The organism is Paenarthrobacter ilicis (genome assembly GCF_016907545.1).
GTDB classification, from domain to species: domain Bacteria; phylum Actinomycetota; class Actinomycetes; order Actinomycetales; family Micrococcaceae; genus Arthrobacter; species Arthrobacter ilicis.
The window spans coordinates 1,143,452-1,258,794 of sequence record NZ_JAFBCD010000001.1 but is presented as its reverse complement, the minus strand read 5'-3'; the positions used below and the strand labels follow the sequence as shown (position 1 = coordinate 1,258,794).

Annotated in this window: 102 protein-coding genes and 2 tRNA genes (2 of these 104 running past the window's edge); 37 read left to right on the top strand and 67 right to left on the bottom strand. The window is 63.3% G+C overall.

The features are described from left to right. The 8 genes from JOE60_RS05860 to JOE60_RS05825 form a co-directional block, all read right to left on the bottom strand. Positions 1–381: the 5' portion of an ATP-binding protein gene (locus JOE60_RS05860; protein WP_167264697.1), read on the bottom strand. Its footprint begins 2,103 nt before the window's first position; the window shows 381 of its 2,484 coding nt (coding positions 1–381); it begins with the start codon at positions 379–381; its stop codon lies off the left edge, out of view. A gap of 472 nt (positions 382–853) precedes the next feature. Then, positions 854–3,517 carry a helix-turn-helix transcriptional regulator gene (locus tag JOE60_RS05855; protein ID WP_167264696.1) on the bottom strand — a complete coding sequence of 888 codons (2,664 nt, stop codon included), beginning with the start codon at positions 3,515–3,517 and terminating at the stop codon, positions 854–856. 41 nt (positions 3,518–3,558) lie between these two features. Next, positions 3,559–6,324, bottom strand: coding sequence for a helix-turn-helix transcriptional regulator (locus JOE60_RS05850; RefSeq protein WP_167264695.1), 2,766 nt, complete (start codon positions 6,322–6,324; stop codon positions 3,559–3,561). 142 nt (positions 6,325–6,466) lie between these two features. Further along, complete coding sequence (pth, locus tag JOE60_RS05845; RefSeq protein ID WP_167264694.1) at positions 6,467–7,051, bottom strand: aminoacyl-tRNA hydrolase; 585 nt, start codon at positions 7,049–7,051, stop codon at positions 6,467–6,469. 108 nt (positions 7,052–7,159) lie between these two features. Continuing rightward, the gene (locus JOE60_RS05840; protein WP_167264693.1) at positions 7,160–7,738 is read right to left on the bottom strand and encodes a 50S ribosomal protein L25/general stress protein Ctc; all 579 of its coding nucleotides are present in this window, start codon (positions 7,736–7,738) and stop codon (positions 7,160–7,162) included. A gap of 315 nt (positions 7,739–8,053) precedes the next feature. Continuing rightward, positions 8,054–9,034, bottom strand: a complete 981-nt coding sequence (locus JOE60_RS05835; RefSeq protein WP_204814852.1) for a ribose-phosphate diphosphokinase — start codon at positions 9,032–9,034, stop codon at positions 8,054–8,056. Between the two features lie 2 nt (positions 9,035–9,036). Continuing rightward, entirely contained in the window at positions 9,037–10,530 is a 1,494-nt protein-coding gene (gene glmU, locus JOE60_RS05830; RefSeq protein WP_167264692.1) for a bifunctional UDP-N-acetylglucosamine diphosphorylase/glucosamine-1-phosphate N-acetyltransferase GlmU, read from the bottom strand. Positions 10,531–10,650: 120 nt separating this feature from the next. Beyond that, a tRNA-Gln gene (locus tag JOE60_RS05825) sits at positions 10,651–10,722 on the bottom strand. Between the two features lie 277 nt (positions 10,723–10,999). Between JOE60_RS05825 and JOE60_RS05820 the strand changes: the two genes are divergently transcribed. Continuing rightward, positions 11,000–11,599: a TetR/AcrR family transcriptional regulator gene (locus JOE60_RS05820; protein WP_167264960.1), complete on the top strand. Its 600-nt coding sequence runs from the start codon at positions 11,000–11,002 to the stop codon at positions 11,597–11,599. Between the two features lie 327 nt (positions 11,600–11,926). On the opposite strand, the gene JOE60_RS05815 is transcribed toward JOE60_RS05820, so the two are convergent. From JOE60_RS05815 to JOE60_RS05795, 5 genes are all read right to left on the bottom strand, one after another. Continuing rightward, the gene (locus JOE60_RS05815; protein ID WP_167264691.1) at positions 11,927–13,750 is read right to left on the bottom strand and encodes an ABC-F family ATP-binding cassette domain-containing protein; all 1,824 of its coding nucleotides are present in this window, start codon (positions 13,748–13,750) and stop codon (positions 11,927–11,929) included. 50 nt (positions 13,751–13,800) lie between these two features. After that, complete coding sequence (locus JOE60_RS05810; RefSeq protein WP_167264690.1) at positions 13,801–14,793, bottom strand: 4-(cytidine 5'-diphospho)-2-C-methyl-D-erythritol kinase; 993 nt, start codon at positions 14,791–14,793, stop codon at positions 13,801–13,803. Continuing rightward, positions 14,790–15,671, bottom strand: a complete 882-nt coding sequence (gene rsmA / locus JOE60_RS05805) for a 16S rRNA (adenine(1518)-N(6)/adenine(1519)-N(6))-dimethyltransferase RsmA (RefSeq protein ID WP_167264689.1) — start codon at positions 15,669–15,671, stop codon at positions 14,790–14,792. Before rsmA ends, JOE60_RS05810 begins: the two co-directional genes overlap by 4 nt. 26 nt (positions 15,672–15,697) lie before the next feature. Beyond that, entirely contained in the window at positions 15,698–16,858 is a 1,161-nt protein-coding gene (locus JOE60_RS05800; RefSeq protein ID WP_167264688.1) for a transglycosylase family protein, read from the bottom strand. Between the two features lie 289 nt (positions 16,859–17,147). Continuing rightward, a complete protein-coding gene (locus JOE60_RS05795) occupies positions 17,148–18,044 on the bottom strand; it encodes a TatD family hydrolase (RefSeq protein ID WP_167264687.1) in 897 nt (298 codons plus the stop codon). A 171-nt stretch (positions 18,045–18,215) separates the two neighbouring features. Here JOE60_RS05795 and JOE60_RS05790 point away from each other — a divergent pair, with 171 nt between their 5' ends. Genes JOE60_RS05790 through JOE60_RS05780 form a run of 3 tightly spaced genes read left to right on the top strand, consistent with a single transcriptional unit; the run spans position 18,216 to position 23,277 of the window. Next, positions 18,216–19,304, top strand: coding sequence for an AAA family ATPase (locus JOE60_RS05790; RefSeq protein WP_167264686.1), 1,089 nt, complete (start codon positions 18,216–18,218; stop codon positions 19,302–19,304). Positions 19,305–19,318: 14 nt separating this feature from the next. Continuing rightward, on the top strand, positions 19,319–20,779 hold the full coding sequence (locus tag JOE60_RS05785) for a DUF58 domain-containing protein (RefSeq protein ID WP_167264685.1): 1,461 nt from the start codon (positions 19,319–19,321) through the stop codon (positions 20,777–20,779). Then, positions 20,776–23,277, top strand: coding sequence for a transglutaminase TgpA family protein (locus tag JOE60_RS05780; protein WP_167264684.1), 2,502 nt, complete (start codon positions 20,776–20,778; stop codon positions 23,275–23,277). Before JOE60_RS05785 ends, JOE60_RS05780 begins: the two co-directional genes overlap by 4 nt. 31 nt (positions 23,278–23,308) lie before the next feature. On the opposite strand, the gene JOE60_RS05775 is transcribed toward JOE60_RS05780, so the two are convergent. From JOE60_RS05775 to rsmI, 4 genes are all read right to left on the bottom strand, one after another. After that, a complete protein-coding gene (locus JOE60_RS05775) occupies positions 23,309–23,863 on the bottom strand; it encodes a GNAT family N-acetyltransferase (protein ID WP_167264683.1) in 555 nt (184 codons plus the stop codon). Then, complete coding sequence (locus tag JOE60_RS05770; protein ID WP_167264682.1) at positions 23,860–24,318, bottom strand: MepB family protein; 459 nt, start codon at positions 24,316–24,318, stop codon at positions 23,860–23,862. The genes JOE60_RS05775 and JOE60_RS05770 overlap by 4 nt, the downstream gene beginning before the upstream one ends. Before the next feature lie 123 nt (positions 24,319–24,441). Beyond that, positions 24,442–25,923 carry an NAD-dependent succinate-semialdehyde dehydrogenase gene (locus JOE60_RS05765; RefSeq protein ID WP_167264681.1) on the bottom strand — a complete coding sequence of 494 codons (1,482 nt, stop codon included), beginning with the start codon at positions 25,921–25,923 and terminating at the stop codon, positions 24,442–24,444. 260 nt (positions 25,924–26,183) lie between these two features. Further along, on the bottom strand, positions 26,184–27,059 hold the full coding sequence (gene rsmI / locus JOE60_RS05760) for a 16S rRNA (cytidine(1402)-2'-O)-methyltransferase (RefSeq protein ID WP_167264959.1): 876 nt from the start codon (positions 27,057–27,059) through the stop codon (positions 26,184–26,186). A gap of 125 nt (positions 27,060–27,184) precedes the next feature. Between rsmI and JOE60_RS05755 the strand changes: the two genes are divergently transcribed. Beyond that, the gene (locus tag JOE60_RS05755; protein ID WP_167264680.1) at positions 27,185–28,999 is read left to right on the top strand and encodes a phospholipid carrier-dependent glycosyltransferase; all 1,815 of its coding nucleotides are present in this window, start codon (positions 27,185–27,187) and stop codon (positions 28,997–28,999) included. 10 nt (positions 29,000–29,009) lie between these two features. Further along, positions 29,010–30,839 carry an AMP-dependent synthetase/ligase gene (locus JOE60_RS05750; RefSeq protein WP_167264679.1) on the top strand — a complete coding sequence of 610 codons (1,830 nt, stop codon included), beginning with the start codon at positions 29,010–29,012 and terminating at the stop codon, positions 30,837–30,839. A 46-nt stretch (positions 30,840–30,885) separates the two neighbouring features. On the opposite strand, the gene JOE60_RS05745 is transcribed toward JOE60_RS05750, so the two are convergent. Both JOE60_RS05745 and JOE60_RS05740 read right to left on the bottom strand, forming a co-directional pair. Next, on the bottom strand, positions 30,886–32,070 hold the full coding sequence (locus tag JOE60_RS05745) for a TIGR01906 family membrane protein (protein WP_338112527.1): 1,185 nt from the start codon (positions 32,068–32,070) through the stop codon (positions 30,886–30,888). A 139-nt stretch (positions 32,071–32,209) separates the two neighbouring features. Beyond that, entirely contained in the window at positions 32,210–33,202 is a 993-nt protein-coding gene (locus JOE60_RS05740) for a stage II sporulation protein M (protein WP_204814850.1), read from the bottom strand. Between the two features lie 105 nt (positions 33,203–33,307). Here JOE60_RS05740 and JOE60_RS05735 point away from each other — a divergent pair, with 105 nt between their 5' ends. Continuing rightward, entirely contained in the window at positions 33,308–34,111 is an 804-nt protein-coding gene (locus JOE60_RS05735) for an RDD family protein (protein ID WP_167264678.1), read from the top strand. Between the two features lie 48 nt (positions 34,112–34,159). Here JOE60_RS05735 and JOE60_RS05730 read toward each other — a convergent pair whose 3' ends face one another. The 4 genes from JOE60_RS05730 to JOE60_RS05715 all read right to left on the bottom strand — a co-directional run bounded on the left by JOE60_RS05730 (position 34,160) and on the right by JOE60_RS05715 (position 37,704). Next, on the bottom strand, positions 34,160–35,380 hold the full coding sequence (locus JOE60_RS05730; protein WP_167264677.1) for a L,D-transpeptidase: 1,221 nt from the start codon (positions 35,378–35,380) through the stop codon (positions 34,160–34,162). Between the two features lie 147 nt (positions 35,381–35,527). Next, positions 35,528–37,006 carry an adenosylhomocysteinase gene (ahcY, locus tag JOE60_RS05725; protein ID WP_167264676.1) on the bottom strand — a complete coding sequence of 493 codons (1,479 nt, stop codon included), beginning with the start codon at positions 37,004–37,006 and terminating at the stop codon, positions 35,528–35,530. Between the two features lie 45 nt (positions 37,007–37,051). After that, positions 37,052–37,270, bottom strand: a complete 219-nt coding sequence (locus tag JOE60_RS05720) for a Trm112 family protein (protein WP_167264675.1) — start codon at positions 37,268–37,270, stop codon at positions 37,052–37,054. A 44-nt stretch (positions 37,271–37,314) separates the two neighbouring features. Next, entirely contained in the window at positions 37,315–37,704 is a 390-nt protein-coding gene (locus JOE60_RS05715; protein WP_204814849.1) for a DUF3499 domain-containing protein, read from the bottom strand. Positions 37,705–37,847: 143 nt separating this feature from the next. Between JOE60_RS05715 and JOE60_RS05710 the strand changes: the two genes are divergently transcribed. Then, positions 37,848–38,366, top strand: coding sequence for a metallopeptidase family protein (locus tag JOE60_RS05710; RefSeq protein ID WP_167264673.1), 519 nt, complete (start codon positions 37,848–37,850; stop codon positions 38,364–38,366). A gap of 36 nt (positions 38,367–38,402) precedes the next feature. Here the strand turns inward: JOE60_RS05710 and JOE60_RS05705 are convergent, their stop codons facing one another. From JOE60_RS05705 to JOE60_RS05695, 3 genes are read right to left on the bottom strand one after another with little or no spacing between them, the layout of a single operon-like run. Beyond that, positions 38,403–40,073, bottom strand: coding sequence for a DUF5719 family protein (locus JOE60_RS05705; protein ID WP_167264672.1), 1,671 nt, complete (start codon positions 40,071–40,073; stop codon positions 38,403–38,405). Continuing rightward, positions 40,066–43,416: a glycosyltransferase gene (locus tag JOE60_RS05700; protein ID WP_167264671.1), complete on the bottom strand. Its 3,351-nt coding sequence runs from the start codon at positions 43,414–43,416 to the stop codon at positions 40,066–40,068. The genes JOE60_RS05705 and JOE60_RS05700 overlap by 8 nt, the downstream gene beginning before the upstream one ends. 11 nt (positions 43,417–43,427) lie before the next feature. Beyond that, complete coding sequence (locus JOE60_RS05695; RefSeq protein ID WP_167264670.1) at positions 43,428–43,973, bottom strand: WhiB family transcriptional regulator; 546 nt, start codon at positions 43,971–43,973, stop codon at positions 43,428–43,430. Positions 43,974–44,347: 374 nt separating this feature from the next. Between JOE60_RS05695 and JOE60_RS05690 the strand changes: the two genes are divergently transcribed. Further along, positions 44,348–45,043, top strand: a complete 696-nt coding sequence (locus tag JOE60_RS05690) for a TIGR03089 family protein (protein ID WP_167264669.1) — start codon at positions 44,348–44,350, stop codon at positions 45,041–45,043. Here the strand turns inward: JOE60_RS05690 and JOE60_RS05685 are convergent. Beyond that, on the bottom strand, positions 45,030–45,596 hold the full coding sequence (locus tag JOE60_RS05685) for a GtrA family protein (protein ID WP_167264668.1): 567 nt from the start codon (positions 45,594–45,596) through the stop codon (positions 45,030–45,032). The genes JOE60_RS05690 and JOE60_RS05685 overlap by 14 nt on opposite strands. 180 nt (positions 45,597–45,776) lie before the next feature. Here JOE60_RS05685 and JOE60_RS05680 point away from each other — a divergent pair, with 180 nt between their 5' ends. Genes JOE60_RS05680 through JOE60_RS05660 form a run of 5 tightly spaced genes read left to right on the top strand, consistent with a single transcriptional unit; the run spans position 45,777 to position 51,401 of the window. Beyond that, positions 45,777–46,964 (top strand): 5-(carboxyamino)imidazole ribonucleotide synthase, encoded by a 1,188-nt coding sequence (locus JOE60_RS05680; protein WP_167264667.1) that lies wholly within the window; start codon positions 45,777–45,779, stop codon positions 46,962–46,964. Next, positions 46,961–47,524 (top strand): 5-(carboxyamino)imidazole ribonucleotide mutase, encoded by a 564-nt coding sequence (purE, locus tag JOE60_RS05675; RefSeq protein WP_167264666.1) that lies wholly within the window; start codon positions 46,961–46,963, stop codon positions 47,522–47,524. The genes JOE60_RS05680 and purE overlap by 4 nt, the downstream gene beginning before the upstream one ends. A gap of 11 nt (positions 47,525–47,535) precedes the next feature. After that, positions 47,536–49,161, top strand: coding sequence for an LCP family protein (locus JOE60_RS05670; RefSeq protein WP_167264665.1), 1,626 nt, complete (start codon positions 47,536–47,538; stop codon positions 49,159–49,161). A 50-nt stretch (positions 49,162–49,211) separates the two neighbouring features. After that, on the top strand, positions 49,212–50,462 hold the full coding sequence (manA, locus tag JOE60_RS05665; protein ID WP_167264664.1) for a mannose-6-phosphate isomerase, class I: 1,251 nt from the start codon (positions 49,212–49,214) through the stop codon (positions 50,460–50,462). Positions 50,463–50,465: 3 nt separating this feature from the next. Beyond that, the gene (locus JOE60_RS05660; RefSeq protein ID WP_167264663.1) at positions 50,466–51,401 is read left to right on the top strand and encodes a lipid II:glycine glycyltransferase FemX; all 936 of its coding nucleotides are present in this window, start codon (positions 50,466–50,468) and stop codon (positions 51,399–51,401) included. Between the two features lie 240 nt (positions 51,402–51,641). On the opposite strand, the gene glpX is transcribed toward JOE60_RS05660, so the two are convergent. Then, the gene (glpX, locus tag JOE60_RS05655) at positions 51,642–52,664 is read right to left on the bottom strand and encodes a class II fructose-bisphosphatase (protein ID WP_204814986.1); all 1,023 of its coding nucleotides are present in this window, start codon (positions 52,662–52,664) and stop codon (positions 51,642–51,644) included. 200 nt (positions 52,665–52,864) lie between these two features. Between glpX and JOE60_RS05650 the strand changes: the two genes are divergently transcribed. From JOE60_RS05650 to JOE60_RS05630, 5 genes are all read left to right on the top strand, one after another. Beyond that, entirely contained in the window at positions 52,865–53,539 is a 675-nt protein-coding gene (locus tag JOE60_RS05650) for a DUF4245 domain-containing protein (RefSeq protein WP_338112526.1), read from the top strand. A gap of 89 nt (positions 53,540–53,628) precedes the next feature. Further along, positions 53,629–54,243 carry a carbonic anhydrase gene (locus JOE60_RS05645; protein ID WP_167264660.1) on the top strand — a complete coding sequence of 205 codons (615 nt, stop codon included), beginning with the start codon at positions 53,629–53,631 and terminating at the stop codon, positions 54,241–54,243. A gap of 87 nt (positions 54,244–54,330) precedes the next feature. Further along, entirely contained in the window at positions 54,331–55,758 is a 1,428-nt protein-coding gene (locus JOE60_RS05640; protein ID WP_167264659.1) for a class II fumarate hydratase, read from the top strand. A gap of 150 nt (positions 55,759–55,908) precedes the next feature. Further along, the gene (locus JOE60_RS05635) at positions 55,909–56,595 is read left to right on the top strand and encodes a TetR/AcrR family transcriptional regulator (RefSeq protein WP_167264658.1); all 687 of its coding nucleotides are present in this window, start codon (positions 55,909–55,911) and stop codon (positions 56,593–56,595) included. Continuing rightward, the gene (locus JOE60_RS05630; RefSeq protein ID WP_167264657.1) at positions 56,592–58,262 is read left to right on the top strand and encodes an MDR family MFS transporter; all 1,671 of its coding nucleotides are present in this window, start codon (positions 56,592–56,594) and stop codon (positions 58,260–58,262) included. Before JOE60_RS05635 ends, JOE60_RS05630 begins: the two co-directional genes overlap by 4 nt. Before the next feature lies 1 nt (position 58,263). Here JOE60_RS05630 and JOE60_RS05625 read toward each other — a convergent pair whose 3' ends face one another. Both JOE60_RS05625 and JOE60_RS05620 read right to left on the bottom strand, forming a co-directional pair. Further along, entirely contained in the window at positions 58,264–58,740 is a 477-nt protein-coding gene (locus tag JOE60_RS05625) for an NUDIX hydrolase (RefSeq protein WP_167264656.1), read from the bottom strand. A gap of 61 nt (positions 58,741–58,801) precedes the next feature. Then, positions 58,802–59,347, bottom strand: a complete 546-nt coding sequence (locus JOE60_RS05620; protein ID WP_167264655.1) for a prepilin peptidase — start codon at positions 59,345–59,347, stop codon at positions 58,802–58,804. 153 nt (positions 59,348–59,500) lie between these two features. On the opposite strand from JOE60_RS05620, the gene JOE60_RS05615 reads away from it, so the two are divergent. Next, complete coding sequence (locus JOE60_RS05615) at positions 59,501–60,175, top strand: GNAT family N-acetyltransferase (protein WP_167264654.1); 675 nt, start codon at positions 59,501–59,503, stop codon at positions 60,173–60,175. Here JOE60_RS05615 and JOE60_RS05610 read toward each other — a convergent pair. Together JOE60_RS05610 and JOE60_RS05605 are read right to left on the bottom strand one after the other, a co-directional pair. Continuing rightward, positions 60,172–61,566, bottom strand: a complete 1,395-nt coding sequence (locus JOE60_RS05610; protein WP_418789469.1) for a PhoH family protein — start codon at positions 61,564–61,566, stop codon at positions 60,172–60,174. The genes JOE60_RS05615 and JOE60_RS05610 overlap by 4 nt on opposite strands. Positions 61,567–61,803: 237 nt before the next feature. Then, positions 61,804–62,565, bottom strand: coding sequence for an isoprenyl transferase (locus JOE60_RS05605; RefSeq protein WP_167264956.1), 762 nt, complete (start codon positions 62,563–62,565; stop codon positions 61,804–61,806). A 150-nt stretch (positions 62,566–62,715) separates the two neighbouring features. On the opposite strand from JOE60_RS05605, the gene trhA reads away from it, so the two are divergent. Next, positions 62,716–63,357: a PAQR family membrane homeostasis protein TrhA gene (gene trhA / locus JOE60_RS05600; protein WP_167264652.1), complete on the top strand. Its 642-nt coding sequence runs from the start codon at positions 62,716–62,718 to the stop codon at positions 63,355–63,357. Positions 63,358–63,407: 50 nt separating this feature from the next. On the opposite strand, the gene JOE60_RS05595 is transcribed toward trhA, so the two are convergent. After that, positions 63,408–63,716, bottom strand: a complete 309-nt coding sequence (locus JOE60_RS05595; protein ID WP_167264651.1) for a hypothetical protein — start codon at positions 63,714–63,716, stop codon at positions 63,408–63,410. 103 nt (positions 63,717–63,819) lie between these two features. Beyond that, positions 63,820–64,725 carry a mycothiol conjugate amidase Mca gene (gene mca, locus JOE60_RS05590; RefSeq protein ID WP_167264650.1) on the bottom strand — a complete coding sequence of 302 codons (906 nt, stop codon included), beginning with the start codon at positions 64,723–64,725 and terminating at the stop codon, positions 63,820–63,822. Positions 64,726–64,796: 71 nt separating this feature from the next. Between mca and JOE60_RS05585 the strand changes: the two genes are divergently transcribed. Both JOE60_RS05585 and greA read left to right on the top strand, forming a co-directional pair. Beyond that, complete coding sequence (locus JOE60_RS05585) at positions 64,797–65,255, top strand: DUF4307 domain-containing protein (RefSeq protein ID WP_167264649.1); 459 nt, start codon at positions 64,797–64,799, stop codon at positions 65,253–65,255. 153 nt (positions 65,256–65,408) lie between these two features. Continuing rightward, positions 65,409–65,903, top strand: a complete 495-nt coding sequence (gene greA / locus JOE60_RS05580) for a transcription elongation factor GreA (protein ID WP_167264648.1) — start codon at positions 65,409–65,411, stop codon at positions 65,901–65,903. Between the two features lie 65 nt (positions 65,904–65,968). Here the strand turns inward: greA and JOE60_RS05575 are convergent, their stop codons facing one another. The 4 genes from JOE60_RS05575 to JOE60_RS05560 all read right to left on the bottom strand — a co-directional run bounded on the left by JOE60_RS05575 (position 65,969) and on the right by JOE60_RS05560 (position 70,077). Further along, positions 65,969–66,586, bottom strand: coding sequence for a rhomboid family intramembrane serine protease (locus JOE60_RS05575; RefSeq protein WP_167264647.1), 618 nt, complete (start codon positions 66,584–66,586; stop codon positions 65,969–65,971). A gap of 14 nt (positions 66,587–66,600) precedes the next feature. Then, positions 66,601–67,839, bottom strand: coding sequence for a threonine ammonia-lyase (ilvA, locus tag JOE60_RS05570; protein ID WP_167264646.1), 1,239 nt, complete (start codon positions 67,837–67,839; stop codon positions 66,601–66,603). A gap of 3 nt (positions 67,840–67,842) precedes the next feature. After that, positions 67,843–69,051 carry an AI-2E family transporter gene (locus tag JOE60_RS05565; protein ID WP_167264645.1) on the bottom strand — a complete coding sequence of 403 codons (1,209 nt, stop codon included), beginning with the start codon at positions 69,049–69,051 and terminating at the stop codon, positions 67,843–67,845. Between the two features lie 78 nt (positions 69,052–69,129). Next, positions 69,130–70,077 carry an aldose 1-epimerase family protein gene (locus tag JOE60_RS05560; protein ID WP_239528823.1) on the bottom strand — a complete coding sequence of 316 codons (948 nt, stop codon included), beginning with the start codon at positions 70,075–70,077 and terminating at the stop codon, positions 69,130–69,132. Positions 70,078–70,175: 98 nt separating this feature from the next. Here JOE60_RS05560 and galT point away from each other — a divergent pair, with 98 nt between their 5' ends. The 3 genes from galT to JOE60_RS05545 are packed head-to-tail and all read left to right on the top strand — an operon-like array spanning position 70,176 to position 73,778. Next, positions 70,176–71,327 carry a galactose-1-phosphate uridylyltransferase gene (gene galT, locus JOE60_RS05555; RefSeq protein ID WP_167264643.1) on the top strand — a complete coding sequence of 384 codons (1,152 nt, stop codon included), beginning with the start codon at positions 70,176–70,178 and terminating at the stop codon, positions 71,325–71,327. Beyond that, positions 71,324–72,484, top strand: coding sequence for a galactokinase (gene galK, locus JOE60_RS05550; protein WP_167264642.1), 1,161 nt, complete (start codon positions 71,324–71,326; stop codon positions 72,482–72,484). The genes galT and galK overlap by 4 nt, the downstream gene beginning before the upstream one ends. A 55-nt stretch (positions 72,485–72,539) precedes the next feature. Next, positions 72,540–73,778, top strand: a complete 1,239-nt coding sequence (locus JOE60_RS05545; protein ID WP_167264641.1) for an acetyl-CoA C-acetyltransferase — start codon at positions 72,540–72,542, stop codon at positions 73,776–73,778. A 92-nt stretch (positions 73,779–73,870) separates the two neighbouring features. On the opposite strand, the gene JOE60_RS05540 is transcribed toward JOE60_RS05545, so the two are convergent. Further along, on the bottom strand, positions 73,871–74,779 hold the full coding sequence (locus JOE60_RS05540; RefSeq protein WP_167264640.1) for a Bax inhibitor-1/YccA family protein: 909 nt from the start codon (positions 74,777–74,779) through the stop codon (positions 73,871–73,873). Positions 74,780–75,134: 355 nt separating this feature from the next. Here JOE60_RS05540 and JOE60_RS05535 point away from each other — a divergent pair, with 355 nt between their 5' ends. From JOE60_RS05535 to JOE60_RS05520, 4 genes are read left to right on the top strand one after another with little or no spacing between them, the layout of a single operon-like run. After that, on the top strand, positions 75,135–76,532 hold the full coding sequence (locus JOE60_RS05535) for a branched-chain amino acid ABC transporter permease (RefSeq protein WP_167264639.1): 1,398 nt from the start codon (positions 75,135–75,137) through the stop codon (positions 76,530–76,532). Positions 76,533–76,541: 9 nt separating this feature from the next. Then, positions 76,542–77,510 carry a branched-chain amino acid ABC transporter permease gene (locus JOE60_RS05530; protein ID WP_167264638.1) on the top strand — a complete coding sequence of 323 codons (969 nt, stop codon included), beginning with the start codon at positions 76,542–76,544 and terminating at the stop codon, positions 77,508–77,510. Next, a complete protein-coding gene (locus JOE60_RS05525) occupies positions 77,507–78,508 on the top strand; it encodes an ABC transporter ATP-binding protein (protein ID WP_167264637.1) in 1,002 nt (333 codons plus the stop codon). The genes JOE60_RS05530 and JOE60_RS05525 overlap by 4 nt, the downstream gene beginning before the upstream one ends. Beyond that, a complete protein-coding gene (locus JOE60_RS05520; RefSeq protein WP_167264636.1) occupies positions 78,505–79,275 on the top strand; it encodes an ABC transporter ATP-binding protein in 771 nt (256 codons plus the stop codon). The genes JOE60_RS05525 and JOE60_RS05520 overlap by 4 nt, the downstream gene beginning before the upstream one ends. A 300-nt stretch (positions 79,276–79,575) precedes the next feature. Here JOE60_RS05520 and JOE60_RS05515 read toward each other — a convergent pair whose 3' ends face one another. The 24 genes from JOE60_RS05515 to JOE60_RS05400 form a co-directional block, all read right to left on the bottom strand. Continuing rightward, positions 79,576–80,934, bottom strand: coding sequence for an ABC transporter substrate-binding protein (locus tag JOE60_RS05515; protein ID WP_167264635.1), 1,359 nt, complete (start codon positions 80,932–80,934; stop codon positions 79,576–79,578). Positions 80,935–81,085: 151 nt separating this feature from the next. Beyond that, positions 81,086–81,159: transfer RNA gene (locus tag JOE60_RS05510), tRNA-Leu, on the bottom strand. A 21-nt stretch (positions 81,160–81,180) separates the two neighbouring features. After that, the gene (locus JOE60_RS05505; protein WP_167264634.1) at positions 81,181–82,101 is read right to left on the bottom strand and encodes an N-acetyltransferase; all 921 of its coding nucleotides are present in this window, start codon (positions 82,099–82,101) and stop codon (positions 81,181–81,183) included. A gap of 92 nt (positions 82,102–82,193) precedes the next feature. Beyond that, entirely contained in the window at positions 82,194–83,642 is a 1,449-nt protein-coding gene (locus JOE60_RS05500; protein ID WP_167264633.1) for an NAD(P)/FAD-dependent oxidoreductase, read from the bottom strand. A 38-nt stretch (positions 83,643–83,680) separates the two neighbouring features. After that, positions 83,681–85,069, bottom strand: coding sequence for a S8 family serine peptidase (locus JOE60_RS05495; protein ID WP_167264632.1), 1,389 nt, complete (start codon positions 85,067–85,069; stop codon positions 83,681–83,683). Beyond that, positions 85,066–86,022: a Ppx/GppA phosphatase family protein gene (locus JOE60_RS05490; RefSeq protein WP_167264631.1), complete on the bottom strand. Its 957-nt coding sequence runs from the start codon at positions 86,020–86,022 to the stop codon at positions 85,066–85,068. Before JOE60_RS05490 ends, JOE60_RS05495 begins: the two co-directional genes overlap by 4 nt. Further along, entirely contained in the window at positions 86,019–86,717 is a 699-nt protein-coding gene (locus JOE60_RS05485) for a DUF501 domain-containing protein (protein ID WP_204814847.1), read from the bottom strand. Before JOE60_RS05485 ends, JOE60_RS05490 begins: the two co-directional genes overlap by 4 nt. A 69-nt stretch (positions 86,718–86,786) precedes the next feature. After that, on the bottom strand, positions 86,787–87,524 hold the full coding sequence (locus JOE60_RS05480; protein ID WP_167264629.1) for an FtsB family cell division protein: 738 nt from the start codon (positions 87,522–87,524) through the stop codon (positions 86,787–86,789). A 147-nt stretch (positions 87,525–87,671) separates the two neighbouring features. After that, positions 87,672–88,952 carry a phosphopyruvate hydratase gene (eno, locus tag JOE60_RS05475; RefSeq protein WP_167264628.1) on the bottom strand — a complete coding sequence of 427 codons (1,281 nt, stop codon included), beginning with the start codon at positions 88,950–88,952 and terminating at the stop codon, positions 87,672–87,674. 116 nt (positions 88,953–89,068) lie between these two features. After that, positions 89,069–89,764, bottom strand: coding sequence for a MazG nucleotide pyrophosphohydrolase domain-containing protein (locus tag JOE60_RS05470; protein ID WP_167264627.1), 696 nt, complete (start codon positions 89,762–89,764; stop codon positions 89,069–89,071). Further along, complete coding sequence (locus JOE60_RS05465) at positions 89,742–90,884, bottom strand: adenosine deaminase (RefSeq protein WP_167264626.1); 1,143 nt, start codon at positions 90,882–90,884, stop codon at positions 89,742–89,744. The genes JOE60_RS05470 and JOE60_RS05465 overlap by 23 nt, the downstream gene beginning before the upstream one ends. A 56-nt stretch (positions 90,885–90,940) precedes the next feature. After that, a complete protein-coding gene (locus JOE60_RS05460; protein WP_167264955.1) occupies positions 90,941–91,630 on the bottom strand; it encodes a DedA family protein in 690 nt (229 codons plus the stop codon). A 193-nt stretch (positions 91,631–91,823) separates the two neighbouring features. Continuing rightward, positions 91,824–92,489: a DedA family protein gene (locus tag JOE60_RS05455; protein WP_167264625.1), complete on the bottom strand. Its 666-nt coding sequence runs from the start codon at positions 92,487–92,489 to the stop codon at positions 91,824–91,826. Positions 92,490–92,579: 90 nt separating this feature from the next. Beyond that, complete coding sequence (locus tag JOE60_RS05450) at positions 92,580–93,887, bottom strand: thymidine phosphorylase (RefSeq protein ID WP_167264624.1); 1,308 nt, start codon at positions 93,885–93,887, stop codon at positions 92,580–92,582. Further along, a complete protein-coding gene (locus JOE60_RS05445; RefSeq protein WP_167264623.1) occupies positions 93,884–94,288 on the bottom strand; it encodes a cytidine deaminase in 405 nt (134 codons plus the stop codon). Before JOE60_RS05445 ends, JOE60_RS05450 begins: the two co-directional genes overlap by 4 nt. Positions 94,289–94,290: 2 nt before the next feature. Beyond that, positions 94,291–95,580, bottom strand: a complete 1,290-nt coding sequence (locus tag JOE60_RS05440) for an ABC transporter permease subunit (RefSeq protein WP_167264622.1) — start codon at positions 95,578–95,580, stop codon at positions 94,291–94,293. Continuing rightward, on the bottom strand, positions 95,577–96,911 hold the full coding sequence (locus JOE60_RS05435; protein WP_167264621.1) for an ABC transporter permease: 1,335 nt from the start codon (positions 96,909–96,911) through the stop codon (positions 95,577–95,579). The genes JOE60_RS05440 and JOE60_RS05435 overlap by 4 nt, the downstream gene beginning before the upstream one ends. Beyond that, positions 96,904–98,421 carry an ABC transporter ATP-binding protein gene (locus JOE60_RS05430; protein WP_167264620.1) on the bottom strand — a complete coding sequence of 506 codons (1,518 nt, stop codon included), beginning with the start codon at positions 98,419–98,421 and terminating at the stop codon, positions 96,904–96,906. The genes JOE60_RS05435 and JOE60_RS05430 overlap by 8 nt, the downstream gene beginning before the upstream one ends. Before the next feature lie 175 nt (positions 98,422–98,596). Continuing rightward, entirely contained in the window at positions 98,597–99,703 is a 1,107-nt protein-coding gene (locus JOE60_RS05425) for a BMP family lipoprotein (RefSeq protein WP_420851375.1), read from the bottom strand. A 258-nt stretch (positions 99,704–99,961) separates the two neighbouring features. Continuing rightward, complete coding sequence (locus JOE60_RS05420; RefSeq protein ID WP_167264618.1) at positions 99,962–100,981, bottom strand: NADP-dependent oxidoreductase; 1,020 nt, start codon at positions 100,979–100,981, stop codon at positions 99,962–99,964. Beyond that, positions 100,978–101,409, bottom strand: coding sequence for an organic hydroperoxide resistance protein (locus JOE60_RS05415; protein WP_167264617.1), 432 nt, complete (start codon positions 101,407–101,409; stop codon positions 100,978–100,980). The genes JOE60_RS05420 and JOE60_RS05415 overlap by 4 nt, the downstream gene beginning before the upstream one ends. A 44-nt stretch (positions 101,410–101,453) precedes the next feature. Continuing rightward, entirely contained in the window at positions 101,454–101,888 is a 435-nt protein-coding gene (locus JOE60_RS05410) for a MarR family winged helix-turn-helix transcriptional regulator (RefSeq protein WP_167264616.1), read from the bottom strand. 120 nt (positions 101,889–102,008) lie between these two features. Continuing rightward, positions 102,009–103,214, bottom strand: a complete 1,206-nt coding sequence (locus JOE60_RS05405; RefSeq protein ID WP_167264615.1) for an amidohydrolase — start codon at positions 103,212–103,214, stop codon at positions 102,009–102,011. 131 nt (positions 103,215–103,345) lie between these two features. Beyond that, positions 103,346–104,479, bottom strand: coding sequence for a mannose-1-phosphate guanylyltransferase (locus JOE60_RS05400; protein ID WP_167264614.1), 1,134 nt, complete (start codon positions 104,477–104,479; stop codon positions 103,346–103,348). 253 nt (positions 104,480–104,732) lie between these two features. Between JOE60_RS05400 and sdhC the strand changes: the two genes are divergently transcribed. From sdhC to JOE60_RS05375, 5 genes are all read left to right on the top strand, one after another. After that, positions 104,733–105,113, top strand: a complete 381-nt coding sequence (gene sdhC / locus JOE60_RS05395; protein ID WP_018777254.1) for a succinate dehydrogenase, cytochrome b556 subunit — start codon at positions 104,733–104,735, stop codon at positions 105,111–105,113. A gap of 3 nt (positions 105,114–105,116) precedes the next feature. Further along, complete coding sequence (locus tag JOE60_RS05390; protein ID WP_167264613.1) at positions 105,117–105,578, top strand: succinate dehydrogenase hydrophobic membrane anchor subunit; 462 nt, start codon at positions 105,117–105,119, stop codon at positions 105,576–105,578. 112 nt (positions 105,579–105,690) lie between these two features. Next, positions 105,691–107,490 (top strand): succinate dehydrogenase flavoprotein subunit, encoded by a 1,800-nt coding sequence (sdhA, locus tag JOE60_RS05385; RefSeq protein WP_167264612.1) that lies wholly within the window; start codon positions 105,691–105,693, stop codon positions 107,488–107,490. Then, the gene (locus JOE60_RS05380; protein WP_167264611.1) at positions 107,490–108,272 is read left to right on the top strand and encodes a succinate dehydrogenase iron-sulfur subunit; all 783 of its coding nucleotides are present in this window, start codon (positions 107,490–107,492) and stop codon (positions 108,270–108,272) included. Before sdhA ends, JOE60_RS05380 begins: the two co-directional genes overlap by 1 nt. Before the next feature lie 129 nt (positions 108,273–108,401). Further along, positions 108,402–109,169, top strand: coding sequence for an alpha/beta hydrolase family protein (locus JOE60_RS05375; RefSeq protein WP_167264610.1), 768 nt, complete (start codon positions 108,402–108,404; stop codon positions 109,167–109,169). Positions 109,170–109,176: 7 nt separating this feature from the next. On the opposite strand, the gene JOE60_RS05370 is transcribed toward JOE60_RS05375, so the two are convergent. After that, positions 109,177–110,481, bottom strand: coding sequence for an ABC transporter substrate-binding protein (locus JOE60_RS05370; RefSeq protein WP_167264609.1), 1,305 nt, complete (start codon positions 110,479–110,481; stop codon positions 109,177–109,179). A 104-nt stretch (positions 110,482–110,585) separates the two neighbouring features. Here JOE60_RS05370 and JOE60_RS05365 point away from each other — a divergent pair, with 104 nt between their 5' ends. Both JOE60_RS05365 and JOE60_RS05360 read left to right on the top strand, forming a co-directional pair. After that, entirely contained in the window at positions 110,586–111,521 is a 936-nt protein-coding gene (locus JOE60_RS05365; protein ID WP_338112525.1) for a glycoside hydrolase family 43 protein, read from the top strand. Then, positions 111,518–113,770 carry a hypothetical protein gene (locus JOE60_RS05360; RefSeq protein WP_167264607.1) on the top strand — a complete coding sequence of 751 codons (2,253 nt, stop codon included), beginning with the start codon at positions 111,518–111,520 and terminating at the stop codon, positions 113,768–113,770. Before JOE60_RS05365 ends, JOE60_RS05360 begins: the two co-directional genes overlap by 4 nt. Positions 113,771–113,809: 39 nt before the next feature. On the opposite strand, the gene JOE60_RS05355 is transcribed toward JOE60_RS05360, so the two are convergent. The 3 genes in view from JOE60_RS05355 to JOE60_RS05345 are tightly spaced (at most 27 nt apart) and all read right to left on the bottom strand, a layout consistent with a single transcriptional unit that may run on beyond the window. Then, a complete protein-coding gene (locus JOE60_RS05355) occupies positions 113,810–113,962 on the bottom strand; it encodes a DUF1269 domain-containing protein (protein WP_167264606.1) in 153 nt (50 codons plus the stop codon). A 27-nt stretch (positions 113,963–113,989) separates the two neighbouring features. Then, the gene (locus JOE60_RS05350; protein ID WP_167264605.1) at positions 113,990–115,075 is read right to left on the bottom strand and encodes a YihY/virulence factor BrkB family protein; all 1,086 of its coding nucleotides are present in this window, start codon (positions 115,073–115,075) and stop codon (positions 113,990–113,992) included. Beyond that, positions 115,002–115,343, bottom strand: the 3' portion of a protein-coding gene (locus tag JOE60_RS05345) for a 2'-5' RNA ligase family protein (RefSeq protein WP_167264604.1). It continues 336 nt past the right edge of the window; the window shows 342 of its 678 coding nt (coding positions 337–678); the start codon falls outside the window, past its right edge — the gene reads right to left on this strand; it ends in the stop codon at positions 115,002–115,004. The genes JOE60_RS05350 and JOE60_RS05345 overlap by 74 nt, the downstream gene beginning before the upstream one ends.

The window sequence follows — 115,343 nt, the reverse complement described above, 5'->3', positions numbered from 1 at the left end:
CAGGGCCCGGAGGACCTGAAGGCTGCGGGAAACGGCCGCGTCAGTGCCGTGGTCTGGGAAGGAGCCCTTGTCTGGGAAGGAGCCGTGTCCTGCATCGGAGCCTTGTCCTGTCATAGAGCCGAGCGCGCCGTAGCTGGTGGTTTTCAACTCCGGGGTTCCGGTGAAGAGGCGGACGTCCATGGTGTCCGCAAGGCCGGCCTTGATGGCGAGCAGCAGGTGGCTCTTGCCGGATCCGTGATCCCCGCCCACCACTATCCCGTTGACCAGCGGTGAGGCTGCGGAGGAAAGGATGAGGCTGAGCAATTGCCCTTGGCTGCCGGGGCTTGTTGTCCGCAGTCCGGCTGTAACGGTGTCTTCGTCCAGCCAGGGATCCGGCAACATGCGCACTCCATCAGCAGCAGTCCCCGGGTCCGGGAGGGAATGTTTGAGGTCCGCGGTTTCGCGGGGTCCCTGGCCTAGAAGCCGGCGGCGGCTGGGGGGAGAGTCTCGGTCTCAGAAGACTCTGTCGCCGCCGGCTTCGTCCAGGGCCGGACTACCTTGCGGTAGCCGGTGCATCGGCTTTGAGAGACCACCGATGCGGATGATGCGACTTGGAATCCCGGTGATGCTTGGGGCTGAACCGTTATTCCAAGATCAATAGTGCCGGGGTTCAAGAGGCCGTACATCAGTAGTTGGTACTCGAATACTTGGGGCCTTTTCGCCGGGCGGTACTGTGGTGTACTCAGTCCCGGCGCGGGACACTACTTGGTTTCGCCAAACCCGTTCCGAGTATTACTCCACCAAGTGGTTAAATACCGCGGGATCCCGCGCCAAGTAGCGTGGAATCCCGAAAACCGAGTACCCGGGTGCCTGGTCAGGGACCTATGGCATTTCCAAGGTCTTCGCGGCGGCGGATGCCCAATTTCGCGTAGCTGCGGTAGAGATGCCCTTCCACAGTGCGCACCGAAACCATCAGGTTTTCGGCAATCTGACGGTCCGTCAGGCCGGAGACGGCCAATGCCACGATGTCCCGTTCCCGCCGTGTCAAAGGCACTGCCCGGCCGGCTTCAACCTGGGGGTCACGGGCTGAGGCATCACCGAGGTTGGCTTCGCTGACATCACGGAGGGCTGCTGCTTGGCGGGCTTCCGGACGTTTTCCTTGGGCGTCGAACGTGACGGCAGCTTCGTCAAAAGCAGCCGCTGCGGGTCCCGGCATTCCTGCGGCCGCCAGGAAGTTTCCAGCGTTCACCAGGCCCTGGCCATCGCCACCGAGGTGGGCTGCCGCCAGTGATCTCCATGCGGCCGCCCAGTTGCCTTCCATTCCTGCTGCAGTGCCACTGATCCCTGTGGAAGCCAGTGGATCCCCCAGCTCGGCGCGGAGCACCAGGTTTTGCAGCAGGACTCCCGGCCGTTGATACAGGCCCCCTGATTCCGGCAGCTGCTGCAGGGCAGCCAATCCTTTGCCCGGCTCCAGCACCTCCTGGCCGGCAAGCACGTAGAGCCGTGCAAGTGCATCCGCGTAGTTGCCAGCTCCATTGCCGTCCTGGGCAGGGTGCGGTGCCAGCCTGGCAACAGCAGCTGAGTCGCCCGATCTTGCCACAGCGTAGAAGGCCAGGGCGTTGCCCAGGGCGCCCAGGCCCAGCGGGTCCGCTACCTGCAGGGCCTCCACCGCGGGCATCAGCTGGGCGGTGGCCTGCTCCAGCCTGCCTTGCCGCAGCGAGGACAGCCCCTTGAGAACATGGACTCCACCACCGAAGACCACAGGTCCCGCGGCCGAGCCGTCTGCGAAAAGGTCAAGGACGGCATCAGCAGATTCCCAGTCACCAGCCCCCAGGGCCGCCAAGACGTAGCGAAGGGCCACGATGTGCGGGATATGGAGGAGGTCGCCGCCGTGTTGTTCCACCAGCAGCAGGGCTTCGCGGCCTGCCTGCATGGCCTGCGCGGCCACACCGTCCGCCGTCAGCAGCTCGCAGCGCGTTGCCAGTGCAACGATCCGCTCCACGATCGCCTCCGGCCCGGCAGCGTCCACATCGGCCATGAAGCTGTCCAGCTCCGGAGCCAGCTCGCTGTACTTTCCGTTCCGTGCCAGCTGCGTCAGTGTCAACGCCCTGAGGGTCCTCTGGATGCGTCCTGCCAACGGATCGCCATCCTGCACTTCCGCGGCGGCCACCCTTGCGGCGGCTTCGGCCTGGGCCAGGATGCCGGCAGACGGTTCTCCCGCCCTGGTCCTTGCTTCAGCCCACAGCAACCCTGCTCCCAACGGCCCGGATGGGTCGGCGTCGAGGAACCCGGCTCCGTCTTCCAGCAGGCGTGCGGCACCCTGGAAGTCGCCGTCGTTGAAGTGAACCATGGCCGTCACCATGCGTGCCCGCGAGCGCAGTCCATCGGAGCGGACCTTGCGTGCCGCCGCCAGCGCCAAGGCAAAGCGGTGCTGCTTGATGGCCAGGAAGGCTGCCTGCAGCAGCCGCTCATCGTCGACGTCGTCTCCGCAGTCGAGGGCCCACTCCACCATCCGCAGGAAACCCTCCGGCGTGGACGGATCAACGGCAAGCCGGGGCTCCAAACGCTGCCGGACCTGAAGACTTCGCGCGGGTGAGATCAAGTGGCGGAGGGCCTCGCCGTACACGGCGTGCCGCATCTTCACGGGACTGCCGGGGCCGTCTGTTGACACCACCATGCCACTGTCCATCAGGACCCTTACGGCGTCCCGGCCAACGTGGTTATCCAGCACGGCAGCGGGAATCGGTTCGGCCAGGGCAACCACTTGCATGGCTTCACGCTCGGCGTCGCCTGCCCGGAGAATCCTGTTCCTCATGACGTCGGCGAGTCCATCGCCTCCTGCCGGAAGTGGGCGGGTCAGCAACCAGGTACCGTTCCTGCGCACCAGGCTGCCGTCCGCTGTGGCGTCGTCCACGAGGGTACGGAGCAGCAACGGGTTGCCTTCGGTAGCCACGTGCAGAACATCGGTGACCGTGGCCATGACCGGACCACCCAGTGCCTTTTCCGCGAACTCGCCTACTGTGTCCTTCTCCAGCGGGTGCAGTTCCAGCCGCTCAGCCAGTCCGTCGTACCAGAGCTGCAGCAACGCCGGCGGGAGGCCGGGCCGGGGCTTGCTAGTGGCAACCAGGCGCGCCCATCCCGCAGTGACCAGCTCGGCCATGATCTGTGTGCTGCCCTCATCCACGAGGTGGGCATCATCGACCACCAGGAGCAGGCGTGCGCCATTCCCGGCCCTGCGCTTTTCAAACTGCGACCAGAATTCACGGAGGATGGCCACCGGCGAGGTAGCTTGCTCCACCGGCAGGTCCAACAGGTAAGGGGTCAGGACACCGTAGGGCACGGTTGAGAGTGAGGGGCTGCCGTGAACCTGCAGGACCACCATGTCCTTGCCCAGGTCTGCAGCGATCCCTGCGGCCAGTGCAGTCTTGCCCATGCCGGGATCCGCCACGATCAGTACTGCCCCGGTTCCGTCCTGACGCAGTATTTTGGTGGCCAACTCCATCTCGGTGTCACGGCCAACCAGGAACTCAGCTTGCATGGGCATCCGGAGCTGGAGGGACAGGTTTCAGGAGGGAGGCGTCACAGCAGCCCATTGAGCTCGCCTCGAGACGATACACCCAACTTGGTGAACACCTGGTACAGATGGCCTTCGACAGTTCGCACAGACACCCCAATATCCATCGCGATTTCGCGATTGCTGACACCCTTTCCCGCGAGTTTAGCAATCTGCCGCTCACGTTCCGTGAGGACCGGCGCGTCGCTGCGGGGCTGGATGGGCAATGCCGGAACTGAATGCTCCAGGCGTTCCAACCTCAGCTGTGCAGTGCGGGCCGCTGTAGCTTCTCCGGCGTCCCTCGCAAAATCCAGCGCCATGGCTACGCAGCGCGCCTCCACCACCAGCAGTTCCAGGTCTGCGGCGGCATCGGCAGCGTCCAACATGTTCCTGGAACTCTTGTTGCGTGCACCGCGGGCCAGGTCTCCGGAGATCCTGGCCAGGGGTCCTTGGCGGTGGGATGCGATCTCCTCGAGGAGCCGGTACTCCTCATCCGTGCCTTCCACCGTGGCACCAAAAAGACAGATGCCTGCCGTGGTGTACCGCTGGTTTTCAATGTCGTTGCGGACCCGGGCCATGAGCCGCTGCTTGACGTCCCGGTCCCCCATCCAGCGGCCTGCCATCTCGGCGCAGAACTCGCTGACGTACTCGGAAAAGTATGTGCCTGCGCCACGGCTGGTCCTGTAAAGATCCAGGTACCTGCCCGCTTCCACGGCGTTACCCAACTGTGCATAGGCAAACGCCGTGGCGGCGTAACCAACCTTGTTCATGTTCATGGCGGGCCGCAACTCCAGTTGGGCCACCGCGGACCGCAGTGGTTCCACGGCGCTGGCAGGTTTGCCGGCATAGACGAACGCCAGGCCCATGCCCAGTTCAGTGAGGGCCCCGCGGTACTGCAACCGCGAAGACCGCGGCGGGGTCCTGCGGATGAGCTCAATGCACTGCCGCCACCGGCCGGCCAGCAGCAGTGCCAGGAAAGCGTGCCGGGCAAAAGACTCCTGCAATTGGGCGGATCGGCCGTCCTCACCCACCAGCCGGGACACCGTGTGGACCAAGTCCAAGGCATCAAGCTCGCGCCCTGTCATACAGCGGGCCTCGATGAGGAAGAACGACGCCCGCAACCAATGGTCCCGGTCTTCAACCGGGTCCTTGGCCCACTCTTCTTCAAGCTCATCAATGACGTCCGCGTACTCGCCCATGAAACTGCGGTAGTCATAGCTGCACAACTTCAGCCGGTTGAACGCCCTCGTCAGGACTCCGGCGGGGTGGGCTCCAGCCGGCTGGGCTCCGGCCGGCTGGGCTCCGGCCAAAGCCTGCAGCGTTGCCTCGGCGTCGGCTATAACCCCCGGGACCAGTCCGGAACGGCCATCAATCCAGATCATCGCCTGGCACTTGGCAGCCGTGAATTGAGCGAACTCCAGGGGATCCAGGCCTGCTATCAGGGAGTCGTCCACCTCGTCCAAAGCCTGGGCAGCGTGCAACGGCAGGTCCAGCATCAGGTACGCAGCAGCCTTCAGGCTTTGTCCGGACACCCACTGGCTGTCCTTCTGGTCCAGGGACTGTGTGCATTGAATGGCAAAGTTGGGATCGTAATCATCCAGGGCGGCCCTTCCCGCGGCCAGGGCAAGGGCCGGTGATGGCGTGGGCTCATCTTCGGAGGAATGGATCCATGCGGCGTAGCTCAAGAGATCCTCCGGCGCCAGGCCCTCGAGCTCGGGCTCTTTAGGGCCGTGCAGCATGAGCCGCAGTTCCCTCATGCGGCGGGTGTTGAGCCAGCTCCGGACAACCTGCCCAACGTAGGGGTCGCGGAGCGCTACCCAATGGTCTTCACCGCGGTCCACCGTCAGCAGTCCACGCTCTTCCATTTCCACCAGTACATCCGTTCCCACCAGCGCCGCCAAGTCCAGCAGCGTCGCCCGACCGGCACAGGCCAGGATCTCGACGACGGTCCTGCTGTCCTGCGGTTCACGCGCCAACCTGGAGCGCACGAAGTCCTCCACTACCGTGGCGCCTTCCAGCGAAATCCGGTCCCGGAGCGTCCACACGGAATCGTTGAGGACAAGATTGCCTGCATGCCTCTGCTCCTCCAACAAGGCATGCAGCAGCATCGGATTGCCGCCAACCGCTGAGTGCAGGGAAGCCACCAGGGTGGAAGACACGTAGTGGCCCAGCACCGAACCAAGAACCTGTTTGGTCTGGTCCCTGTTGAGGGAATTGAGTTGGACCTCTCCGAGCTGCCCTTCAAGGACCAGCCGGTGGAAGTCGGCAGGGAGATCACTGGCATGCTGGACGGTCGCGATGACTTTGGCGGTGCCTGTTGCCATAAGGTTCAACAGCACACCGGTGCTCATGGGGTCCATGCCGCCGGCGTTGTCCACAATGAAGACAGTCTCCCGGCCCGCGGCCTCGGTCCTGATCATCTTGGTGATGGCGTGCAGGATGCCGGTGGGTGAGCTGACAGCCTCGGAGGGTAAGCGCGCCAGGAGGAAGCCCAGGCAGCCGTACGGCGTCTTTGCGCCTGCCACCGTATTGCGCAGCTGGAGGCTATGGACCTTGGGACCCAAGGAGGAGACAACGGCGCGGGCCACACCGGATTTACCGATCCCCCGTTCCCCTGTAAGGACCACGCCAAAGGATCCCGGGGAATCGAGCAGCTTGCCCGCTTTGGATACGTCCTGGCTGCGGGCCAGCAGCGACCAGGTCTGCCGGTCAGTGGCAGCTCCGCCCACAAGATCGGGAGCCGCAGCCCTCGCTGCGCCTCCCCCACCTCCGTTGAGCAACTCCGCCGACATTCGCATCCTTAGGTACACAACCGCGGCGGTCTCCCGCAACGTTCCTGCGTATTCCTGCACATTACCGTCGGGCGGAGACAGTTAGTAGGTCTGGGGTCACCTGGACGCGTCAGGCTTTAATCAGGCTTTCCTCAAGATAGGCTCAAGCCTTCGCCGGGTGGTGTTTCTGCTGCGCTGCAAGCAGGCCTTGGCTCATGAGCAATTCCACCGCGTCGGCGGCTTCGTCCACAAGGAATGGGAGCTCTTTTTTCTCGGCTGTGGCGAAGTCCCGGAGGACAAAGTCGGCAGTTTCCATCCGTCCGGGTGGCCGCCCCACACCTACCCGCACGCGCAAGTAATCCTTGGTGGCCAGGGCCTTGGAAATATCGCGCAGTCCGTTGTGCCCACCTTCGCCGCCACCAAGTTTTAGCTTAACTGTGTTAAAAGGGATGTCGATTTCGTCATGCACTGCGATCACGTGGTCAGCGGCGATATCGAAAAACTTGCAGAGTGCTCCCACGGGCCCGCCGGAGACGTTCATGTACGTCATGGGCTTGGCCAGGACCACCCTGGGTCCGCCAATGCCCATGCGTCCCTCTACTACCTGGGCACGCGACTTATGGGCCTTGAACTTCCCGCCCACACGGGAAGCGAGCTCATCCAATACCATCTGGCCCACGTTATGACGGTTGTTGCTGTACTCGCTGCCGGGGTTGCCCAAGCCAACAATCAGCCAGGTATCAGTCATGGTCACATCCTAAGGAAGCGGGAGGATAAGGGTGGAGCAGGGCAAAAAAGTGGCCGGATCCCGCGGGGACCCGGCCACTTGAAGGCTGGAGCCTCAAGCAGTCAGAGACTACTCTGCAGCAGCTTCTTCGGAGGACTCTTCCTCTTCTGCAGCTGCTTCTTCAGCAACGCGGACAACCAGGGTCTCGGCGTCGGTCAGCAGAGCGGAACCCTTGGGCAGAACCAGGTCGGAAGCCAGAACGTTCTCGCCGGCCTTGCGGCCTTCGATGTCGACCTCCACCGAGGTGGGAACGTGCGTGGCTTCAACTTCGAGGGACACCGTGGTGGCCTCAAGCGCGGAAACGGCACCCGGAGCAACTTCACCGGTCACGTGGATGGCAACGTCAACGGTGATCTTCTCGCCGGCGCGGACCGTCTGGAGGTCAACGTGCTCGATGATCTGCTTTACGGGATCGCGCTGGATGTCCTTGACGAGCGTGAGGTGCTGCTCGCCGTCGACGTCGATTGCCAGGAGGGCGTTGGAAACGCGGACGGCCAGCGTGGTGGCCTTACCCGGCAGGTTGATGTGGAGGGGCTCGGCGCCGTGGCCGTAGATGACAGCCGGGATCTGGCCGGCCATACGTGCACGGCGGGCGAAACCCTTGCCGAATTCGGTGCGCAGTTCTGCGGTGAGCTTCTGCTCAGACATGTGTACTCCTTGATTACTGTGGCGTCCGATGGGATCCGGACTGGTCTATCAGCAAGGGCGGAGGTCTGGAGACCTTCTACGCCCGGCGTTCACAGGCTGACAACAGCCATCACACCGTACTCGAAGGAGATGCAGACCCAGTCGATAACGGAGACCCGCAACCCGTTCCGCATGTGCGGTCCGGATGTGCTCTCCCTCGCCAAGGTATCCCGGAAATTCTAGCAGCCAACGGGCCCGTTCCTGAAAACGGCCATGAAAAACGGGCCATCCACGCGCCCGGGGGCGGTGGATGGCCCGTGTCGTCAGGTTTTGGTATCAGGCCTTGCCGTCGAACAGGCTGGTGACCGAACCGTCGTCGAACACTTCACGGATGGCGCGCGCGATCAGCGGCGCGATCGACAACACTGTCAGTGACGGGAAGCGCTTCTCAGCCGGGATCGGCAGCGTGTTGGTGACCACCACTTCGCGGGCACCTGAATCTGCCAGGCGCTGCGCGGCGGGATCCGAGAACACTGCGTGGGTGCAGGCGATGATGACGTCCTTTGCGCCGGCGTTCTTCAACACCTGGACAGCGCCGGAGATGGTTCCACCGGTGTCGATCATGTCGTCGATCAGCACACAGGTGCGTCCTTCAACCTGGCCAACAACGGTCTTGGAGACGGCCTGGTTGGGAACTGTCAGGTCGCGGCTCTTGTGGACGAATGCCAGCGGAGCGCCACCAAGACGTTCGGCCCACTGCTCTGCAACACGGACGCGGCCGGTGTCCGGCGAAACAACGGTGATGTTGTCGGCCTCAACCTTGGTGCGGATGTAGTCAGCCAGCAACGGGATGGCCATCAGCTGGTCAACGGGACCGTCAAAGAAGCCCTGGATCTGCGAGGTGTGCAGGTCAACAGACATGATGCGGTCTGCACCGGCGGTCTTGTAGAGATCCGCAACCAGGCGGGCGGAAATCGGCTCGCGGCCGCGGCCCTTCTTGTCCTGGCGGGAGTACGGGTAGAAGGGGGAAACAACCGTGATCCTCTTGGCAGAGGCGCGCTTGAGGGAATCGATCATGATCAACTGCTCCATGAGCCAGTTGTTCAGGGGCGCCGGGTGTGCCTGAATCACAAAGGCATCAGTGCCCCGGACGCTCTCGGCCGAACGGACGTAGATTTCCCCATTGGCGAAGTCGTAGGCGTCGATGGGCAGGAGTTCGGTCTCCAGCTCCTTCGCGATTTCCTGCGCCAGCTCCGGATGCGCCCTTCCGGCGGCGAGAATCAGTTTCTTCTCGCCGTGTGCGGTAATTTCGCTCATGCCTAGTTGCCCTCTTCTGTGGTTGCCGGGGATTGTGAGGATGTGGAGGTCAGGTTGGCTTCCTGAGCGGCCTGGGCCAACTCGGCGGACGCTGTGCCCGGCCGGTTGTTGATCACCCAGTCTTCTGCGTTGCGCTGCGATGCCAGGCTAAGGGCCAGCGCACCTGCGGGAACGTCCTTGCGGATCACTGCGCCGGCGCCGCTGTAGGCGCCGTCGCCCACAGTGACAGGTGCCACGAAGACAGTGTTGGAACCGGTGCGCACGCCCGAGCCGATCACGGTGCGGTGCTTTTTCTCGCCGTCGTAATTCGCGGTGATGTTGCCGCAACCGATGTTGGTGTCTTCACCGATCTCGGCGTCGCCTGCGTAACCAAGGTGGGACAACTTGGAACCGCGGCCGATTGTCACGTTCTTGGTCTCGTAGAAGGCACCGATCTTGCCCGTCTCGCCCAAAACCGTGCCTGGACGGAGGTACGTGAACGGGCCCACGGTTGCCTTGGTCCCGATGGTGGAACCCGAACCGTGGGTGCGGGTCACCTTGGCGCCCTCACCGACCTTGACGTCGGTCAAGGTGGTGTCCGGACCCACGACGGCGTCGCGGCCCACCGTCGTTGAACCGTGGAGCTGGGTGTTGGGCAGGAGGCGGACGTCCTCATCCAGGGACACGGTCGAATCGATCCAGGTGGTGGCGGGATCAACCACGGTCACGCCGGCACGCATCCAGGACTCGATGATCCGGCGGTTGTGCTCGGCGCCCAGTGCGGACAGCTGGATACGGTCGTTGGCGCCTTCAACCTGCCAGCGGTCTTCAGTGACGACGGCGGCAACGCGCCCCCCGGCGTCGCGCGCCAGGCCAAGGACATCCGTCAGGTACATCTCGCCCTGGGCGTTGTCCGTGGTGACGCTTCCAAGTGCGGCGCGGAGGACCGCGGCATCGAACGCGTAGATACCGGAATTAACTTCACGGATGGCGCGCTCGGTTTCGCTGGCGTCCTTGTGCTCCCGGATGCCGGTCACCGTTCCATCGCCGGCACGGAGAATACGTCCATAGCCGGAGGCATCGTCAAGGACGGCAGTGAGAACAGTCACGGCGTTGCCTTCGGCTTCGTGGGTGGTGACCAGTTCGCCCAGGAGCTCGCCCGTCAACAGCGGAACGTCGCCATAAGTGACCACCACGGTGCCTGAAAGCTCCGCGGCAGCATCCAGTGCGGTCAGCGCTACCTGGACAGCCCGGCCAGTGCCGGGAACATCGTCCTGGTCCACAATGAGGGCTTCGGGATCCAGCGCGGTGACATGCTCTGCCACGCGGTCACGCTCGTGGCGGACAACCAGGGCCAAGGTGGCGGGGTTGATGGAGCGCGCTGCCAGCAGCGCGTGGCCCACCATGGAGCGGCCGCCAATTTCGTGGAGAATTTTCGGAGTCCGCGACTTCATGCGCGTGCCGGCGCCTGCTGCCAGGACTATGACCGCTGCGGGACCGGTGGTTTCGGGGCTCACGTACTGGCTCTCCTTGCTCGCTTTGTCCCGGGTAACCCGGCTTCGGCTGCTGCCAACCGTCTGTGTCCGCAGGCGCTGAGCGAGCCGCAACAGGTACAGAGAGAGGCGCATTTCCGACCGTTCCGCCCATAGGATTCGAACCTATACTCCACGGCTCCAAAGGCCGGGGTGCTGCCATTACACCAGAGCGGACCGTGCATGCTTCACACTGCCGGGCGGCATGCCCGGAGCGCCTCCCGGATCACCGGGATGCACACACAAGCATCTAGTTTGCCATGACCTTTGCGTGGTTCGCGACTCGACGGCCAGCCGGTCCCTTTCCGACGCACCATCGTGGCACTTCCTTCGCCACGGGCGGGCCCACCTGGGGCATGATGGTGGGGTGAGCAAGCACGCCGAAATCCCCCGCCCCGCAGCCGATTCCGAGCCCGCCGGCACGGTTTCCAACGGTCCGGCAGTACGCGTGCGGATGACGGGACAGCAACGTAAGTCACAACTGATCGGCATCGGCAGGGCCATCTTCGCAGCCCGTGGACTGGATGGCACCACCATTGAGGAAATCGCCGCGACGGCCGGGGTTTCCAAACCCGTGATCTACGAACACTTCGGTTCCAAAGAGGGCCTCTACCGCCAAGTGGTGGAAACCGAATTCAGGATCCTGCTGGATTCCATCACCCAGGCTCTGAGTGCCGATGCCAAGCCCCGTGTCCTGGTGGAGCGCGCTGCCCTGGCACTCCTGGGTTACATCGAAGACAGGACGGACGGCTTCCGCATCCTCATGCGGGACTCCCCGCCGTCCCAGCCGGAAGGTGCCTTTTCCACGCTGCTCTCCCACGTCACGGCGCGGGTTGAGCATCTGTTGTCCGATGAGTTTGCCCGCCGCGGACTCAGTGCCGCTGACGGCGCCATGTATGCGCAGATGCTGGTGGGCATGGTGGCCATGACGGGCCAGTGGTGGTTGGACAGCCGCCAGCCGGACAAACGCGTGGTGGCGGCACACTTGGTGAATCTGGCGTGGAACGGTTTGACGGGCCTGAAGAAGGAACCCGAGCTGCGCACCGACAGCTAACCCGTCGCTCTCTCACATCCCGCCCCTTTTTACCGCACGCTCTCTCACATCCCGCCCCTTTTTACCGGACGCTCTCTCACATCCCGCCCCACGCTCTGCCGCGAACGGAGGGAAGTCCGTCAGGATCGAGTGCGCCATGCTATCTCTGCTGGGAGCTGCCAAGCCCGCGGTTCTTCCCGACTGGTTTCACAAACTCGCTGACAACGCCCAAAACCCGACGGGACGTGAGAGAGCAACCCCCAAAACCCAACGGGACATGAGAGAGCAACCCCCAAAACCCGACGGGATGTGAGAGAGCAACACCCCTGACCGCCACCGGCTGGGCGGCTACTCCCCGATCGTCTCGGCGGCTTCCAACCACTCCAGTTCCAGGCCCTCTTTCTCCTCCAGCAATTCCTGAAGCTTCGCATTGAGCTGGCCCAGGCCGTCGAAGTCTCCGGATTCGGACTTGGCAGCCATCTGGGTGTGGAGCTTTTCTTCCTGCTGGGAGAGTTTGCCCAGCTGCCTGTCGATCCTGTTCAGGTCCTTGCGGGCTTCGCGCTTTTCGGCTTCCGAAGCACCGGAAGAGGAAGTGGAAGCAGAACCGGTGGCGGCCGTTGGCGCACCCGACCCAGCCAGGGCACCGGAAGCCAAGGCCGCCTCACGCAGCTCCAGGTACTGGTCCACACCGCCGGGAAGCCCACGGAGTTTCCCGTCGCCCAGGAGTGCCATCTGGTTGTCGGTGACACGCTCCAGCAGGTAACGGTCGTGGCTGACCACCACCAGCGTTCCCGGCCAACCATCCAGAACGTCCTCGACGGCGGCAAGGGTGTCGGTATCAAGGTCGTTGGTGGGCTCGTCGAGCATCAGTACGTTGGGCTCCCCCACCAGCAGGCGCAGAAGTTGAAGTCGCCGGCGCTCACCGCCGGAAAGGTCCGAAACGGGGGTCCACTGCTTCTCTTTGGTAAACCCGAGTTGCTCCACCAGTTGGCCGGCGGTGAATTCCTTGCCGCCCACACTGAAGGACCGTTTCTCGCGCTCGATCACCTCAATGACGCGGAGATCGGACACATCGTCCAGTTCTTTGACGTCCTGGGTCAATACGGCGGTGACCACGGTCTTTCCGCGCTTGACCTTGCCTGAGCTTGGTTGGATTTCGCCGTTAAGCAATTTCAGCAGGGTGGATTTGCCGGCACCGTTGACGCCCACCAGCCCCAGCCGTTCGCCCGGGGCCAGCCGCAAGGTGATGTTGTCAAAGAGCTTCTGCCCCTCTTCTCCGTCCAGGAAGTCGAGGGAAATGTTCTCCAGGTCCAACACGTCCTTGCCCAGACGGGCGGTGGCCATCTTGTTCAGGGCCACCGAGTCGCGGGGATCAGGCACGTCGGCAATGAGGTCGTTGGCGGCTTCGATCCGGAACTTCGGCTTGGCGGTTCGGGCGGGGGCGCCGCGCCTCAGCCAGGCAAGTTCTTTCTTGACGAGCTGCTGGCGCTTGTTTTCGACGACGGCGGCCATGCGGTCGCGTTCGGCGCGCGCCAAAACGTAGGCGGCGTATCCGCCGTCGAACATGTCCACCATGGCGTCGTGGACTTCCCAGGTGTAGTTGCAGACTTCGTCCAGGAACCAGCGATCGTGGGTGACCACAAGGAACGCGCCCTGGTTGGCGCGCCAGCGGGTCTTCAGGTGCCGGGCCAGCCATGCCACACCTTCGACGTCGAGGTGGTTGGTGGGTTCGTCAAGCATGATGACGTCGTGGTCTTCGATCAGCAGCTTGGCCAACGCCACCCGGCGCTTTTGTCCGCCGGAGAGTGCGTGCACGTTGGCGTGCCAATCCACGTCACCCACCAGGCCGCCCATGACTTCACGGATTTTGGGGTTGGCCGCCCATTCGTGGTCAGCGCGGTCGCCGACGATCGCGGCGCCCACCGTCAAGTCACCGTCCAGAACGTCACCTTGGTCCAGGTAGCCCACGGTCACGTCGCTCCGTTTGGTGACGCGGCCCGAATCGGTGGTGGAGCGCGACGCCAGCAGGCGCATCAGCGTGGATTTGCCGTCGCCGTTGCGGCCCACCATTCCAATGCGATCGCCATCCTCCAAACCGAGGGTGACGCCGTCGAGGATAGTGCGGGTCGCGAACGAAACCGTAAGGTTTTCGCCGCCAAGCAGGTGGGCCAATGGGTGCTACTTTCTAATGCTGGAATGCGGGGTAAGGATGGGGAGGGGTACTACAGGAGGGTATCGGAGATGATCCGGGCGCCGGGCACGGGGCCGTGGACAGCCAAAGCGGTGTGACCCCGGTGGCTGAGCTCCTCGGCAAGGACGCTTGCTGCCACGGAATCCCGGGCAAGCAGGGCCACCGTGGGCCCGGATCCGGACACCATGCCGGCCAGGGCGCCACGGGCTTCACCCAGCCCGATGGTGTCGCGGAGCTGCGGCGCCAAGGTGATGGAGGCGCGCTGGAGGTCATTGATCAGTACACGGCTGAGGGTTTCGGGATCACCGTTGCGCAACGCCTGCAAGATGGCGGGGTCAACGTCCACCGGCTCGGCGATCTGTGCACCTTCGGAGTCGCGGAGACCGTCCAGGGTCCTGAAGACGTCCGGCGTCGAAAGCCCGTAATCGGCGAACACCAGGACCCAGTCCGTCTGCGCTTTGGCCAATGCCGGCGATAGTTTGTCTCCGACACCCAGTCCTACTGCCGTTCCGCCCAAGAGCGAAAACGGTACGTCGGCGCCCAGCTCGGCGGCCAGATGGGCCAATTCCTCGCGGGACAGCCCACTGTCCCAGAGGGCATCACAGGCAAGCAGGGTGGCTGCGGCATCAGCGGAGCCGCCGCCCATCCCGCCGGCAACGGGCACCCTCTTGGTGATCTCAAGGTGCACGCCCGTCGACTTCTCGGACACTTCCGCCATGATGGCGGCAGCTTTGTAGGCCAGGTTCCGTTCATCCAAAGGGATGTCGACGCCGTCGAGGTCCAGCGTGCTGTCAGGGCTGATGCTGACGGTGATTCCATCGTTTTCGGTGCTGGTGGCCGTCACTTCCTCATACAAGGACACCGCCAGGTAGACGCTGGCCACGGAATGGTAGCCATCGGACCGCAGGGGTCCCACGCTGAGGGAGACGTTCACTTTGCCGGGAGCCTTAACCCGTACTGAGCGGGGGTGGAAGCGGCCCCCAATGAAGGAGAGGCCGCCGGGCTTTCTGATACCCGGCGTCATGCGTCCACGGGATGACGGGCTTCGGCGATTTTGACGTAGGCGGAAATATCCAGCACTTCGCCGCGGGCAGTGGGGTCCACGCCTGCCGCTACCAGGCAGCGCTCGGCTTCGGCGGCGCTTCCGGCCCACCCTGCCAGTGCTGCGCGGAGGGTTTTCCGGCGCTGCGCAAAGGCTGCATCGATGACGGCAAACACCTGCTCGCGGGTGGCGTGCGTCCGGGGCGGATCGTGTCGGGTGAAAGCCACCAACCCTGAATGGATCTTGGGCGCAGGCCAGAAGACGTTCATGCCGATCACGCCTGCTTTGCGCATGTGGCCGTACCAGGCCGCCTTGACTGACGGGACACCGTAGATCTTGGATCCGGGCGTTGCGGCCAGCCGGTCAGCAACCTCATCCTGAACCATCACCAGGCCGTGCTGCAGGCTCGGGAAGTGCTGGAGCAAGTGGAGCACCACGGGAACGGCCACGTTGTAGGGCAGGTTGGCCACCAAGGAGGTCGGCTGAACCGGTAGCTCGGTGACCTTCATGGCATCGGAGAGGACCAGGTGGAAGTTCTCTTCAGCCTCCGGACGCCAGGCCCGCACGGTCTCAGGCAGCTTCGCAGCCAGGACGGGATCGATCTCCACCGCCACAACGGCTTTGGCCGCATCAAGCAGCCCCAGAGTCAGGGATCCCAGTCCGGGACCTACCTCCAGCACGGTCTCATCGGGCTCGATTGCGGCGGCGGAAACGATCCTGCGGATCGTGTTGCCGTCGATCACGAAGTTCTGCCCCAGGGTCTTGGTGGGGCGTACACCGATTTCCTCGGCAAGCCGCCGGATATCTGTGGCGCCCAGCAAAGGCGCGACGGCGGAGGGTTGGGATGTCGGTTCAGTCACCTTGGTATCGTATCGCCTGAGCGGACTTAGGCTGCGTGCGCGCAGCCCCAGTCGCTCAGTCCGTTCTTGGCGTAGAGCCGGTTGGCGATGTCGATCTGCTGTGCCTTGCTGGCGAGGCTGGCGTTGGGTGCGTAGGCGCCGCCGCCGTTGGCCAACCAGGTGGGGCCGGAGAACTGCAGGCCGCCGTAGTAGCCGTTGCCGCTGTTGATGGACCAGTTTCCGCCGGATTCACACTGGGCGATCCTGTCCCACATGGCCTCGTTGGGGGCACCGGTAGGACCGCTGGAGGTGGGGGTCGCAGCCGCAGCCTTGGCCGGAGTGGCTACGGGGCGGGCCTTGGTTCCCACGCTGACCTGCTCTGTGACGGGCTTGGTGGTGACATCGCTGGAAACCAGCGTGCGGGAAGCCTCGCGTCCATCAACCATGACCAACTTGAAGTTCTTGGTCAGTGATCCGGGAACACCCTTCTGGGTGACCTTCTCTTCGCCCTTGAACAGGTCCGCGGAATCGGTCTTCACGCTGTCGAAGGGAACTTCTTCAGTCGCCTGGTCGGTCTTGCTGGTGTCCACGCGGGAGACCTTGATGACCATGTCCTGGACGATCGGAGCGTTGTCCGGCTGGGACACTCGGTCGTTGGCGCCCACGGTGATCTTGGCGTCCTTCAGGACGGTGGCGACGTCGGCCGCCGTCGTGGTGGTGCTGGTGTCCTTGCCGTCAGCCACCAGGCTGATGGTCTTGGGAGTGGAGATCGAAACGAATGAGCCCGTGACCTGCAGGGAGGCTTCCTTGGGCTCGGATACCTGGGAGGAGCTGGCAACGCCGAGCTCGCTGACCAGGCCGGCAACGTCCGGGGCTGTGGTGTTGACGGTCTTGCGGGCTCCGTCAAGCTCAATCGACACCGCCTTGGCCAGGTTCACGTTGACCACGGATCCGTTGTCAACCTTGGAATCCAATGATGGGGACACGCGGTCTGCGTCCTTCAACTCGACCTTGGCTGCCTTGACCACTTGGTCAACGGTGCCTCCGAAGGTCTGGATGGAGCTCACTTTGCCGTCAACGTTGAGGGTGACCGTTTTGTTGTTGCCAACAAAAGCCACCACACCCACAACCAGCGCTGCGACTACCAGCAGCTGGGCACCTACTTTGAGGAAGCTGAACTTGCCATCCGTTGTGAAGAACTTGATCACGATTGCCCATAACTCTCAGACTGTCCGGGCACGGGGAAAAGCACAGAAAGATCGCCAGCGGCAATGAAGAGAGGCCAGACCCAAGCCTGGTCCCATCCTTTGCCGCCGGCATCCATGCCGCCAAAAACATTCACCTTGAGAGCTGGAAATTATCCAGCCAAGCTGTCCGAAGGCCTTCCCCGACCCCGGCTATTTGTTTAACACAGTAACCGATCTGTTATAAACCAGCCAAGGGCTGTGCATACCCGGTATTCACCAAAGCAAGTGTTGGTGGGTGTCGCGGAGGCCGCTAATCCCAGGATCCGTAGGCCGCGAGCGTGTTTTCGGCCAAGCGCGAACACAACTCGGACAAGTCATCCCCCGTGACCTCCGCCATGGACCGGACGGTATACGGCACCATATAGCTGGCGTTTGGCTTGCCTCGGTGCGGATGCGGGGTCAGGAACGGCGAATCCGTTTCCACCAGGATCCTGGAGGGCTCGGCAATGGCAAGGGCTTCGCGGAGATTGCCGGCGTTCTTGAACGTCATGGTTCCTGCAAACGACATGTACCAGCCGTTGGTATTGCAAATCCTGGCCAGGTCCTCGTCGCCGGAGAAACAATGGAACACCACGCGCTCGGGTGCCCCCTCCTCCTGCAGCACCTGAACCACATCATGGTGCGCATCGCGGTCGTGGATCTGCAGCGTCAGCCCCAGCCTTTTCGCGATATCGATGTGCCGCCTGAACGAGTAGCGCTGGTGGGCCAGGCCTTCGCCATGGGTGCGGAAAAAATCCAGGCCGGTTTCCCCGATGGCCCGGATCCGGGGGTGTCCTGCAAGTTCCTCAATCTCCGCGAGCGCGGACTCAAGTTCTCCCCGATCCGCATACACCGGTGCATCATTGGGATGGATGGCCACCGCTCCCAGCAGGCGGGAATCCGCTTCAACCGCCTGCACGGTAAACCGTGATGATTCGAGGTCGCAACCCACTTGGACCGCACCTTGCACGCCCACTGCCTGGGCGGAGTCCATGGCATCCCGAACAGATACCTCAATGAGGCCGTGACGGAAATCCAGGTGGGTGTGGTTGTCCATGACCGGCACGGGCAATGGTTCGGGTGCCGGCGGGTACTCTTTCCGGGAATCGACGGCCTGGGAGCCGTCCGCTGGCGCACGGTAGGGAGCTGGCGTGAGGGAATTGCACATGGTTCCACCTTAATCGGACCGCGGTCCAGCAACGGCGGGATAAATGCCCGTTGCCACATAAATTCCCCCCGGCACTATGTCAGCGATGACCAAAGACTGGGTAGTCTGGAACGGACAAGCCGCCGTCAGCAGCGGGTTAACTGCTGTGTGGCCACGTCTGAAGGGCAATCCATGGAGTCCAATCGCCAAGTCACTGTAGAAAGCTCAACCTTGCAAGGTGGGGCCTACAGTCCATTGCCACGGGAGAGCGCTGCCCATAACGGGCACCGGCCCCAACCCATGGATGCCGAAAAGTTCCACGACTCCAGCGAGCGCATCCTGGCGTCGATCAACAAAGTCATCGACGGCAAGGCGGATGCTGCAAAGCTGGCGCTGACCGTTCTGCTGGCACAGGGGCACCTGCTCCTTGAAGACGTGCCCGGGGTTGGCAAGACACTGCTGGCAAAGACCCTGGCCCGCACGGTGGATTGCACGGTTTCCCGCATCCAGTTCACGCCGGACCTGCTGCCGTCCGATGTGACAGGCGTGTCGATCTACAACCAGACATCGCGACAGTTCGAGTTCAGGCCCGGTGCAGTGTTTGCCAACATCGTGATCGGTGACGAGATCAACCGTGCGTCGGCCAAGACCCAGTCTGCGTTGCTGGAGTGCATGGAGGAGCACCAGGTCACTGTTGATGGCCGTTCCTACCAGCTGGGCTCCCCTTTCATGGTGGTTGCCACCCAGAACCCCATTGAGATGGAGGGCACCTACCCGCTGCCTGAGGCGCAGCGGGACCGCTTCATGGCAAGGATCTCCATGGGCTATCCGGACAAGGATGCCGAGATTGAGATGCTGGAAACGCATCAGGCGTCCTCTCCCCTGGTGAACGTGACACCCGTGGTGACGGCACACGATGTTGCCGGCATGATTGCTGCGGTCCAGCAGGTATATGTGTCGGCAGCCATCAAGGAGTACACGGTGGCCATCGGGCGGGCCACCCGTGAGAGTTCCCGCCTGCGCCTGGGCGCCAGCCCCCGTTCCTTGTTGCAGCTGTTGCGCGCGGCCAAAGCCACCGCGGCCCTGGACGGACGGGACTTTGTCCTTCCGGATGATGTGGTGGACGTGGCTGAGGCCGTGTTGGCCCACAGGATCATCCTGGACCGCAAGGCCGCGAGCTCCGGGGACACACCGCAGAGCATCCTCCGTGGCATCCTCGCCGCGCTGCCCATCGCCCAAGAGACACCCGGTACGTGGCGCGGAGACCGTCACTCCGCGTAGGAAGCGGGACAGCAATGGCACTGGTTGATCGCCTTCCCAAACATTTGTTTACCAACCGCGGCTGGGGACTGTTGTCCGCGGGAGCGCTGTCCCTGGGTTGCGCCTACGTCATGGGCCGGCGCGATCTGTTGTCTTTGGCCATTCTGTTGTTGGTTCTGCCCCTGGTTGCGTTGGCCGGGGTCCGGGTGTTGAAACCCCGGTTCCAGGTGTATCGCGAATTCAACCCGTCCACCGTGGAGACCGCCAGCACCAGCACTGTCCGGCTGGCAGTGTCCAGGACCTCCTTCTCCACCGGGCACGTGGTCATGGAAGAGCAATTGCCTCCCCGTTTTGGCGATTCTCCGGCTTTCCGCTTTCCGGCCCGTTCGGCCACCGGGGGCACCAGCCGCTACGAATACCACCTGCGTTCGGGGAAGCGGGGGCAGTTCAGGATCGGACCAGTCACCGCTGAGTTCAGCGATCCCTTTGGGTTATCGCTCCGCCGCCATGCCATTGACGACGGCGACATCCTCACCGTGACGCCGGCCGCCGTCGAACTTCCTTCCACCGGCCTGGCCGGAGCCAGGGGCAACGATGGCGTGACGGCCACCCGCATACGGGCCAATCCCAGTGATGACGACGTCATGACCAGGGAGTACAGGCATGGCGATCCCATGCGGCGCGTCCACTGGGCCGCCACTGCCCGCCACGGCCAGCTCATGGTGCGGCAGGAGGAATCGGTGACCACTCCGGAGGCCACCATGATCCTGGACCAGCGGTTTACGTCCTTTGGTACTGGGGCCGGTGGAACAGGGGTGCGTGATGACGATTCCGATCTGGTGACCAGCGTGTCCTTCGAGTGGATGGTGACGGCAGCGATGTCCATCGCGGCGCACTTGTCTGAGCTGAACTACTCGCTGCGGATTTTGGATGCTTCGGGTGGTCCTGCCTTCTGCCGGTCGCGCTCCGCGCCGGATCCGGAGCTGGAAGAGTTCTCTGGTGCGGGGGGCCTGAATGCCATCGCGGAGAGCCTGGCGGCCATAGAACTGACCGGCCCCCGGCATCTCCGTGCGGAACATCACCGGGCAGGATACGACGGCGGCAGCAAGGTGGACGTTCGGGGCACCGAACAGCGGCAACCGGTGCCGGGTTCCGAGGCTTCGGACACGGCTTTCGACGATCGGCTGATGGATAAGTTGTCAGCGCACCGGCTCAGGGGTCCGCTGCTGGCATTGCTGGGGCAACCGACGGTTGCCGAGGCCCGGGCGCTGGGCCCGGCGGCCGCTTACGGCGCCAACGCCTTTGCCCTGGTGATGTGCGATTCGTCACGCAGCGAAGAGGCCTTGGAAATCTTGCGCCTTGGTGGTTGGCGGGTTGCCGCGGTCACGCCCAAAACCACGTTGGCGGCCGCCTGGGCATCCTTTGATGAGGGCGGAGACGCGCCGGTCGCCAATGCCGCCCTCGACGTCCGTCGCGGAGCGGGAGTCCCCCGATGACCGCCACCTCGCACCGGCCGAGCGCCGGACCGGAAGCCCGCACCGCTGGGCAGGATCCCGGTAACGGATCGCCGCGGAAAGGTGTGGCGTACACCGGCCAACAGCCCGCAGGGCCAGGACTCTATCCATGGCTCATGGCCGGCTCCATCGCAGTGGCTGTCCTGGGAGCGGCACTGTCCCTCAACGGGGTGCTGCGGGGGTGGGGTTGGTCCTTGCCGCTCATCACCACGGTTATGGTGGTCTCCTTGGCGTTGGCGGGGCTGAGGGCGCTGCGCGTGAAGGCCATTCTGGCCACCTTTGGAGCTCTGGTGTCACTGGCGGGTGTCCTGACGTTCACCTTCTGCCGCCAGGACAGTATCGCCGGGTTCATCCCCACCACCGGAACGCTGGAGGCCATGGGCCGCCTGATCAAACGAGCGGCTGAGACGGTGGTGTCCGAGAGCGCCCCGGTTGCGCCCAACGCAGGCATCGTTTTTGTCATGTGCGCCAGCCTTGGGCTTCTGGTCATCCTGATCGACGCCTTGGCTGTTCCCCTGTCCATGCCGGCAGCCAGCGGCATAGGGCTGATCGCCATCATGGTGGTACCGGCCACCATCAAGCCGCAAAGTGTGGGCATCGCCGGCTTCGTGGGTGCGGCGCTGGGATATCTCCTCATCCTGGGGTGCAGCCACTGGTTTGCCCCCGATGCCCGCCTGCAATCGGCCTCGGGCCGCGGTACGGGGCAGTTCCGGCGCTCCGTTGTCACCGGCGGCCTGGCACTTGCCCTGACCATGGTGATTCCACTGGTTGTTCCGGGTTTTGACACCGGCACTTTCCCCCAGGGTTCCCGGCTGAGTCCGTGGGGCACATCCAATGGGCTCAACCCCATGATCACTTTGGGCAACAGCCTCCGCAATCCGGTGGGTTCGGGCCGCATCACCTACGCCACAAGTTCCAGCTCACCGCTGTACCTGAGGTCCGTCACCATCGACAATTTCGACGGCGAAACCTGGGCTCCGGACGACCGTCCGGGCCAGCGCCGGGCCGGCGCAGACAGGATCGAGACAGGCTATTCGGTCCAGGGCGAGGTGGTCAACGCTGTCACCTCGGTCAACGCTGGCCTGTTCACCAGCCCCTACCTGCCGGCTCCCTTTGCCCCTGCCTCGGTGAACGGTTTGAACGGGAACTGGACGTGGGACCCTTCCACGCTGAGCATCATGAGCACCGAAACCACAACACGCGCCCAGCGGTATGTGGTCTTCTCCGCCTCGCCCAAGGTCACCGGACCGGCGCTTTCCCAGGCACCCACCACCCCCAAGGGCATCTCAGCTGACTTCCTCAGGATTCCCAACGGCCTGCCGGATATCGTGCGGCAGACGGCTGACTCGCTGACTGCTTCCGCTGGCAATAACTACGCCAAAGCCCTGGCCCTCCAGAATTACCTCCGCTCCGGCGAATTCACTTATTCCCTGCAAGCGCCCGTCCAGAACGGCTACGACGGCAATGGCCTGTCAGTGTTGGCTGATTTCCTGACCGTCAAAAGCGGTTACTGCGTCCACTTCGCGTCAGCCATGGCAGTGATGGCCCGGGCCGAAGGTATTCCCAGCAGGATCGCAGTGGGGTACGCTCCCGGCCGCTTGACCGGTGAATCTGTTGCTTTGGTGGGCCAAGGCTCCTTCCCGGAATATGAGGTCGACGCACGGGACGCCCACGCCTGGCCGGAGCTTTACTTCGAAGGCCTCGGCTGGGTTCCTTTCGAGCCGACGCCCTCGCGCGGCGTCGTCCCGGACTACGCCTCGGAAAATACCTCCACCGGAAACCTCAGCACCAACGCGGACGAGAAAGACGTCCCCGTAACGCCTCCTCCCCCGGTGACCACCCCGGCCCCGGTTCCGGCAGTTGTGACTCCGGCGCCGGGCCCGGCGTCGGAAAACCCGTACCCTGCGCTGGCTGGCGTGGCGGGAGCGATTGTTCTCCTGATCGTCTTCCTTTGGTCGCCCCGGCTCAGCAGGAGCATCCTGAGGCGCCGCCGGCTCAATCGCCGTCCGCGCGACAAAGCCCGGGAAGGCTACGATCCCTCTCCGCAGCTGGCATGGGATGAACTGCAGGACTTGGCAACGGATTACGGGATACCGTCCAGCACCAGCGAAACACCCCGTCATTTCTCAGCCAAGCTTCGGTCCAGCTCAGCCCTGGGCGAAGCGGGTGGAATGGACGACGCCGCGCACCAGGCAGTTGCCTCGCTCACCTCGGACTTCGAGCGGCAACGTTATGGCCGGAATGTTGAGGCCCCGGACGCCGCTGCAGAACGCATCGCCGTGGTCCGCGGGTCGCTGCGAAGCAACTCCCGCTGGCTGGTGCGCTTCCGCGCAGACTGGCTGCCGCCGTCGATGATGCACCGCTGGACCCATGCCCTGGGTGCGCCTTTCAGGGCCGCGGGTAACCTGGCGGGGTGGGTTGCCAGGGCATTGGCGCGGTGGGTGCGGACGCTGCGGCGGATGCGGCTCCAGCGTCGCTAGTCGCGTCGAGGAACGGGTATCCACTGATCCGTCACCAGGGCGTGCCCCGGAGATCAATGTCCCCTGCGGGCCACTCGCTGGCGTCACGGCCGGCGGAACAGATCAGGATGGGGCCGCTGTGGGAGACGATGACGGACCGCTGGTCACGACGGGACAGCGACCGCTCAGTGGCACGGACCCGGACCCACCCTGCCGCCTCGTAGAAGGGCACAACCTCCTCGCGGCACCCCAGGAAGCCAAAGTCGGTCTGTGTCTCCTCGCGCATCACTTTTTGTGCGTGGAGCATCGCACGTCGTCCAAGGCCCGAGCCGCGTGAGGCTGCACTGACCAGCACGCCTCCCGTACCGGCCACCGTCACCTCGTCCGCCCCCACCGCGATCGTGCGGTATTGAAAGCCCACATGGGCAACCGGAAATTGCCCCCGGAAAGTCACCACATGAACGTCGGCCGGTGAATAGCCGTAGGGCTGATCGGGGTTCCACGGACCGAACTCCCTCAGGTACTCGGCGTCGAAAAGTTCCTGCAGCGCCTCCAGCTCTCCCGCGGTGAGGTCTTCGTGCCGTGCCACTTGGATGCGTTCACTCATGTCTGCAGCCTATGCTCAGAGAACGCGGGCAGTTGCGCGCGTTGGGTGCGTAAGGCCTGGGCATTCAGATCGGTGCACCATGCCGGATACACGCGGAATCCGCGCCTGCCCGGGTGCAACCCGGAGCTTACATAGCCCAGCGCCACGAGGTCCGCAGCGGTGAATCGGAATACTCCAAACCGCTGCTGGTCCTCCACGAACACCAGCAGCCCGGCCTCGGCTTCCCCGGCGGTGAAGGGCCTGGTGGAGCCATCCTCGTCCCGTTTCCATAAGGCTACAAAGGCTCCAGGTTTCTTTGGCGTGATGCGCGCGGTACGGATCCGCCAGTGTTCCTCGCCCAGGCGCGCAATTCCGGATTCGTAGTCGCTGTTCTGCTCTTCGACGCGCAGGCCGGCCAGCACACAGTCAGAGCCGTTGGAAAACCCGATGAATCGCTGAAATGACTGAAAATTCACTCTGACACCTTATTCATGGGCTGCCCGGACACGAAACAGGGCCCGCCTCCGAAACGCGCGGTTCCGGAGGCGGGCCCTGGTGGTCAGCCGGTCTTGTTGCGAGAGCGGCGGACAGGCAGGAGGTTAGTCGGCGTACGGGTCAGCGATACCTACGTACTGGGTGTACAGGTACTCTTCGATGCCTTCGGAACCGCCTTCACGGCCCAGTCCGGACTGCTTGACGCCGCCGAACGGAGCTGCTGCATTGGAGATAACGCCAGCGTTGAGGCCCAGCATGCCGGTCTCGATGCGTTCGCTGATCCGCAGGCCGCGGTTCAGGTCCTTGGTGAAGACGTAAGCCACCAAACCGTACTCGGTGTTGTTGGCCAGGCGGACGGCATCATCTTCGGTGGCGAAGGTGATGATCGGGGCCACCGGGCCGAAGATTTCTTCCTGAAGGATGCGGGAGTCTTCCGCAACGTTCTTCAGGACGGTGGGCTGGTAGAAGTAACCGGGACCGTCGACGGCCGCACCACCGGTGACCGCCGTGGCGCCACCTTCCAGAGCTTCGGTGACAAGGGCGTGAACGCCATCGCGGGCCTTGCCATCAATCAAGGGGCCAACCTTGGACTCGGGCTCGGTACCGCGTGCCGTGGTGAGGGAGCCGATCTTGGCGGCGAATTTCTCAGCGAAGGAGTCGGCGATGGACTCGTGCACAATGAAGCGGTTCGCTGCGGTGCAGGCCTCGCCCATGTTGCGCATCTTGGCAGCGATGGCACCTTCAACAGCCTTGTCCAGATCGGCGTCCTCGAAGACGACGAACGGTGCGTTGCCGCCCAGTTCCATGGACGTGCGCAGCACTTTGTCCGCGGCTTCGCGGATCAGGGCCTGGCCCACCGGGGTGGAACCGGTGAAGGAGATCTTGCGGAGACGGTCATCCTTGATCAGCGGGCCGGTGACAGCCCCTGCTGTGGACGTCTGGATGACGTTGAGGACACCTGCCGGGAGGCCGGCTTCCTGCATGACCTGCGCAAACAGCAGGCTGGTGAGCGGCGTGAGGTTTGCCGGCTTGAGGACCATGGTGCAACCGGCGGCGACGGCGGGGGCTACTTTACGGGTGGCCATGGCCAGCGGGAAGTTCCACGGGGTGATCAGCAGGCAGGGGCCAACGGGCTTCTTCTGCACCAGGAGGCGGTTCTTGCCATCAGGTGCAGTCGAGTAGCGGCCGGATACGCGCACGGCTTCTTCAGAGAACCAGCGCAGGAACTCTGCACCGTAGGTAACTTCGCCGCGGGCTTCGGCCAGGGGCTTGCCCATTTCCAGGGTCATGAGCAGGGCAAAGTCCTCGGCTCGCTCAGTGACAAGCTCGAAAGCGCGACGCAGGATTTCGCCACGTTCGCGGGGCGCGGTGCGTGCCCAATCGGCTTGGGCGGCAGCAGCGGCATCCAGTGCGGCCGCGCCATCTTCAGCACCGGCGTCGGAGATGCTGAGCAGGATCTTGCCGGTTGCGGGGTCCTCAACATCAAAGGTCTTACCTGATCCCGCGGGACGCCACTGGCCATTGATCAGCAGGCCGGTGGGGACGGAAGCCAGAAGTTCGCTTTCGCGTTCAACTGTGACAGTCATGGCGACTCCTTCGTCTTTGGTGCTTTGGAGCGTTGCACCACTGGGGTTACTTGCCGGAAGTGGCTTGAATTAATGCCACGGTACTGCCCGCCCGGAAGCAGTGTCTACGCCTCTGCGCACTGCCGAATGGGCGGGATATTGTGCAGCTGCACAGCCCGCGTCGAGCGTCTTCCTGCAGAAGAGCCGAGCGTCTTCCTGCAGAAGAGCCGAGCGTCTTCCTGCAGAAGAGCCGTGCGTCTTCCTGCAGAGGACCGACAGGATCAGCGTGCCGCCAGCACTGCCGAGTACAGCTCCCGCTTGCTGACGCGGACTTCCTCCGCCACGGCGGCTACAGCTTCTTTCAGGCGGATCCCTTGGGAAACAAGTTCGTTGACCGCAGCCACATGGTCCTCGGGCTTTCCGGGCTCCTGCTCAGGCGCACCGCCCACCACAACTGCAATCTCTCCCCTGACCTCGTTGTTCTCAGCCCACTCGAGGAGTTCCCGGAGGGTTCCCCGGATGACTTCCTCGTAGGTCTTGGTCAGTTCGCGGCAAACTGCCACGCGGCGCTCCGGGCCGAAACGTTCGTGAAGCGCACGGAGCATCACCTCAAGCCTGTGCGGCGCCTCGAAGAACACCATGGTCCGGCGTTCATCCACCAGATCCGCCAAACGTGAGTTCCGCTCGCCGGACTTCCGTGGCAGGAAACCCTCAAAGCAGAACCGGTCCGTGGGCAGGCCGGACAATGCCAGCGCAGTGAGGACCGCCGACGGCCCGGGAACTGCCGTGACAGTCAATCCGGCGGACACGGCCCCTTCCACCAAACGGAAGCCCGGGTCCGAGACGGAGGGCATCCCGGCGTCGCTGACCATCAGGATGGTTTTGCCGTTGCGGACGTGGTCAAGGAGCTCACCGGTCTTGGCTACCTCGTTGTGCTCGTGATAGCTGATGACCCGTCCGCTCACCTCCACGCCCAGTGCGGTGACCAAACGGTGCAAGCGGCGCGTGTCCTCGGCGGCAACAATGTCAGAGGTTGCCAACAGTTCCACCAGCCGGGATGACGCATCGCCCACGTTTCCTATGGGCGTGGCGGCCAGGACGATCCGGCCGACTCCGGGGACCACTACGGGGCCGGAATCGAACGGCTCCTGGTCCAGATCGTCGCTGACAGGAGCTTCATCCGGGGTGCTGCGTTGTTCGTCCACCTGCCAAGCCTAATGCCGTGGCCCCTGCAACGCCGCACCTCACCGCCGCTTCAAGGATGGAAAGGTAGCATGGGCGGGTGAACCAGTCGCCCGTTCCTGCCACAGCTTCCGGCATCCCCGAGGCGCCTTCCACGTCCGCTGAACCGCTATCCGCCGCGGAGGGCCAAGACTCCGCAGAGAACCAATCGGAAGTTTCCGCTGGTGGCCAGCCGCCACGTCGCGGTGACGCGGCTGCGAAGCCGCTCAACCTGCCGCCCAGCCGATCCCTGGAAAACCGCCAGTGGATTGCCCGCCCGGCAGACGCCTTTACCGTTTCCTCCTTAAGGAACCGGCTGATCGGCGGCGTGAACAGCTGGCGCGACTACCCGCCGTCGTTGCGGTTGTGGTTCTGGCTGATCCCTGTCATTACGGCTGTCCTGGGCGGCGTTCTGAGGTTCTTCCGCCTCGAGAATCCCCACAGCCTGGTTTTCGACGAGACGTACTACGTCAAGGATGCCTACTCCTACCTCCAGAGTGGGTACGAGCGCAGCTGGCCCGCCCAAGCCAACGATTCGTTCAATGCCGGCAACCCCAACGTGCTGCTGAACACTCCCGAGTACGTGGTGCACCCACCGGTCGGGAAGTGGATGATCGCGTTCGGGATGTGGCTGTTCGGTGGGGACAACCCCTTCGGATGGCGCTTCAGCGCCGCCCTGACCGGCACGCTGATGGTATTTCTGGTCTCACTCATTGCACTCAAACTTTTCCGCTCCCACACTCTCGGCGCGGTGGCAGGGCTGCTGCTGGCTGTTGATGGGCACCACCTGGTGTTGTCGCGGACGTCCCTGTTGGACATTTTCCTGGCCTTCTGGCTTTTGGCCGCCTTCGGCGCCCTGCTTTTGGATCGCGACGACGGCCGCCGTCGTCTCGCTTCCCGGCTTGCCGCGCAAGCGGCTGCTTCGCCGCAAGGCCGCCCCTCCCTCACGCAGCTCGCGTCCGGTCCATGGCTGGGCATGCGGTGGTGGCGCTTGGTTGCCGGTGTTTGCTTGGGTTTGGCTGTGGGCACCAAATGGTCGGCGCTGTTCTTTGTAGCAGCCTTCGGCGTGATGACCGTGCTGTGGGACATGAACGCCCGCAGGATCGCCGGGATCCGCAGCTGGTTCAGTGCCGGGGTCATCAAGGACGGCCTCCCCGCGTTCGTCACCCTCATTCCCATCGCCGCGGTCACTTACGTTGCAACGTGGACCGGCTGGTTCCTCTCCAAGGATGCCTATTACCGCCAGTGGGCAGCCACAAACCCTGCATCTGGCTGGGATTGGCTGCCCAACTCCATCCGTTCGCTGGCCCACTACCACCTGGAAGCGTACAAGTTCCATCAGGGCCTCAGCGCTGACCACCCCTACGAGTCGAGTCCGTGGACATGGCTCATCATGGGCCGCCCCACCTCCTTTTACTACCAGTCCCCCAAGACCGGTACGCCCGGTTGCGTGGCGGACGCCTGCTCCTCCGCCATCCTGCCGGTGGGGAACCCCGTGGTGTGGTGGGGAGGAACCATCGCTTTGGTCATACTGCTTTTCTGGTGGGCCGGACGCCGGGACTGGCGCGCCGGAGCAATCCTTGCCGGGGTGGCAGCCGGCTACCTTCCATGGTTCATGTACCCCGAACGCACCATGTTCATCTTCTACGCAGTGTCCTTCGAGCCCTTCCTGGTGCTGGGACTGACGTACGTTCTGGGATTGGTGCTGGGCAGGAGCAGCGATCCCCCGTGGCGCCGGCGTTCAGGGCTGTATGTGGTCGGTTTGGTGCTGGTGGTGGCAGTTGTGGCTACGGCGTTCTTCTACCCGGTACTGACCGCTGAAGTGATCAGCTACCAGGAGTGGCGGATGAGGATGTGGATGCCATCGTGGATCTAGGAGGCAAACAGTGAGGGAAGCAAGCACGGAACTTCTGGTGGAGGCCGATCCCTCAACCAACGTCACGGATCTTCTGCTGGAGCGATGCTCCACGGACCCTTTCGGCAACCTCTACGCCCACAAGACGTCCAATGGCTGGCTGAACGTCACGGCGTCACGGTTCCTGGCTGACGTTACGGCGCTGGCCAAGGGCTTGATTGCCGGGGGCCTCAATCCCGGCGACCCGGTGGCGGTGCTGTCCCATTCAAGCTTCGAGTGGACGCTGGTGGATTTTGCCATCTGGATGGCCGGTGGAGTGACGGTTCCCATCTACGAAACCTCCTCAGCCAGCCAGATCGAATGGATCCTGGCTGATTCCGGCGCCAGGCGCATCTTTGTTGAGGACACGGCCAAGGCCCGCCTGGTGCATGACCTTGTGGACAAGTCCACTGAGTTGGGCGAGGACCCCGTGATGATCATGCGGATGGAGCACGACGGCGACGCCCCCAACCTCACCAGCGTGGCCGCCGTCGGAATCGGTGTGATGGATGCCGAGGTGGAACGGCAGCGCTCCGCTGCCACGCTGGCCGACGTCGCCTCGATCGTGTACACATCCGGAACCACTGGTAAGCCCAAAGGGTGCGAAATCACCCACGGCAACTTTGTGCTGGTGGCCCGCAACGTGATTCCCTTCCTTCCTGAATTGTTGATGCAGCAGGGCGCACGGACTCTGATGTTCCTTCCGCTGGCGCATGTTCTGGCCAGGGCGGTGCAGGTTGTCTGCCTTACCGCCGGGATCACATTGGGCCATAGCGCAGGCGCCAGCGGCCTGATGGCGGACCTCGGCTCTTTCAAGCCAACGTTCCTGCTGGCTGTTCCCCGGATTTTCGAGAAGGTCTACGCCGGTGCCGGCCACAAGGCCGCCATGTCAGGGAAATCGGCACTTTTTTCCGCAGCTTCAGCCGCTGCCGTGGAATATTCGACGGCGGTGGACCTCGCCGCCCGTGGCCAGGGAACCGGGCCGGGCTGGCTGTTGGGCCTCAAACACAGCACATTCAACAGGCTCCTATACCCCAAGGTGCGGGAAGTCTTCGGCGGACACGTGGGCTACACGGTGTCCGGGGCCAGCCCACTGAGCCTGCGGGACAACCACTTCTTCCACGGCGCCGGCGTTCCCGTGTTGGAAGGTTACGGACTCACCGAAACCACAGCGCCGTGCACCGTCAACACCCCCAGCATGACCAGGATCGGGTCGGTGGGTATCCCCGTGCCCGGAACCACCATCAGGGTGGCCCATGACGGTGAAATCCTGGTCAAAGGCATCGGCGTCTTCAAGGGCTACCACGGTAACGATGCCGCGAACGAGGCCGCATTCGTAGATGGTTTTTTCCGCACCGGCGACCTTGGTGAGCTGGACGAAGACGGCTTCCTCACCATCACGGGCCGCAAGAAGGACCTGCTGGTGACCGCGGGCGGCAAGAACGTTGCGCCCGGGCCACTGGAGGAAAAGCTGCGCGAGCATCCCCTGGTGGGACAAGCCGTGGTGCTGGGCGACGGAAAACCGTTCGTCGCCGCGTTGGTGAACCTGGATCCGGAGGGCCTGGCTGACTGGTGCGAGGTCAACAAGGCGTCCCTGACCATCAAGGAAGCGGCCAACGACGACCGCATCCGGGCCGCGGTGCAGACGGCCGTGGACGAGGCCAACAAGCTGGTGTCCGGGGCTGAATCGATCCGGAAGTTCGCGTTCATCACGGCTGAACTCAGTGTTGAATCCGGACACCTCACACCGTCACTCAAGCTGAAGCGCAGTGCAGTGGCAGGGGACTTTTCCTCGGTAGTGGACAGCCTGTACGCCACATAAAATGGCACCCCTTCCCGACGGGGAAGAGGTGCCATGGGAAGGGTTGCTAGCGCTTGGATGTTCCTGCGAACGATTCGCTGTCCTCGCTCGAAGCATCGGCATCTTCCTCGGAGTCAACCACGTCTTCTTCCTGAACGCCCGCTGCTCCCCGGCGCCGCTTGGTGGGCCACGTGAAGATGAAGGTCAGCGTGGCCACCAGGAACACCAAGGCGCCAATGACGATCCCGGCATCAATCCAGAACTGCCCCGGGAAGAGGCGGATCAGGGTGTCTTCCAAGGAGAACGTCCACGTCCCGTTGGCAAAGAAGATCCTGTGGAACTCCGTGAAGAACTGTTCCCAGCTCAGGGCTGCGAGGACGGCCAGGCCAACGATGATCACCAAGGTGACAATGGAGCCTGCAAAAAGGCCGCGGCGGATCCCGCCGTTGCTGCGCTTCCGCAGGTAGATCATGGCGATGATGCTCAGGATGATCAGCAACAACCCTGCGGCGAAGGCGGCCAGGATGACCACTTTGACGTCCGCCATGTGCGCCACTTCGCTGTCCTTGAACAGTTTGGCGCCGTCCTGGTTGACCAGCCCGCCAAGATACCGGGGTCCGGCCCAGTTGCTGAGGTAGTCCACCGCATAGGAGCCATAAGTCATACGGTCGTCGGTGCTGAACCCGTATCCGTCACCGGGGAACCCGGGCCGGTTGTATTCCACCCACAGGAACAAGGGACTGGTGACCGCTCGGACGGCCAGAACCAGGAGAATGATCGGGTAGAAGACAGCCAGAAGTATCTGGAAGATCCGGGGACCCATCGGCTTCACTTTGGCTGCCTGCTCGCGTTCTGCGTTCCGGCGGGCCACTTCGTCTTCCGGTGGACGCACCTGGAGGGCCGAGGTGGGCAGAGGCTCTGAATAGTGCGAAGATTCTTTGACTGTGGAGGCCTCAGCCTGGGTGTCTGTTGGGAGCGACGGCTCAGCAGCGTTGTCCGCCGCTTCGGCGGCCTTGCGGTCGGCGCGGGTTCCCGGCTGGGACGCCGTGGGAACCGCCGTGGTGGGACCGGTTGAGGGTCGCTGGTAGGACGACGCCGGCCCTGCAGCAGCAGCGGTCCGGTCCTCGGAAGCGGGAGTCGCCGGCGAGGCTCCAGCGGAGGACTTCGGCTTCATCCAGTCGAAGGCCGGCTCATCGGCGTCCTTGGGGGCGTCTGTATCCGGTTCGTGTGGTTTTTGGCTCTTGTCGCTCACAGCGGGTTCACTTCCGTAGGCATCCACCGGCGGTTGGGGACTGCCGGCTCACTCGTCTGCAATCGAGCCTACCGCCCGCTCCTGGGCAAACACGCGGAGCCACCCCGGCCGCGACCAGATCGCAACGCAACTGTAAGGTCTAGGCTGCGATGCTCCTGTAGCCGGCATCGTGTGGATCAAGATCGCCGGTAACACCAGCACGGGCAGCACGTCCGCCCAGCACCAATGTATAGCTCCAGTAGGCGGCCAATACCAACGCGCCAATGGTGATTTTGGCCCACACCGGCAGGGGGCTCGGGGTCACGAATCCCTCAACTATGCCGGACACCAGAAGTACCAGGACCAGGCCCAAAGCCACGGTGATCAGGGAGCGGCCTTCATCTGCCACGGCCTGCATTCTTGTGCGCGGACCGGGCCGGACCATCGCCCAGAAGATCTTCAGTCCCGCAGCACAAGCAATGAAAACGGCGGTGAGTTCCATGAGGCCGTGCGGCAGGATGTAGCTGAAGAAGACGTCCATTTTCCCTGTGGCGAGGAAGAGGCCGGCGGCCACTCCCGTTGACTGCGCATTCATGAACAGGATGAACGGTACCCAGAATCCGGTCACACCGAAGGCCACGGCCTGCGCTGAAATCCAAGCGTTGTTTGTCCACACAGCACCCGCAAAAGACGCAGCAGGATTTTCCGAGTAGTAGTCAATGAAATCTTCGTCCACGTACTGCTGGACCTTGGCATCGGTGGCCACGGCCCTCAGCGCGTCAGCGGACGTGCCGATCCACAAAGCGTAGGCCCCGGCCACCACAACAAACGCAACACCGCACCAGATGGTCAGCCAACGGATGCGGTAGAAGGCAGCGGGCAAAGCGATCACAAAGAAGCGTGCCAGGTCCTCCATGAAGTTCGAACGTGCTCCGGTAAACCTTGTCCGCGCTTGCGCCAGTGATGCGGACAGGGACGCCGACAATGCCGATTCTGGCGCCACGGACCGGATCAGGGACAGGTGTGAGGACGCCGTTTGGTAGAGGCGCAGAAGTTCATCGGCTTCAGCTCCGGTGAGCCGCCGTTTATGGGCCAGGACATGCAGCCGCGACCATTTGTTCCCATGTACGGCCAGGAAGGCATCAATGTCCACGGCTCCACCCTAGCGTCTGTACCCGCTCCGGGGGCCTGAAGCGCAGCTAGAGTAGGGGTGCGGGACATTTGGGCCCACACCATGACAAAGCTTTGGGGGCGCACGTTGAGTTCAATCATCACAGGCGAGGCAGTGGTCCTTGAACTGCGCCCGGCCTCTTTTGCGTCACGCGCATTGGGTCTCATCATCGATGTGGTGGCCCACGTGGTGCTGGCCATCATCCTGATCATTGTGGTGTCCATGGCCTCGGAGGACCTGGATGATGCGGCCATCCGTGCCCTCATCCTGAGCAGCGTCATCTTCTCGGTGGTGGTTGTGCCCGTGGCCGTTGAGACCCTCACCCGCGGCCGTTCCCTGGGAAAACTGGCTACCGGCCTCCGTGTTGTGCGCGACGATGGTGGTTCCATCAGATTCCGCCACGCGGTCATCAGGGGACTTCTCGGCGTCCTTGAGATCTACCTGACGTTTGGCGGTTTGGCGATCTTCGTGGCGTTGTTCAATGAACGCTCGAAACGCTTGGGCGACATTGTTGCCGGCACGTATTCGCTGAGGCAGAGGGTGTCGTCCAAACCGAGGATCATGACCGCCGCGCCGCCTTATCTCCAACAGTGGGTGACGCTGGCCGACATCGGGAGGGTGCCGGATGCAACAGCCCGACGCGCAGGGACTTTTGTGCAACAGGCCTATTTGATGGCACCTGCATCACGGGCCGCGATGGCTGCATCCCTGGCAACGGAACTCGCCGCTTTTGTTGCCCCGCCGCCGCCGGCAGGGACCATTCCCGAGGACTACCTGGGTGCTGTCCTGGGTGAGCGCCGGAACCGGGAACTGGCCAGGCTGCAACAAGCCGAGCTCAGGAACGCGGCGTGGGGGCAGAGGCTCCGCAAACTGCCCTTCTCCGAAACCTAGCCAAACTGGCTGCAGACCCGGCGGAGAGCGGTCATCAGGGCACTGGAACTAGATTTGGGCGTAGCTGGCCCACGTAATGTTCCAGTCCCCAAAGCCTTCCAACGGCTCCACCGCAGGCGCACCGGTGTTCAGGATCTGGACAACATCACCGGTCTTCATGTTCTCGAAGAACCAGGCAGCGTCCTCCGGGAGAAGGCCCACGCAACCGTGGGATACGTTCACGCGTCCAATGGCGCCCCACGCAGATTCAAGCGCTTGGTGCACGTAGACTCCGGACCACGTCAGACGGTTGGCGTAGTCCACCACCATGGGCGCGTAGTAGCCCTTGTCCCCCGGCTTGAGGCCGATGCTGCCGGCGTTGAAATTGGACTTGCGTTCCTGCTCGAGGATCACCGCGTAGCCGGTGGGCGACAGCCAATCCTCGCCGCCCAGCGACACCGGAGCGGTGCGCAGAAGTTTCCCGTCGGAGTACACATTCATGGTCTTGGTGGTGTCATCCACCACGGCAATTCGCTGCGGCCCGGTGGTGAAGGTGGAGACAACGTCACCGTTGCCGATCATCTTGTTGCCGAAGTCCACGCCCAGAAGTTTCATGTCCACGGTGACAGTGGTTCCTGATGCCCAGAACGCCTCGGGACGGATCCGGACTTTCTTGTCCGAATACCAGTGCCACGCCACGGGCTGGCCGGACGAGACCGTGACAGCCACCCGCTTCTGCATGGCCGCCTTATCCACCACTGGCTCACTGAAGTTGATTTCAATGGGTTGGCCGGATCCGGCCACAGTGCCGTTCCTGGGATAGATGGAAGCGTCTGCCTCGAACGCCGCGGACACTGTGGTGAAGGTCTGGGACTTCTTGGTTTCCTTGCCGGCGGTGTCCACCACGGTGAAGGAGTACTTGTACTGGGTCTTGAACTTCAGGAATTCAGTGGTGGTCCAGGTGCTGCCGTCAGCGCTGGTCTTTCCCGGGACGGGCGCGCCTCCGCCCATGGGCTCCACCACGACATCCTTGATCTTCCCGTTCACTGCTTTGACCTGCGGACCCACTACGGGGTTCCACTCCGTGGTGCCGTCAAGGGGGGTAACACCGAGCTCCACCGGCTTTGCTTCCACGGTGGGAGTGGGTGACGGTTTTTGGGCGGCATCCGTTGAGGACCCACCCAGCAGGCCAGGGACCGTGGCGACGCCTACTCCACCCAAGGCAAGGGCGACACAAACCCCCACAATGGCAAGGATTTTGCCCTTTTTCCGTGTGGCAACTTCCGTCATGTTTCCCGTCTTCCTGTCCCCCGGCAAGCAATACTGAACACCCAATTCTAGCCGAAAGGCCGGGCACAGTGCGCCTGGGCCCGGCCTTTCGCCATCAAATGGGGATAACGTTCCGGACCATGCCCGGGTTGGTCAGTCAGCCAATTCTCAGTATCGGTAGTGCTCAGGCTTGTAAGGGCCGGCCACGTCGAGGTCCAGGTATTCGGCCTGGTCCTTACTGAGTTCCGTCAGCTCAACGCCCAGTGCGTCGAGGTGCAGGCGAGCCACTTTCTCATCCAGGATCTTGGGCAGTACGTATACCTGCTTCTCGTACTCGCGCTCACCTGCTGGCTGGTCCTTCTTGGTCCACAGCTCGATCTGGGCAATGGTCTGGTTGGCGAATGAGTTGCTCATCACGAACGACGGGTGGCCAGTGGCATTGCCGAGGTTCAGGAGCCTGCCCTCGGAAAGGACAATGATGGACCGCTCCGAGTCGGAACCTTCTTCGAAGACCCATTCGTGCACCTGAGGCTTGATTTCAACCTTCTTGACGCCGGGAATCTTCGTGAGGCCGGCAATGTCGATCTCGTTGTCGAAGTGGCCGATGTTGCCCACAATCGCCTTGTTCTTCATTCCCAGCATGTGTTCGGCCAGGATGACGTCCTTGTTTCCGGTGGTGGTGATGAAGATGTCCCCCTGCGCCAGAACAGACTCCAGCTTGGCCACCTGGTAGCCGTCCATGGCGGCCTGCAGCGCACAGATGGGGTCGATTTCCGTGACAATCACGCGTGAACCCTGGCCCCGCAAGGCCTCTGCGGCACCCTTGCCAACGTCGCCATAACCGCAGACCACAGCCACCTTGCCGCCCATGAGGACGTCCGTTGCGCGGTTGATGCCGTCGGGCAGGGAATGGCGGATGCCGTATTTGTTGTCGAACTTGCTCTTGGTCACGGAGTCGTTGACGTTGATGGCCGGGAAGAGCAACTTGCCCTGCTCGGCGAGCTGGTACAGGCGGTGGACACCCGTGGTTGTTTCCTCGGTAACGCCCTCAATGCGGGCCGCAAGCCTGGTCCACTTCTGCGGGTCCGCGGCCAGTGTCTTGCGGAGGAGGTCCAGGATGAGGCGGTACTCTTCCGGATCTTCCCCGGTTGCGGAAGGAACGGCTCCCGCGGCTTCGAATTCGACGCCCTTGTGCAGCAGCAGTGTGGCGTCGCCGCCGTCGTCGAGAATCATGTTGGGACCCAACTCGGGATCAGTGTCCGCTCCGGGCCAAGTGAGGATCTGCTCGGCGGTCCACCAGTATTCCTCCAGAGTTTCGCCCTTCCAGGCGAAAACAGGCACACCCTGCGGATCCTCGGGAGTTCCGGTCCCCACCACCACGGCTGCGGCGGCCTCATCCTGGGTGGAGAAGATATTGCAGGAAGCCCAACGAACCTGGGCTCCCAACGCGGTGAGGGTTTCGATCAGCACGGCTGTCTGGACAGTCATGTGCAGCGATCCTGCAATGCGAGCACCCTTGAGCGGCTGGGAAGCGCCAAACTCTTCGCGGAGTGACATCAATCCGGGCATTTCGTGTTCTGCCAGGCGGATCTGGTGACGGCCGGCCTCGGCCAGGGAAATGTCAGCTACTTTGTAATCAAAAGTCATGGAAGTCCTTTATGGTGCCGTGCGGTCTTGATGAAGAAAAGTGGCTCAGGCCTTGGAATCGTGCTGGTCGGAGGACGCAGCGTGCGCCGCGGCCAGCAATTCACGGGGCAGGAGCAGCGGGATGCCGTCCTCGATGGAGTAGCGAAGTTTTTCCCCATCCGCGGCGGCGGAGGTGGAAACCAGTTCCTCGCCCTCCTGGACCAGCGGCGAACCCGTGACGGGGCAACGCAGGATGGACAACAGTTCAGGACTGACCTTTGGCATGAATGATGCTCCCTGGGTGGCGCCTCTGCGGCGCCGCTGGCGGTTTAATCTGCAGCTTCCACACTACCGCGCAGGATGCGCAGGTGGCCGCGCCGCGTTCCTTCAGCCTCTGCGGGCGGTTCCATGGGACTGTGGCTGCCCCGGGCAGGGGTTTCCGGAGCCGCGGAAGCAGCTTCCCGGACAGCGTTGGCAAGGGCCAGCAAGTCGTCGGGTCCCGGCTCCGGCGGAGTGGAGGGCATCGCCAGGCGAAGCACTTCCCATCCACGGGGCACAGTCAGGCTTTGCGCATGCTGGGCACAGAGATCGTAGGCGTGCGGTTCGGCGTATGTTGCCAACGGCCCCAGAACGGCAGTGGAGTCTGCGTACACGTACGTCAACGTAGCCACCGCTGACTGGCGGCAAGCTGATCTTGAACATTGACGAATAGCACCCACAACATCCCAGATTAGCGCCACAGGACTCCGAACATCGCATTTGGGAGCACTTGGCCGGCAACCCGTGTCCCCTTCCGACGCCCGCAAACCACCGGGGACGCGTTGAAGTCGCATTGGGGGTTGACCGGTACTAAAGTCAGTACATGCAGTCACAGCCACACGTTCCCGGCTTTACCGTCCGGTGGACCGACGCCGATGACAGTCAGGCGCAGGAACCCGGACAGGCGGCCGGTCGCGGCTTCCGGCAGCGCCGGCGCAGCCGGCACGGACGCGGGCTCCGAGGCGAACTGATGCTTCCCAACCTTCCCGGATTCCGTTCCCGTTCCGAGCGGTTTGATGACATGGTCCTGGACTCCGCCGAGCGGTTGCAGGACATGTGGGGCAAACAATTGGACGGGGTCCTTTTTGCCGTGGATGAGATACCGCCCAACCTTGAGCAGCTCGTTGCCACGGGCACCACGGCCCCCATGGGTTCCTACACGCCGGGCGGCCGCGGCGAGGCCCCCATCATCACTGTTTACCGGCGCGTAGTGGAACAGGCAGCCAACACCCGCGAGGAGCTGCAGGACCTGGTCCATGACGTGGTGGTGGAGTACACGGCGGAAATGTTGGGCGTGCCCCCGGAGACCCTGGATCCGGTGTACCGCCGCCGTTACCAATAGCGACGACGCACCGGCCTCCGCGGCTGGCCCGGCAGGCTAGTAGCCCACTGAAACAGGTACCTTCTCAAAGCCTGCTGCGGCATCCTGGATGGCAACCACAGAAACATCTGCCCGGCCCTGTTTGCCCAGCACCAGCGCCCCGTACACCGGGTCACCGGAGGCGGACACCAAATAGCCTGCTATCGCGGAATCGCCGGACTTGGCCGGAAGCTCAATGCTTGAGGTGGTTCCACCGCTCATATCCACATCCACAGTCTTCCCCACGGTTCCATCTGCCGTGATGGGGGCATAGCTGACGGTGGCGCGGCCTTCAGGGACGCCGAACGTCAGTGCGCGCTGGCCTTCACGGGGCACAGCCACCAGGTGCTGGCTGCCGAGGCGGGCCGACGACGGCGACCAACCAAAGTCGGTAGCATCCTCAGCCTTGGTTCCGCGGGTGATGCGCGCGGAGGCTACCAGGGACACATCGGAGCTGGCCTTCACGGTATAGGTACCTGCGGGGACATCGTCCAGATCCACCGTTGCCACCGTTCCGCCCTTGACTGTGACTACCCCGCCATTGGCGATCTTCCGTTCCCCGTTGGCGCCGTACAGGCTGACCTGCACCACGGCATCCGTTGATCCTGGGACGGCGATCTGCAGGGCCGGAACAGCATCGGCGAAGCCGGCACGGGCGGCCAGGGCCTTGGTTGCTGCGGGGTCCTGGATGTCGACGCCGGACATCACCTGCAGGTTGGACGGTCCGGTTCCGGGGGAAAGATACTCGACGCCGCCTGGGGCCAGGCCGCGCAGGACGCTCTGCTGGACAGTGCCCGATACCGGGCCGCCTGTGCTGCGGAGGTGGATCGCCAACACGGCTTCGTTGGGAGCCAGCCCTGCCAGGTTGACCGCGCGGGTTGTCCCCGGGGCCACCAGGAGTCCGCGTGCGCCAGGGGCCTGGACCTGACCCTTGCTGCCGAAGAGCTCCAGGTTCACCGTTGCCGGTGTCTCTGACGCGTTGCTGAGGTTCAACACCGCAGTTCTGCCAAGCGCCGTATTGGCGCCCATCAACCAGGCATCGTTGCCGGGTGCCTGGCATTGGGCTGTTGCAAGTCCCCGGAGGTCGCCGTCGGTCGCCGAATACTCAAGGCTGGCCGCCATGGATGACTGCTCGTTTCCCAGAGCCCCGGCAGCAACCACCAAGGGCGCCTTCACGGGGCTGATGGCGGAAACACTGGCCGACAGGATCGGCGGACCCACCGTGGGCGTCGGAGTGGCGGTGGGTTCTTTGGCGATTACGGCAACGTTGTCGCCGGCCAGTGACGTCACTTTGCTCCCCGGGATGGTCCCCGCCGGGTTGCTGAGCACCACGGCATTCAAAGCACTGGAAGCAGTGGTGGAAACGGGGTTGAATTCCGCGTCCGTTCCATCTGCTGCTCCGTTCAGCAGCCGTGCAGGCTCGGGACATACACCCAAAGCGTTTCCGGCAGGCACGTCAGCCTGACGAATCTCCATGGTGGTGCTGCCCGAGGATGCCGGCATCATGGCCGCCGCAGTGACCGCTCCGCCACCTGCAGCCAGTATGACCACGGCGGAGAGGGCGCCCGTGACCGCAGCCTTCCGGGACGTCCGGGTGCTTCGCGACGCTCCGCGGTTGGCCGACCGGGAGGTCCGGACGGCAGCGGTGTCCGGGGATTCCTCGGGCGTCTTCTTGCTGTCGTCAGACACTGCTGTACTCCTTACGGAGGGAAACTTCATCCCTCGACATCCCTGTTCTGGTGCGGCGGGCGGGCATCGGGACAGCCAGCAGGAGCGTCAGCCCCATGACCACTGCCTGCAGAATGCCCAACCACAGGGCCCACGGGTTGGTGTAGCGGATCTCCAGTGATCCGCCAGTGGCCGGAAGCTCAAACGCCTGTGACCACCCTGAGGTACCGGACGTCAATTGCCTGCCATCCAGCGTCGCCGACCACCCTGGGTCGGCCCTTTCAGCCAGCACAACCTTGCGCCCTTCGGCGCCGGCCGGGACGCCGGCAGCGACGGAAACTTCAGACGACGGCAGCGTCCCCACAGTTGCACCTTGGGCGTCCAGGATCCGGACCCTGTGGGCCACGTCAGCTGCTGTGGCCGCGGGCTGGTTCGCCGGCGTCACCCTCCACAGCCATCCAGCGTCCGTTTGGCCCACGGCCACCAGGCCTGGAACCGCATCGATGCGGCTGGCAGTAAGTTGGGCGGCGTTGTCTGCGGCCTTCAGCACCACGAAGCCTGCACCGAGTTGTTCAAGATCGGGACGTGGGTCCACGCCGGAACTGGCCACGATGGTGGCAACTGCCCTGCGAACGGCCGCAGTTGAGGCATCGTCGGTGACAATTTCCTCACGCCCCGGAGCACCAATGATGGTCCTGGCGGAGGCAATCGTGGACAAGCCGTCCAACGTGGTTCCAGCGCCCCGCATCAGAGAAGACGTGAACGCGCCTTGCTCGCCGCTGGTTATTACCAGCGTGCGGGTGCGTTCCGGCCCGGTCCCACGGTCCACGGCCGTAGCGGGAAGTGCGGTGGTGTCCAGTGGCCACACCAAACGGGCCGCGCCCAGGCCAGTAGAGGGTTTGGGCGCAGGAACCGGCGCGGCACCGGCCTGTGGCGATGATTGGAGAATGTTCCGGGCCACCCACGCGCCCATGCCCGCCAAGGGGCCGGCAATGAGCAAGGTCATGACAACAATAGAGGCCGCGCGCCGCAGCGGAAATTTGGGCTGTGCGGCATCCGGCCGCTTCCGCGGGGCGGCAAAAAGCTTGTCCGCGCCAATGACTGCCGCACCGAGGAGCAGCATTCCCGCAACAGAGACTGCAGGCCCGGTGTAGGGACCAACAATCACGTTGCCGTTCACGCCCGTGGCCACGTGGCCCACCAACCAGCTGCAGGCCAACGTGGCCAAAGCCGCCACCCAAAACACCCTGGCAATGGCCGTGCGTTGACCGGGAAGGAAGAGCGCCACCACCGCGAGAACGAGGATCGGTGCGCTGACCAGGAGAGCCAACAGCAGGGCCCATGGAACAGCGCCAGGGCCAAAGGCGGACAGACCGTTCAGGCCGCCGTCGACGGTGAACGCCAAAGGCTGTCCCAGCAGTTGCTGCCACAGCGGGGCGGCATCGAATCCCAACGGCAGCCCGGGATCGGCCAGGAGTGACCGCGGGCGGTCCATCACGGAGATGGCGTACGGAAGGAACAGGACCAGGGACGGCAACAAGGACCACCAGAGCGTCCGTCCCCGATGGCCCAGAACAACAGCGGCCAGGATGACGATGACGGCCAGGGGTCCCAGAAGTGACGGGGCCGAGGCCGTGACCACGGCCATGGCCAGGCCCGCAGCAGCTGCGGCCGTCCAGGATGGAAACCCGTTGATACCGGGTTTGGCGGCAGCCTTGGCCGGCCGCCGGCTGTAGGGGGAAATCCCGGCAGGGCGGCCCTGCCCTATTGCGGATCCGGAGGCCCGCAGTAGTGCCAGGAGCAGCAGCGGCATCATCAGGTGGGCAATCAGGGCACCCACCCGCCCCTGATTAATGGCAATCAAGAGTCCTGGCGCCGCAGCCCACGCAAGCGCGGCCACCGTCCGGAACCGTCGTTTGGTGGTCAGTGCACCGGCAGCGAACCAGGCCGCTATGGCGGACAGTGGCATGGCAAGGATCAACAGCCACACCATTGCTGCGCTGCCATCCCCGCCACCAAAGAGTGAAAGCAACCACAGGACGAAGGCGAAGGGATCGCCGTGGCCCGGCAATCCGGTCCCCAAGGAGATCCACCACGTGGTGGCGTTGGCCCAGATGTCGCCGGCGGAGTCGGAGAGCGGCAGCAATCCGCCGCCTGCCACGGCTTCGGAACGGAGGAGTCCCAGCAGCCCCACCACGGCGGCAACCAAGGCGATTCCGGCCGCGGCAACCGCGCCGGTGCCTACCCAGCCGCGCTCGTTCGTTGCCAGTGCGGTGAAATCGTCTGCGGCATCGCCACTTGGCTCGGGAGCAAGAAGGTCCGATACCGCGGCTGGGTCGTCATCCGGGCGGATGGCCTCCAGCAAGGAACGACGGTGGGCCCGCACGTCACGGGTTGGTGTTTGCAGATTGCGAACCACCGAGCGGCGGATGCTCCGTGACCTGGCCGCCACTTTGCGGCCCCTGAGGATTGCACCGGGACGGACCAGGGCCGCAACAGTGGCCGTGAACTGGGAGAAGCCGTAGCCCGGCTCTTTGACCAGGATGCTCAAAAGCAGCCTGACGATTGCACCGAACAGCGCTCCCACCGCGTGGAAGGGGACCTTCCACCAAACGGTGTGCTTGAGCCTCATGTGGACCTGTGCCTTGCGGGCTGCGGCAGAGGTTCCCAATCCATGCGGCCTGTGCTCCACGTGGAACATACGGGCGCTGGGGACTACCACCACGCGGTTTCCAGCCAGCCGGTTCCGCCAGCAGAAGTCGACGTCGTCGCCGCTCCCGGGCAGTGCGGGGTCAAACCCCTGCAATTGCTCCCAAACGTCGCGGCGGATGAGCATGCCTGCAGAGTTGACGGCGAAGGCGTCAGAACGTGCGTCGTACTGTCCCTGATCAACTTCGTCGGCGTCGATCAGCGTGAGGCGCTCAGCCCAGCGGCTCGTGGACAATCCCACATCCACCAGCCGGCGTTCGTGATCCCAACCGAGTTGCTTGCAGCCGGCCACGGTGACGGACGGGGCCCTCTCCACGGCATGGAGCAGTTCAGCAAGTGCATCCGGCGCGGGTGCAGCGTCATCATGAAGCAACCAGATCCACTCTGATCGGTTGCTTTCCGATTCAGTCGCTGCAGGTGCCAGTTCACGGAGGCCCGCCCGGACGGCGGCACCAAAGCCGGACTTCGCCTGGGTGAAAAGGGTGACATTGTTGGTGCCCAAAGCTTGACGGAGCAGGTTCTCCGAATTGTCGGTGGAGCCTGTATCAACGCCAATGGCGGCATCTGCCGAACGCGTTTGGTTCGACAGTGCCGCCAGGGTTCTGGGGAGATAGTCGCCGCCGTCGTGGGACACCACGACGGCGGTGACGTGCACTTCCTTAAGAATTAGACCGCTCGCTTCCTCAAACGGCGACGTTCCCTCTCCGAGAGGCCACCCCAAATACCAAATCGTTCGTCATTGGCAAGTGCATATTCCAAGCACTGCGAGCGAACATTGCACGCACCGCACACTTTCTTGGCATCCCGGGTGGACCCACCCTTTTCCGGGAAGAATGCTTCCGGATCAGTCTGGGCGCACAGCGCGTCGGTCTGCCAGCCGAGTTCACCTTCGTCGTCGAAGTCACCCTGGCCGGGGAGCCCGATCCATACAGGCTGTCCCGGGATTTCGGTGGGACGACGCAGCTCCATGGGAGGATCGTCCAAATCATCGTCCGGCCCTGCCGGCAGGTCACCGATCAAAGCTTCATGGGCTGCGAGAAGCGCCGTAGCCTGCTCCTCCAGCGATTGCTGCACGTTCTGGTTGTAGCGGTCTGCCGCTTCCGGATCCGCCGGGTCCACGTACCAGTCCCCCGGTACTTCCCGCGATCGGTATTTCACCGACGCATGTTCTGCGACGACTGCATCTTCCTGGATACGCAACGCTTGCCCCATGGCGTCCCTCCTGAGTTTGCAGCTGCTGCCTGAATGTAGTTTCGATGACCGGTGAATTTCCGGCCCCCTGTGCAGCGGCGTTGATTACTAATTACACGCGTGTAACTACCCACAGTCAAGCCACGCCGGGATAATAATCAAGAAACTGTAGAAAAGTGGGATGCGCCACGCCCGAATTTTTCGGGGGCTGTTTTGTGCGCGGCCAAGCACGCAGTCCGGTCGACCCACTGAAGGGTGAAGATTTGCTGTATTGCCGCGGTTTCCGGGCAACTGACCGGCAAGTACACAGTACCCTGACTAAGCCCCTGTGCCGCAATTCACAGCCCTGCTGTGACAACCGCGACACCGCCGGAGCTGCATGACAAGATGGACCAATGAGCATCCCGGCAGCCACTTTGATGACCGCGCTGCGGTCCGGCCACTCCACTTCCCCCCGACTCACCTGGTACGGCCCCGACGCTGAACGCGTGGAGCTTTCAGGCCGCGTCCTGGACAATTGGGTGGCAAAAACCAGCAACCTGCTGCAGGACGAACTCGACGCAGAACCCGGAATGGCCTTGCGCCTGGATCTCCCCGCGCACTGGAAGTCGATGGTTTGGGCATTGGCTGGCTGGCAGCTTGGTATGGAAGTCGTCCTGGACAGCACCCCGGCCAACCTGCTGGTCACAGATGCACCGGACACAGCGGACCGCGCAGGGTTCGACGCCGTGGTGGCAGTTCCGCTCGCGGCGCTTGCCATGCGGTGGCCGGGTGGGTTGCCGGCCGGCGTTGTTGACTACGCCGCCGAGGTGCGCTCCCACGGTGACGTCTTCATGGCCCATGAGGACCCGGCTCCCGGACTGGCCGCCGTCCGCGGCGCCGCAACACATGCACACGCGGGACTGGTGGACAGCTTTGCCGCGGGACAGGAGCCCGGGGTCAGGCTTCTGGTTCCCGCCGCCGACGGCCTGGAAATGTGCCTGGCCAACGCCTTGGGAGCCTGGCACGCTGATGGGTCAGTTGTCTTGGTGCACCCGTCGGTGGACGTCACCGATCATCTTCTGGAGAACGAGCGCGTCACACGTTCTTGATGGAAGGGAGCTCACCCGTGGCGGAACCGGCTGATCCAGGGACGCCATCCTTGGGCTTGTGGTGTCCCTCAATGATTTCGTGGTCGTGGGAGAACTCGGGCTCGGCATCCAGCTCTTCGTTGAACACCCAGAAGCGGTAAGCGAAGAATCGGAAGATGGTGCCGAGAACCAGGCCCACCACGCTGCCTGCAATGAACAGTGACGGTTTGTCATTCAATTCCAGGACGTACTTGGCGAACCATACACATCCGGAAGCGATCAGGAGACCCACGATGTTCATCACGGCAAACAGCACGGCCTCGCGGACCACATTGGCTTGTTTGCGGTGCCTGAACGTCCAGAAACGGTTGGCCACCCAGGAGAAAATGCTTGCCACAATGGTTGCAAGCGCCTTGGCCCACACTTCGCTGCCGTGCATGGGGCCGGAAAAGAGCCAGATGAAAACGGCCGAGTCAATGACGAAAGCAACACCGCCGACGGCGCCGAATTTGGCAACCTCGCGCCAAAAAAGTGAGGCAAGTCCGCGGATGCGATCTGCAAGTGTGGTGATCATGACCCTCCATGGCCGTTGAAGATGGGCCGGTGGGCCATCCCTTATTTTAGCGCCGAATTCACTGAGATGCCGGGGACTGGGCTGTGAGAACACCCATAGAAGGCGTCGCATACTGCCAAACAACCGGCTCTTGGGCGGCGAAATCAGTGATCCAGCCACCCATTCGGTAGGCTGAACCTTGTGACTTTTCCAGTAATTGGCGTTGTTGGTGGTGGCCAACTCGCCCGAATGATGGCTCCTCCCGCTACTGCTTTGGGCTTCGAACTGCGCGTTCTGGCCGAGGGCCAGGACGTTTCAGCTGTTGCTGCAGTGGCCTCCGCACCCGTGGGCGACTACAAAGACCTCCAAACGCTCCTGGACTTCTCCCGGGGCCTGGACGTCCTCACCTTCGACCATGAGCACGTTCCCACGGACCACTTGCGTGCATTGCTGGACGCAGGCGTCAACGTCCAGCCCGGCCCCGATGCCCTGGTAAACGCCCAGGACAAGCTGGTGATGCGGGCGGCAATCGACCGCCTGGGCCTTCCCAACCCGGAATGGGCAGCGGTTGGCTCGGTGGAGGAACTGGTGTCCTTCGGTGACCGGATCGGTTGGCCCGTGGTGTTGAAGACCCCCCGTGGCGGATACGACGGCAAAGGTGTGCGGATGGTGGACTCCGCAGAGGAAGCCGCTGACACCGCGGACTGGTTTGCCGCCATGAGCCCGCTCCTTGCTGAGGCCAAGGTGGAGTTCAGCCGTGAGCTGTCCGCGCTGGTGGCGCGAACCCCCAGCGGTGAAGCACGGGCGTGGCCCGTTGTCCACACCATCCAGGTGGACGGCGTGTGCGATGAAGTGATCGCGCCCGCCCAGGACATTTCCGTTGAGGTGGCTGCCGCTGCCGAGGAAGCCGCCCTCCGGATCGCCAACGAACTCGGAGTCACCGGCGTCATGGCCGCCGAACTCTTCGAAACGCCCGGAGTCGGCGCGGGGTTCCTCATCAACGAGCTAGCCATGCGCCCGCACAACACCGGCCACTGGACCCAGGACGGTTCCATCACCAGCCAGTTCGAACAGCACCTTCGTGCAGTCCTTGACCTTCCGTTGGGTGCCACCGATGCTTTGGCTCCCGTCACGGTCATGAAGAACTTCCTCGGTGGGGAGAACCAGGATCTCTTCAGCGCCTTCCCCATGGCCCTGAACTACGAGCCTGCCGCCAAGGTCCACTCGTACGGCAAGTCCGTCCGCCCGGGACGCAAGATCGGTCACGTGAACCTCGTGGGCACCTCCGCAGCAGAGGTCGACTCTGTCCGCCAGCGTGCCACCGCAGTGGCCAACATCATCCGCGACGGCCGCATGCCCGAGCGCACCACCCTTGAGGAGAGCGTATGACGTCAGCATCCACACCCCCGTTGGTAGGCCTGGTCATGGGCTCCGATTCCGATTGGCCCGTGATGGAAGCAGCTGCTGACGCCCTGGCTGAATTCGGAATCCCCTTCGAGGCCGACGTCGTCTCGGCCCACCGCATGCCCACCGAGATGATCCGCTATGGCCAGACGGCCCACGAGCGCGGGCTCCGGGTCATCATTGCCGGCGCCGGCGGTGCAGCACACCTTCCCGGCATGCTGGCTTCCGTAACCCCTCTTCCGGTCATTGGAGTCCCCGTGCCGCTGAAGACCCTGGATGGCATGGACTCCCTGTTGTCCATCGTCCAGATGCCTGCGGGTGTCCCGGTTGCCACGGTGTCCATCGCCGGCGCCCGGAATGCCGGACTCCTTGCCGTGCGCATACTCGCCTCCGGGACGGACGACCTCGCAGCGAAACTTCGCCAGGACCTGCTGGCCTTCGCCCAGGAACTCAACGACGTAGCCACCCAGAAGGGTGAGAAACTGCGCAACAAAGTGGAAGAGGTCTTCCCTCCGGCAGATTCCCCAGCCCGGAGCGCCCGCTAGGAAGGCAGCGGATGACCACCATGCACAAGACTCCGCATCAGCCCGGCGCTGTCCTGACTGATCCCGTTCGGTACCCGTCCGGGGCCAGCGCCCCGGTACGGACCAAACGCGCCTTCGTGCTGGTTCTCCTCACCCTCTTCATCCCCGGCAGTGCCCAGATCGTTGCCGGGGACCGCAAGCTGGGCCGCATGGCATTGCGGGTCACGCTGACTGTTTGGGCCTTGGCGTTGATCACGCTGTTGATCGCCCTGGTCAGCCGGACAACGCTGCTGAGCATATTCACCCACCCGGTAGGCTCACTGATCATCATTGTTGCGCTGGTACTGCTGGCTTTGGGGTGGGCGTATCTGTTCCTCAACACCCTGCGGATCATCAGGCCCACTCTCCTGGCACCCGGCATGCGGCCCATCATTGCCGTGGTCCTGGTTGCCTCCACGGTCCTTGCCAGTGGTTCCCTCGGCTACATTGCCTACGTCCTGAATGTCAGCCGGAACGCCATCGGCAGTATCTTCGACGCCGGCCCGGCGATCGATCCCGTGGACGGGCGCTACAACTTCCTCATGATGGGCGGCGACGCCGGAGATGACAGGACCGGGCGCCGTCCGGACAGCCTCTCGGTCATCAGCGTCGATGCAAAGACCGGCGAGAGCGCCATCATCTCGGTCCCCCGCAATCTCCAGAATGCGCAGTTCAGCGAAAACTCGCCCATGCGCAAGATCTACCCCGATGGCTACAACTGCGGTGACGAATGCCTGATCAATGCCGTCAACACCGAGGTCACCAACAACCACCAGGACCTTTACCCGGGCGTCGCCGATCCCGGTGCGCAGGCCACCCTGGAAGCCGTGTCCGGGACACTCGGCATCACGGTGCAGGCTTATGTGCTGGTGGACATGGATGGCTTCGCCAAACTTATTGACGCCATGGGCGGTATCCGCATCAAAGCCGGAGGCTGGGTGCCCATCAGCGGCCCGGTCACCGATGAAGCGAATGGCATCCACGGGATGCCGGATGGCTGGATTCCGGCCGGGGACCAGCACCTGGATGGCTTCCACGCACTCTGGTATGGACGGTCCCGCGAATTCGTGGACGACTACGCCCGGATTGCGCGCCAGCAGTGTGTGCAGCAGGCCATGCTCAAACAGTTGGATCCCGCTACCCTGCTGACCAAGTTCGAGGACATCGCGAACGCCGGTACCAAGGTGGTTGACTCCAACATCTCCTCCGGCCAGCTGGGCAGCTTTGTTGATTTGGCCCTCAAGTCCAAGAACCAGCCGGTCAAACGGCTGACGATCGGCCCACCGGACTTTGAGGCCTCGTTCTCCACGGTTCCCGACTTTGATGTGATCCACAGCAGGGTCCAGGAACTTCTTTCCACCCAGGCCAAGCCCAAGGCCAACGATGCCGTCCTGACACCCGCTGGTGGCGCCGGCACAGGCACAACGGCCGCCGGTCCAGCTTCCGGATCGCAGCCGGCCAGCCAACTGCCATCGCCGTCGGCCGACTTCACCCCGGTGACCACTACACCGGACGGAACCCCCATCACGGAGGAACTTCTGAACGGTTTGAAGGCCCAGGGCGATGAACAAGGCATCCGTGACCTCGTGGCCACCAACGGGCAGTGCGCTCCGCTGTAGGCAGCCAGCTTCACCTCCACGTCCAGCGAAACGATTAAGGACCTACTTTCGTGTACCAGATTGAGAATGTTCTGCGACCCTACGCCTGGGGTTCGACGACGGCGATCGCTGACCTTCTGGGCCGGCCCGCCTCGGGTGGACCCGAAGCCGAGCTGTGGATCGGGGCCCACCCGGACTCCCCCTCCACAGCACTGCACCCCAGCGGCGTCTCAGAACCCCTCGATGCACTGATCGCCTCGGACCCGGAGCGCCTCCTCGGGGCCGCCAGCCTGGCCGCGTTTGGACCGCGGCTGCCGTTTCTCACCAAGCTGCTCGCCGCCGGGCAGCCTCTTTCGCTCCAGGTACACCCGAGCCTTGACCAGGCCCGCGAAGGCTTCGCAAGGGAGAATGCCAACGGCGTGCCAGCCGACGCTCCCCACCGCAACTACCGGGACGACAACCACAAGCCGGAAATGATCTTCGCGCTGACGGACTTCAAGGCACTGTGCGGTTTCCGTTCGGCGACAGAGTCCAAGGGCATCTTTGGCCATTTGCGGCAGGTTCTGGACTCTGCTGCGGTTGGTGTTCCCGACGTCATCCAAGGCGTCATTGCGGACCTCAGTGACCCCGACGAGGCACAGGCACTCAAAGCAGCCTTCAGCCGGCTGATTGACGGCGGCAGCTCCGTCAACGATGCCGTGGATGAAGTTGTTGCCGTCCTGGCCGCGGGAGCGCCCCTTGAGCCGTACCGTGAAGCCCTCACGGCCATGGTGGACATCAACGAGGCCTTCCCGGGTGATCCCGGCGTCCTGATCTCCCTCCTCCTCAACCACCTCTCGCTCAAGCCCGGCGAAGTGGTTTACCTGCCGGCCGGCAACATCCACGCGTACCTCCACGGGTTGGGGGTGGAGGTGATGGCATCCTCGGATAACGTGCTGCGGGGTGGCCTGACCCCCAAGCATGTGGACGTCCCCGAACTTCTGAAGACCGTCCGCTTTGAGTCCTTGGGGGTACCCCGCGTAGAGGCCAGCGGGACGGAGTTCGGCCAGGAACTTTACCGTCCGCCGTTCACGGAGTTCCAGCTGCAGCGCATTGAACTGGCCCCGGGAGCAGATCCGGTTCCGCTGGCACAATCCGGACCCGCCGTCGTCGTGGTGGTGGCCGGTGAGGTATTGCTCGATTCGCCGAAGAGCGATCTCCGGCTTCAGCGCGGCGGCTCGGCCTTCATCCCGGACATTGAGGCGCCTGTGAACGTCCACCCTGTGCAGGGAGCTACTGAGGTCAGTGTTGCCTTTGCCGTCACCACGGGCTTGGGGAACTGATCCATGGAGTTTTTCCTGCAGACCCCGGCGTGGGCCGCCGTCCAGCGTTCCTTGGGGCGCCGCGTCCATGAACAGTCCGGGCCCGGCTGGAGCTTCCTGGCCATTGAGGAAAAGAACCCGGCCGGCAAGGTGCTCTACGCACCTTACGGTCCGGTAGCGGCTACCGTGGAGGCGTTCGACGCCGCCACCGCGGCGTTGGTGGCTCTTGCCAAGGAGAATGGTGCGGTCTTCGTCCGCATGGAGCCCGCCTCCGCGGGTTTCACAGCGTCCGACGCCGGTCCCCTCCTCCGCGCCCGCGGCCTCCGCCCGGCGCCGGTCAACCAGCAGCCGGAGCTGAGCTGGATTGTGGATCTTGAGGGCGACTTCAAGGACGTGTTGGCCGAAATGAAGCCCACCAACCGGAACCTGTACAGGAACATCCACAAAAAGGGCGTCACGTTCCGGGCTTCGCAGGACCCCGCCGACATTTCAGTGCTCCTGCATTTCCTGCACCTGACAGCTGCCCGCAACGGGTTCAAGCCACAGAGCGACGAATACCTCACACAGGTGGCGGCGTCCCTGCTGCCTGCGGGCGCAGGATCGCTGTTTATCGCCGAGCTGGAGGGCCAGCCCATTGCTGCGGCCTTCGCTTACGACTCAGCGGACACCCGCGTGTACGCCCACGCCGCTTTGGATGACACCCACCGCAAGCTCAGTGCGGGGATCCCCTTGTTGGTCACGTTGATGGCCGATGCCAAGGAGAAGGGCCTCAAGCACGTGGACTTGTGGGGCGTGGCACCTGAGGACCAGCCGGACCACAAGTGGGCAGGCTTCACGGCGTTCAAAAAGTCGTTCGGCGGCCGCGAGGTCTCCTACCCGGGCACCTGGGACCTCCCGGTGAACAAACTCCGCTACGGCGCCTACCAACTGGCGAGAAAAGTCCGCGACAAGCTCCGCTAGGCCCTTCACAGCGATCCCGCGTGCCGCCACCACCCACTTTGAGCCGGCCAACGCCCCGACACGCCGTGGATCACGGCGTGTCGGCAGGGTTCCAAAGCCAAAGTGGGTGGTGACGGAACAAGGCCCCAGACAGCGAAAAAGCGCCCTATCGCGTCAGCGGCATCAAATCGACGAGGTACGAGGAGATAGCCGCAGAGCGATGGGGCGCTTTTTTGCGCCTTGGCGCGTTGGGTGAAGGGATTATGCCTTGCGGGCGTAGGTCTCCCACTTGGACGCGTGGTGTTCGGCATCCACGAAGCGCACGGTCCCGGACTTGGAACGCATCACGATGGACTGCGTCAGGACGCGGTCCTTCTGGTAGCGCACGCCGTGCAGGAGGTCACCGTCGGTGATGCCGGTTGCGGCGAAGTAGCAGTTGTCGGAGGTGACGAGGTCGTTGGTGGACAGGACGCGGTCGAGGTCGTGTCCGGCGTCGATGGCCTTCTGCTTCTCTTCGTCCGACGTCGGCCACAGACGGCCCTGGATGACGCCGCCCAGCGACTTGATGGCACAGGCGGCGACGATGCCTTCCGGCGTTCCGCCGATACCCATGAGGGCGTCCACACCGGTCCCGGAACGGGCTGCAGCGATGGCACCGGCGACGTCGCCGTCCATGATGAACTTGGTGCGCGCACCGGCTTCGCGGATTTCCTCCACGAGCGGACGGTGGCGGTCACGGTCCAGGATCATGACGTTGAGCTGGTTGACCTTGACACCCTTGGCTTTGGCGATCAGGTGCAGGTTCTGCTTGACGGGCAGGCGGAGGTCAACCATGTCGGCGGCTTCCGGGCCGGTGACCAGCTTCTCCATGTAGAACACGGCGGAGGGGTCGAACATGGAGCCGCGCTCGGCCACTGCCAGGACAGCGAGGGCGTTGTTGATGCCCAGTGCCGTGAGGCGCGTTCCATCGATCGGATCCACGGCAACATCGCACTCGGGACCGGTGCCGTCGCCAACCTGTTCGCCGTTGAACAGCATGGGGGCTTCGTCTTTTTCGCCTTCACCGATGACCACGACGCCATTGAAGTGGACGGTGTGAAGGAACGAACGCATGGCATCGACTGCTGCGCCGTCTGCCTTGTTCTTGTCGCCGAACCCTACCCAGTGGCCACCGGCAATTGCTGCGGCCTCGGTAACGCGGACGAGTTCAAGCGCCAGGTTCCGGTCGGGTTCGTCGATGCCGACTGCAAGGGACGGCGAAATCGTGGAATACTGCTGGGTCATTGGTGCAGGAGACACTTGAACCTCTTCTTCGAGTGACGATTCACGGAACCGGGCAGGGATGCAAAGAGCACCCCGGGGTTCCTCTACCAACGATCATAGTCGCCGCATCCCGTTCGAGTCGTTGAATGACCACCAAGCTTCCAGCGGACGGTGAGGCTCCCGGTTGTGCGTTCACTGCGTGGATAAGGGATCATGGTGGGGTGAGTGAAACGCAGGACAAGCCCGCTGCCGGCGACCAACAGGACGCCTCCGGAGCTACCCCCACCAGTGCACCCGATGCCCCCTTCAAGCCCGTCATTGCTGCGAAAGCGGCGAAGCGGGCCAATGCCTCGGTGATCGGCATGGTCATTGCGCTGGCGGTGTGTGTCCTGGCCTTCCTCCCTATTGTGCTGATGAATCCGGCGCCCAAGGGCGAAGACTTCCGTCCGCAGATCGACGTCGCTTCAATTGCCAAGAACGCCACAGGTGTGGCGGGATTCACACCGGTCACGCCGGATACGGGCGACACATTCAAACCCAACTATGCCCGGTGGGAATCCGGCACCGGGAGCGGGGTACCCACGTGGGAAGTGGGATTCCTGACCCCCAAAGAGGCTTTCATCGGGCTGACGCAAACCAACCAGGCCAACCCCACGTGGGTCCTCCAGCAGACCGGAAATCTTCCTGTCACGGGAACCCGCAATGCCGGAGGCCAGGAATGGGAACTGCGTGATTCCGGCAAAGAGCAGCGGAGCATGGTGCTGAACTACCGCGGAACCACCATCATCCTGACGGGCACGGCTGGCGTGGAGGAGTTCGCAACCCTCGCCGCCGCCGTCGTGAAGTCCGCAGACCAGGGCGCCTCCGCGTCTCCGGCAGCGACGCCCGCAAGCTGAGCGCCGCTCCGCGCCAGCCACGAATACTGTCCGTTAAGAACGCGACATAGTTTCACCGCACCAAGGATCGGCGTCGTAAAGTAAGGCTCGTGCCTACTAACCTGACTCCAGCCCTGGCGTGGGAACGCCTCCGTGAGGGCAACGAACGTTTTGTTTCCGGCGAATCGCGCCATCCCAACCAGGATGCGTCCCGCCGATCGTCGCTCCTTGAGGGCCAGAATCCCTTCGCGGTGATCTTTGGCTGCGCGGATTCACGCCTGGCGGCTGAAATCATTTTCGACCTCGGCCTGGGCGACGCTTTTGTGGTCCGCACGGCCGGGCAGGTGATTGACGACGCCGTCCTGGGTTCGCTTGAGTACAGCATCAGCGAACTCCAGGTCCCCCTGATCGCCATCCTTGGCCACGACAGTTGCGGCGCAGTGACGGCCACCAAGGCTGCAGTGGAAACAGGTGACATGCCGCCGGGCTTCATCCGTGACCTCGTTGAGCGCATCACCCCCTCGGTTCTTACGGCCAAGCGCAATGGCCAGGAGGACGTCAATGACATGGTGGTGGAGCACGTCAAGCAGACGGCTGAACGCCTGGCGGACAGCTCGCGTGTGATTTCGGACGCCATTGACGAAGGCCGCGTGGCTGTCATTGGCCTCTCCTACAAGCTCGGCGAGGGCCAGGCGGCCCTTGTTTCCGCGATCGGCGAGGTTTAGTACCGCGTGCTCCGGTCCCCGGGCCGGAGCACGTAGCACTGGCTCCCGGGTTTCCAGTGGGACCCGGAATCGCCATAAGCTAGGCCCATGACTTCCACCACTGAGTTCCGTATTGAACATGACACGATGGGCGAAGTTCGCGTCCCCGTGAACGCCCTGTACCGCGCCCAGACGCAGCGAGCCGTGGAGAACTTTCCCATCTCCGGAAAAACGCTTGAGCGCACCCACATTGAAGCCCTTGCCCGCGTCAAGAAGGCCGCAGCCCTGGCGAATGCCGAACTGGGGGTGCTCGATGGTGAGCTCGCCGAGGCAATCGCCGCAGCTGCCGACGAGGTAGCAACCGGTAAGTACGACGGCGACTTCCCGATTGACGTCTTCCAGACCGGCTCCGGCACTTCCTCCAACATGAACACCAACGAGGTCATCGCCGAGCTCGCATCCCGCGCCCTCGCAACTGCCGGGAGCGACAAAGTTGTCCACCCGAACGATCACGTGAACGCATCGCAGTCCTCCAACGATGTCTTCCCCACCTCCGTCCACGTGGCAGCCACCTCGGCCCTGATCAACGATCTGATCCCGGCTTTGGAGTACTTGGCAGCTTCCCTGGACCGCAAGGCCGTGGAATTCAAGGACGTCGTCAAGTCAGGCCGTACCCACCTCATGGATGCCACGCCCGTGATGTTGGGCCAGGAATTCGGTGGCTACGCCGCGCAGGTCCGCTACGGCATTGAGCGCATCAACGCCGCACTCCCCCGCGTTGCCGAAGTTCCCCTGGGCGGCACCGCCGTAGGCACGGGCATCAACACCCCGGCCGGCTTCCCGGAGCGCGTGATTGAACTCCTTGCCGCCGACACCGGGCTGCCCTTGACGGAGGCCCGCGACCACTTCGAAGCGCAGGCAAACCGCGACGGCCTCATCGAGGGCTCAAGCCAGCTCCGTAACATCGCGATCTCCTTCATGAAGATCAACAACGACCTCCGCTGGATGGGTTCGGGCCCCAACACGGGTCTTGGCGAGATCGCCATCCCCGACCTCCAGCCGGGCTCCTCCATCATGCCGGGCAAGGTCAACCCGGTCATCTGCGAATCGTCCATCATGGCCTGCGCACAGGTGATCGGCAACGACACCACCATCGCGTGGTCCGGCACCAACGGCGCCTTTGAGCTCAACGTCGGCATCCCCGTCATGGCCGCCAACCTGCTCGAGTCCATCCGCCTGCTGGCGAACACCAGCCGTGTCATGGCCGACAAGATGATCGACGGCATCACCGCCAACGTTGAGCGCGCACGCTTCCTGGCTGAAGCTTCGCCGTCCATCGTGACCCCGCTGAACAAGTACATCGGGTACGAGAATGCGGCAAAGATCGCCAAGATCGCCGTCAAGGAAGGCCTGACCATCCGCCAGGCCACCGAGAAGCTTGGCTTCGTCGGCGACGGCGAAGGCCAGGTTTCCGAGGCTGACCTCGACAAGGCCTTGGACGTCACCACCATGACGGCCCCGGCCCACAAGGCCTAGCCCTTAGGTTCAATACCTGAAGCACGACGACGGCCGGTACCTTCCGCACGGAAAGTACCGGCCGTCGTCGTCCCCGGACGTTTTACCTGTGTGGGAGATGACACACGCAAAAGATTGCACTCTTGAATCAATAGTGCAAAACTTTACTTTGTGAGCAATAGTGCAAATATCGACGGCGGCCTCCGCGAGCGCAAGCGGGCTGCCACGCGGACGGCGATCACCGCCGTCGCGCGTTCCATGACCGCTGAGCATGGGCTCAACGGCTTCACGGTTGAGGAAGTCTGCGAAGCGGCGGGAATTTCGCGCCGGACCTTCTTCAACTACTTCCATTCCAAGGAAGACGCTGTGATCGGCTCGTTTTCCGACGAGTTGCCCGCGGATGCGCTGGAGGAATTCAACCAGAACCCCTCCCGCACGCCGGACAGCATTTCCGGAACACTCCTTGCTGCCCTGCATGTCCTCACGGTCACCCTGATGGAGCGTTCTTCCATCAGCCGCACCGAGGTGCGGCAGTTCATTGCAGCCGTTACGGCCGAACCCCAGCTCCTGGCGCGGCTCACGCTTGAAGGTGAGGCCCGCGAGCGCCAGTTCGCAGCGCTGGTTGCCGCCCGCGAAGGGCTGGACCCTGGGCATCCCGAGGTCATGACCGCCACCGCCATGTTCGGGGCTGTCTCGAAGAAGACGGCACAGCAGTTCTTCTCAGAGGACAACACCCGCTCCTACCGCGGAATTCTGGAGCAGAACCTCAACGCCGCACGCAAACTCTTTGCCCAGCCCCTGGCCACGAGCCACCAACTGGGACCCAACCCCCTTGAAACCTCGAAGGACCCCGCATGAGCACATTATCCAAAGCGGCAGAGCCACTGCTGCTGACCCAGAAACGCATCTGGATCATCTTCTCCGCGCTGATCGCCGGCATGCTCTTGTCCAGCCTGGACCAGACAATCGTCTCCACGGCCATGCCCACCATCGTGGGCAAGCTGGGAGGCGTGGAGCACCAGGCCTGGATCACCACCGCCTACTTGCTGGCAACCACCATCGTGATGCCCATTTACGGCAAGTTCGGTGACATCCTTGGCCGGCGCAACCTCTTCCTGGTGGCCATCGCCCTCTTCACCCTTGCGTCCGTGGGCTGCGCATTCGCCACGGATTTCTGGGGCTTCGTGATCTTCCGTGCCATCCAGGGCCTGGGCGGCGGTGGCTTGATGATCCTCAGCCAGGCCATCATTGCTGACATTGTTCCCGCCAAGGAACGCGGCAAGTACATGGGACCGCTGGGGGCCATCTTCGGTCTCTCCGCAGTAGCCGGCCCCCTCCTGGGTGGCTTCTTCGTGGATCACCTCACGTGGGAATGGGCCTTCTACATCAACATCCCCATTGGCATCGCGGCCTTCATCACCGCCTGGTTCACCCTGACGTTGCCCAACAAGAAGGCCGAAAAGAAGATCGACATCCTCGGTGTCCTGTTCCTTTCGGCCGCCACCACCTGCCTGATCTTCTTCACCGACTTTGGCGGCAAGAAGGATGAAGGCTGGGATTCCCCACTGACCTGGGCGTTCGGCGCCGGCATGGTCCTGGCTGCGGTTCTCTTTGTGATGACCGAACGGCGCGCAGAGGACCCCATCATTCCCCTGAGCCTGTTCAAGAACCCCATCTTCATCAACGCAACGGCCATCGGTTTCACCCTGGGCCTGGGCATGTTCGCAGCAATCGCCTTCGTGCCCACCTTCCTGCAGATGTCCTCGGGAACCTCCGCTGCCGAGTCCGGGCTGCTCATGCTGCCCATGATGGTTGGCCTGATGGGCACCTCGATCTACTCCGGTATCCGCATTTCCAAGACCGGCAAGTACAAGATGTTCCCCATCCTGGGTGCGTCACTGACCATCGCGGCCATGCTGTGGCTGACCACCCTGACGGCAGCCACGCCCATCTGGGTAATCTGCGTACAGCTCTTCATCTTCGGTGCGGGCCTTGGCCTGATCATGCAGGTCATTGTCCTGGTGGTTCAGAACTCGGTGCCGGCTGACCAGATCGGTACCGCAACCAGTACCAATAACTACTTCCGTGAAGTGGGCGCTTCGTTGGGTGTTGCTGTTTTCGGAGCCATCTTCACCAACCGGCTGGCAGAGTCCCTGACCAGCGCTTTCACGGGCGCCGGTGCGTCCGCCGAACAGGCGTCCCAGTCCACCAGCACCCTTGATCCGCAGGCGTTGGCGCAGATGCCGGAGCAATTGCGGGATGCGATCGTCAATGCCTACGCGAACTCGCTGGCCCCGGTGTTCTGGTACCTCGTGCCGTTCATCGCCATCGCATTGATCCTGGCCATTACGCTCAAGCAGATCCCGCTCTCCGACACCGCCGGCATGGTGGCACGTGGTGAGGCTGTGGGCGGCGAGGAAGCTGTCCGACTCGAAGCGGAGCGGCTTGAAGCTGCGCGGATTGACGCTGACGGCCTGGAGACCGATCGACCCGAAGCTGACAGGCTTGCCGGCTCGGAGCGTTAGCCTAATCCTCCGTTTGGTACGCCACGGGGCCTTCGGGCTCCGTGGCGAGCCTGATGGCTTCCACATGGCCTTGGCTCATGTCGGGAAGCTCATCCAACGCGAACCAGCCGACGTCCAGGGATTCGTCGTCATTCACCCGCGCTTCTCCGGACACGTACCTGCACCTGAAGGTGATGTCCAGGAAGTCGCACACATCACCGTTGGGGAACGTCACCGGGCCAACAACGCCGACGCCGATAATCCGCTCCGTTTCGGCCACCACCCCTGTTTCCTCGAAGATCTCGCGCACAAGCCCGGGGGCAGGATGCTCCCCCGGCTCCAGCATGCCCGTGATGAGGGCCCAGTGCCCGTTGTCCGCCCGCTGGCCCAGCAGCACCCGGCCGTCGTCGTCGAAGACCACTCCGCGCACCGCCGGAAGCCACAAGGGATCGCTGCCGATCTTTTCCCGAAGCCTGAGCACAAATTCCGGTGCACCCATGGTGTCTTCCGCCCCCTCAAGATTCAGTACCCACGGCCGAAGCCCTGAACACAGGCTAGTCTCACGCAGGCAGCAGCACCATGGCCGCGCCGGCTCCGATCAGCATGAAGGGGCCAAAGGGAATCGCCGTTCGCAGGGTGCCCCGGCCAAGGGCAAGGATTCCCACGCTCCACACCCCACCCAGCAGGAACGCCGCGAACGTGCCGGCCAGGACATGGGGCCAGCCAAGACAACCCAGATACATTCCGAGCACACCGGCCAGCTTCACGTCGCCGAACCCCATTCCCGGTGGATGGATGAGGTGCAGCACAAAGTAGGCGAGCCACAGCCCGACGCCCCCGGCCGGGATGCCCAGCCCGGGCACCCCGGCCCACGCCGCACCGAGCGCCGGGTCTGCGCCGGACATGGCTGCGGCCACTGCAGCAGAGATCAGCAGCACGCCGGCCACAACGTAGGAGGGCAACACGATGCGGTTGGGCAGCAAGTGGCTCCGGAGGTCAATGACGGACAGCCTGACCGCCATCACCACGTAGTACAAGCAAGCAGCGCTGAGCAGCCAAAAGGCCACGGGGGCTGCAGTCCAGAGCCCGGATAGTCGTTGAATCACTTACGGATGCTATCCAGCCCTGCCCACGGCGCAGGGCCTGTCCGGGGCGATCTCCTGTGGATAAGGGGCCATTGGGTGCGGACTGCCGCGGCTGCGACTTGTCCTCCACATCTGTGACTCGCACGCCATGACGGCAGCCGCTAAGCTACCGCGATGACCTCTTTGGCAGAATTCTGGCCCCCGTTCGGACTCACTCTCAGTACCCCCAGGCTGACGCTCCGGGCCATCCTGGATGAGGACATTCCCGCTGCGGTGGAGGCGGCCCGTTCCGGGATCCACCCGCCCGGCAAGAGCCCATTCAGCAGGCCGTGGGCCGAGATGCCCGCGGAAAAGCTGGCCCCCAACATGGCCCAGTGGTACTGGCGTTGCCGTGGCAACTTCACGCCGGAGGAATGGACCCTCCTCCTGGCAGTGTGGCATGAGGACGAATTCCTGGGAGTCCAGGACATTGCAGCCAAGAACTTCGCTGCCCTCAAAACAGTAGGTACCGGATCCTGGCTCAAGCAGTCCGCGCAGGGGCGGGGGTTCGGCAAGGAGATGCGTGCCGCCGTCGTAAGTTTTGCTTTCGACTACCTGGACGCCGAGGTGGCCGAATCGGAGGCTGCCGTGTGGAACTCCCAGTCCCTGGGGGTCTCCGCCAGCCTCGGCTACCAGCCCAACGGCATCGTCCGCGACGGCTGGGGGGACACCGTCCAGGAAGTCCAGAAGGTCCGCCTGACGCCCGCCACGTTCAAACGCCCCGACTGGACCCTCACAGTCCAAGGCCACCGGGAACTGAAGTCCTACCTGGGACTGCGAGGGCCCGTGACGGGTCCAGTCAGGGACTAGATCTCGGCGCCCTCCAGCAACTCGGTCACCAGGGCCGCAATGGGAGAACGCTCTGAACGGGTCAGGGTGATGTGCCCAAACAACGGGTGACCTTTGAGTGTCTCCACCACGGCCGCAATACCGTCGTGCCGGCCAACGCGGAGGTTGTCGCGCTGGGCGACATCGTGGGTAAGGACAATCTTGGAGTTCTGTCCGATGCGGCTCATGACCGTCAGGAGCACGTTCTTTTCCAAGGACTGGGCTTCGTCCACGATCACGAAAGCATCATGGAGCGATCGTCCGCGGATGTGGGTGAGCGGGAGGACTTCCAGCATTCCCCGGTCCATGACTTCCTCCACGACTTCCTGGCTCACCAGCGCTCCCAGGGTGTCGAACACGGCCTGTGCCCACGGGTTCATTTTTTCGGATTCGGATCCCGGCAAGTAACCGAGCTCCTGGCCGCCCACTGCGTAGAGCGGCCGGAACACCACAACTTTGCGGTGCTCACGGCGTTCCAGGACTGCTTCCAGACCGGCGCACAGGGCCAGCGCGGACTTGCCGGTGCCGGCCCGGCCTCCGATGGACACAATGCCCACCGCAGGGTCCATGAGCATGTCGATGGCCAGCCGTTGTTCGGCGGACCGACCGTGGAGGCCAAAGACGTCCCGGTCTCCCTTGACCAAACGGACCTGCTTATCCGAGCCGACGCGGCCCAACGCGGAGCCCCGGTTGGAAAGCAGCACCAAGCCTGTATTGACCGGCATTTCCGCTGCCGACGGGATGAACACAGGCTCGTGCCCGTACAGCGTGGTGATTTCCTCGTCGCTGGCCTCCACCTCAGCCAGGCCGGTCCAGCCAGAGTCCTTGACGAGTTCATTGCGGTACTCGTCAGCCTGCAGGCCCATGGCAGAGGCTTTGACCCGCATGGGGAGGTCCTTGGAAACCACCGTGACGTCGTTGCCCTCATTGGAAAGATTCTTGGCGACAGCCAGGATGCGGCTGTCATTGTCCCCGCCACGGAACCCGGCAGGCAGGACGTCCGGGGAAATGTGGTTCATTTCCACCCTGAGCCTCCCTCCTTCGGTCCCAAGGGGAATGGAGTGGTCCAGGCCTCCGTGTTCGATCCTGAGGTCATCCAGGAGCCTCAGGGCCTTTCGTGCGAAGTAGCCCAGCTCGGGATCATGGCGCTTGCCTTCAAGTTCGCTGATGACCACGATGGGGACAATCACCTCGTGCTCGGCAAACCGCAACAAGGCGTGGGGGTCGGAGAGTAGAACAGACGTATCGATCACGTAGCTGCGGCCAGTGGCGGATGTATCGGTCCGCTCGTGGCGGGTGACCCCTTTGGTGCGAGAGGTAGCTGCACTTTCCCCGTCGGAAACCATTGCGGGCAGTTGCTCAGAAATAGCCACATCGACTCCAGCCCCGGGCAGATCGCCCGGCCTAATGGTGAAGCGGCTCGGCCGGAAGGCCGGGCGTGGCCTCCCATATAACTGGTGCGAAATTTCGCTCCATGTATTGGCCTCCCCGATCAGCGGGCGGTTTTGCCTGCTGATGGGATTAACGTAATCCCTGACACATTCATTTCCTGAATCCCCGCCCGGCAAGTCGCGGGTTGGAACATTAATTCCAGGTGAACCGGCGGGGAGTCAGGCGCCAAAGCGGCGGTTGCGTCCCGCGTAATCCCTGAGCGCCCGCAGGAAATCAACCTTGCGGAACGCCGGCCACAAGGCCTCGCAGAAATAAAACTCACTGTAGGCGCTTTGCCACATCAGGAATCCGGACAGCCGCTGCTCCCCCGAGGTACGGATCACGAGGTCGGGATCGGGCTGGCCCCTCGTGTAAAGGAACCGTGAAATGTCGTCCACCGAAAGTTCATCTGCAACTTCGGTCATGCTGCGTCCCTTGGCGGCCGCATCATGCAGGAGCTCACGCACGGCGTCGACTATTTCGCGGCGTCCGCCGTATCCCACCGCAACATTCACGTGGATCTTTTCATGCACTGGCGTACGCGAGGTGAGCTTGTTGAGACGCTCGGCAAGGTAGTCAGGGAGGAGTTCGGGGGCACCCATGGCGTGCACCGAGACGTCTTCGTCCTCGTCCAGCCGGTCCATGGTGTTGGCGATGATTCCCATGAGGAGATCCAGTTCCTCACCGGAACGGTTCATGTTGTCCGTGGAAAGCATGTACAGAGTCACAACTTCCACGCCCAGTTCCTGGCACCAGCCAAGGAACTCGTGGATCTTGTCCGCCCCTGCTTGATGTCCTTGGCTGGTGGGGGCGTTGAACTGCCGCGCCCATCTCCGGTTTCCATCCACCATGACGCCGATGTGGCGTGGGATCTGGTCCTGGGGCAATGTCCGCAGGAGCTTGCGCTCATAGAAGCCGTAGAGGAAACCGGGCAGCTCCACCGGACTCTCACCTGACTTCCTTGCTTGTACGACGAACCACATCCAAGGCTACCTGCCTCAACCGCCGCGGCAGTGCAGTCGCAGTATTGAATTCATCAACCAAAGAGCTACCAGCCGGTAACTTACCGAACCGTAAGTTATTCTTTAACCATGGCAGAGCTCCTTGAAACAAAGCCCCGCTGGCGCGGATGGATCCACGCGGTTGCCGCGCCGTTCGCACTCGCAGCAGGCATTGTCCTGGTCACGGTCGCACCCACCCCGGACCGGAAAATCACATCGGCCATCTACGCCCTCACCGGGTTCCTGCTGTTCGGCGTCAGCGCTGTCTACCATCGCGGAAACTGGTCCCCCGCAGTCCGGATGGTCCTCAAGCGCCTGGACCACACCAACATCATGTTGGTCATCGCCGGGAGCTACACGCCCCTCGCATGGTCACTCCTTCCACGCCCCCAGGCCACCACGCTGCTCTGGCTGGTGTGGTCGGGCGCCATAGCAGGCGTGCTTTTCAGGATTCTGTGGACGCATGCCCCGCGCTGGCTCTACGTGCCGGTGTACATCGCCTTGGGCTGCGGCGCACTGTTCTACCTGCCGCAATTCTTCGCCGCCAACGCTGCCGCCGCCATCCTTATCTGCGTCGGAGGCGCCTTGTACATCGCGGGAGCGGTCTTCTATGCGCTGAAAAAGCCCAACTTCAGCCCCACCCATTTTGGGTTCCACGAACTCTTCCATGCCTTCACCGTCTTCGCGTTCGCGGCACACTTCGTCGCGATCATGATGGCGGTACTCAGCTAAAGGGCTCGCCGCCCAGGCAGCAGCCGGCCAGCGTCAGCGGGCAGCCGACATCAGCGCGGTGAGGGACCGGCGTCGTTGGTGTCCTCTGCTGCGGAGTCCGCATCCGCACCGGAGGCCTGGTCCGCTGTTCCGCCTTCTTCCGCAGCCAAACGTGCTTCCTCAACCTGCGCCCGGTACCGGACGCGCCGGATCCTGCGAACCATGTCCACAATCAGGAACGTCGTGAGGATCACGATAAAGGCTGTGAGGACGAATCCCCAGGTACCCGGCGTCACCTGGTCCTCGGAGAGGCCGGGCCGCAACGTTCCCGTGGGATCTGGCGTCGGAGTCACGGACAGGGCAAGTAGCAAGTGATGCACGTTCAAACCTTCTATGGGAGCTGACGCATTCCGCTGTGCAGGGCTGAGCCTGACTGCAGGGTGGCCGGACTGTTTCTACGAGCGATAGAAACCTTCGGAGCCTCTATCTTATCCCCGCGAAGAGATCCGTTTCCGGCAGCTCGGATTGCACCCGTGAATGGATCAGGCTGTAGTCCTCCCACGGCCATGCGGAACGCTGCAGCTCGGGCGTTACAGCGAAGAAGAAGCCCAGCGGATCAATCTGGGTCCGGTGGGCACGCAGCGCATCATCCCTGGCCTCAAAGAACCGGCCGCAATCCACCTGCGTGGTGGTCTCGTGGGCAGGCGCCGGGGGCGTATGGCCTTCAGCATCTGCTTCCAACCAGGCAGCAAGGCGCTCGGCGTAGGGCGACTGCAGGCCGGCTTCCTCCAGGGCGAAGTGCAGGGCCCGGAAACGTTCCGGGCTGAAGGCGCGGTCGTAGTACAACTTGCTCGGAGCCCAGGGCTCCCCCAGCCCGGGATAGCGCTCAGGATCCCCTGCGGCCTCATAGGCCTCTACCGCCACCTTGTGGGACATGATGTGGTCCGGGTGCGGGTAACCGCCGTTTTCGTCGTAGCTGAGGATGACGTGCGGTTTGAAGGAACGGACCAGCCGGACCAGCGGGGCGGTGGCGCGCTCCAATGGCTGCAGGGCAAAGCACCCCGGCGGCAAAGGCGGAAGGGGATCGCCCTCCGGAAGGCCGGAATCCACGAATCCGAGCCAATGCTGCTTGATTCCCAGCACGGCTGCTGCATTGGCCATCTCCAGCCGGCGGGCTCCAGCCATATCCCGCTTGGGGTGCGGGGCATCCTCCATGGCAGGGTTTTGGATGTCTCCGCGGGAACCGTCCGTGCAGGTAGCCACCATGACGTCCACGCCTGCGGCCGCGTACATCGCCATGGTTGCTGCGCCCTTGCTGGACTCATCATCCGGGTGGGCGTGAACGGCGAGCAACCTCAGTTGCTGCCCGGAACTGCTGGACGCTGTCACGTGACGGCTCCTCTTTCGTGATTCGAGCTGGGGCGGTGATGGGACGCCGGGATCGGCACTAAACTGGACGGGTGACTTCAGAGGACCCCAAGGCCACCCAAGTATCGCCGGATACCAGCCTAGCCAATCGCTACGGTGGTAAAAAGCGGGCCATGACCCGCAAAACAAAGCGAAACATCCTCATCGGCGCCCTGGCGGTGGGAATAGCTTTTGCCGGCTATATTGCCACGGGCTCCGCACAGGCCCCTGTGACCTTCAAGGACGTGGGCTACAGCACCGTTGATGCCACCCAGTCCGAGGTTGATTACCAGGTCACCAAGTACCCCGGCGCCACGGCGAAGTGCGCCGTCAAGGCACTGGATTCCAAGTTTGCCGTGGTGGGTTGGAAGGTGGTGGAAATCGGCCCGAACGCCCCTGAGGAAGAGGCCGACGGCGGGCGGACCACCATCCAAAGAACCGTCCTCCGTACCGAATCTCCGGCAGTGTCCGGCGTGGTGGACAGCTGCTGGATTGTGGACAGCGGGAAGTAACTCCGGTGTGATCCCGGACTCATGCGGTTTGGTTTAGTCCTGCCTTTTCACTAGAATGGATGAAACCTTCACCCCGTTAAGTTGGTTACTGAGCATCACGAGTGGCCACCTCGGCGGGGTCTTTTTGCATTGTCAGATCTAGAGGAGAAATCCGTGTCTACCACCAACAGCGCCACTGCAGCTTGGCTTACCCAGGAAGCATTCGATCGCTTGACGGCTGAGCTGGACCACCTTTCCGGCCCGGGCCGGGCGGATATTGTCCAGAAGATCGAAGCTGCCCGCCAGGAAGGCGACCTCAAGGAAAACGGCGGCTACCACGCAGCCAAAGAGGAGCAGGGCAAAATCGAAGCCCGCATCCGCCAGCTGACGGCACTTCTGCGCGATGCCCAGGTGGGCGAAGCCCCGGCCGACGACGGAATCGTTGAGCCCGGCATGTTGGTAGTTGCCCGCATTGCAGGCGACGAAGAGAAGTTCCTGCTGGGATCACGCGAAATCGCCGGCGACTCGGACATTGACGTCTTCAGCGAAAAGTCGCCGCTGGGCGCAGCGATCATCGGCCACAAGGAGGGCGACAAGCTCAGCTACACCGCCCCCAACGGCAAGGAAATCGCCGTGGAAATCGTTTCCGCCAAGCCGTACGCAGGCTAACAGCCACAAAATACAACGAACGACGCCGGTCCACCCCTTGGCGGGGCGGGCCGGCGTTTTCGTGTTCACACGCTGGTGGAAGAACTCCTTGGCCTCAGCAGGACCGCGGCAATCACGCCGCCAATGGCACCCCCGAGGTGGGCCTGCCAGGACACATAGCCCATCACGGTAGGCAGCACTCCGAACAGGATGCTGCCGTAGGCCATGAACAGGACAATGGAGAGCAGGATCTGCCACCAGTTCCGGTTGAAGAAGCCGCGCACCAGAAGGAAAGCGAAGAAACCGAACACCAGGCCTGACGCTCCCACGGTCACCCCGCCGCCGCCAATGAGCCAGACAGTCAGCCCGGACCCCAACCAGCTGAAAGCCAGCGCGGTCAGGAAAACCCTGATACCGGACATGAAGGCCAGGAAGCCAAAGATGATCAGTGGCAGGGTGTTGGACAGCAGGTGATTGAAGTTGGCGTGCAGCAACGGAAACGTGATGATGTCCAGGATTCCATCCCATGAACGCGATCGCAGTCCGAACGTGCGGTTCAGCCCGTGGAACATCAGGGTGTTGATGAACTCGATGACGTAGAGCAGAACAACGAACCCGCCCATGAAGACAAGGCCGCCCTTCGCCCGCCCAGCGAGCGAATCCTTGGCCTCCGCCGGTGTTTGTTCCGGCACCCCCAACACCATGGTTTCCCTCCCGGTCAGTGGACCACGATCGGCTGGAAGCCCTCGGCCCGCAGCGCGCCGAGCACTTGCTCGCCGTGTTCATGGCCCTTGGTTTCCAGGTTGATGGTGATTGATACGTCGCCCATGCTGATGGAACCGCCCAAGCGGGTGTGATCCAGTCCAGTGACGTTGGCGTCGTTCTCGGCAATGATGCGCGCGATCGTGGCCAAGGAGCCGGGACGGTCGTCCAGCATCATGCGGACCGTCATGAAACGGCCCGCGGCCGAAAGACCGCGCTGGATGACTTTCAGCATCAGCATGGGATCGATGTTGCCACCGGACAGCACGACGGCGGTGTTCCCCGGGTTTTCGATCTTGCCGTCCATCAGTGCCGCCACGCCCACGGCACCAGCGGGCTCAACAACCATCTTGGCCCGCTCAAGGAGAAAAATCAGCGCACGGGCCAGCGAGTCCTCGCTGACCGTCACAACATCGTCCACCAGTTCGCGGATGATGCTGAAGGGCAACTGCCCGGGCCTTCCCACGGCAATGCCGTCCGCCATGGTGGTGACTTTCTTCAGCGGCACCAAGGCGTCGGCAGCCAGTGAGGGCGGGTACGCTGCAGCGTTTTCGGCCTGGACACCGATCACTCGGATTTCCCGGCCCAGTTCTTTGGCTTTGGCTTTGATGGCGACGGCAACGCCGGCCAGGAGTCCCCCGCCGCCCACTCCCATGAGGATGGTGTCAACGTTGGGGATCTGTTCCAGGATCTCGAGGCCGATTGTCCCCTGCCCTGCCACGACGTCCACGTTGTCGAAGGGGTGGACAAAAACCGCGCCGCTCTCGTCCGCGTACCGCTGGGCTTCCGCCAGCGCCTCATCAACGTTGTGGCCGTGCAGCACCACCTCTGCACCATGGCTCCGGGTGGCCGCCAGTTTGGGCAGGGCTACACCCAGCGGCATGTAGATCCGGGCATTGATGCCAAGGCTCTTTGCGGCTACTGCCACTCCCTGGGCATGGTTTCCGGCCGATGCAGCAACTACTCCACGCTTCTTCTCGTCCTCGGTCAAGCGCGCCATGCGGACGTATGCCCCACGGACCTTGAACGAACCTGCGCGCTGGAGGTTTTCACATTTGAAGAAGACGTTCCCGCCCACGAGGCTGCCCAAGGCACGGGAGGACTCCACAGGAGTCTTGGTAATAATGCCCTCGAGCAGTTCCTGCGCCTTGAGGACATCGGCCAAGCCGACGGGCAGGGTTTCGAGGGTATTCACTGACTATTCTCCTTTTGAAGTGGTGGCATCAGGTTTTGAAGTGGTGGCATCGGGGCCCTCAACCGAGGTGCTGTCCGAGGCCGTGGTTTCGCCGGCAGGTCCGGCGCCACCCGGTTCTCCTTCATGTTCCCACGCCCGGGCCGCAATATACCGAACTGACGTATTTGCTACGGCAAGCAGCGGAACGGCGAACAGGGCTCCTGGGATCCCGGCAAGGTAGGAACCCGCGGCAACGGACAGGATGACCGCCACCGGGTGGAGGGAAACAGCCTTACCCATGACCAGGGGCTGGAGGATGTGGCTTTCGAGCTGCTGCACCAGCAGAACAATAGCCAGCATGATGAGGGCATTGATGGGTCCGTTGGCCACCAGGGCCAACAACACGGCAATGGCACCGGTCACCAGGGCACCCACCACTGGAATGAAGGAGCCGATGAACACCAGGACGGCAAGGGGCAGGGCCAGCGGCACCTGGATGATGGCTGCACCAACCCCGATTCCCACGGCGTCAACGAAGGCCACGAACATCTGGATCCTGACGTAGCTGACCATGGAGGTCCAGCCGCGCCGTCCCGCGCCGTCGGTGGCCCGTCGGGCGGTCTTGGGCAATAAACGGACCAGGAAGCCCCAGATCCGGCTGCCTTCCAGCAGGAAGAAAATCAGGATGAAGAGTGCAAGGACAAGGCCGGCAGCAAAGTGCCCTGCGGTGCTGCCGAAGGACAGTGCCCCGCTGAGGATGCTGCTGCTGTTGTTCTGGAGGGCGTTGGCGCCGTCCGAAATGTACTTGTCGATCTGGTCCGCGGTGAGGTGCAGCGGTCCATCGGACAACCAGGTTTGTATCTGCTGGATTCCCAGCAGCGCTTCCTGCCAGAGCTCCCCGAAACCGGAGACCAGCTGCCTGCCTACCAGCGCCAGGGCACCGGCGATGACCCCGATGAAACCCAGGACCGTGATGGCGACTGCCAGGCCGTTGGGCACTTTCCGCCTACGCAGCCAAGCAACCACCGGGTAGAGCAATCCGGCCAGCAGCGCTGCCACCATCACCGGAATGATGAGGAAACTTACTTTGCCCAGCAACCACACCAGTGCGCCGATCATCAGCAGGATCAGCCCTGCGCGCCAGGACCAGGCGGCGGCTATGCGCACCCCGTACGGGATGTCCTCGGCGATTTGGCGGTCAGAACGGGATCTGGCGTCCGGTGTTGGCGTCATGGACCCATAATTCCGTAGCCAACGCCGTATGGGAAACCGGACCGCTTTCTGGACACGGACTTTCCGGATACAAGGTGGCTAGAGGGACGCAGCGATCCCCCACCTCATGGTGAACTCTCCGCCGGGCTCCACCCAGCGCAGTCCATCGCCACTGTTGAAGGCATTGGCCGGTCCTGTCATGGGCTCCAGGGCAACAGCTTTGGTCCGGCCCGGGAAGTTGTCCGTCACGAAGACGTGCACATAGGGGCAGCTTTCGTCCTGTTCCAGGGCAACGCTTCGACCATCGGGTGCCGTGAGCACGTGGCGGGCAACGCCGCCGTCGAACGCCAGGGCCGTCAGGGCGACGTCCACCAGCAGGTCACCCACAGCAGCACCGCCGGAAAAGTCGTGCTCCCCATCAACTGCCACGGCGCTGCGGGGAATGAGCCGATCGTCTGCCACCAGGCGGGTTCCGGCCCGCACCGTGAGGGTCAGGTCCTCCGGGGCGGTGTCACCTACACGGAGGTACGGGTGGGCGCCCAGGACAACCGGGGCCGGCCCCTGCGAGTCATTGACCAGCGTTTGCTGGACCCGGAGATCCAGTGCCTGGTCCAATTCGTAGCGCACGCGGTGACGGACCAGGAAGGGGTAGCCGTGCTGCGGAAACACCGTGGCCTCCAATGTCACGGAAAACTCCGATTCGTCCACCAGTGCATATCCGGTGTTCCGCAAGAGTCCGTGGCTGGCGTTGTTCCGCGAAGCCTCGGTGATGTCCAGTTGCTGCTTCTTTCCGTCCAGGAACCACAGGCCGTCCTCGATCCGGTTGGCCCAGGGCGCCAAGGTGATGCCGGTTGCGCCCGGCGGAATCTGGTCATCCCCGTAACTCTCCGTCAGCTGGACACCCTTCCGGGAGTACAGGCGGAGCCCGGCGGCGAGCTCGGTGACCACAGCCAGTGCATCACCGCGGCGCAGTTCAAATTGGCGGCCCGTGGCGAAGCGGCGTGCTGCCGGCTGGTGTTGATCTGTCATGGGGAGGGAGTCAGGCATGGCAATACGGTACTGCATCCGGACTGGATCCATTCGAGGTGAATGTTTGATTTTGTTAGAAACTATGCGTTTTTGGTTGCTTATGGGATCATCGGTGTATGAGCCGCATCACCAGCACCCGTCTCGCCGACACCCGCGAGCTGATTTACTTCGATGATCCCGGGACACCCGAGCGCACCCTGGAGTCCATGGTGGACCACCGCGACCTCCCCACGCGGGGAGAGCCTGGCGAGGTCCGGTATGACGCATTGTCCGGTGATTGGGTCGCGGTGGCGGCTCACCGTCAGTCACGCACGCACCTGCCGCCCGCGGACCAGTGCCCCATCTGCCCCACCACGGCGGCCAACCCCTCTGAAATCCCGGCGGCGGACTACGACGTCGTGGTGTTCGAGAACCGCTTCCCGTCCCTGGGGCCCGCAGTGGGCGACATTCCGCCCCTTCCCGCGCCGGGCGCCAGCGGCCACGGGATCACCGGACCCGCCTACGGACGCTGCGAAGTAGTCGCCTTCACCCCCCAGCACACCGGCTCCTTCGCCGGACTGGGCCAAACACGCGCCCGCACCGTCATCGAGGCGTGGGCCCAGCGCACCGAGGCCCTCAGTGCGCTCCCGGGCATCAAGCAGGTGTTCCCTTTCGAGAACCGCGGGGCGGACATTGGAGTCACGCTGCACCACCCGCATGGCCAAATCTATGCCTATCCGTATGTCACGCCCCGCGCAGCCCAGCTGGGTGCCGTGGCCCGGAAATATTACGACGACGTGGATGCGAAGGAAACGCTGCAGGCCTCCCTCCTGCGGGCCGAGCGTGAAGACGGCAGCCGCATGATCCTGGAAGCGGAGCACTTCAGCGCCTACGTACCGTTTGCGGCTCGATGGCCCCTGGAAGTCCATTTGGTTCCCCACCGCAGCGTCCCGGACCTGGCGGCCCTGAGCGGGGAAGAGCGCGACGAACTCTCCCACGTGTACCTGGATTTGCTCCAGCGGCTCGATGCTCTCTACCCCACGCCCACTCCTTATATCTCGGCGTGGCACCAGGCGCCCCTGGATCCGGTTCTGCGGCCCGCGGGCCAGCTGCACCTCCAGCTCACCTCGCCACGCCGCGCTGCGGATAAACTCAAGTATTTGGCCGGCTCGGAAGCAGCCATGGGTGCATTCATCAACGACACCACCCCGGAAGCTGTGGCGGAACGCCTCCGCAGCGTCGCCCCCGTTACCGCCGTCAGCACGTCCCTGGAAGGCTCCCCCGCATGACCATCACCTCTACAGCCAGCGCTTTGGCCGCCCGTTTTGAAGAAACGTTCGGGACAGCTCCCGACGGCGTCTGGCAGGCACCGGGACGGGTGAACCTCATCGGCGAGCACACTGACTACAACGAAGGCTTCGTGCTGCCTTTCGCGATCGACAAGACCGCCAAGGTGGCGCTGCGGGTCCGTGAGGACACCACCGTGCGGATGCTCTCCACGTTCGGCGGACACGGCCTGGTTGAAGCTGACCTGGCCGGGCTGGAACCCGGTTCGGGGGAAGGGTGGTCCCGCTACCCGCTGGGCGTTGCCTGGGCACTGCAGGAACGGGGCATAGAGGTCCCGGGCTTTGACCTGCTTCTCGACTCCGACGTTCCCTCCGGCGCCGGACTTTCGTCCTCCCATGCCATTGAGTGCGCCGTCATTTCCGCCCTCAATGAGCTCACGGGTGCAGGCTTCGCGGCCGAGGACTTGGTGCTGGCTACCCAGCGCGCGGAAAACATCTTCGTGGGTGCACCCACGGGCATCATGGACCAATCGGCCTCCCTGCGGGGCGCCAAGGGACAGGCCGTCTTCCTTGATTGCCGCGACCAGCACGTTGAACTTGTCCCGTTCGATGCCGAATCGGCGGACCTGGTTCTCTTGGTCATTGACACCAAGGTGTCGCACTCACACGCCGACGGCGGTTACGCCTCCAGGCGGGCATCGTGCGAGTTGGGCGCGGAGCTTTTGGAGGTCACAGCGCTTCGCGATGTTGGCGTGGAACGCCTGGAAGAGGCCGCGGGCCTCCTGGACGAGCTCACCCTCCGCCGTGTCCGTCATGTTGTCACGGAGAACGACCGTGTCCTGCAGACGGTGGAGACCCTCGCCAGCCAGGGTCCGGCAGCCATCGGGGCCCTGCTGGATGCCAGCCACGTCTCCATGCGCGATGACTTCGAAATTTCCTGCCCGGAACTCGATCTTGCCGTCGACACCGCCCGAACCAACGGCGCAATCGGCGCCCGTATGACGGGCGGCGGATTCGGCGGCTCAGCCATTGCCCTCACCCCGGTGGGCCAGGAGCAGCAGGTGCGTGACGCCGTCGTGCGTTCCTTCGCGGAAGCGGGCTTCACCGCACCGGACATCTTCACCGTGACACCCGCTGCGGGAGCACTCCGGCTGGCCTGAGCCACTCACCGCGGACGCCCGGCACCCCATGGGATGCCGGGCGTAAGCTGGGGCCATGACTGAGGCTGTCATTGTTTCCACTGCCAGAAGCCCCATTGGACGCGCCTTCAAAGGCTCCCTGAAAGACGAACGTCCCGACGATCTTGCCACCGCCATGGTGCAGGCGGCCTTGGCCAAAATCCCCGGATTCGACCCCAGGGCGGACGACGGCCGCGGACTCGATGACCTCCTGCTCGGTTGCGCCGAACCCAGCGGCGAGGCCGGCTCCAACATGGCACGGGTAGTGGCGGTCCTGGCCGGCCTGGACCGGGTGCCCGCAGCCACCATTAACCGCTTCTGCGCCTCCAGCCTCCAAACCCTCCGGATGGCCTTCCACGCCATCAAATCCGGGGAAGCGCAGGCAATGGTGTCCGCCGGAGTGGAGAGCGTCTCCAGATACAGGGATTGGGCAGGCGCCGGGGAAACCGATACCGCCAACCACAACCCACTCTTCGCCGCGGCAGCGCAACGCACAGCGGCGCGCGCGGCCTCCAACATTCCGTGGACCGACCCAAGGATGGGCGGCCGGATGCCGGACATCTACATCTCCATGGGGCAAACCGCCGAGAACGTCGCAACCAGTTACGGAATCAGCCGGGCGGAGCAGGATGAGTGGGGCGTCCTCAGCCAGAATCGCGCCGAAGCCGCCATCAACTCGGGCTTTTACGCCCGCGACATTACGCCATACACCCGCAAGGACGGCGTGGTGGTGGACCGGGATGATTCACCACGGCCCGGAGTCACCCTGGACGCTGTCTCCACATTGCAACCCGTGTTCCGGGCCGATGGCACCGTGACGGCGGCAAACGCCTGCCCCCTCAACGACGGTGCGGCGGCTGTGGTGGTGATGAGCGACTCCCGGGCACGCGAGCTCGGCCTCCAGCCCCTGGCACGGGTGGTGTCCACCGGAGTGAGTGCCCTCTCCCCCGAACTCATGGGCATGGGACCCGTGGAAGCCTCACGGCGCGCATTGGCCCTGGCAGGAATGACCATGGACGACATCGATCTGGTGGAGCTCAACGAGGCCTTTGCCGTGCAAGTGGTGGCCAGCGCGAGGGAACTCGGCATCGATCCGGACAAGCTGAACGTGCACGGCGGCGCCATCGCCCTGGGCCACCCCTTCGGCATGACCGGGGCCCGGATGACCAGCACGCTGCTGAACGGACTTCAGTCCCGCGACGGGACCCTGGGGCTGGCCACGTTATGTGTTGGTGGCGGGCAGGGCATGGCCGTGGTTTTCGAACGGCTCACCTGAGCAACCTGCCCCCAACTGGACCGGCCGCCGTCGCGGTTCCATAAAAAATGCCCCCGAAAGTGTTCGGGGGCATTTTTATGTAATGTCGACGATCAATCGTCGCCGCGAAGAATGGCCAGGAGACGAATGATTTCGACGTACAGCCATACCAAGGTGACCGTCAGGCCGAATGCGGCAACCCAGGAGTAGCGCTCGGGAGCGCCTGCCTTAACGCCCTGCTCGATGCTGGTGAAGTCCATGATCAGCGAGAAGGCTGCCAGGCCGATTGCCAGGATGCCAATAAAGACGCCCAGCGGGATACCTGCGATGGTGATGCTCGTGCGGAGGCCGAAGGGCTCCTGCACAGCGCCGGTCCACATCATCACCAGGTTGATCAACGCGAAGACCGCGTAGCCAATGGTGGCGATCATGAAGAAGCGGACCATCTTGGGGGTAGCGCGGACCTTGCCGCTCTTGAAGAGCACCAGCGTGACGCCGAAGACTGCAAGGGTGCCGATGACTGCCTGCAGGCCGACGCCCGGGTACATGCCATCAAGGATGCGGGTCAGGCCGCCCAGGAACAGTCCTTCGAGGCCTGCGTACGCGAGGATCAGCGCCGGGGACGGCTGCTTCTTGAAGGTATTGACCAGCGCCAGGACGAAACCACCCAGGGCGCCGACGATCATCAGCATGGTGGAGAGGGCCGGGGCGACGAAAAGCGTGACACCCGCACCAAGGACCAGCACCACGAGGCAGGCGACGGTCTTCATGATCACGTCGTCATACGTCATGCGCCCGGTGTCGGCGGGGCCGGCCGAGGGCTGGCTGTACATCTGCTGCAGTTGCTCATTGGTCATGTTCTGCTGCTGGGCGGACCATGCTGCCTGGCCGTCCATGACCTGCGAGGGGGCACGGCCAGCTTGATTGAACTGCTGGCCGTAGGGATTTTGCGGTACAGGCGGGGCCTGCTTTGCTCCACGGAAATTCTTTCCGTTGAAGACTGGGTTTCCGCCAAGTGCCATTACGGGTGTCCTCCTGAAAAAAGGGCTGAGTGATAATTCACGGTACCAATTACCACGTGCGCTGGGCAGGGAAAGTTCCCCTGTTCACCCAGACGAAACCCAACCGTGACACGAAATTGGAACACTGACATGCGTGGGCGCCGCCGAAACTCTTTAGTAGCACCCGTAAACAACAAAGGTTTACTTAAGTTCAGCTTCATCAATGGTTGCCTGCAGCTTCACAGTTGTTATCCGATCGCGATGTTCCCACCTCCCAACTGGACATTTATTAGTTGTGGGGAGCGGTAGCATAGGCCTCACATGGGTGACTTGGATCACAATTGAGGCAGCTAGGCAAGAACGTTCGTAAGCCCCCATGCCCGTTCGCACCGGTTGCAAAGGCGCAGCCGGGACCACCCCCACTGTGGAGGTTTCCATTTTGAGAAGCACACTGCGTGACCCGTCCATCAGACGGTCCAAGGGACTGCAGAGAGTTGTCGGGGCGCTGTTCGCATCCCTCATTGCTCTTCTGTTGATCGCCGCCCCTGCGGCGGAGGCAACCACCCCCTCGCCTTCGCCGTCCGCGACGAATTTCCAAAACAACATCAGCGGATTCCTCCGCGACGACGCAAGGGCTCCCATTCCCGGCGTCAAAGTCAAGGCATCAGGCAACGGATTCCAAGGCGAAGCCACCTCCGGAGCCAACGGCGCCTGGACCATCGGCGTCCCGGTCCAAGGCACCTACACCATCGAGTTGGATACCTCCACCTTGCCGGAAGGTATCAAGCTCGCTGACGGCCAGGACAATCCCCGCGATGTCACCTTCAGCCAGACATCCAACCTGTCCGTGATCTTCGCTTTCGGTAAAGGCATCGTGGTCCAACAGCAGGACTTCGGCCAGAACCTCCTCAACCGCCTGGTGGCGGGCCTCAGCTTCGGCCTGCTCCTTGCCCTTGCCGCCGTTGGCCTCTCGCTGATCTTCGGTACCACAGGCCTCACCAACTTCGCCCACGGCGAGATGGTCACCCTGGGCGCAGTCCTGGTGTTCATGTTCAACGGCCTGGGGCTCCCCTTCTGGTTGGCCATCCTGCTGGCGTTGGTTGGCGGTGGGCTCTTCGGCTACGCCCAGGACGCGGGATTGTGGCGCCCGCTGCGTAAACGCGGCTCGGGCCTGGTCCCCATGATGATCGTCAGCATCGGCCTCGCCTTGGCCATCCGTTACGTCATCCAGTTCTTCTTCGGCGGAGCCACCCAGCAGCTGCCCGGAGCCCAGAGCGCCGAAATCCAGATTGGGCCGGTATCCATCACACCGAACAACCTGTGGTCCCTGGTCATCAGCGCAGTCGTGATTGCGCTGGTTGGCATCGTGCTCCTCAAGACCCGCCTTGGCAAGGCCACCCGCGCGGTAGCCGACAACCCGGCCCTCGCGGCTGCGTCCGGTATCGACGTTGACTCCGTGATCCGCCTGGTATGGATCGTTGGCGGCGTCCTTGCCTCCCTCGGTGGCATCTTGTGGGCCTACTACCGGCCCGGCGTCACTTTCGACATGGGCTCGCAGATCCTGCTGCTCATCTTTGCGGGTGTGACCCTCGGTGGCCTGGGAACCGTCTTCGGCGCACTGATCGGCTCGATCGTCGTCGGAATCTTCGTGGAACTGACCACCGTGTTCGGCCTCCCCGCCGACCTCAAGTACGTCGGTGCCCTCTTCATCATGATTGTTGTCCTTCTGTTCCGGCCGCAGGGTATCCTCGGCCGGCGTGAGCGTGTGGGTTAGGAGCGGGCCATGGATTTCGGATTCATTCTTTCCAGCGCCCTTGGCGAACTTTTCAGTCCAACGACGGCGGCCTACGCACTTGCCGCTTTGGGCCTTGCGGTCCATTTCGGCTACTCAGGGCTCCTGAACTTCGGCCAAGCAGGTTTCATGGCGGTGGGTGCCTACGGGTTCGCCATCTCCACCCTCACTTTTGACGCTCCCTTCGTCGTCGCTGTGATCATCTCCATCCTGTGCTCGGTGATCTTTGCGTTCGTCCTCGGCATCCCCACCCTCCGGCTAAGGGCCGACTACCTGGCAATCGTCACCATCGCAGCCGCCGAAATTGTGCGCTACGTGGTGACCACCAACCAGCTCACCAGCGTCACCGGCTCCGCCAATGGCCTGGCGGCCTTTGAGAACACCTTCTACGCCATGAACCCCTTCCCGGAGGGGTCCTACATGGGCATGAACAACCGTGACTTCTTCATCCGCGTCGTCGGTTGGGGCCTGGTCATCGTGTGCTGTGTGCTGGTGTGGCTCCTGATGCGCAGCCCCTGGGGCCGCGTCCTGAAGGGCATCCGCGAAGACGAGAATGCCGTGCGGTCGCTGGGCAAGAACGTCTACGCATACAAGATGCAGGCACTGGTGATCGGTGGTGTCCTTGGCGCACTGGCGGGCATGATCTTCACGCTCCCCCGTGGTGCTGTCCAGCCGTCCAACTACGGCACCGAACTCACGTTCTTCCTCTGGACCTGCCTCCTCCTGGGCGGCATGGCCACGGTCCTGGGGCCTGTTATCGGAGCCATGATCTTCTGGGTTGTCCTGTCATTGACCCAGAGCCTGCTCTACGGCCTCATCGAATCAGGGGCCATCACCTGGCTGACCACCGTTCAGGCCGGCCAGCTCCGCTACATCCTGGTGGGTGTGGCCTTGATGCTCCTGATGATCTTCCGCCCGCAGGGCGTGTTCGGCAATAAGAAGGAGCTTGCTTTCGCATGAGTGAGACCAACGAACCCACCACGGTCAATGCCGACACCATTGACTACATGACCGACTCGCGGCCCATCGCGGTTGGCGAGAATGTGCCCGGTTGCAAGAAGCGGGATGCGATCGTCGTCGCCGAAGGTGTGACGCGCTCATTCGGCGGCATCAACGCCGTGGATGTGGAATACCTTGAAATTCCGCGGCACAAGATCACCGCCCTGATCGGCCCCAACGGAGCCGGCAAGACCACCTTGTTCAACCTGCTGACCGGCTTCGACACCCCCAACTCGGGTAAGTGGCAGTTCGAAGGCAACAGCATCGCAGGGGTGTCTTCCTACAAGGTGGCCCGCATGGGCATGGTCCGCACGTTCCAGTTGACAAAGGTCATGGGCAAGCTGACGGTCATGGAAAACATGCGCCTCGGTGCTGCGAACCAACCCGGCGAGCGGCTTTCCAAGGCGCTGTTCAAAGGCATCTGGGGTGGACGCGAGAAGGAAATCACGGCCCAGGCAGACCTGTTGCTCCAGAAGTTCAAGCTCGACGCCAAGAAGGACGATTACGCAGCGTCCCTCTCCGGTGGCCAGCGGAAGCTCCTGGAAATGGCCCGGTCCCTGATGGTCCGTCCCAAGTTGGTGATGCTCGACGAGCCCATGGCCGGCGTCAACCCCGCCCTGACACAGTCCCTGTTGGACCACATCAAGAACCTCAAGGCAGAGGGCATGACCGTTCTCTTCGTTGAGCACGACATGAACATGGTCCGCCACATTGCCGACTGGGTGGTGGTCATGGCCGAAGGCAAGGTTGTAGCCGAAGGGCCTCCAGGCGAAGTCATGAAGAACCCTGCGGTGATCGACGCCTACCTGGGCGCCCACCACGACGTGGACCTGGGCGACGCCGAAGGCATCAAGGAACTGGAAGCAGAACTTGAAGCCGACGACGAGTCCGTGGTCGGAACCGAAGACGCCGGCATCCTGTCCGAGATCGAAGAACCCAAGAAGGAGGACGGGAAATGAGCAGTCCAGCCGCAATGCCCGCCTCGGCTGATGCACCGGCCGGAGACTCCGTAGTCAAGGTCACCAACCTGGTGGCCGGCTACATCCCCGGCGTCAATATCCTCAACGGCTGCAGCATCGAAGCCCGCAAGGGTGAGCTGATCGGCATCATTGGACCCAACGGTGCCGGCAAGTCCACCCTGCTGAAAGCCATGTTCGGACTGGTGAAGGTCCACTCCGGCACCGTCGTGGTCCGGGGCCAGGACCTCACCGGGCTGAAAGCCAACAAGCTGGTCACCCAGGGCGTGGGCTTCGTCCCACAGACAAACAACGTTTTTGCCACGTTGACCATTGAAGAGAACCTTCAAATGGGGATGTTTCAGCGGCCCAAGGTGTTTGCCGAGCGCTTCGACTTCGTCACCAGCCTCTTCCCGGAATTGGGGAAACGGCGCGCCCAGCGAGCCGGCTCCCTGTCCGGCGGTGAACGCCAGATGGTGGCGATGGGAAGGGCCCTCATGATGGATCCCGCCGTGCTGCTCCTCGACGAGCCGTCAGCCGGCCTCTCCCCCGTCAAACAGGATGAGACCTTCCTCCGCGTCCATGAGATCAACCGCGCAGGCGTTTCCGTGATCATGGTGGAGCAGAATGCCCGCCGCTGCCTGCAGATCTGCGATCGCGGCTACGTCCTTGACCAGGGGAAGGACGCCTACACCGGCACAGGCCGTGAGCTGATGAAGGACCCGAAGGTCATTCAGCTCTACCTGGGTACGCTGGCAGACGAGGTCTAGCAGCTCCATCCAGACAGCAGCATCGGGAGGGCCCTTGGATTCACGTCCAAGGGCCCTCCTTTTTGTGCTGTGCGCTTTGGGGCCTTTGTGCCGCCACCACCCACTTTGGGCCCATTCCCCCTCCCAGCACCTGGAAAACCCGGCGTGTCGGCCCTCTTGGCCGCCAAAGAAGGTGGCGACGGCACGCCCCCGCAGCCCCACCGCCCCGCAGCCCCGCAGCCCCGCAGCCCCGCAGCACAAAAACAGGCCCCCTCCCTCGTGAGAGGAAGGGGGCCTGCGATCAGCTAAAGCCTGAAGAGTTTAGAGCTTGCCGAACTCTTCGCGGACCGGCTTGTAGGTGTTGTCATCCTGGTATTCGTAGATACCGATGTACGCCTCGGTGGGGTCACCGGCGTCGGAGAACGTAACAGGACCGGACTGGCCGTCGTAGTCAATGTCCTTGCCCTCACGGAGGAGCGTGACACAGGCTGCGAAGCTGGTGCACTTCTCGCCGCCTTCAGAAACTTCCTTCAGCTTGGCTGCGATGTCCGTACCCTTGGTGCTCTTGGCGGCCTCGGAAGCCAGGGCAATCAGGTTCACGGCGTCGTAGGATTCACCTGCGTAGCTGTAATCCTTCAGGGCTGGATCGATGGCGAGGAGCTTCTTCTTGAAGTCGTCCTTGGCGAACGTACCGGGAATGGTTCCCTGTGCGCCCTTCATGGTGCCGGCCTGGAAGTCCTTGCTGTAGTCCGAGGTGTTGCCATCGACCATGAACAGCTGCGTGGGCTTGATGCCCTTGCCGGTGATCAGGGGGACGATGCTCTTTGCCTGGTCGAAGGTGATCAGTGCGATGGCGTCCGGCTTGGCTGCCAGAACCTTGTCCACCTGGCTGCTGAACTGGGAATCGCCTTCGTTGAAGAGTTCCTCGGCGACTACCTTGCCGCCGGCTGCCTCGAAAGCTTCCTTGACGTTCTTCTGCAGGCCGGTTCCGTAAGCATCGTTCAGAACGATCATGCCCACGGTCTGGGCGCCACAGGTTGCCATGTAGTTGCCCAGCACCTTGCCCTGGAGGACGTCAGAGGGAGCAGTACGCCAGAACAGGCCTTTGTCATCCCACGTGGTGAAGTCGGGCGAGGTGTTGGCCGGCGAGAACTGGATGACTCCTGCACCGGTGATCTGGTTGATGACCGTCTTGGAAACACCTGAAGAGGCTGCACCGATGATGGCGCTGACACCCTGGCCGAGGAGGGCCGTGGTGGACTGCGTGGCGATATCCGTCTTGGTATCACCGGAGTCGCGGTGTACTACCGAGATGGGAGCGCCGAGGACGCCGCCGGCGTCGTTGACTTCCTTGATACCGAGGTTGACACCGGCGATTTCCGGCGGGCCGAGGAACGCCAGCGACCCCGTTGTCGGCAGGAGCGATCCAAGTTTCAGTGGAGTATCGGTGGTGGTTGTCGAGGGAGGTACAGGTCCCGTGGTGGTAGCAGCCTGGCTGTTGCCGGCTCCCGCTCCACCGCTCGGTGCCGGGCAGGAGATGCCTGCTGCGGCGGCCGCAGATGAAGACCCAGTCTGCGTGGGCGTTGACGACCCACCACAGGCTGTGGCCAAGAGAGCGACCCCAATGCCAAGCGCTGTCAGCTTGGCGGCTCGGGGCGCCGCTGGGGAAAGATCAAACATTCGTTGTCTCCTCGATCGAAAGGTGCGAACTGCCTTTGATGCGATTACTCAGGTGTTCCTGATTACGACTCAAACTAATGCAATTGATCCGGGAACATAAGTGATTCAGGTCACATCCCTATAACACTCGTTGCCTGTGGGGAATCTGCAGTGCCCCAGGTGGGACTCGAACCCACAACACGCGGATTTTAAGTCCGCTGCCTCTGCCAATTGGGCTACTGGGGCGCCCGGACCATGGTATCCCAGCTACAGCTGCTGGAATGGCGCGGCGTAACGGAAAGTACCGTGGACATCGTGGGGCCATGCGGGAAGCGTCAACAGCTGGAAGTGGTCGCCCCACACTGCTTCGGGCGGTTGTACGTTCAGCGAGGTGGCCGGCACATAACCGAAGCGCGGATAGTACAGCGGGCTGCCCAGGAGGGCGATACCGGGCTCCCCTGCGGCTGTGGCACGGGCAGCCGTCTCGCGCATCAAGGCAGAACCGACCCCGCGCTTCTGGAACTGGGGAAGCACTCCTATGGGGCCCAAGCCGAGTAACGCCACATCCCCGATCCAGCCGCGTGTACTGATCGCATGACCTACGATCTCGCCGCCGATTTCAGCGACAATACTGAATTCCGGAAGGTACTCACGGGATCCAAAAAGCGCTTCCAACAACCCGACTTCCAGAGGCACGCCCTCCACGGGTTCACCGGTGACCGGAGAGATGGAGAAGGCCCGGGCTGTCAGCTCCAGGATGGCTGCCCGGTCCTGGGGCCGCTCGGTCCGCAGCACCAGGCCCCTGCCCAGAAGCCGAAGCACGTCCATGGCCTTGGCCGCATCTGCAGACGGTACCAGGAGGTGGTCATGATGGAATCCCGCCAGGACGTTGCAGCTGATGCCCGCATGCGTCAGCGCCGCGCTGACAGCTGCCGTGAGGCCAACCGCTTCCAGGGCCGAATGGACTTGCAGCGTGATCCACGAGGCCACGAAGTCGTAGTGGAGGCCCAACCTGTCGGCCTCGTCACGGTGAAGCACAACCGTAAGCCCTTCAGCTTCACGGACCGCGGCTTCGATGCCGCCTTCCAGCGGCCGCCCATGCGGCCAGAGGGCGTACACATATTCACCTTCGCGAATCACCGGATGAAGGGATTCCAGAAGCGTCGTCAGATCGGTTTCACCGGACATGGAAGTAGTCTAGGGCGCGGGCCAAAGACTCAGCATTAAAAGCACGACGGCGGCCACTCCCCTTGCAGGGAATGACCGCCGTCGCGGATGAACTACTTGGCGTCAGCCGTAACCGGGGTCTTGGCTTCTTCTGCCTTGGCCTCAGCCGGGGCAGGTGCCGCAGCAGGCTTGGGGGCAGGAGTTGCTGCCGCCACGAAGGCACCGCGGGGGTTGTCCAGATCCATCAGCTGCGTGGTGTCGCGGCCGGCAAAGAAGGCAAGGATCCAGCCGAAGATCACGCGGAACTTGCGCTCCACCGTGGGCATGGCCATGCCGTGGTAGCCACGGTGTGCCAGCCAGGCGAGTCCGCCCTTGAGGCCGATGCGGCCCAGTAGGTTGATGTTGGCAACGCCCTTCCACTCGCCGAAGCCGGCCACAGCACCAAGGTTCTTGTGCTTGTAGTCGTGCAGCGGCTTGTCCCAGCGGGAAGCCCACAAGTTGTTGGCAAGCTTCTTGGCCTGGCGCAGGGCGTGCTGTGCGTTGGGAACGCAGGTTCCGTCCGGCAGGCCCTTGCCCGTGAGGTCCGGGACAGCGGCGATGTCGCCAGCGGCCCAGGCGTTCTCGATGATGCCTTCGTCGCCTGCGATACGCAGGTCCGGGAGGACTCGGACGCGGCCACGCGGCTCCAGCGGGAAGTCGGTGGAGCGGATCATCGGGTTGGCCTGCACGCCGGCAGCCCATACCAGGGTGTCTGCTTCAACTTCGCCTGCGGAGGTCTTGTCCGGGAGGTTGATCAGCTTGAGGCTGCCTTCGGCGCTGTCCAGGGACGTGTTGAGGAGTACCTCGATGCCACGGCTGCGGAGGTGCTCCACAACCCATTCAGCCTGGGAAGCGGTGACCTCGGGCATGATGCGGCCCATGGCTTCCACCAGGACGAAGCGGATCTCTTCCTGGCGGACGCGGGGGTTGTTCCGGACCGCGGCGCGGGCTAGGTCTTCCATTTCGGTGAGGCACTCGATGCCCGCGAAGCCGCCGCCCACAACCACGAAGGTCAGTGCTTTGGCGCGCTCAGCGGGGTCGGTCATGGTGGAGGCAGCTTCGATGCGCTCCAGGAGCTTGTTGCGCAGTGCAACAGCTTCCTCGATGGTCTTGAGGCCAATGCCCTTGTCCGCAAGTCCCTTGATGGGGAAGGTGCGGGTGATGGCGCCGGCTGCAATAACGACGTCGAAGTACGGGATTTCAAAGTTTTCGCCGCCATCGGACGGTGCCACAACCGCAGTGCGGTTGGCGTGGTCGATGCTGGTGACGCGGCCCTGGATGAGCTCGGTCTGCTTCAGGTGCTGGCGGTGCGAGACCACGGCGTGGCGTGCCTCGATGTTGCCGCCGGCAACTTCCGGCAGGAACGGCTGGTAGGTCATGTACGGCAGGGGATCTACGACGGTGACGATGCCACCGGCCTTTTCGATCTTCTTCTGCAGTTTGAGTGCTACATACAGGCCGACGTAACCGCCGCCGACGACGAGGACCCGGGGACGGTCAATAAGCTCTGGAGTGATTGCCATGACACCAGAGTACAACACTTTGTGAAAATCTTCACTAACTACTTCCCCGAGGGCGGATCCACCGTTTCCATGGCACCTGTTTCCGCCTCGTCAACCACCGGACCAGGGCTCTTGGCAACCCTTCGGAGCTGGATGGCCGCGCCCGTCACCAGGGCGATGAACAAGGCTCCAAAACCGAGAACGACGGCGGCAGGCAGGGCGTCGTCCATGGTGGCCGGCGCCTTCGCAGCAGGAACAGTCGGATCGGCCAACGTGGGCGCCGCGCTGGTGGGGCTGGCAGCCGGGGCCTGGGAGGGTTCGTTGAAATTGCCGCGGCGGTGGACCCGGATCCAATCGGCAATGGAGCCCAGGGGGTTGCTGCTGGTCACGGGAACGTCGTCCTTCAGCGCGGCCTCGGCGTTGAGGATGCCGTACCCGTAAAGCGGGTCTTTTCCAGGGGCGCCGGCGTCCTTGGCGGTGCTGACAATCCGGTTAATGACCTGGCTGGCGCTCATCTCGGGCCATTTGGACCGGATCAAGGCGGCGACGCCGGAAACGATCGGCGCCGCTCCCGAGGTGCCGGCCCATTCGGCGTAGCTTCCACCGGGGATGGCTCCCACCAGTTTCTCCGCGGGCGCCGCAACTCCAATGCTGATGCCCTGCGAGGACGAGTCCACGCTGGCGCGGCCATCGCCGTCGAGCCCTGCAACGGTGAGGACGCCGGGAATGGTGGCCGGTGCGCCCACCTGAACGTTGCCACCCACGCGGTTTCCCGCGGCAGCAACAATCACCACGTCTTTTTGCTCGGCATAGAGGAAGGCAGCATCCCAACTCTGCGGCCAGTCAGGCGAGGTGCTGCCCAGGGAGATGTTGATGACCTTGGCACCGTTGTCCACGGCCCAGCGCACGGCATCGGGGATCTGTTCCTGGTCCGTTTTGCCGCCGGGGTTCGGGGAGCCGAGCCACGTGGAGACAGCCAGGATCTGCGCTTCCGGCGCCACACCCACAATGCCGTCCGGTCCGCCGGTGACGGGAGCCGGAGGCGGAGGGGGCGGGGTGGACGCCGACGGTGACGGCGACGGACTGGGCGTGGTGTGCCCGCGGCCCGCAAGCATGCTGGCCACCAGGGTCCCGTGCTCGGTTTTGGCCCCGATGCTCTTCTGTCCGTTGGATGCGCCGGCGCCCGACACATCGGTACCTCCCACCACCGCACCTTTGAGGTCCGGGTGGGTGCCATCAACGCCGCTGTCGATCACGGCCACTTTAACGCCGGCGCCCTTGGACACCTGCCAGGCATTGGTGACACCGGAGTCCTTAAGCCAGAACTCCTTGTCCCGCCAAGCATCGGCCTGCGCCGAGGGCGCAGTCACCAGGGCTCCCCCCAACGCAGCACCGGCCAGAACTGTGGCCAGGGTTGCCGAAAAAAGGCGTCGAAGCGGCATTTTCATGCGTCTGTCCGGATGCTGAGCGCCAGGCCATCAAGAATGTCATGTTCGCTGGACGTGGCTGCCGTGATGGCACCCTGGCTGACATCGCCCAGACGCTGCAGAATCCGCCGCCACACCAAAGCTCCGGCGCCGATCACATCCACCCGTCCGGGGTGCATGAACGGCAGCGCGGAACGCTCGTGCCGCGTCATGGCCAGAAGGCTGCCGGCGGCGTCGCTGATGGACTCCAGGCTCAAGGAAGCCCCATGGATCCGGTGGGGCTGGTATTCCCTCAGGCCCAGTGCGTGGGCCGTGATGGTGGTGACTGACCCCGCGACGCCCACCACGGCTGTGGCGCGCGTCAACGGGACGGTGCCTGCCGCCAGGTCCAGTGCGGCGTCGACGTCGGCCTCTGCAGCGGCGATTTCCGCCGCCGTTGGCGGATCGCTGCGCAGGTGACGCTCCGTCAACCTGACGCAGCCGATGTCCACCGACCGTGCCGCAATGACACCGCGCGAATCGCCGAGGACAAACTCGGTACTGCCTCCCCCGAGGTCCACTACCAGGACGGCATCGTCCTGGGCGATGGGCAGGACGCTGCTGGCACCGGCAAAGGACAGTGCGGCTTCCTCGTCACCTGTGATCACTTCGGGTTCCACACCAAGGATGTCCCGGATGCCATCGACAAAAACCTGCCTGTTGGCAGCGTCGCGGGTGGCTGAGGTTGCTGCGAAGCGGACCCGCTCTGCGCCGTGGTCCTGGATGAGCTGCGCATAATCCCGCGCAGCCGCGAAAGTGCGTTCCAAGGCCTCGGGCGCCAACTGGCCCGTGGCGTCAACACCCTGCCCCAAGCGGACAACGCGCATTTCCCGGACCACATCGGTCAGTTGTCCCCGCCCGCCGGCATCCGGGACGTCCGCGATGAGCAGGCGGATGGAGTTTGTACCGCAGTCAATGGCGGCAACGCGGCTCATTCGGCGCCTTCGGTTGAACCAGCGGCCGGGTCCCCGGCATCGGCGGCTTTCGCCTTCCGCACCGGCGCCGGGCGTCCAACAATATCCGGCAGGCCCTGGGGACCGTGACGGCTGAGATCCCGGGAAGGAGCCTCGCCCGCCGTGTCCCAGGCGCCGTCGCAGTAGCATTTGTCCGTGGTCCACCACTCGGCGATGGCCTCAACGGCTTCATCACCCAGGGGGTTGACGCCGGGTCCGGCAGCCAGCGAATGTCCCACCAGGACGTGGAGGCACTTGACGCGCGTGGGCATGCCACCAGCGGAGATCCCGTCAATCTCGGGGACGGCGCCGGTGCCTGAACGGTGGGCGATCTGGTTGCGGGCCTGCAGGTAAGCCTCATGCGCGCCGTGGTAGGCCTCTGCCAACTCTTGATCGTCGCCCAGACGATCATTCATCCGGTTCATGACGCCCATGGCTTCCAAACGCGACACAGCCGAAGTGATCACCGGGTGGGTCAAGTAGAACGTGGTGGGGAACGGGGTCCCGTTGCTGAGCCGGGGAGCCGTTGCAGCGACCAGCGGATTACCGCAGACGCAGCGCGCCGGGATCTCCACCACATCGCGAACCGGCCGGCCAAGTTGGCGGCTCAGTACTTCAAGATCGTGTGCTGACGGCTGGCGGGATTCCTGCGGCAGGGCTGCCGTGTTCTCTTCCACGTGCGTTGCCAACCTTCCTGCCCCTTTTAGCCGGGTCCCATGCGGACACGACGGCGGCGGGCACCGCATCTAGTCAGTTGCAGACCGTCTAATGGACTCCCAGAGAGCATCCACCCAGGGCAGATTCTCCGGGTTGACAGACGATCCGGAGCCGGTGCGGCCACCCGGCGTGCCAGCAGCATCTTCCCCGCCAAACACCCAGTAGCCCGTTTCACCCGGCATCACCATGTTAATGCGATCCCGTGCCTGTTGTTTCACGTAGTTGGGATCCTGCCACCGGGAGATCTGCTTGTTCAGGTCATTCTGCTCGGCTTTTTGGCTGGAGATTTCCGCTTCAAGGGCCGAAATCTCGGCTCTTTTTTCCAAAAAGATCTTCACGGTGGGGGCCAGCATAATGGTGATCGCAATCATGACGACGGCGAGGGCAAGCATCCGGCCGGAGAAGGCTTTTGCCGGAACAGGATCGGAATCCCGGCCAGCGGCAGGAGCCGGCGCACCGCTGGCCTTGCCTGCCTTCTTGGCAGGCCCGGAATTCTTGACCGGCGACGTGGTGCCGGAGCTTGGCTTCTTCCGCGGCGAAGCGTCGCTGCCCTCGTTGGCCTTTTTACCGGACGCCGGCTTCGGGGAGTCCGGCGTCACAGCCTGCACCTTTCCGGCAGCAGGTTTGCCCGCACCGAACTCCGCGGCAATGACGTCCGCAACCGGAGCTTCTTCCGGTGCCGGTCCCCGGGGGGTGGAAGGCCGGACAGCGCCGGGAGGGGTTCCCAAAGCGGTGGCCCTGGGTACCTTGGGTCGACGGGTGGCCATGACACTCCTGTAATGCCCGGTGCTTGCCTGGCGGTTGCTGCTGGTGCGGTTCTCTGACCTGGCCGTAATGACCGGTTTCAGCTTAAACAAGAACCGGCGGCCATGGTCTTTCCACCATAGCCACCGGTTACCTGATTTCGCTGAAGGCTAGCCCTTGAAACGCGGGAACGCGCTGCGGCCGGCGTAGCGTGCGGCGTCGTCGAGTTCTTCTTCGATGCGCAGCAGCTGGTTGTACTTGGCAACGCGCTCGGAGCGTGCCGGGGCACCCGTCTTGATCTGGCCCGCGTTGGTTGCAACCGCGATGTCAGCAATGGTGGTGTCCTCGGTTTCGCCGGAGCGGTGCGAGGTGATGGTGGTGTAACCGGAGCGCTGGGCCAGGGAAACGGCGTCCAGCGTTTCGGTCAGGGAACCGATCTGGTTGACCTTGACCAGCAGGGAGTTGGCCGTAGCGGCGTCGATGCCCTGCTGCAGGCGGACCGGGTTGGTGACGAAGAGGTCATCGCCCACCAGCTGGACCTTGTCACCGATGGTGTCGGTGAGGGTCTTCCAGCCTTCCCAGTCGTTCTCGTCCAGCGGGTCCTCGATGGATACCAGCGGGTAGTCGGCAACGAGCTCGGCGTAGTAGGCGCTCATCTCGGTGGCCGAGAGTGCCTTGCCCTCGAACTGGTAGGCGCCGTCCTTGTAGAACTCGGAGGAAGCGACATCCAGTGCCAGTGCGATGTCCGTGCCCGGGGTGTAGCCGGCGTTCTTGATGGCTTCCTGGATCAGGTCCAGTGCTGCGCGGTTGGACGGCAGGTTGGGAGCGAATCCACCTTCGTCGCCCAGGCCCGTGGAGAGGCCCTTCTGCTGCAGGACGGACTTGAGGTTGTGGTAGACCTCAACACCCCAGCGGAGGCCCTCGGAGAAGGTCTCTGCACCGATCGGGGCGATCATGAATTCCTGGATGTCCACATCGGAGTCGGCGTGTGAGCCACCGTTGAGGATGTTCATCAGGGGAACCGGCAGAACGTGTGCGTTGGGGCCACCGAGGTACTTGTACAGCGGGAGGTCCGCAGACGCTGCTGCAGCGTTGGCCACGGCCAGGGACACACCCAGGATGGCGTTGGCGCCCAGCTTGCCCTTGTTGGGGGTGCCGTCAAGGTCGATCATGGCCTGGTCGATGCTGCGCTGGTCCGTGGCGTCGAAGCCGATCAGGGCCGGCGAGATTTCGTCGATAACGGCGTCAACAGCCTTCTGGACACCCTTGCCGAGGTAACGGCCCTTGTCGCCGTCGCGGAGTTCAACAGCTTCGTGTTCACCGGTGGAAGCACCGGAAGGAACTGCTGCGCGGCCGATCTGGCCGTCGGAGAGCAGGACCTCAACTTCTACGGTCGGGTTTCCGCGGGAATCAAGGATCTCGCGTGCGTGGATGGCATCGATAAGCGCCATGGATGTGCTCCTTATGGGCAAATAACAGGAATGAAGAGGGAAATTCGCAACGTCCTCGTCGCTACTAGCCTAGTCCAGAGTGGCTCAGGTTACGGAACAAATTCCAAGCCCTCACGTCATGAAGACCGGGCGGCACCATTCTGAAACGATCGAACCGCTGAACGGAGCGCCCTTTCGGCGTCCAGTCCCTGCGACCTGGCATGGGCAACGACGGCCAGCAGGAACTCCCCCAGCGCTTCTTCGGTTGCGGCAAAATCGGAAGGCACGACGGCGGCCTGCCCGCCTGCCGCTTCCACGGACAGGCCAGCGCGGGCCGCCCTGTCCATGGACTTCCGGGCCGCTGCCAAGGCCGGAAGATGCGTCGGGATCCCCTCGAAGGGGTTCTCCCGTTCTGGCATCTCCGCCTTCTTGGCCGCGTCCCATGTGACGATGATTTCCTCAACGCTGGCCGGGAAAGTCTCCCGCAAGGATCCGTCCGGCGTGAAAACGTGCTGGTTGCGCCGGACCATCTTGGCGTTGATGGCCCGGGCCACGGCATCAAAATCAAAGCTGCCGCGCTCCTCGGCGAGCCGGGCATGGAGCACCACCTGCAGCAGCACATCACCCAGCTCGCCGCGGAGCTCGTCGTCCCGGGTTGGTGAGTCGCCGGCCTCAATCGAGTCCACCACTTCATAGGCTTCCTCGATCAGATACTCCACCAGCGATTCGTGGGTCAGCGCACCCATCCAGGGGCAATGCTCCCGGAGCGCCGCAACTGTCCCCAGCAGCTCGGTGAGCCCGCTGGAGCCGTTAGCCGAGGTTGGCGTAGGCATCGTTGATGTACTCAACCAATGCTTCGCGCTCATCCAAGGGCAGGAAGGCTGCCTCGGCGGCGTTGAGCGTCAGTTCCAGGAGATCGTCCAGGTCGTAGTCGAATGTCTCGACCATGAGCTCAAACTCGTCGGTCAGCGTCACACCGCTCATCAGGCGGTTGTCAGTGTTGATGGTGACGTTGAAGCCCAGCTGGAACAGCATGTCCACCGGGTGGCTTTCGATGCCTTCGCCGAAGCCGGAGATGGCGCCGGTCTGGAGGTTGGACGACGGGCAGATCTCCAGGGCGATGCCGCGGTCGCGGACCCACGCCGCCACGCTGCCGATGGTGACCATGCCGATCACGTCATCGCCGTCGTCCTCCGGGTTCTCCTCGAACTCCACCGTGATGTCCTCTGCGATCCGCACGCCGTGGCCCAGGCGCAGGGCGCGTCCGTCAACCAAGGCGGACTGGATGCTGTCCAGCCCGGCGGCTTCACCGGCGTGGATGGTGGCCGGGAAGTTGTTTTCTGCCAGGTACGTGAAAGCTTCCTTGAACCTGGAGGGCAGGAAGCCGTCTTCAGCGCCGGCAATGTCAAAGCCGACAGCTCCGTTGGCGCGGTGGCGCACGGCGAGCTCGGCTATCTCCTGGCCGCGGTCAGCGTGGCGCATGGCGGTAATCAGCTGGCCGACCTGGATCTGCTGTCCGCGCTCATCTGCGGCGTCCACACCGGCTTCCAGGCCGGTCTGTACAGCCTCCACCACTTCGTCCAGGGTCAGGCCCTTCTGGAGGTGCTGTTCGGGTGCCCAGCGGACTTCACCATAGACCACGCCGTCCTCGGCGAGGTCCTCCACGAATTCCTTGGCAACCCGGAAGAGGCCTTCCTTGGTCTGCATGACGGCAATGGTGTGGTCAAACGTTTCGAGGTAGCGGACCAGCGAACCGGAGTCTGCGGATTCGCGGAACCATTGGCCCAGGGCCACGGGGTCCGTGGAGGGAAGGGTGTGGCCTACGGCCTCGGCCAGTTCGATGATGGTTTCCGGCCGGAGTCCTCCGTCCAGGTGGTCATGAAGGGAGACCTTGGGCAGGCTCTTCAAATCGAAGTCGAGGGCAGGGGCAGCATCAAGAATGGGCTCAGTCACGTTTCTAAGACTAGTCCCCGCATCCATGATCATGGCCAGCCGGACCAGCAGCTTGGCTAGCTGGCCGGTTTGGAAACGTCGACGCCGGCAACGGCCTTGCGCTCAGGGTCCTCCGCGGCGTTCTCTGCCGGGACAGCTGCCGCCTCATCACGGGCCTTGTCCTTACGCTCAAGGTACTTGTGCCACCAGCGCAGTGCGTGGTCAACCACAATGCCCAGAACCACTGCGAAGGCTATGGCGATTCCGACGCCCAGGAGCGGGTTGTGGTGCACCCACTGCCCGGCCAGCAGCCCGATGCCAATCGAGTAGCCCACCCACGTGACGCAGGCGAAAGCGTCCAGCAGGAAGAAGGTCCGGTGTCGGAAGCCTGTTTGGCCTGCCACGTAGTTGACGGCCACACGTCCCCAGGGAATGTAGCGGGCCGTGAAAATGAGGACCGCTCCACGCTTGTCCAGCTCATACTGGGCCCAGGCAAACATCTTCTGGACCTTGGGACGGCGCATCCACCGCCAGCGGGTGAGGCCGATTTTCCGCCCCAGCATGTACGCCATGTTGTCACCGGCGATAGCACCCACCAGGGCCGTTGCGCCCAGGATCCACAAGTTGGGCTCTCCGCTGTGAAGGGACAGCGCCGAGAGGCCAACGATTGCTGTTTCGCTGGGCAGGATGGTGGCAAATCCGTCAATAAAGAAGAAGACCAGGAGTACCGGGTAAATCCAAGGCTGCCCGGCTGCATGCTCGAGCATTAGGTTCAAAGACTCCACGCGGTGGTAGCTCCTAGACGAATATGACTTGACACTGTGACCAAAGTCGCTCTTAGTGTCCCACGGCCAGGACGTCGTTCGCTACGTCCCGGCCAAGGGATCACGCGTTTAACGCTACCGATGCGGTAACGGTTCCGTCATCAACCGGTGGACTGATGTTGCGGGGGTTTTCCCGTCATACCGTGGGTGGAGGCGGTGCCTGTTCCCCTGGTGCGGTGGAGCCGGGAATGTTGGAGCGATCCAGGGGAACGGACCCGCGGACCTTGCTGATGATGCGGTCGATGATCACGCCCAGGATCACGGCCACCACGATTGCGATCACGGCGCCCAGCAGATGGTTGTGCTCGAACCAGACACCAAAGAAGTACCCCAGCACCACCGAGTAGCTGGCCCACAGAATGGCGGACAGGCCGGTGAGTGCCACGAAGCGGCGGTGGTTGAAATGGGTGGCCCCGGCCGTCAGGTTAACGGCCACCCGGCCGATGGGGATGAACCGGGCCACCATGATGAGCGAGGCTGCCCGGCGTCGGAGTTCCTTGCCTGCCCAGCTGAAAGCACCCTGCATCCGTTGGGTGCGCATCCAACGCCACCGCTGGATGCCGATGCTCTTGCCGATCATGTAAGCGATGTTGTCCCCAACAAAGGCTCCGAGCGCTGCCATCAGGGCCAGCAGCCACACGTTGGGCGAACCGCTGCTGCCGGCCACCGCGCCGAGGCCCACCACCACGGATTCACTGGGAATGGGCGGGAAAAAGCCGTCGATGACACAGCAGGCAAAAACAAGGAGCAACACCCACGGCTGCTCCGCCGCGGCGAGGATGAAATCGTTGATGCCCTGCACGGAATCCTTAAAGTCTGCGGCCCCTTGGCGGAACCGGTGGTCAGCTGTTCCGGGCTGTCCGACACGCGGGGACAACCCGGAACATCAAGCCTAGGCGATCCGGCTGATAATCAGCTGGCGGTCAGGCCGGGATCCTTCGGGAGCAATGACCACCGCATCCTGAAGCGCTTCCTTGGCCCGCTCGAACTTCTCCGGTGTATCAGTCAGGAGCGTCATCAGGGGCTCCCCCGCCCGCACCAAAGCACCCGGTTTAGCGTGCATTCGGACACCCGCTCCTGCCTGGACCTGGTCCTCCTTGCGGGCGCGGCCGGCGCCCAGGCGCCAGGCAGCCACGCCCACCGAGAGGGCATCCAGCTGCACCAGGACACCATCGGCCGGAGCGTAGATGACCTCGGACTCCTTGGCCACGGGCAGGGCAGCACGGGGGTCGCCGCCCTGGGCCTCGATCATCCGGTTCCAGACGTCCATGGCCCGGCCATCCTTGAGGGCGGCAGCGGGATCGGCATCGTGGATGCCGGCGCCGGCCAGCATCTCCTCAGCCAGGCGAACGGTCAGTTCGACGACGTCTTCCGGACCACCGCCGGCAAGGACCTCCACGGATTCCTCCACTTCGATCGCATTGCCTGCAGTGAGGCCCAGCGGTGTGGACATGTCCGTGATCAGCGCAACGGTGTGAACCCCCGCATCCTTGCCCAACGCCACCATGGTTTCGGCGAGCTCCCGGGCCCTGGCCTCATCCTTCATGAAGGCACCGGACCCCACCTTGACATCCAGCACCAGGGAGCCGGTTCCCTCAGCGATCTTCTTGCTCATGATCGACGACGCAATCAGCGGAATGGCTTCCACCGTCCCGGTGACATCGCGCAGGGCGTAGAGCTTCTTGTCTGCCGGTGCCAAGCCGGAACCTGCAGCGCAGATCACGGCACCCACGTCCTGGAGCTGGGCCATGATCTCCGCGTTGCTGAGGTTGGCGCGCCACCCGGGGATGGCTTCGAGCTTGTCCAATGTTCCGCCGGTGTGGCCAAGGCCGCGGCCCGAGAGCTGCGGAACCGCCACGCCAAACACCGCCACCAGTGGAGCGAGCGGCAGGGTGATCTTGTCCCCCACGCCCCCGGTGGAGTGCTTGTCGCTGGTAGCTTTCATGCCGCCGTCGGGCCTTGTCAGGGACGAAAAGTCCATGCGTTCGCCCGAGGCGATCATGGCAGTTGTCCACCGGGAAATCTCGGCACGGTCCATCCCGTTGAGGAGGATCGCCATGTTCAGTGCAGCCATCTGTTCATCGGCGATCACACCACGGGTGTAGGCATCGATGGTCCAGTCGATCTGCTCGGGAGTCAGCGTCCCTTTGTCCCGTTTGATGGAAATGATCTGGACGGCGTCAAACGCTTCTGTGGTCACGGGGTTTCCTCCAAATGTTCGGGACCAAAGGCATCGGGTAGCACCTGATCCATGGATTTGATGCCCTGAGTGGTCATGAGCTGCATGCCGGGGGCCCGGAACTCATACAGCAGTTGGCGGCAACGTCCACAGGGCATCAGGATGTTGCCCTGTCCGTCCACGCAGTAAAACGCTGAAATCCTGCCGCCGCCGGTCATATGGAGCTGGCCCACCAGCGCGCACTCGGCACACAGGGTCAGGCCATAGCTGGCGTTCTCCACGTTGCAGCCACTGATGATCCGGCCGTCCTCGGTGAGGGCCGCAGCCCCCACCGGGAACTTGGAATAGGGTGCATACGCCCGGCCCATGGCCTCCTGGGCTGCCCTCTTGAGGGCGTCCCAATCGACGGCCTGCCCAGGCATCGTCAACCCTTCACATACGGTATGCCGCTGGCGGCCGGGCCTCTGGACTTACCCACCAGGCCCGCGACGGCGAAAATGGTCACCAGGTACGGCAGCATGGCCATGAACTGGCTGGGCACCGGCGTTCCGATGATGCCCAGGATGGACTGGAGGTTGTACGCGAAGCCAAACAGCAGCGACGCGAGGAAGGCGCCGATCGGGTTCCAGCGGCCAAAGATCAAGGCAGCCAGGGCGATGAAGCCGCGCCCTCCCGAAATGTCCTTGGTGAAGGAATCGATGGTCACCAACGTGAAGACAGCGCCGCCGATGCCTGCAATGGCTCCGCCCAACGTGACGTTCCAGAAGCGGGTGGCATTGACGTTGATGCCCAGCGTGTCCGCAGCCTGCGGGTGCTCGCCAACCGCGCGGACGCGCAGGCCCCAGCGGGTCTTGAACAGCCCGAACCACACCACGGCGACTGCCACATACATCAGGTAACCGGCAATGGACTGCTCAAACAGGATGGGTCCGATGATGGGGATGTCGGAGAGGAACGGGATGGGCAGGATGTCCAAACGCCCAGGCGTATTGAACTGCTCCTTGTTGGTCACCATCAGGGTGCCGAACAGGAAGCCGGTCAGCCCCGAGACCAGGACGTTCAACACCACGCCCACAATGATCTGGTTGACCAGGTACTTGATGCTGAAGACAGCAAGGACCATGGACACCGCTGCGCCGGCGGCTGCTGCCGCGATCAGGCCGATGTACGGGCTGCCGGTGACCGTTGCCACGAGGGCTGCCGTGAACGCACCGCCCAGGAGCTGGCCTTCGATGGCGATGTTGACGACGCCGACGCGCTCACACAGGACACCGGAGAGGGAGCCGAACACCAAGGGCACAGCCAACGTCACCGAACCGGCAACCAAGCCGGCCAGGGAAATCGACGGCTGCCGCGCCCCGGCCACAATCCATACCAACAATGCAAAGACGAAGACCACGGCGAAGGCGATGGGAAGCCACTTCGGTGACTTCTCCCCCTGCGTCCAGAGGTATACGGAGTAAGCGGCCATGGCCAGAAGCAGGATGCCCAGGACCACCCCGCCCACCTGTCCCGGAATCATGAGCGCCGGGACAACAACTGCGTCCCCGGCGTCGCTGATCTTCATTTCGGCGGTCTGGTTGGATCCCAGGAAGCCGAAGAACACCAGGGCAATGAGTGACAGGACCCCCAGGGACACCGGCACCTTCAGGGAAGGCCGGAAGGACGGGAGGGCCGTGGACCCTGAGTGTGGAGCCTTGGTTGCCGTACTCACTTGGCACCTCCGGTGGCGTTGGCAAGGGCAGCTGCGGGGGCCGCCTTCGGTGTCTTGGTTTTGTTTTTCTTCTTGGGCTCAAGCCGGAAGATGGACCTGATCAGCGGCGGGGCTGCAATGAACAGCACAATCAAAGACTGGACCACCAGGACAATGTCGATGGGGGTACCGGTCTGGATCTGCATCTGGACAGCTCCTGCGCGGAAGGCTCCAAACAGCAGGCCGGCAAAGAACGTTCCCCACGGTGTACTGCGTCCCAGCAGGGCCACGGTGATGGAATCGAAGCCGATCTGCGCTGCTACGCCTCCGGTGAGGACCTTTTCCGTTCCTGCCACCTGGGCAACGCCACCGAACGCGGCCAGCGCGCCGGCGAAGGCCATGGCCAGAATGGTGGCCCGGGAAACCTTGATGCCGGCAGTGCGCGCGGCAACAGGGTTGGCGCCTACGGCACGGAACTCAAAGCCGATGGTGGAGCGGTTCAGCAACCACCACACACCAACGGTCAGCAGGACGGCAACGAGGAAGCCGAGGTGGAGCCTGGACCCGGGAATAAGGACAGGGTACGTGGCCGTCTCATCCAGTCGCGGCGAAATGGGGCTGTTGTCCCCCGGCCGGCGGAAAGCGGACGTGTTCAGCAGGAAGTCCAGCAGGAACAGTGCCACGTAGTTGAGCATGATGGTCACAATGACCTCGTGGGCACCGGTGCGGGCCTTGAGGATGCCAACAATGGCGCCCCAGAACGCTCCACCCAGAACGCCCATGACCAGCACCACCAGCAGGTGCAGTCCGAACGGCAGGTGCCAGGCGAACCCGACGTAGGCCGCGAGGGTTGCACTGATGATGATCTGGCCCTGTGCACCGATGTTGAACAGTCCAGCGCGGAAAGCCAAGGCAACGCCCAGGCCGGCGCAAATCAGCGGGGTGGCCACCGTCATGGTCTCCAGCAGCGGTTTGAAACCTTCGCGTGGGCTGAATACCGACCCCTGGAAGAGTGCCACGTAGCTTTCGGTCATGGCACCCCAGAGGGCGGCCAGGAAGTCTCCGGGGCGGGCAAAGAAGTACCCGGCAGTTTTGGCTACCTGGCTGTCGGTGCTGGCAATCAGCAAACCGCCCAGGATCAGGGCAACAACCACGGCAAGGACGGAAACGAACCCATTGCCCATGACGATGCGGCGGATCACGTTGCCGTCCTGGTGTCCCGGGTCCCCGCTTTGCGTGGAGACGGGAACGATGGATGGTTCCAGTGTTCCGCCTGCAGTATCCAGCGCGACATCCGCCGCGCGTACTTCCGATGTGGGAACGTCCTTGGCGGACTGGTCCTTGTCAGACATCGGAGCCTCCTTCCGGGCCTACTCCGGCCATCATCAGGCCCAGGGTGTCCCTGGGCGTTCCCGCGGGGACAATGCCCACGAGCTTGCCCTTGTAGAGCACCGCAATCCTGTCAGCGAGGTCGATGACTTCATCGAGCTCGGTGGAAACGATCATGACGGGAGTTCCCACGTCGCGCTCGGCGACGATGCGCTTGTGCAGGAACTCAATGGAGCCGACGTCCACGCCACGGGTAGGTTGGCTGGCGATGAACAACCGCAGCGGGCGGGACAGCTCCCTGGCCATCACCACTTTCTGCTGGTTGCCACCGGACAGGGTCCCGGCCGCGGAACCCGGCGAGGGGGTCCGGATATCGAACTCCTCGATCTTGGCCTTGGCGTTCTCCATGACCTTGGCGGGCTTCATGCCGATGCCGCTGGCAAAGGGCTCCTGGTCATAGAGGTCCAGCACCAGGTTTTCGGCCACTGAGAACGGCCCCACCAGGCCGTCCACCGTTCTGTCTTCAGGAACGAATCCGACGCCGGAGCGCAGGACTTCCTTGACCGGAAGCCCCAAAAGCTGCTTTCCGTCCAGGGTCACCGAGCCGGTGACGTGGTCCTGGACACCGAGGATGGCTTCCGTCAGTTCCGTTTGGCCGTTGCCCTGGACACCGGCGACGGCGAGGATCTCGCCTTGGGCGATGTCGAAGCTGATCCCGTCCACCACGTTGGTCCCGTTGGCGGCGCGGACCGTGAGGTTCTCCACCTTGAACGTGACGTCCTTGGGCTGGGCGGGAGCTTTGGCAAGGCTCAGGCTCACCGGCCGCCCCACCATCATGGAGGCAAGGTCGGCCGCGGACGCGGTGGGAGGAGCGTCGCCCACCACCTTCCCGCGGCGGATCACCGTGATGACGTCCGAGACCGCCTTGACCTCACGGAGCTTGTGGGAGATGAACACGATCGACGTGCCACCGTCCCGGAGCTGCCGCATGATGTCCAGGAGTTCATCGGTTTCCTGGGGCGTCAGGACGGCCGTGGGTTCGTCCAGGATCAGGACCTTGGCCTCGCGGACCAAGGCCTTGATGATCTCCACCCTTTGCTGCACACCCACGGGGAGGTCTTCCACCAAAGCGTCGGGATCGACGTCGAAACCGTACTTCGCGGAAATTTCGCGGATCTTCTTCCGGGTTTCGTCGATGCTGAGCACGCCGCCAAATGTGGTGGGTTCTGCTCCCAACGCCACGTTTTCTGCCACGGTGAAGACGGGGACAAGCATGAAGTGCTGGTGCACCATGCCAATGCCCGCCGCCATGGCGTCGCCGGGCCCGCGGAAGGTGACGGGACGGTCATCCACCAGGATCTCTCCGGCAGTGGGCTCGTACAGCCCATACAACACGTTCATGAGGGTTGATTTTCCGGCACCATTCTCGCCCAGGAGGCAATGGATCTGGCCGGATTCGACCACAAGGTCGATGTCTTGGTTGGCGTAGAAGGTCCCGAAGGCTTTCGAGATCCCCTTCAATTCGAGTTTCACAACTCCCACCGTTCTATGAGTCCGAGGGGCGGCTGACGTGCTCCTGCCAGCAGCCTATTCGTGCGGGCGTCCCGAGGCGAGTGCTGCGGGTGTTGGAAGCAGGACAGCTGCTGTTCAGGGCAAAAACGCGCCGCCAGTACCGGGGCTCGGTACTGGCGGCGCGTCCAGGAATTGTTTACTTCTTGGGGCTTGCTGCCGATTCGACAACCAGCTTGCCGGACACGATGTCGGCCTTCAGGGCATCGAGTTCGGACTTGGTCTCTGCGGAAATGGCAGAGTCGAGGTCGTGGAACGGAGCGATGGCCACGCCGTCGTTCTCCAGGGTTCCGACGTAGGCGGTGTTGCTGAACTTGCCGTCCTTGTCGTCCTTCACCACGGTCTCCACAGCTTCACCCATCTGCTTGACCACGGAGGTCAGCATGAGGTCCTTGTACTCGGGAGCGGTGAGGTAGCCATCGGAGTCAACCCAGATGAGCTTGACGTCCTTGCCTGCAGCCTTGGCTTCCTTCAGTGCGGCGCCTGCACCCTTGCCTACCGGGCCGGCAACGGGCATGACGATGTCAGCGCCCTGGTCCAGGAGGTTGATGGTGACCTGCTTGCCGGTGTCCTGCTTTTCGAAGTCGCCGGTGAAGGAGCCGTCCTGGGTGGTCTTGTCCCAGCCGACAACCTGCACGGACTTGTTCTTGGCCTTGTTGTAGGCCTGGACACCGTCGTAGAAACCGTCCATGAAGATGGTCACCGTGGGGATCTTGATACCGCCGAAGGTACCCACCTTGTTGGTCTTGGTGGCCGACGCTGCTGCGTAGCCTGCCAGGTAGGCAGCCTGTGCAGTGTCGTAGACAACGGGCTTCACGTTGGCGATCGGGGTCTCATACGTGTAGTCGATGATCGCGAAGTGCTTGTCCGAGTTCTTCTCTGCAGCGGCCTTTGTGGCGTCGCCCAGGAGGAATCCGACAGTAACCGTCAGGTTGCAGCCGGCGGAAACCATGCCGTTGAGGTTGGTTTCGAAGTCGCTGTTGGCCTTGGATTCAGCGGATTTGACCGTGATGCCAAGGTCCTTCTCAGCCTTCTTGAGGCCTTCGAAGGACGACTGGTTGAACGACTGGTCATCAAATCCACCGGAGTCGGAGACGATGCAGCCCACGAAATCGCTCTTGGTGGCGGCACCTGAGCCGGCGTCCGGGGCCTGGCCGCAGCCGGTGAGCAGGAGCGCTGCCGCACCTACCGTGGCCACACCGGCCATTGAACCGCGCTTCAGGGTGGCACGCAGTGGTTTCTTCAATTTTCCTCCAGGAAGAAAGTGATTGGCGCTACGACGGATGGTCAATGAGTGTCCGTTTCCTATACCTGAGGCAGAAATTCTGTTTTCACTGATGCTCGCAGCTGCGCCTAGGCGCATTGATGGAACCAACACTAGTGGCCTGAAACACACCCTGGTAGCACAAGCCCGTCCTCCGGGGCAGATTGTTGACCTTTTGTTACCAAGCAGTAGCCGGGCGTGCAAGTCACACCCGGCTACCGTTTGTTCAATTCCGCTGGATTAGAGGCGGACCAGCATCTTTCCGGTGTTGGCACCGTCCAGAAGATCCATGAATGCCTGCGGGGCGTTCTCCAGGCCATCAACGATCGTCTCGTCGTAGCTCACGGAGCCATCGGCCAACCATCCGGCCATTTTCTGGGCGAACTCGGCAGCGTGCTGACGCTGGCCACCCACCAGGAATCCGCGCAGGGTCAGCTGCTTGCCGATTGCCTGCATGAGGTTGCGAGGGGCTGCGGGAGGCTCGGTGGAGTTGTACTGCGCGATGGCACCGCACATGGCGATGCGCCCGCCCACGGTCAGGGTTGCCAGTGCGGCTTCAAGGTGCTCGCCTCCGACGTTGTCGAAGTACACGTCGATCCCGCGCTCCCCTGCTGCTTCACGCAGCTGGTCAAGGACCGGACCATCGTTGTAGTTGAAGGCGGCGTCGAAGCCGAGCTCCAGCAGGCGTGCAACCTTCTCGGCCGAGCCGGCGCTGCCGATCACCTTGGAGGCACCCATGGCCTTGGCAATCTGGCCCACCATGGATCCCACGGCACCTGCGGCGCCGGAGACGAACACAACTTCGCCTTCCTTGAACTCCGCCACTTTGAGCAGGCCTGAGTAGGCAGTGAGGCCGGTCATGCCCAACGCGCCCAGGAATGCGGAGGTGGGAGCAAGCCCACTGGGAACCGGGGTGGTGGCTGCGGCATCCACTACTGCGTGCTCGCGCCATCCGAGTGAATGCACGACGACGTCACCCACCTTGTGCGCGTCCGAACGGGACGCGATCACCTCACCGACCGCACCGCCGTCGAGCGCTGCATCGATCTGGAACGGAGCCGAGTAGGACTTGACGTCGTTCATGCGGCCGCGCATGTAGGGGTCCACGGACATGAATTGGTTCTTGACCAGGATCTGTCCGTCGCCGAGCTCAGGCAGCTGGGCCTGGGTGAGGCGGAAGTTATCTGCCACCGGGCGGCCCTTGGGGCGGGAAGCCAGCTGGATTTCGCGGGTCTCTACGGGAGTGGAAACGGCGCTCATGCTGCGAACTCCACGAGCTTGAGGTCTACGGCCATGTTGCCGCGGGTGGCGTTGGAGTAAGGGCACACCTGGTGCGCTTTGTGCATCAGCTGCTCTGCGGTTTCACGGTCCAGTGCGGGGAGGGCGATTTCCAGTTCGGCGGCCAGGCCGAAGCCTTCGCTGTCGGTCAGCGCACCGATGTGGATCCTGGCTGCGACGGCCGAGTCTGTCAGATCAACGCGCTCCTTGCGGCCCACCAGGCGGAGGGCGGAGTGGAAGCAGGCAGCGTAACCGGCAGCGAAGAGCTGCTCAGGGTTGGTGCCTTCGCCGTTGCCGCCGAGTTCCTTGGGGCTGGCAAGGGTGACATCCAGCTTGCCATCGTTGGTGCGGGCGTTGCCGTCGCGGCCTTCGCCGGAGGCAAGTGCCTCAGCAGTGTAGAGAGTCTTCATGGTTATACCGTTTCTCCTTGGTGAATGGATGGCTGGGGAAATCTTCAGAGTGAGCCGTTGAGTGCCGTGGTGAGCTTGCCGAGGGTGGCGTGGAGTTGCTGGATCTCCGCGGCGGACAATCCCGCTGCGTCGGCCAGCGCCTGAGGCACAGCCTGGGCACGGGCACTCAGCTCCCTGCCGGCGCCGGTCAGCACAACGTCGACCCGGCGCTCGTCCTGGGCGGACCGCTTTCGTTCCACCAGGCCCAGGCCCTCAAGGCGCTTGAGCAGGGGCGAGAGTGTTCCGGAATCCAGGCCCAGTTCAGCTCCGAGTTCGCGGACGCTGCGGGGTTCCTGCTCCCAGAGAACGAGCATCACCAGGTACTGGGGGTACGTCAGGCCGAGGTCCTCCAGCACGGGCCGGTAGACAGCCGTCGCAGCCTTGGACGCCGAGTACAGCGCAAAGCAGACCTGGTGGCGGAGGCGGGGTGCATCACTCATGGAAAATACGATAGTGCACAATTGAATTGTGCACAACTCAAGCGGCTGTCAAAACCCAACTGGGTCGCACTTGTGCGCGTTATGAGCCCCCATAACGCGCACAATTGCGACCCAGTTGGGTTACTGCTCCAGGTCCCTGATGGTCCTCAAGGCAGCGCCGGTAAGAACCCGTACCGCGTACCCAAGCGCACGCTCATCCACAATGAAGTCACCGCGGTGGAGATCGTATTCCTCGCCACCGGGAGTATGGGTGCCCAATCGCATCATGGCTCCGGGAAGATCCGCGAGGAACCAGGCAAAGTCTTCTCCACCCATGGATTGCGGAGTCAGAACCACGGCGCTTTCGCCCAGCTCGGCCCGGGCTGACGCCTCGATCAGGGCTGTTTCATGCTCGGAGTTAACCACCGGCGGCACTCCGCGGGTGTGTTCCAGATGCACGTCAACTCCATAGGGCGCTGCCACCTGCTTGACGACGTCGTCCAGCAGCTCCCCGGCACTGTGCCACGCATCCCGGTCCAGGCAGCGCATGGTGCCGGCCATATAGCCGGACCCCGGAATGGCATTGGGCGCCGATCCCGCCGAAATCTGGCCCCACACCACGGACACACCGCTGCGCACGTCCACCCGGCGGGAAAGGACAGCGGGGACGTTGACGGCAATCTGGGACAAAGCGAACACCAGGTCCTCGGTCAGGTGCGGACGGGACGTGTGCCCGCCCCTGCCTGACAACTCAATCTTGATGGTGTCCGACGCCGAGGTGATGGCACCAATGCGGGTTCCGATCTGGCCCACGTTGATCCGCGGATCGCAGTGCAGCGCCAGGATGCGGGGAACGCCTTCCAAGACGCCTTGCTCAATGCAGGAGAGGGCGCCGCCGGGCATGGTTTCCTCGGCGGGCTGGAAGATGATGCGGACCGTGCCGCCCAGCGGGTTGTTCTTGTGCATCCGGTGCAATACCAAGGCGATGCCCAGCATGGTGGTGGTGTGGATGTCATGTCCACAGGCATGCGTCACGCCGTGGTTCTTGGAGGCGAACGGAAGACCCGTTTCCTCGATGATCGGGAGGGCGTCGATGTCTCCGCGCAGTGCGGTGGCAATCGGCCCCTCCCCCACGTCCACGGTGAGGCCGGTTCCTTCCAGCCTGCGCGGCTTCAGGCCTGCAGCTTCCAGGCGCTCCACCAGCTTGTCCGTGGTGCGGAATTCCTTGAAGGAAAGTTCGGGGTGCGCATGGAGGTCCCGGCGGAACTCGATGAGTCCGGGCAGGAATTCGTCAACCCAGGGACCAACGACGGGGGTGGGCTCGGTTTCAGTGGTGTAATTGCGCACGTCACAACTCTAGCCATCCACGGCCACGGAAGAACGAAAGCCACCTCTTGGTTACGCTGCGTTCAGACGCAGGGCAACCAAAGAGGTGGCTCACGGTATAAGCCGGGCGACTATGCGCCTGGGGGCTCCAGCTAGAGGACGTCCGTGTCGCCACTGGCTTTCAACGCGTCCACGGTCCCCTTGACCAGCTGCGCATGTTCCTTGGTGGTGACCAGCAGGGCGTCCGGGGTGTCAACAATCACCACGTCCTTGATGCCGATCAGGGCAATGACCCTCTTGGTATCGGAAACCACCACGCCACTGGCGTTTTCGGCGAAGACGCGGGCGCCTTCACCCAGGACCGTCACTTCGTCCACATCACCGGCGTTGTTCAAGCGGCCAATCGCCGCGAAGTCGCCAACGTCGTCCCATCGGAAAGTACCAGGTACGACGGCGACATCGCCGGCTTCCGCTGCAGGCTCGGCAACAGCGTAGTCAATGGCAATCTTGGGCAGGGTGGGCCAGACGCGGGCCTTGACCTCATCGCGCTGCGGGGTGTCCCATGCCTCGGCGATTTCCTGCAGGCCCGCGAACAGCACAGGCTGGTTGGCCTCGAGGTGCTTGAGCATGAGGTCCACCGGAGCCACGAACATTCCGGCGTTCCAGACGTAGTCCCCTGCCTCCACGTATTTGTTGGCGACTTCCTGGCTGGGCTTTTCCACGAACTCGGCAACCGCCATGGCACTGGGGGCGCCTTCAATGCCAAGGGAAGCGCCGGAACGGATGTAGCCAAAGCCCGTGGACGGGTGGGTCGGCTTGATCCCGATCGTGACGATCTTGCCGGAAGCAGCGGTCTGGATGGCCTCGCGGACAGCCTCCTGGAAGAGGTCGTCCGGGCTGATCACCTGGTCTGCGGCGAAGGAACCCATGATGGTGGCGGGATCGCGGCGGTAAAGAATGGCCGCAGCCAGTCCGATTGCGGCACCGGAGTCCTTGGGCTCACTCTCCAGGACCAGCTCGTCATCCCCCACCTCGGGCAGTTGGCGGCACACGGCAGCGCGGTGCGCTTCTCCGGTGACAACCAGGACCCGGTCCCCTGCCAACGGTTCCAGTCGGTCGTAGGTTGCCCTCAACAAGGTGCTGCCGGAGCCCGTCAGGTCATGGAGGAACTTGGGCGCAGCGGCACGCGAGAGTGGCCACAGCCGTGTCCCCACACCACCGGCCGGAATGACCGCATGAAAGCGGTCCAATGGCGATTCCGGGTAATTCGCGTCTTCTGTACTCACCGCAACACTTTATCCTGTACAGACCGGAAGCCCTGCAGGACGCGGCACATGTGGCGTTCGTCTCAGGCGATGCCCCGATTTGCCTGATTCCGGGGGCGAAACATGGAATTTACAAGCAGCCAAGCCCGTCCTAAATTGAATATGCTGTGAGCGAAGCCTAGATTTAGGCGTGAGCTACGAGTGCTCTCGCAGCAGGCGTTCCCCCCGCATGGATCCCATGCCAGCGCCACTGTGTTGCAGGAAGGTTTAATCAGTGCCGACAAAACCAGCTGGCACCTTGTACCGCGGCCGTGAAGGCATGTGGTCCTGGGTTGGACACCGTATTACCGGTGTAGTGATCTTTTTCTTCTTGTTGGTCCATGTGTTGGACACCTCATTGGTGCGCGTGTCCCCTGAGGCCTACACCGCCGTTATTGGCGCTTACAAGAATCCCCTGATGGCCCTGGGTGAAACGGGCTTGGTCGCTGCGATCATCTTCCACGCCTTCAATGGCCTGCGCGTGATCGCGATCGACTTCTGGAAGAAGGGCGCAAAGTACCAGCGCCAGATGCTGTGGGTCGTGCTTGCACTGTGGCTGGTCACGTTCGCAGGCTTCGCTATCCGCCACCTTTCCCTCGCGCTGGGAGGCCACTAAGCCATGACAACCATCGAATCACCCCGCAGCGGCAAGATCGCCCCGAAGTACAACCGCAGCGGTTCCAGCCGCGGCAACTTCGAGATGATCGCCTGGCTCTTCATGCGGCTCTCCGGCATCGTCCTGGTGGTCCTGATTTTCGGCCACCTCTTCGTCAACCTGCTGGTGGGCGAGGGCATCCACGCCATCGACTTCGGCTTTGTTGCGGGCAAGTGGGCGGATCCCTTCTGGCAGTTCTGGGACCTCGCCATGTTGTGGCTTGCCATGCTGCACGGCACCAACGGCGTCCGCACCATCATCAATGACTACGCCGAGAAGGACTCCACACGCTTCTGGCTCAAGATGGTCCTCTACGCGGCCACCCTGGTCATCATCATCCTGGGCACGCTGGTGATCTTCACCTTCGATCCGTGCCCCGTCGTCGACGGCGTTCAGCTGCCTGGCGGATTCTGCCCGGCCCCGTAGGGGTTGTGCCATAGCGGCGGCACCGGTCCCTCCTTTGGAGTGAATCGGTCCGCCCCACGGGGCGGAGCAGCCTCCGCCGACCATCTGAACTTTGAAAGAGAGAGCATCTGGTATGCAGGTCCATAAGTACGACGTCGTTATTGTCGGTGCAGGTGGCGCCGGCATGCGCGCAGCGATCGAGTCCGGTCAGCGCGCACGCACAGCGGTACTGACCAAGCTCTACCCCACCCGCTCGCACACCGGTGCGGCCCAGGGTGGCATGTGTGCAGCACTGGCCAACGTCGAGGAAGACAACTGGGAGTGGCACACCTTTGACACCATCAAGGGTGGCGACTACCTGGTTGACCAGGATGCAGCCGAGGTCATGGCGAAGGAAGCCATCGACGCCGTGCTGGACCTGGAAAAGATGGGCCTGCCGTTCAACCGCACGCCCGAGGGCCGCATTGACCAGCGCCGCTTCGGTGGCCACACCCGCGATCACGGCAAGGCTCCTGTCCGCCGTGCGTGCTACGCAGCTGACCGCACCGGCCACATGATCCTGCAGACGCTGTACCAAAACTGCGTCAAGCACAACGTTGAGTTCTACAACGAGTACTACGTCCTTGACCTGCTGATCGTCGAAGAAGACGCAGTGCGCGAGGACGGTACTCCGTACAAGCAGAAGCGTGTTGCCGGCGTTGTCTCCTACGACCTCGCTTCCGGTGAACTGCACGTCTTCCAGGCCAAGTCCGTGGTGTTCGCATCCGGCGGCGCCGGCAAGGTCTTCAAGACCACGTCCAATGCCCACACCCTCACCGGTGACGGCATGGGCATCGCGTTCCGCCGCGGCATCCCCCTGGAGGACATGGAGTTCTTCCAGTTCCACCCGACCGGCCTTGCCGGCCTGGGCATCCTCCTCACCGAGGGTGCACGTGGTGAAGGTGCCATCCTGCGTAACTCCGAGGGTGAGCGCTTCATGGAGCGTTACGCCCCCACCATCAAGGACCTCGCTCCCCGTGACATCGTGGCCCGTGCCATGGCCAACGAGGTGCGTGAAGGCCGCGGTTGTGGTCCCAACAAGGACTACGTCCTCCTGGACCTGACCCACCTTGAGCCTGCCCACATCGAGGCCAAGCTTCCGGACATCACGGAGTTCGCCCGCACCTACCTTGGTGTGGAACCGTTCACCGATCCGGTTCCCGTGTTCCCCACGGCGCACTACGCCATGGGCGGCATCCCCACCAACATCACCACCGAGGTGCTGCAGGACAACGACACCATTGTGCCGGGCCTCTACGCCGCCGGTGAGGTTGCGTGTGTTTCCGTTCACGGTTCGAACCGTCTCGGCACCAACTCCCTGCTGGACATCAACGTGTTCGGCAAGCGCGCCGGCATCGCCGCTGCTGAGTACTCGAAGACAGCCGACTTTGTTGAGCTTCCCGAGGACCCCGAGGCAATGACCCGTGGCATCCTCAGCGGTTTGCTGGAGGGCAACGGCACCGAGCGTGTTGCGCAGATCCGCAAGGAACTGCAGGACACCATGGACGCCAACATGCAGGTGTTCCGCACCCGCGAGTCCCTGGAGCAGGTTCTCCGCGACATCGACTCGTTCGAACAGCGCTACAAGAACGTCACTGTCCAGGACAAGGGCAAGCGCTTCAACCTGGATCTCCTGGAAGCAGTGGAGCTGGGCTTCCTCCTGGATATGGCCAAGGTCATGACCGTTGGTGCACTGCACCGTGAAGAGTCCCGCGGTGGCCACTACCGCGAAGACTTCCCGGACCGCAATGACGAGAAGTTCATGAAGCACTCCATGGCTTACTTGGACAACTCCGTCACCGTCGACTCTTCGGCGGAATCCGTTGCGGGCATCCGTCTTGAGACGAAGCCCGTGATCTTCACCCGTTACGAGCCGATGGAGCGTAAGTACTAATGACGACCGAAATGGCAGAGCCCGCTTCCAAGATCGAGCTCCCGGCAAGCGTTGCCGGCGACGGTGAAATCCCCACGTTCCACATCACGCTGCGCGTGCGCCGCTACGATCCGGAAATCTCGGACGAAGCCCGCTGGGATGACTACAAGCTGACCATGTACGGCACGGACCGTGTGCTGGACGCCCTTCACAAGGTGAAGTGGGAAATCGACGGAACTGTTTCCTTCCGCCGCTCCTGCGCCCACGGTGTGTGTGGTTCCGATGCCATGCGCATCAACGGCCGCAACCGCCTGGCGTGCAAGACCCTGCTGAAGGACCTGGACACGTCCAAGCCCATCACGGTGGAACCCATCAAGGGCCTCCCCGTGGAGAAGGACTTGATCGTGGACATGGAACCGTTCTTCCAGTCCTTCCGCGAAGTCATGCCGTTCCTCATCAACAAGGGCCACGAGCCCACCAAGGAACGCCTGCAGTCCGTTGAGGACCGTGAGCGCTTTGATGACACCACCAAGTGCATCCTCTGCGCTGCCTGCACCTCCTCCTGCCCGGTCTTCTGGACCGATGGGCAGTACTTCGGGCCCGCAGCGATCGTCAACGCACACCGCTTCATTTTCGATTCCCGCGATGACGCCGGCGACATGCGGCTGGAGATCCTCAACGACAAAGAGGGCGTGTGGCGTTGCCGCACCACCTTCAACTGCTCGGAAGCCTGCCCGCGTGGCATCCAGGTCACCAAGGCAATTGCCGAGGTCAAGCAGGCCATCTTGTCCCGCAAGATCTAGTCAGCAGTTACCTTCAAGAACAGCACGACGACGGCGCCGCTCACCATGTTTGGTGACGGCGCCGCCGTCGTTAATCACCACCGCCGTACCACCACCGCCCGCTGGGCGTCGTCCCCCAAGGAGACCACCGTGCCACGCTCAGAGAAGATCACCTTCACCGGAAGTACCGGCGATGCCCTGGCAGGCATTGTCGATGTTCCGGAGGGCCCTGTCCGCGGGTGGGGAGTGTTTTCCCACGGGCTCACCCTTGGCAAGGACAGCCCCGCTGCCTCCCGGATCTGCAAGGGACTGGCGGAGCAGGGTGTGGGCATGCTGCGCTTCGACAACCTTGGCCTTGGCGGCTCCGGGGGCGAATGGTCTGCAGGATCCTTCAGCGTCAAGGTGGCCGACACTGTCCTCGCCGCCGCGTACATGCAGGAACAGGGCCGGGGCATCTCACTGCTGGTGGGGCACTCTTTTGGTGGCGCAGCCGTCTTGGCTGCGGCCCGCGAGATCCAGGGCCTGAACGCCGTGGTGACTGTGGGAGCTCCCTACGAGCCGAAGCACGTGGAACACATGTTTGACACGGAGATCGACAGTATCCTGCGCGACGGCAGTGCCGTGGTGGACCTTGGCGGACGGCCCATGGAGGTTCGCAGGCACTTTGTGGAGGACATTGAGCGCGCGGACCTGCGCGATTGCATCCGTACCCTGCACAAGCCCTTGATGGTGATGCACTCCCCCACCGACAACACGGTGGGGATCGACAACGCCAGCGAGATTTTCCGGACCGCCAGGCACCCCCGCAACTTCGTCTCCCTGGAAGGCAGCGAACACCTGCTGACCGGCAAGGGGCAGGCTGCCCGGGTAGCGAAGATCATCAGCGCCTGGGCCGATCCCTACCTGGAAGTCTCCTGAATCGGCACTACTTTCCGATTGCTGCCTTGCTTTCGTTGATCCACTGTTCGGCTGCCTTCTCCGGGCTGAGCCGCTTGAACAGGACATCGGTGTTGAGGCGGGCCGTGATCTCCGAAACCGCCGTTGATCCCGTGGGGCCGATGAAGGTTGGGGCGAAGTCCATCTTGCCGACCTCATCAATGTAGGCTGCTTCGGTTTTCCCCTGCGGTGTCAGGAGATCACCGATTGCTGAACGCATTCCGGAGTTGCTGGGCACACCCCGGTCACTCTGGATGATTTTGGCCGCTGCCTCGTTGTTCACCAGGAAGTTCACCAGTTTGGCAGCCGCATCCGTGTGCTTGCTGCGGGCGGAGATGGTGTAGAACTGCGAGGACTGGAGCCAGATACCGGGCGTCGGCTTCTCGCCGGGCAGCTTCAGCAGTTTCAGTTCCGCCCCGGATGCCTTGCTCAGGGCAGTCAGCGAATTGCTCCAGGTCAACATCATGCCGGCCTGTCCCATGCCCATGAGGGTCTGTTCGGTGCTGGCGTTGAGCTTCTCCACAGTCTCCGAAGCGCTGGGAGCCGCGCCGGATTCGGACAGTTTCAGCGAATAGTCGAAATAGGCCTGGACGGTGTCCTTATCAAGCCCGAGCTGCCCGTCCTGGGTGTAGAGGGACTTGCCGCGTTGACGGGCAAAAGCATCCAGCGAGTCATGGGTCAGGACGGTCGCCGTACCGTAGGTTCCCTTGGGGCTCTTCTCCGTGATGTTCTTGGCCACGCTGGCAAAATCATCCCAGCTCCATGTACTGTCATCCGGGAGTTCCACGCCGGCCGCCGTGAACACTGCGGGATTCACCACGACTGCCAGCGCATTGGCACCGGTGGATACGCCGTACTGGGTTCCCTTGACCTGCCCGTTCTCCACAGCGCCCTGGTCCAGCTTGGTCAGATCCAGGGAGCCGCTGACTTTGCTGAGGTCCAGCAGCGCACCACGGTTGGCGTATTCGGCCGGGTACGCTCCGCCCATGGTGATCACGTCAGGGGCATCGTTGGCGGCCACCTGGGTTGCCAACTTGTCGAAGTACCCGCTGATGTCCCCGTACTCGGGCTTGACCTTGATGTTCGGGTTGGCGGCCTCGAATTCCTTGATGGCTTTGGTGGTGAGATCAGCGCGGGTGGCATTGCCCCACCAGGAGAACCTGATCTCCACGGGGCCGTCTTCCGGCTGGTTGTTGGAGGACGGGCTGGAGCATGCCGCCGTGAGGCCCAGCATGCTGATGGCCGCTGCGAATGCCACGGATTTCCGGAAAGTCAGGATCGATTTACGCGTCATTGGGTAAGCTTCTTTCAGCTGAGAAAACGGTTCCTGAAACGTATCAAGGCCGTGTATATTCGTCAATAGTTTGCTCTATGAACTATTTGACATGGAGGAGTACCGTGCCCCTGACCCTGGATGACCTGCAGATACGCGACCCCTATGTGCTCACCGTGGAAGCCTCTGGCGAGTACATGCTCTTCGGAAGTACGGACAAGAACATCTGGTCCGGTCCGGCCACAGGTTTCGACTGCTACCGGAGCAAGGATCTGGCCACGTGGCGGGGACCCATCCCTGCTTTCCGTCCGGACGCCGGGTTCTGGAGCCACGAACAGTACTGGGCACCAGAGGTCCACGAATACCGGGGGCGCTACTTCATGTTTGCCACGTTCACCGCCCCCGGCCGGTTTCGCGGAACACAGATCCTCGCAGCAGGGAAGCCGGAGGGTCCCTACACACCATGGAGCGACGGACCGGTAACTCCCGGCAATTGGCAATGCCTGGACGGCACACTCCATGTGGACAGTGACGGCTCGCCCTGGATGGTGTTTTGCCACGAGTGGAAGCAGGTCCACGACGGCGCCATGATGGCCCAGCGGCTCACAGACGATCTCCGCGCCGCCCACGGTGCGCCGGTCTTCCTGTTCAGCGCTTCCGAGGCCCCTTGGTCCCGCGCATTGGATGTTCCCTCGGTCCAGGACCGTGAATTTCCCGTCCATGTGACCGATGGTCCCTTCCTGTTCAGGCTGAGCAGCGGAAGACTGATCATGCTGTGGTCCAGTTTTGGAGACCACGGGTACGCCATGGGAATTGCCCGCAGCAAGTCCGGGACTGTCCTTGGCCCCTGGGAGCAGGAACCCGAACCACTGTGGGGCAAGGACGGTGGGCACGGAATGATCGGCAGGTTGCTGACCGGCGGGCTCTTCCTGACACTCCACCAGCCCAATAACAGCCCCCACGAACGGGCGGCCTTCTTTCCGCTCCGCGAACTGGAGGACACGGTTGTCCTCGGCCCTGAAACCCACCCCACCCACGACTCCAAGGACGCCCACCGATGAGCCCTGTTCACCCTCCCCAAGGGATTGACCGCAAGGCGCTGGTGCAGCGCCACAACGTACGCCAGCTTCGCCTGGATCCCCGGAGCCCCGTGTCCGTGGGGAACGGCGAGCTGGGATTCACCATGGACCTCACCGGCCTGCAAACCCTGCCGGACTCCTACCCCGTGGGCGCCCGGGACGAGCTTCCGCCCGGAACGTTGCTGGGCACGCAGTCCCAATGGGGTTGGCACTCCACTCCGGCTCCGCAGGACTACGATCTCTCGGCATCCACTGTTCTTTACGACTCCCCTCGGGGGCCGGTGCCCTACGTGGACATGGTGGGCGACATCGTCAACGATCGTGAAACAGGCACCTCACAAGCCGAAAACTGGCTCCGGGCCAACGCGCACCGTTTGGATCTTGCCAGGATCGGCTTCCGCTGGGCGGAGGACAGCGGGGACAGACCCGTCTGCGCTGACGAGTTGGACATGACCGAACAGACACTGGACCTGTGGACAGGAACCGTCACCAGCCGTTTCACCGTAAGGGGCCATCCGGTCAAGGTCACGACGACGTGCCACCCCACCCGCGATCAGCTGGGGTTCCGCGTTGAATCACCAGCGCTGGAGGCAGGTTTGGTGGTAGGCATGGCATTCCCTTACGGCTCGGAAGCCTGGCACGATGCTGCCGACTGGAACCGGCCCGATGCCCACACCACCGGCTTGGACAAGCCCTCTGCTTCCACGGTTTTCCCCGGCGCGCAGGAGTGGCTGGTCCACCGTCGCTTGGATAATGCCCGCTATCAGGTAAGGATCATGGGCCCGGACCTGGAGGTGGAGTCCACCGGCCCGCACCGGCTCCGCTTGAGTGCCGCAGTGCCTGCCGGAAAGCCACCAGTTATGGATTTCGCTGTCACCTTCATCCCGGCCGGAAGCGGGGACTGCGTCCGGAAGGGCGGCCATCCACGGGACCACTACCAACGGACCCTCCCACAGGATGACGCAACCCGGCCACCGCGTGACCTAACCCGGCCCGGGGAGGCGGGTGCCGGCGTCGTGCCCTCTCCTGCGGGGAGCATCACGCGGGCGTCCGCAGCGTATTGGGCAGACTTCTGGTCCACCGGCGGTGCAATCGAGCTCCACGCCACGGATGATCCGCGGGCCAAGGAACTGGAGCGCCGGATTGTGCTGTCCCAGTACCTGACGGCCATCAACTGTTCTGGCTCGCTGCCGCCCCAGGAGACCGGCCTGGTCTGCAACTCATGGCGGGGCCGGTTCCATCTGGAGATGCACTGGTGGCACTCCGCCCACTTTGCCCTGTGGAACAGGACGGAGCTGTTGCATCCCTCCCTCCGGTGGTATGCCACTGTGCTGGAGAAGTCCCGCCAGACGGCCAGGAACCAGGGCTTCGGCGGCGTGCGGTGGCCTAAACAAGTGGGGCCGGACGGCAGGGAAAGCCCCAGCCCCATCGGCACCTTCCTGATTTGGCAGCAACCGCACCCCATTTACCTGGCCGAGCTGGTGTATCGCGCCAACCCATCCCGGGAAGTACTGGAAGAATTCGCGGAGATAGTGTTTGAATCTGCCGCGTTCATGGCGGATTTTGCCCATCCCACACCCCGGGGCTTCGAGCTGGGCCCGCCGCTGATTCCTGCCCAGGAAAGCTATGGGGACATGCGCGGCCAGGTCACCAATCCCACCTTTGAGTTGGCCTATTGGCAGTGGGGCCTGAGGACGGCCGCGGCCTGGCGTGAACGGCTGGGCCTGGACGCTGTGGAGGAATGGTCAACCGTGGCCGACGGCATGGTCCAGCCGCGCGTGATCGATGGCGTCTACGCTGCGATCGACGTGGAACCCTTCACCATCCGCACGGACCACCCGTCCATGCTGTGCGGCCTGGGCGTTATCCCTGAAACCGGACTGATCGATCCAGGGACCATGCGGGCCACGTTGAAAGACGTGCTGGCCAACTGGGACTGGGCCAGCACATGGGGTTGGGACTACCCCGTGATGGCCATGACGGCGGCCCGGCTGGAGGACCCGGAAGCGGCGGTGGACGCCCTGCTCCTGGAGGCCGGCAAGAACACCGCGCTTGCCAACGGGCACAACCGCCAAACCGATTCCCTGCCGGTATACCTTCCGGGCAATGGCGGGCTCCTGGCAGCTGCAGCATTGATGGCAGCAGGCTGGGACAACGGCCCAGGAAGGAACGCGCCGGGCTTTCCAGCGCACTGGACCGTGGCATGGGAAGGCCTGGTACAGGCGCCGTGACACAGGGGCCACGGCCCGGGATGCGCGAGATGGGTTGCCCTAGTTGCGGCGTGGACCGAACGCCGCCCCCACCAAAGCTCCTGCCCCCATGCCGATGAGGATCCCCAGGAACGGTGAATTAAAGATCAACTGGCCAACAATCAGTCCAAGGGCAGCGCCAAGCAGGCAGGCAATCCACAGCTGGTTGTTCATCCGCGCCTCCGGGTCTCCAACGAACGGTCAGGTCCTGGGCGTAACGCGCCGGGATCCCAGGACTTTCTTGCGCGGGGCCTCCCCCGAATCGGCATCGGCTTCCCGAATTGCTGCCCAGGAGGCTGAGACGAGGTACACCTGGCTGACCAGGTTGAACCAGATGAGCAAACCGATGATGATCGCGAAAGATGCCAGCACCGGGTTATTGCCGGAGCGGGCCAGCAGCTCCGTGCTGAAGAACTGGAGGACCGTGGTGCCCACGCCCGCCAGGATCACGCCTTCCCGCAACGCCCGACGCCGGAACTCGAGGCCGCTTGCCACGCGGAACAGAACTGCCGCCGTCGCGCAGTTCAACAACAGGGGAACGACGATCTTCACCGTGGCCGCAATGGGTCCGGCGACGGCTTCATCGAGGCTGAGGAGATCCATGAACCAATCGGCTGCAGAGCCGAACACCAAGGACACACCTGCACTGACCACCAGAAGGACACCCAGCAGCAGGAGCGTTCCGGCGTCGATCAGTTTCTGCAGAATCGGATTCCGGATGAGCGGGTCCGCGTTATTGACGCCGCGGATCCCCTCCCTGACACTTGCGATCCATCCAAGGGACACAAAGATGGTCACCGCGGCGGCTATCAGGGCCGTCCATCCCAGCCCGGAAGGGTTCAACAGTGATTGGGGATCCACCAGGCCCTCGCCGCCGTTCACCTTCAGAAGGCCCGGAGCGGCGGAAGCGACGCTGTTGATGACAGCATTCTGCAGGGCTTGGTTACCACCCAGCACTATTCCGGCGATCGCGAAACCGGTGGTCAGGAGACCGGTAACGGAGAAGAACATGTTGAAGCCGATGCCTGCACTGAGCAGCGGGCCATGCTGGCGCGTGTAGTGCTGGAAGGACCGCATGGCCCGGTTGGTATTCAGCCGCGCCAGGAAAAGCGCCACGTACGCACCCGCCTTGGCAGGCAGCCCCGCGCCGGACATCTTGGCTTGGCCCCACTCCTGCCGCTTGTGGATCAGCTGAAGCTTGAGCTTGGCCAGGTCAGTGGGAGGCGGAAGAGTGTCCGCCCCCGCGGCTTGAGTCCTCTTGCTGGTCTTGGTAGGTATTGCCGCCAAAGTCGAGCTCTTCCCGTAGCTGCCAAATTCCATTGGTGTCATGCTCGTAAAGTCCCATGCTAACCACTGGGAAGGTTGCCCGGTAATCTCTCAGGACCGTTTCGGCCTCATCAAGATTCTTTTGGGCAACATCGTGGGCAACAGTGACGTGCGGGTGGTACGGGAAGGGCAGCATGCGTTCCAGTGGGCCGCTCTGGAGTTTTTGGTGCAGTTGCACGCACTCTTCGAAGCCCTCCTCCACGTTGACGAACACCACGGGCGAGACAGG

What these genes read in the sequence shown, in the direction of transcription:
- JOE60_RS05855 (WP_167264696.1), bottom strand. Translation starts at nt 3,517, where the DNA reads ATGCAAGCTGAGTTCCTGGTTGGCCGTGACACCGAGATGGAGTTGGCC.
- JOE60_RS05850 (WP_167264695.1), bottom strand. Translation starts at nt 6,324, where the DNA reads ATGTCGGCGGAGTTGCTCAACGGAGGTGGGGGAGGCGCAGCGAGGGCT.
- pth (WP_167264694.1), bottom strand. Translation starts at nt 7,051, where the DNA reads ATGACTGATACCTGGCTGATTGTTGGCTTGGGCAACCCCGGCAGCGAG.
- JOE60_RS05840 (WP_167264693.1), bottom strand. Translation starts at nt 7,738, where the DNA reads ATGTCTGAGCAGAAGCTCACCGCAGAACTGCGCACCGAATTCGGCAAG.
- JOE60_RS05835 (WP_204814852.1), bottom strand. Translation starts at nt 9,034, where the DNA reads ATGAGCGAAATTACCGCACACGGCGAGAAGAAACTGATTCTCGCCGCC.
- JOE60_RS05820 (WP_167264960.1), top strand. Translation starts at nt 11,000, where the DNA reads ATGACGGGACAGCAACGTAAGTCACAACTGATCGGCATCGGCAGGGCC.
- JOE60_RS05810 (WP_167264690.1), bottom strand. Translation starts at nt 14,793, where the DNA reads ATGACGCCGGGTATCAGAAAGCCCGGCGGCCTCTCCTTCATTGGGGGC.
- JOE60_RS05795 (WP_167264687.1), bottom strand. Translation starts at nt 18,044, where the DNA reads ATGTGCAATTCCCTCACGCCAGCTCCCTACCGTGCGCCAGCGGACGGC.
- JOE60_RS05790 (WP_167264686.1), top strand. Translation starts at nt 18,216, where the DNA reads ATGGAGTCCAATCGCCAAGTCACTGTAGAAAGCTCAACCTTGCAAGGT.
- JOE60_RS05785 (WP_167264685.1), top strand. Translation starts at nt 19,319, where the DNA reads ATGGCACTGGTTGATCGCCTTCCCAAACATTTGTTTACCAACCGCGGC.
- JOE60_RS05780 (WP_167264684.1), top strand. Translation starts at nt 20,776, where the DNA reads ATGACCGCCACCTCGCACCGGCCGAGCGCCGGACCGGAAGCCCGCACC.
- JOE60_RS05775 (WP_167264683.1), bottom strand. Translation starts at nt 23,863, where the DNA reads ATGAGTGAACGCATCCAAGTGGCACGGCACGAAGACCTCACCGCGGGA.
- JOE60_RS05765 (WP_167264681.1), bottom strand. Translation starts at nt 25,923, where the DNA reads ATGACTGTCACAGTTGAACGCGAAAGCGAACTTCTGGCTTCCGTCCCC.
- JOE60_RS05730 (WP_167264677.1), bottom strand. Translation starts at nt 35,380, where the DNA reads ATGACGGAAGTTGCCACACGGAAAAAGGGCAAAATCCTTGCCATTGTG.
- ahcY (WP_167264676.1), bottom strand. Translation starts at nt 37,006, where the DNA reads ATGACTTTTGATTACAAAGTAGCTGACATTTCCCTGGCCGAGGCCGGC.
- JOE60_RS05720 (WP_167264675.1), bottom strand. Translation starts at nt 37,270, where the DNA reads ATGCCAAAGGTCAGTCCTGAACTGTTGTCCATCCTGCGTTGCCCCGTC.
- JOE60_RS05710 (WP_167264673.1), top strand. Translation starts at nt 37,848, where the DNA reads ATGCAGTCACAGCCACACGTTCCCGGCTTTACCGTCCGGTGGACCGAC.
- JOE60_RS05695 (WP_167264670.1), bottom strand. Translation starts at nt 43,973, where the DNA reads ATGGGGCAAGCGTTGCGTATCCAGGAAGATGCAGTCGTCGCAGAACAT.
- JOE60_RS05690 (WP_167264669.1), top strand. Translation starts at nt 44,348, where the DNA reads ATGAGCATCCCGGCAGCCACTTTGATGACCGCGCTGCGGTCCGGCCAC.
- JOE60_RS05685 (WP_167264668.1), bottom strand. Translation starts at nt 45,596, where the DNA reads ATGATCACCACACTTGCAGATCGCATCCGCGGACTTGCCTCACTTTTT.
- purE (WP_167264666.1), top strand. Translation starts at nt 46,961, where the DNA reads ATGACGTCAGCATCCACACCCCCGTTGGTAGGCCTGGTCATGGGCTCC.
- JOE60_RS05670 (WP_167264665.1), top strand. Translation starts at nt 47,536, where the DNA reads ATGACCACCATGCACAAGACTCCGCATCAGCCCGGCGCTGTCCTGACT.
- JOE60_RS05660 (WP_167264663.1), top strand. Translation starts at nt 50,466, where the DNA reads ATGGAGTTTTTCCTGCAGACCCCGGCGTGGGCCGCCGTCCAGCGTTCC.
- glpX (WP_204814986.1), bottom strand. Translation starts at nt 52,664, where the DNA reads ATGACCCAGCAGTATTCCACGATTTCGCCGTCCCTTGCAGTCGGCATC.
- JOE60_RS05640 (WP_167264659.1), top strand. Translation starts at nt 54,331, where the DNA reads ATGACTTCCACCACTGAGTTCCGTATTGAACATGACACGATGGGCGAA.
- JOE60_RS05630 (WP_167264657.1), top strand. Translation starts at nt 56,592, where the DNA reads ATGAGCACATTATCCAAAGCGGCAGAGCCACTGCTGCTGACCCAGAAA.
- JOE60_RS05625 (WP_167264656.1), bottom strand. Translation starts at nt 58,740, where the DNA reads ATGGGTGCACCGGAATTTGTGCTCAGGCTTCGGGAAAAGATCGGCAGC.
- JOE60_RS05615 (WP_167264654.1), top strand. Translation starts at nt 59,501, where the DNA reads ATGACCTCTTTGGCAGAATTCTGGCCCCCGTTCGGACTCACTCTCAGT.
- trhA (WP_167264652.1), top strand. Translation starts at nt 62,716, where the DNA reads ATGGCAGAGCTCCTTGAAACAAAGCCCCGCTGGCGCGGATGGATCCAC.
- JOE60_RS05575 (WP_167264647.1), bottom strand. Translation starts at nt 66,586, where the DNA reads ATGGTGTTGGGGGTGCCGGAACAAACACCGGCGGAGGCCAAGGATTCG.
- JOE60_RS05565 (WP_167264645.1), bottom strand. Translation starts at nt 69,051, where the DNA reads ATGACGCCAACACCGGACGCCAGATCCCGTTCTGACCGCCAAATCGCC.
- JOE60_RS05560 (WP_239528823.1), bottom strand. Translation starts at nt 70,077, where the DNA reads ATGCCTGACTCCCTCCCCATGACAGATCAACACCAGCCGGCAGCACGC.
- galT (WP_167264643.1), top strand. Translation starts at nt 70,176, where the DNA reads ATGAGCCGCATCACCAGCACCCGTCTCGCCGACACCCGCGAGCTGATT.
- galK (WP_167264642.1), top strand. Translation starts at nt 71,324, where the DNA reads ATGACCATCACCTCTACAGCCAGCGCTTTGGCCGCCCGTTTTGAAGAA.
- JOE60_RS05545 (WP_167264641.1), top strand. Translation starts at nt 72,540, where the DNA reads ATGACTGAGGCTGTCATTGTTTCCACTGCCAGAAGCCCCATTGGACGC.
- JOE60_RS05540 (WP_167264640.1), bottom strand. Translation starts at nt 74,779, where the DNA reads ATGGCACTTGGCGGAAACCCAGTCTTCAACGGAAAGAATTTCCGTGGA.
- JOE60_RS05535 (WP_167264639.1), top strand. Translation starts at nt 75,135, where the DNA reads ATGCCCGTTCGCACCGGTTGCAAAGGCGCAGCCGGGACCACCCCCACT.
- JOE60_RS05530 (WP_167264638.1), top strand. Translation starts at nt 76,542, where the DNA reads ATGGATTTCGGATTCATTCTTTCCAGCGCCCTTGGCGAACTTTTCAGT.
- JOE60_RS05525 (WP_167264637.1), top strand. Translation starts at nt 77,507, where the DNA reads ATGAGTGAGACCAACGAACCCACCACGGTCAATGCCGACACCATTGAC.
- JOE60_RS05520 (WP_167264636.1), top strand. Translation starts at nt 78,505, where the DNA reads ATGAGCAGTCCAGCCGCAATGCCCGCCTCGGCTGATGCACCGGCCGGA.
- JOE60_RS05515 (WP_167264635.1), bottom strand. Translation starts at nt 80,934, where the DNA reads ATGTTTGATCTTTCCCCAGCGGCGCCCCGAGCCGCCAAGCTGACAGCG.
- JOE60_RS05505 (WP_167264634.1), bottom strand. Translation starts at nt 82,101, where the DNA reads ATGTCCGGTGAAACCGATCTGACGACGCTTCTGGAATCCCTTCATCCG.
- JOE60_RS05500 (WP_167264633.1), bottom strand. Translation starts at nt 83,642, where the DNA reads ATGGCAATCACTCCAGAGCTTATTGACCGTCCCCGGGTCCTCGTCGTC.
- JOE60_RS05495 (WP_167264632.1), bottom strand. Translation starts at nt 85,069, where the DNA reads ATGAAAATGCCGCTTCGACGCCTTTTTTCGGCAACCCTGGCCACAGTT.
- JOE60_RS05490 (WP_167264631.1), bottom strand. Translation starts at nt 86,022, where the DNA reads ATGAGCCGCGTTGCCGCCATTGACTGCGGTACAAACTCCATCCGCCTG.
- JOE60_RS05480 (WP_167264629.1), bottom strand. Translation starts at nt 87,524, where the DNA reads ATGGCCACCCGTCGACCCAAGGTACCCAGGGCCACCGCTTTGGGAACC.
- eno (WP_167264628.1), bottom strand. Translation starts at nt 88,952, where the DNA reads ATGGCGCTTATCGATGCCATCCACGCACGCGAGATCCTTGATTCCCGC.
- JOE60_RS05470 (WP_167264627.1), bottom strand. Translation starts at nt 89,764, where the DNA reads ATGCCTACGCCAACCTCGGCTAACGGCTCCAGCGGGCTCACCGAGCTG.
- JOE60_RS05460 (WP_167264955.1), bottom strand. Translation starts at nt 91,630, where the DNA reads ATGCTCGAGCATGCAGCCGGGCAGCCTTGGATTTACCCGGTACTCCTG.
- JOE60_RS05445 (WP_167264623.1), bottom strand. Translation starts at nt 94,288, where the DNA reads ATGCCTGGGCAGGCCGTCGATTGGGACGCCCTCAAGAGGGCAGCCCAG.
- JOE60_RS05435 (WP_167264621.1), bottom strand. Translation starts at nt 96,911, where the DNA reads ATGTCTGACAAGGACCAGTCCGCCAAGGACGTTCCCACATCGGAAGTA.
- JOE60_RS05420 (WP_167264618.1), bottom strand. Translation starts at nt 100,981, where the DNA reads ATGAGCGCCGTTTCCACTCCCGTAGAGACCCGCGAAATCCAGCTGGCT.
- JOE60_RS05415 (WP_167264617.1), bottom strand. Translation starts at nt 101,409, where the DNA reads ATGAAGACTCTCTACACTGCTGAGGCACTTGCCTCCGGCGAAGGCCGC.
- JOE60_RS05410 (WP_167264616.1), bottom strand. Translation starts at nt 101,888, where the DNA reads ATGAGTGATGCACCCCGCCTCCGCCACCAGGTCTGCTTTGCGCTGTAC.
- JOE60_RS05390 (WP_167264613.1), top strand. Translation starts at nt 105,117, where the DNA reads ATGACAACCATCGAATCACCCCGCAGCGGCAAGATCGCCCCGAAGTAC.
- sdhA (WP_167264612.1), top strand. Translation starts at nt 105,691, where the DNA reads ATGCAGGTCCATAAGTACGACGTCGTTATTGTCGGTGCAGGTGGCGCC.
- JOE60_RS05380 (WP_167264611.1), top strand. Translation starts at nt 107,490, where the DNA reads ATGACGACCGAAATGGCAGAGCCCGCTTCCAAGATCGAGCTCCCGGCA.
- JOE60_RS05370 (WP_167264609.1), bottom strand. Translation starts at nt 110,481, where the DNA reads ATGACGCGTAAATCGATCCTGACTTTCCGGAAATCCGTGGCATTCGCA.
- JOE60_RS05360 (WP_167264607.1), top strand. Translation starts at nt 111,518, where the DNA reads ATGAGCCCTGTTCACCCTCCCCAAGGGATTGACCGCAAGGCGCTGGTG.
- JOE60_RS05355 (WP_167264606.1), bottom strand. Translation starts at nt 113,962, where the DNA reads ATGAACAACCAGCTGTGGATTGCCTGCCTGCTTGGCGCTGCCCTTGGA.